Annotated in this window: 90 protein-coding genes, 2 tRNA genes and 4 pseudogenes (2 of these 96 running past the window's edge); 50 read left to right on the top strand and 46 right to left on the bottom strand. The window is 50.9% G+C overall.

From position 1 onward, the window contains the following. Together AC3RPL_RS12645 and AC3RPL_RS12640 are read right to left on the bottom strand one after the other, a co-directional pair. Positions 1 to 748, bottom strand: partial view of a non-ribosomal peptide synthetase gene (locus AC3RPL_RS12645; protein ID WP_490740267.1) — the 5' end (the start) only. 3,101 nt of this gene lie to the left of the window's left edge; the window shows 748 of its 3,849 coding nt (coding positions 1–748); it begins with the start codon at positions 746 to 748; its stop codon lies beyond the left edge, outside the window. Between the two features lie 647 nt (positions 749 to 1,395). Then, positions 1,396 to 1,680 (bottom strand): annotated as a pseudogene (locus AC3RPL_RS12640) (nucleoside recognition domain-containing protein); the annotation flags it as partial. Between the two features lie 277 nt (positions 1,681 to 1,957). Here AC3RPL_RS12640 and AC3RPL_RS12635 point away from each other — a divergent pair. Beyond that, complete coding sequence (locus tag AC3RPL_RS12635) at positions 1,958 to 2,437, top strand: YbjO family protein (RefSeq protein ID WP_034941249.1); 480 nt, start codon at positions 1,958 to 1,960, stop codon at positions 2,435 to 2,437. Between the two features lie 49 nt (positions 2,438 to 2,486). Then, positions 2,487 to 3,614 carry a 23S rRNA (uracil(747)-C(5))-methyltransferase RlmC gene (rlmC, locus tag AC3RPL_RS12630; RefSeq protein WP_490740266.1) on the top strand — a complete coding sequence of 376 codons (1,128 nt, stop codon included), beginning with the start codon at positions 2,487 to 2,489 and terminating at the stop codon, positions 3,612 to 3,614. Positions 3,615 to 3,617: 3 nt separating this feature from the next. Here the strand turns inward: rlmC and AC3RPL_RS12625 are convergent, their stop codons facing one another. From AC3RPL_RS12625 to AC3RPL_RS12600, 6 genes are all read right to left on the bottom strand, one after another. Beyond that, positions 3,618 to 4,355, bottom strand: a complete 738-nt coding sequence (locus AC3RPL_RS12625) for a transporter substrate-binding domain-containing protein (protein ID WP_490740265.1) — start codon at positions 4,353 to 4,355, stop codon at positions 3,618 to 3,620. A gap of 130 nt (positions 4,356 to 4,485) precedes the next feature. Beyond that, the gene (gene artM / locus AC3RPL_RS12620) at positions 4,486 to 5,154 is read right to left on the bottom strand and encodes an arginine ABC transporter permease ArtM (protein ID WP_034941241.1); all 669 of its coding nucleotides are present in this window, start codon (positions 5,152 to 5,154) and stop codon (positions 4,486 to 4,488) included. Then, positions 5,154 to 5,870 (bottom strand): arginine ABC transporter permease ArtQ, encoded by a 717-nt coding sequence (gene artQ, locus AC3RPL_RS12615; RefSeq protein ID WP_034941238.1) that lies wholly within the window; start codon positions 5,868 to 5,870, stop codon positions 5,154 to 5,156. Before artQ ends, artM begins: the two co-directional genes overlap by 1 nt. A gap of 7 nt (positions 5,871 to 5,877) precedes the next feature. After that, positions 5,878 to 6,609 carry an arginine ABC transporter substrate-binding protein gene (artJ, locus tag AC3RPL_RS12610; protein WP_490740264.1) on the bottom strand — a complete coding sequence of 244 codons (732 nt, stop codon included), beginning with the start codon at positions 6,607 to 6,609 and terminating at the stop codon, positions 5,878 to 5,880. A 14-nt stretch (positions 6,610 to 6,623) separates the two neighbouring features. Then, positions 6,624 to 7,352: an arginine ABC transporter ATP-binding protein ArtP gene (artP, locus tag AC3RPL_RS12605; RefSeq protein WP_034941231.1), complete on the bottom strand. Its 729-nt coding sequence runs from the start codon at positions 7,350 to 7,352 to the stop codon at positions 6,624 to 6,626. 188 nt (positions 7,353 to 7,540) lie between these two features. Then, positions 7,541 to 8,068: a lipoprotein gene (locus AC3RPL_RS12600; protein WP_490740691.1), complete on the bottom strand. Its 528-nt coding sequence runs from the start codon at positions 8,066 to 8,068 to the stop codon at positions 7,541 to 7,543. Between the two features lie 122 nt (positions 8,069 to 8,190). Here AC3RPL_RS12600 and AC3RPL_RS12595 point away from each other — a divergent pair, with 122 nt between their 5' ends. After that, entirely contained in the window at positions 8,191 to 8,514 is a 324-nt protein-coding gene (locus AC3RPL_RS12595) for a heavy metal-binding domain-containing protein (protein ID WP_034941224.1), read from the top strand. Next, a complete protein-coding gene (locus tag AC3RPL_RS12590; protein WP_490740263.1) occupies positions 8,514 to 9,338 on the top strand; it encodes an N-acetylmuramoyl-L-alanine amidase in 825 nt (274 codons plus the stop codon). Before AC3RPL_RS12595 ends, AC3RPL_RS12590 begins: the two co-directional genes overlap by 1 nt. Before the next feature lie 61 nt (positions 9,339 to 9,399). Here AC3RPL_RS12590 and ltaE read toward each other — a convergent pair whose 3' ends face one another. The 5 genes from ltaE to cspD form a co-directional block, all read right to left on the bottom strand. Next, on the bottom strand, positions 9,400 to 10,407 hold the full coding sequence (gene ltaE, locus AC3RPL_RS12585; RefSeq protein ID WP_490740262.1) for a low-specificity L-threonine aldolase: 1,008 nt from the start codon (positions 10,405 to 10,407) through the stop codon (positions 9,400 to 9,402). Positions 10,408 to 10,468: 61 nt separating this feature from the next. Further along, positions 10,469 to 12,190, bottom strand: coding sequence for a ubiquinone-dependent pyruvate dehydrogenase (gene poxB / locus AC3RPL_RS12580; RefSeq protein ID WP_490740261.1), 1,722 nt, complete (start codon positions 12,188 to 12,190; stop codon positions 10,469 to 10,471). Between the two features lie 97 nt (positions 12,191 to 12,287). Continuing rightward, on the bottom strand, positions 12,288 to 13,928 hold the full coding sequence (gene hcp, locus AC3RPL_RS12575; RefSeq protein WP_490740260.1) for a hydroxylamine reductase: 1,641 nt from the start codon (positions 13,926 to 13,928) through the stop codon (positions 12,288 to 12,290). A gap of 100 nt (positions 13,929 to 14,028) precedes the next feature. Next, positions 14,029 to 14,928 carry a LysO family transporter gene (locus tag AC3RPL_RS12570; protein ID WP_490740259.1) on the bottom strand — a complete coding sequence of 300 codons (900 nt, stop codon included), beginning with the start codon at positions 14,926 to 14,928 and terminating at the stop codon, positions 14,029 to 14,031. Positions 14,929 to 15,234: 306 nt separating this feature from the next. Beyond that, the gene (cspD, locus tag AC3RPL_RS12565) at positions 15,235 to 15,462 is read right to left on the bottom strand and encodes a cold shock-like protein CspD (protein ID WP_034941210.1); all 228 of its coding nucleotides are present in this window, start codon (positions 15,460 to 15,462) and stop codon (positions 15,235 to 15,237) included. 319 nt (positions 15,463 to 15,781) lie between these two features. On the opposite strand from cspD, the gene clpS reads away from it, so the two are divergent. After that, positions 15,782 to 16,102: an ATP-dependent Clp protease adapter ClpS gene (clpS, locus tag AC3RPL_RS12560; protein ID WP_034941207.1), complete on the top strand. Its 321-nt coding sequence runs from the start codon at positions 15,782 to 15,784 to the stop codon at positions 16,100 to 16,102. A gap of 28 nt (positions 16,103 to 16,130) precedes the next feature. Then, positions 16,131 to 18,407 carry an ATP-dependent Clp protease ATP-binding subunit ClpA gene (gene clpA / locus AC3RPL_RS12555; protein WP_490740258.1) on the top strand — a complete coding sequence of 759 codons (2,277 nt, stop codon included), beginning with the start codon at positions 16,131 to 16,133 and terminating at the stop codon, positions 18,405 to 18,407. 84 nt (positions 18,408 to 18,491) lie between these two features. Here clpA and infA read toward each other — a convergent pair whose 3' ends face one another. The 5 genes and pseudogenes from infA to trxB all read right to left on the bottom strand — a co-directional run bounded on the left by infA (position 18,492) and on the right by trxB (position 24,408). Continuing rightward, on the bottom strand, positions 18,492 to 18,710 hold the full coding sequence (gene infA / locus AC3RPL_RS12550; RefSeq protein WP_002211347.1) for a translation initiation factor IF-1: 219 nt from the start codon (positions 18,708 to 18,710) through the stop codon (positions 18,492 to 18,494). 362 nt (positions 18,711 to 19,072) lie between these two features. Further along, positions 19,073 to 19,765, bottom strand: a complete 693-nt coding sequence (gene aat, locus AC3RPL_RS12545; protein ID WP_490740257.1) for a leucyl/phenylalanyl-tRNA--protein transferase — start codon at positions 19,763 to 19,765, stop codon at positions 19,073 to 19,075. A gap of 32 nt (positions 19,766 to 19,797) precedes the next feature. Further along, a pseudogene (cydC, locus tag AC3RPL_RS12540) lies at positions 19,798 to 21,525 on the bottom strand (heme ABC transporter ATP-binding protein/permease CydC). Continuing rightward, positions 21,525 to 23,291, bottom strand: a complete 1,767-nt coding sequence (cydD, locus tag AC3RPL_RS12535) for a heme ABC transporter permease/ATP-binding protein CydD (protein ID WP_490740256.1) — start codon at positions 23,289 to 23,291, stop codon at positions 21,525 to 21,527. Before cydD ends, cydC begins: the two are co-directional and overlap by 1 nt. A 148-nt stretch (positions 23,292 to 23,439) precedes the next feature. Further along, positions 23,440 to 24,408: a thioredoxin-disulfide reductase gene (gene trxB, locus AC3RPL_RS12530; protein WP_490740255.1), complete on the bottom strand. Its 969-nt coding sequence runs from the start codon at positions 24,406 to 24,408 to the stop codon at positions 23,440 to 23,442. 527 nt (positions 24,409 to 24,935) lie between these two features. Between trxB and lrp the strand changes: the two genes are divergently transcribed. The 6 genes from lrp to AC3RPL_RS12500 all read left to right on the top strand — a co-directional run bounded on the left by lrp (position 24,936) and on the right by AC3RPL_RS12500 (position 34,065). Next, positions 24,936 to 25,430, top strand: coding sequence for a leucine-responsive transcriptional regulator Lrp (gene lrp / locus AC3RPL_RS12525; protein ID WP_006118610.1), 495 nt, complete (start codon positions 24,936 to 24,938; stop codon positions 25,428 to 25,430). Positions 25,431 to 25,548: 118 nt separating this feature from the next. Further along, positions 25,549 to 29,031: a DNA translocase FtsK 4TM domain-containing protein gene (locus AC3RPL_RS12520; protein WP_490740254.1), complete on the top strand. Its 3,483-nt coding sequence runs from the start codon at positions 25,549 to 25,551 to the stop codon at positions 29,029 to 29,031. A 200-nt stretch (positions 29,032 to 29,231) separates the two neighbouring features. After that, a complete protein-coding gene (gene lolA, locus AC3RPL_RS12515) occupies positions 29,232 to 29,843 on the top strand; it encodes an outer membrane lipoprotein periplasmic chaperone LolA (RefSeq protein WP_490740253.1) in 612 nt (203 codons plus the stop codon). Positions 29,844 to 29,852: 9 nt separating this feature from the next. Continuing rightward, a complete protein-coding gene (locus tag AC3RPL_RS12510) occupies positions 29,853 to 31,196 on the top strand; it encodes a replication-associated recombination protein A (protein ID WP_490740252.1) in 1,344 nt (447 codons plus the stop codon). A gap of 95 nt (positions 31,197 to 31,291) precedes the next feature. Continuing rightward, positions 31,292 to 32,584, top strand: a complete 1,293-nt coding sequence (gene serS, locus AC3RPL_RS12505) for a serine--tRNA ligase (RefSeq protein WP_490740251.1) — start codon at positions 31,292 to 31,294, stop codon at positions 32,582 to 32,584. A 329-nt stretch (positions 32,585 to 32,913) separates the two neighbouring features. Next, positions 32,914 to 34,065, top strand: coding sequence for an MFS transporter (locus tag AC3RPL_RS12500; RefSeq protein ID WP_490740250.1), 1,152 nt, complete (start codon positions 32,914 to 32,916; stop codon positions 34,063 to 34,065). A gap of 29 nt (positions 34,066 to 34,094) precedes the next feature. Here AC3RPL_RS12500 and pflA read toward each other — a convergent pair whose 3' ends face one another. From pflA to ycaO, 4 genes are all read right to left on the bottom strand, one after another. Further along, entirely contained in the window at positions 34,095 to 34,835 is a 741-nt protein-coding gene (gene pflA / locus AC3RPL_RS12495) for a pyruvate formate lyase 1-activating protein (protein WP_034941181.1), read from the bottom strand. Positions 34,836 to 35,000: 165 nt separating this feature from the next. After that, positions 35,001 to 37,283 carry a formate C-acetyltransferase gene (pflB, locus tag AC3RPL_RS12490; protein ID WP_490740249.1) on the bottom strand — a complete coding sequence of 761 codons (2,283 nt, stop codon included), beginning with the start codon at positions 37,281 to 37,283 and terminating at the stop codon, positions 35,001 to 35,003. A gap of 81 nt (positions 37,284 to 37,364) precedes the next feature. Further along, positions 37,365 to 38,222: a formate transporter FocA gene (gene focA, locus AC3RPL_RS12485; protein ID WP_034941178.1), complete on the bottom strand. Its 858-nt coding sequence runs from the start codon at positions 38,220 to 38,222 to the stop codon at positions 37,365 to 37,367. A gap of 372 nt (positions 38,223 to 38,594) precedes the next feature. Beyond that, the gene (gene ycaO, locus AC3RPL_RS12480) at positions 38,595 to 40,352 is read right to left on the bottom strand and encodes a 30S ribosomal protein S12 methylthiotransferase accessory factor YcaO (protein ID WP_490740248.1); all 1,758 of its coding nucleotides are present in this window, start codon (positions 40,350 to 40,352) and stop codon (positions 38,595 to 38,597) included. A 305-nt stretch (positions 40,353 to 40,657) separates the two neighbouring features. Here ycaO and serC point away from each other — a divergent pair, with 305 nt between their 5' ends. The 12 genes and pseudogenes from serC (at position 40,658) to AC3RPL_RS12420 (ending at position 54,690) form a co-directional block, all read left to right on the top strand. After that, positions 40,658 to 41,743: a 3-phosphoserine/phosphohydroxythreonine transaminase gene (gene serC, locus AC3RPL_RS12475; RefSeq protein WP_490740247.1), complete on the top strand. Its 1,086-nt coding sequence runs from the start codon at positions 40,658 to 40,660 to the stop codon at positions 41,741 to 41,743. An 81-nt stretch (positions 41,744 to 41,824) separates the two neighbouring features. Next, on the top strand, positions 41,825 to 43,111 hold the full coding sequence (gene aroA, locus AC3RPL_RS12470) for a 3-phosphoshikimate 1-carboxyvinyltransferase (RefSeq protein WP_490740246.1): 1,287 nt from the start codon (positions 41,825 to 41,827) through the stop codon (positions 43,109 to 43,111). Positions 43,112 to 43,325: 214 nt separating this feature from the next. After that, positions 43,326 to 44,012, top strand: a complete 687-nt coding sequence (cmk, locus tag AC3RPL_RS12465; RefSeq protein WP_034941166.1) for a (d)CMP kinase — start codon at positions 43,326 to 43,328, stop codon at positions 44,010 to 44,012. A 103-nt stretch (positions 44,013 to 44,115) separates the two neighbouring features. Beyond that, entirely contained in the window at positions 44,116 to 45,789 is a 1,674-nt protein-coding gene (gene rpsA / locus AC3RPL_RS12460; protein ID WP_034941354.1) for a 30S ribosomal protein S1, read from the top strand. 80 nt (positions 45,790 to 45,869) lie between these two features. Beyond that, positions 45,870 to 46,160 (top strand): annotated as a pseudogene (gene ihfB, locus AC3RPL_RS12455) (integration host factor subunit beta); the annotation flags it as partial. A 249-nt stretch (positions 46,161 to 46,409) separates the two neighbouring features. Further along, positions 46,410 to 48,668 carry a ComEC family protein gene (locus tag AC3RPL_RS12450; protein WP_490740245.1) on the top strand — a complete coding sequence of 753 codons (2,259 nt, stop codon included), beginning with the start codon at positions 46,410 to 46,412 and terminating at the stop codon, positions 48,666 to 48,668. Between the two features lie 34 nt (positions 48,669 to 48,702). Further along, positions 48,703 to 50,454 carry a lipid A ABC transporter ATP-binding protein/permease MsbA gene (msbA, locus tag AC3RPL_RS12445; protein ID WP_490740244.1) on the top strand — a complete coding sequence of 584 codons (1,752 nt, stop codon included), beginning with the start codon at positions 48,703 to 48,705 and terminating at the stop codon, positions 50,452 to 50,454. Then, entirely contained in the window at positions 50,447 to 51,427 is a 981-nt protein-coding gene (lpxK, locus tag AC3RPL_RS12440; RefSeq protein WP_490740243.1) for a tetraacyldisaccharide 4'-kinase, read from the top strand. Before msbA ends, lpxK begins: the two co-directional genes overlap by 8 nt. Before the next feature lie 58 nt (positions 51,428 to 51,485). Beyond that, a complete protein-coding gene (locus AC3RPL_RS12435) occupies positions 51,486 to 52,694 on the top strand; it encodes a winged helix-turn-helix domain-containing protein (RefSeq protein ID WP_490740242.1) in 1,209 nt (402 codons plus the stop codon). Between the two features lie 83 nt (positions 52,695 to 52,777). Beyond that, positions 52,778 to 52,960, top strand: coding sequence for a Trm112 family protein (locus tag AC3RPL_RS12430; protein ID WP_034941154.1), 183 nt, complete (start codon positions 52,778 to 52,780; stop codon positions 52,958 to 52,960). After that, positions 52,957 to 53,703, top strand: a complete 747-nt coding sequence (kdsB, locus tag AC3RPL_RS12425; RefSeq protein ID WP_490740241.1) for a 3-deoxy-manno-octulosonate cytidylyltransferase — start codon at positions 52,957 to 52,959, stop codon at positions 53,701 to 53,703. Before AC3RPL_RS12430 ends, kdsB begins: the two co-directional genes overlap by 4 nt. 93 nt (positions 53,704 to 53,796) lie before the next feature. Then, positions 53,797 to 54,690 carry a YcbJ family phosphotransferase gene (locus AC3RPL_RS12420; protein WP_490740240.1) on the top strand — a complete coding sequence of 298 codons (894 nt, stop codon included), beginning with the start codon at positions 53,797 to 53,799 and terminating at the stop codon, positions 54,688 to 54,690. On the opposite strand, the gene elyC is transcribed toward AC3RPL_RS12420, so the two are convergent. Beyond that, complete coding sequence (gene elyC / locus AC3RPL_RS12415) at positions 54,667 to 55,449, bottom strand: envelope biogenesis factor ElyC (protein ID WP_490740239.1); 783 nt, start codon at positions 55,447 to 55,449, stop codon at positions 54,667 to 54,669. The two genes, AC3RPL_RS12420 and elyC, sit on opposite strands and share 24 nt — an antisense overlap. Before the next feature lie 127 nt (positions 55,450 to 55,576). On the opposite strand from elyC, the gene cmoM reads away from it, so the two are divergent. The 7 genes from cmoM (at position 55,577) to AC3RPL_RS12380 (ending at position 66,219) form a co-directional block, all read left to right on the top strand. Next, a complete protein-coding gene (cmoM, locus tag AC3RPL_RS12410; protein ID WP_490740238.1) occupies positions 55,577 to 56,362 on the top strand; it encodes a tRNA uridine 5-oxyacetic acid(34) methyltransferase CmoM in 786 nt (261 codons plus the stop codon). Beyond that, a complete protein-coding gene (gene mukF / locus AC3RPL_RS12405; RefSeq protein ID WP_034941142.1) occupies positions 56,359 to 57,681 on the top strand; it encodes a chromosome partition protein MukF in 1,323 nt (440 codons plus the stop codon). The genes cmoM and mukF overlap by 4 nt, the downstream gene beginning before the upstream one ends. Next, positions 57,662 to 58,378 carry a chromosome partition protein MukE gene (gene mukE, locus AC3RPL_RS12400; RefSeq protein WP_034941140.1) on the top strand — a complete coding sequence of 239 codons (717 nt, stop codon included), beginning with the start codon at positions 57,662 to 57,664 and terminating at the stop codon, positions 58,376 to 58,378. The genes mukF and mukE overlap by 20 nt, the downstream gene beginning before the upstream one ends. After that, a complete protein-coding gene (mukB, locus tag AC3RPL_RS12395; protein WP_490740237.1) occupies positions 58,371 to 62,834 on the top strand; it encodes a chromosome partition protein MukB in 4,464 nt (1,487 codons plus the stop codon). The genes mukE and mukB overlap by 8 nt, the downstream gene beginning before the upstream one ends. Positions 62,835 to 63,011: 177 nt before the next feature. Continuing rightward, positions 63,012 to 64,823, top strand: a complete 1,812-nt coding sequence (gene ldtD, locus AC3RPL_RS12390; RefSeq protein WP_490740236.1) for a L,D-transpeptidase — start codon at positions 63,012 to 63,014, stop codon at positions 64,821 to 64,823. Positions 64,824 to 65,009: 186 nt separating this feature from the next. Then, positions 65,010 to 65,558 carry a peptidoglycan L,D-endopeptidase MepK gene (gene mepK, locus AC3RPL_RS12385; RefSeq protein WP_034941133.1) on the top strand — a complete coding sequence of 183 codons (549 nt, stop codon included), beginning with the start codon at positions 65,010 to 65,012 and terminating at the stop codon, positions 65,556 to 65,558. A 31-nt stretch (positions 65,559 to 65,589) separates the two neighbouring features. After that, positions 65,590 to 66,219, top strand: a complete 630-nt coding sequence (locus tag AC3RPL_RS12380; RefSeq protein WP_490740235.1) for an MBL fold metallo-hydrolase — start codon at positions 65,590 to 65,592, stop codon at positions 66,217 to 66,219. 144 nt (positions 66,220 to 66,363) lie between these two features. Here AC3RPL_RS12380 and AC3RPL_RS12375 read toward each other — a convergent pair whose 3' ends face one another. From AC3RPL_RS12375 to pncB, 4 genes are all read right to left on the bottom strand, one after another. Further along, on the bottom strand, positions 66,364 to 67,554 hold the full coding sequence (locus tag AC3RPL_RS12375) for an amino acid aminotransferase (protein ID WP_490740234.1): 1,191 nt from the start codon (positions 67,552 to 67,554) through the stop codon (positions 66,364 to 66,366). 184 nt (positions 67,555 to 67,738) lie between these two features. Beyond that, positions 67,739 to 68,854 carry a porin OmpF gene (ompF, locus tag AC3RPL_RS12370; protein ID WP_490740233.1) on the bottom strand — a complete coding sequence of 372 codons (1,116 nt, stop codon included), beginning with the start codon at positions 68,852 to 68,854 and terminating at the stop codon, positions 67,739 to 67,741. A 300-nt stretch (positions 68,855 to 69,154) separates the two neighbouring features. Further along, a complete protein-coding gene (gene asnS, locus AC3RPL_RS12365) occupies positions 69,155 to 70,555 on the bottom strand; it encodes an asparagine--tRNA ligase (protein WP_034941124.1) in 1,401 nt (466 codons plus the stop codon). A 169-nt stretch (positions 70,556 to 70,724) separates the two neighbouring features. Further along, positions 70,725 to 71,945: a nicotinate phosphoribosyltransferase gene (gene pncB, locus AC3RPL_RS12360; RefSeq protein ID WP_490740232.1), complete on the bottom strand. Its 1,221-nt coding sequence runs from the start codon at positions 71,943 to 71,945 to the stop codon at positions 70,725 to 70,727. A 245-nt stretch (positions 71,946 to 72,190) separates the two neighbouring features. Between pncB and pepN the strand changes: the two genes are divergently transcribed. The 3 genes from pepN to AC3RPL_RS12345 all read left to right on the top strand — a co-directional run bounded on the left by pepN (position 72,191) and on the right by AC3RPL_RS12345 (position 80,543). Further along, on the top strand, positions 72,191 to 74,806 hold the full coding sequence (gene pepN / locus AC3RPL_RS12355; RefSeq protein ID WP_490740231.1) for an aminopeptidase N: 2,616 nt from the start codon (positions 72,191 to 72,193) through the stop codon (positions 74,804 to 74,806). Between the two features lie 647 nt (positions 74,807 to 75,453). Next, on the top strand, positions 75,454 to 77,166 hold the full coding sequence (locus AC3RPL_RS12350; protein ID WP_490740230.1) for a ShlB/FhaC/HecB family hemolysin secretion/activation protein: 1,713 nt from the start codon (positions 75,454 to 75,456) through the stop codon (positions 77,164 to 77,166). 26 nt (positions 77,167 to 77,192) lie between these two features. Then, positions 77,193 to 80,543, top strand: a complete 3,351-nt coding sequence (locus tag AC3RPL_RS12345; protein WP_490740229.1) for a two-partner secretion domain-containing protein — start codon at positions 77,193 to 77,195, stop codon at positions 80,541 to 80,543. A 123-nt stretch (positions 80,544 to 80,666) separates the two neighbouring features. Here the strand turns inward: AC3RPL_RS12345 and ssuB are convergent, their stop codons facing one another. Genes ssuB through ssuE form a run of 5 tightly spaced genes read right to left on the bottom strand, consistent with a single transcriptional unit; the run spans position 80,667 to position 84,930 of the window. Next, positions 80,667 to 81,455, bottom strand: a complete 789-nt coding sequence (ssuB, locus tag AC3RPL_RS12340; protein WP_490740228.1) for an aliphatic sulfonates ABC transporter ATP-binding protein — start codon at positions 81,453 to 81,455, stop codon at positions 80,667 to 80,669. Beyond that, complete coding sequence (gene ssuC / locus AC3RPL_RS12335) at positions 81,452 to 82,243, bottom strand: aliphatic sulfonate ABC transporter permease SsuC (protein ID WP_490740227.1); 792 nt, start codon at positions 82,241 to 82,243, stop codon at positions 81,452 to 81,454. The genes ssuB and ssuC overlap by 4 nt, the downstream gene beginning before the upstream one ends. A gap of 8 nt (positions 82,244 to 82,251) precedes the next feature. Further along, entirely contained in the window at positions 82,252 to 83,397 is a 1,146-nt protein-coding gene (gene ssuD, locus AC3RPL_RS12330; protein ID WP_490740226.1) for an FMNH2-dependent alkanesulfonate monooxygenase, read from the bottom strand. Further along, a complete protein-coding gene (locus AC3RPL_RS12325; protein WP_034941105.1) occupies positions 83,397 to 84,368 on the bottom strand; it encodes a sulfonate ABC transporter substrate-binding protein in 972 nt (323 codons plus the stop codon). The genes ssuD and AC3RPL_RS12325 overlap by 1 nt, the downstream gene beginning before the upstream one ends. Before the next feature lie 10 nt (positions 84,369 to 84,378). After that, the gene (gene ssuE, locus AC3RPL_RS12320) at positions 84,379 to 84,930 is read right to left on the bottom strand and encodes an NADPH-dependent FMN reductase (RefSeq protein ID WP_490740225.1); all 552 of its coding nucleotides are present in this window, start codon (positions 84,928 to 84,930) and stop codon (positions 84,379 to 84,381) included. Between the two features lie 404 nt (positions 84,931 to 85,334). Between ssuE and pyrD the strand changes: the two genes are divergently transcribed. Together pyrD and AC3RPL_RS12310 are read left to right on the top strand one after the other, a co-directional pair. Next, positions 85,335 to 86,342 (top strand): quinone-dependent dihydroorotate dehydrogenase, encoded by a 1,008-nt coding sequence (gene pyrD / locus AC3RPL_RS12315; protein ID WP_490740224.1) that lies wholly within the window; start codon positions 85,335 to 85,337, stop codon positions 86,340 to 86,342. A 163-nt stretch (positions 86,343 to 86,505) separates the two neighbouring features. Continuing rightward, a complete protein-coding gene (locus AC3RPL_RS12310) occupies positions 86,506 to 87,051 on the top strand; it encodes a cell division protein ZapC (protein ID WP_490740223.1) in 546 nt (181 codons plus the stop codon). 141 nt (positions 87,052 to 87,192) lie between these two features. Here the strand turns inward: AC3RPL_RS12310 and AC3RPL_RS12305 are convergent, their stop codons facing one another. Next, positions 87,193 to 88,308 (bottom strand): YcbX family protein, encoded by a 1,116-nt coding sequence (locus AC3RPL_RS12305; RefSeq protein ID WP_490740222.1) that lies wholly within the window; start codon positions 88,306 to 88,308, stop codon positions 87,193 to 87,195. A 134-nt stretch (positions 88,309 to 88,442) separates the two neighbouring features. On the opposite strand from AC3RPL_RS12305, the gene rlmKL reads away from it, so the two are divergent. The 6 genes from rlmKL (at position 88,443) to rmf (ending at position 96,580) form a co-directional block, all read left to right on the top strand. Beyond that, on the top strand, positions 88,443 to 90,563 hold the full coding sequence (rlmKL, locus tag AC3RPL_RS12300) for a bifunctional 23S rRNA (guanine(2069)-N(7))-methyltransferase RlmK/23S rRNA (guanine(2445)-N(2))-methyltransferase RlmL (protein ID WP_490740221.1): 2,121 nt from the start codon (positions 88,443 to 88,445) through the stop codon (positions 90,561 to 90,563). Positions 90,564 to 90,568: 5 nt separating this feature from the next. Next, positions 90,569 to 92,479, top strand: coding sequence for an ABC transporter ATP-binding protein (locus AC3RPL_RS12295; protein ID WP_490740220.1), 1,911 nt, complete (start codon positions 90,569 to 90,571; stop codon positions 92,477 to 92,479). 29 nt (positions 92,480 to 92,508) lie between these two features. Further along, on the top strand, positions 92,509 to 93,783 hold the full coding sequence (gene pqiA, locus AC3RPL_RS12290; protein WP_490740219.1) for a membrane integrity-associated transporter subunit PqiA: 1,275 nt from the start codon (positions 92,509 to 92,511) through the stop codon (positions 93,781 to 93,783). Continuing rightward, a complete protein-coding gene (pqiB, locus tag AC3RPL_RS12285) occupies positions 93,770 to 95,410 on the top strand; it encodes an intermembrane transport protein PqiB (RefSeq protein WP_490740218.1) in 1,641 nt (546 codons plus the stop codon). The genes pqiA and pqiB overlap by 14 nt, the downstream gene beginning before the upstream one ends. Beyond that, the gene (pqiC, locus tag AC3RPL_RS12280; protein WP_490740217.1) at positions 95,410 to 95,997 is read left to right on the top strand and encodes a membrane integrity-associated transporter subunit PqiC; all 588 of its coding nucleotides are present in this window, start codon (positions 95,410 to 95,412) and stop codon (positions 95,995 to 95,997) included. The genes pqiB and pqiC overlap by 1 nt, the downstream gene beginning before the upstream one ends. 415 nt (positions 95,998 to 96,412) lie before the next feature. After that, on the top strand, positions 96,413 to 96,580 hold the full coding sequence (gene rmf, locus AC3RPL_RS12275) for a ribosome modulation factor (protein ID WP_071995068.1): 168 nt from the start codon (positions 96,413 to 96,415) through the stop codon (positions 96,578 to 96,580). Positions 96,581 to 96,681: 101 nt separating this feature from the next. On the opposite strand, the gene fabA is transcribed toward rmf, so the two are convergent. Continuing rightward, positions 96,682 to 97,200 carry a bifunctional 3-hydroxydecanoyl-ACP dehydratase/trans-2-decenoyl-ACP isomerase gene (gene fabA, locus AC3RPL_RS12270; protein ID WP_490740216.1) on the bottom strand — a complete coding sequence of 173 codons (519 nt, stop codon included), beginning with the start codon at positions 97,198 to 97,200 and terminating at the stop codon, positions 96,682 to 96,684. A 67-nt stretch (positions 97,201 to 97,267) separates the two neighbouring features. Next, on the bottom strand, positions 97,268 to 99,022 hold the full coding sequence (locus AC3RPL_RS12265) for an AAA family ATPase (protein ID WP_490740215.1): 1,755 nt from the start codon (positions 99,020 to 99,022) through the stop codon (positions 97,268 to 97,270). A 172-nt stretch (positions 99,023 to 99,194) separates the two neighbouring features. Here AC3RPL_RS12265 and matP point away from each other — a divergent pair, with 172 nt between their 5' ends. Next, complete coding sequence (gene matP, locus AC3RPL_RS12260; protein ID WP_490740214.1) at positions 99,195 to 99,659, top strand: macrodomain Ter protein MatP; 465 nt, start codon at positions 99,195 to 99,197, stop codon at positions 99,657 to 99,659. Positions 99,660 to 99,964: 305 nt separating this feature from the next. On the opposite strand, the gene ompA is transcribed toward matP, so the two are convergent. Together ompA and sulA are read right to left on the bottom strand one after the other, a co-directional pair. Further along, entirely contained in the window at positions 99,965 to 101,032 is a 1,068-nt protein-coding gene (gene ompA / locus AC3RPL_RS12255) for a porin OmpA (RefSeq protein WP_261641715.1), read from the bottom strand. Between the two features lie 347 nt (positions 101,033 to 101,379). Then, positions 101,380 to 101,877, bottom strand: a complete 498-nt coding sequence (gene sulA, locus AC3RPL_RS12250; RefSeq protein ID WP_490740213.1) for an SOS-induced cell division inhibitor SulA — start codon at positions 101,875 to 101,877, stop codon at positions 101,380 to 101,382. 199 nt (positions 101,878 to 102,076) lie between these two features. Between sulA and AC3RPL_RS12245 the strand changes: the two genes are divergently transcribed. After that, complete coding sequence (locus tag AC3RPL_RS12245) at positions 102,077 to 102,712, top strand: TfoX/Sxy family DNA transformation protein (protein WP_490740212.1); 636 nt, start codon at positions 102,077 to 102,079, stop codon at positions 102,710 to 102,712. Here the strand turns inward: AC3RPL_RS12245 and yccS are convergent. Then, complete coding sequence (gene yccS, locus AC3RPL_RS12240) at positions 102,702 to 104,840, bottom strand: YccS family putative transporter (RefSeq protein WP_490740211.1); 2,139 nt, start codon at positions 104,838 to 104,840, stop codon at positions 102,702 to 102,704. The genes AC3RPL_RS12245 and yccS overlap by 11 nt on opposite strands. A 7-nt stretch (positions 104,841 to 104,847) precedes the next feature. Beyond that, positions 104,848 to 105,294 carry a YccF domain-containing protein gene (locus tag AC3RPL_RS12235; RefSeq protein WP_367166460.1) on the bottom strand — a complete coding sequence of 149 codons (447 nt, stop codon included), beginning with the start codon at positions 105,292 to 105,294 and terminating at the stop codon, positions 104,848 to 104,850. 133 nt (positions 105,295 to 105,427) lie between these two features. Between AC3RPL_RS12235 and helD the strand changes: the two genes are divergently transcribed. After that, the gene (helD, locus tag AC3RPL_RS12230; RefSeq protein WP_490740210.1) at positions 105,428 to 107,479 is read left to right on the top strand and encodes a DNA helicase IV; all 2,052 of its coding nucleotides are present in this window, start codon (positions 105,428 to 105,430) and stop codon (positions 107,477 to 107,479) included. Positions 107,480 to 107,491: 12 nt separating this feature from the next. Here the strand turns inward: helD and AC3RPL_RS12225 are convergent, their stop codons facing one another. Both AC3RPL_RS12225 and AC3RPL_RS12220 read right to left on the bottom strand, forming a co-directional pair. Beyond that, positions 107,492 to 107,953 carry a methylglyoxal synthase gene (locus tag AC3RPL_RS12225; RefSeq protein ID WP_034941072.1) on the bottom strand — a complete coding sequence of 154 codons (462 nt, stop codon included), beginning with the start codon at positions 107,951 to 107,953 and terminating at the stop codon, positions 107,492 to 107,494. 73 nt (positions 107,954 to 108,026) lie between these two features. Next, complete coding sequence (locus tag AC3RPL_RS12220) at positions 108,027 to 108,683, bottom strand: YccT family protein (RefSeq protein ID WP_490740209.1); 657 nt, start codon at positions 108,681 to 108,683, stop codon at positions 108,027 to 108,029. Positions 108,684 to 108,866: 183 nt separating this feature from the next. Here AC3RPL_RS12220 and AC3RPL_RS12215 point away from each other — a divergent pair, with 183 nt between their 5' ends. Further along, positions 108,867 to 109,286: a CoA-binding protein gene (locus tag AC3RPL_RS12215; RefSeq protein WP_490740208.1), complete on the top strand. Its 420-nt coding sequence runs from the start codon at positions 108,867 to 108,869 to the stop codon at positions 109,284 to 109,286. A gap of 9 nt (positions 109,287 to 109,295) precedes the next feature. Here AC3RPL_RS12215 and hspQ read toward each other — a convergent pair whose 3' ends face one another. Together hspQ and rlmI are read right to left on the bottom strand one after the other, a co-directional pair. Continuing rightward, positions 109,296 to 109,613, bottom strand: coding sequence for a heat shock protein HspQ (gene hspQ, locus AC3RPL_RS12210; RefSeq protein ID WP_490740207.1), 318 nt, complete (start codon positions 109,611 to 109,613; stop codon positions 109,296 to 109,298). Positions 109,614 to 109,672: 59 nt separating this feature from the next. Beyond that, positions 109,673 to 110,862: pseudogene (rlmI, locus tag AC3RPL_RS12205) on the bottom strand (23S rRNA (cytosine(1962)-C(5))-methyltransferase RlmI). Positions 110,863 to 110,950: 88 nt separating this feature from the next. On the opposite strand from rlmI, the gene yccX reads away from it, so the two are divergent. After that, entirely contained in the window at positions 110,951 to 111,229 is a 279-nt protein-coding gene (yccX, locus tag AC3RPL_RS12200; protein WP_490740206.1) for an acylphosphatase, read from the top strand. Positions 111,230 to 111,269: 40 nt separating this feature from the next. On the opposite strand, the gene tusE is transcribed toward yccX, so the two are convergent. Then, positions 111,270 to 111,596 carry a sulfurtransferase TusE gene (tusE, locus tag AC3RPL_RS12195; protein WP_490740205.1) on the bottom strand — a complete coding sequence of 109 codons (327 nt, stop codon included), beginning with the start codon at positions 111,594 to 111,596 and terminating at the stop codon, positions 111,270 to 111,272. A gap of 120 nt (positions 111,597 to 111,716) precedes the next feature. Then, complete coding sequence (yccA, locus tag AC3RPL_RS12190; RefSeq protein WP_261641728.1) at positions 111,717 to 112,373, bottom strand: FtsH protease modulator YccA; 657 nt, start codon at positions 112,371 to 112,373, stop codon at positions 111,717 to 111,719. 217 nt (positions 112,374 to 112,590) lie between these two features. Between yccA and AC3RPL_RS12185 the strand changes: the two genes are divergently transcribed. From AC3RPL_RS12185 to agp, 3 genes are all read left to right on the top strand, one after another. Beyond that, positions 112,591 to 112,678 (top strand) — tRNA-Ser (locus AC3RPL_RS12185). A gap of 259 nt (positions 112,679 to 112,937) precedes the next feature. Beyond that, positions 112,938 to 113,025: transfer RNA gene (locus AC3RPL_RS12180), tRNA-Ser, on the top strand. 442 nt (positions 113,026 to 113,467) lie between these two features. Continuing rightward, positions 113,468 to 115,027, top strand: a complete 1,560-nt coding sequence (gene agp, locus AC3RPL_RS12175; RefSeq protein WP_490740204.1) for a bifunctional glucose-1-phosphatase/inositol phosphatase — start codon at positions 113,468 to 113,470, stop codon at positions 115,025 to 115,027. Between the two features lie 201 nt (positions 115,028 to 115,228). On the opposite strand, the gene AC3RPL_RS12170 is transcribed toward agp, so the two are convergent. Further along, a protein-coding gene (locus AC3RPL_RS12170) for an NAD-dependent succinate-semialdehyde dehydrogenase (RefSeq protein WP_490740203.1) crosses the window boundary here: on the bottom strand, positions 115,229 to 115,343 show its 3' end. Its footprint extends 1,259 nt past the window's final position; the window shows 115 of its 1,374 coding nt (coding positions 1,260–1,374); its start codon lies off the right edge, out of view; it ends in the stop codon at positions 115,229 to 115,231.

Here is a 115,343-nt window from a genome sequence, read left to right as displayed (position 1 = left end):
TGCGTTGAAAGAGAGATTTTTCGATCTGCCAGATAACAGGTTTTTCTTTTTTTTGAGATGTCATTTTTTTACTGGCGGAGCGTTGGCATAATGCTGGCGGCAGTTTGTTATAACGTTCTGTCCAGAATTTTAAATCGTATTTATAATGCTTTGAATTAAGATAGAGGCTATCTTCTTGAATGAAGTCGAAATAGGATGGAGCGATGTCATCATTGTTCTCCCCATTTAATAGTTTGTTGTAACAGTCAATCATATCCTCAATGATAAGCTTCAGGCCTGCACCATCAGAAATCAGATGGTGGCTACAAAATTGCCAATACCAGCGAGTATCGCTAACCTTTAACAGTTCGGAGCGCCACAGGTTTTCATATAAGTTGAACGGTTTCATCAAGCTGGCGTCCATTTTTATCCTGGCGGACTCCTCTGCATCGGGTTGTTGTGATAGATCCCAGGTCGTGATCGTGCCCAGGGCATCAGTACATTCCTGAAGTGGCATTCCCTGGGTTTTGATAAGTCGTAATCGAAGTGCATCATGGCGCTGGGGTAATGAATAAAAAGCTTTTATAAATATGAGACTATCAAGTTCGCCATCAATACGAGCTATCGTGCTGATATTGTATATGGAGGTATCAGGATTAAGTGTTTGTTCAAGCCAGACAGCTCGTTGAGTAGAACAAAGGGGAAATTTACTTGAGGGATAACTGATGTGTTCGCTATCAGATTTATGGGGCAAAAAATAATCAATCATTATTGACCTCTAAAATAGGGGTGATAATTTCATCGAAAGTTATTAAGCACGATATTACTGAGTAATTTTATTTTTTAAGCCTGTGGTGATTGGTTCGGCAGGCAGGGAACAGACTCACTTCGTTATGTATTTTTCATCAGCTTTATCTTTCCAGAATAAAAAATATAACAATACTAATTTAAATATCCTGGCCGTGGCTAAAATAATAGCCTGGCGTGTTTTGTTATAAAATCACCATCTCTTATCACAATAATGTTAATAATTTATCCTCTTTATATGCTTTTATTGTTAGTTGCGAAGTTTCCTTGTTAATTAAATTTCGGCATTATTATTAATTTTATAAAACACCGTTGTCAATAATTTATATTATAATGCAAGTTAAAATAGTTGGAATTATAATTATTTAAAGGTTAGTTCATATTGCCAAAAGAGAGGGTTAAGTAGGCGTGTTGTAAAACTAATTGCTGAATTACATGATTGATGATGACAGTATGGTGATTGATTTTATAAGGGTGTTTTGATAATTAGAAAATAAGTGGTCGCAAAGCGTTTTCAACCCGGCGGGTGATGACTTCAGTTAGTAGAATATGTACTTTTTGATGAAATCCCCGATGACATTTCAAAGACTCTGCTCACCGGGCGCATCTGGCCCCGAGAGTGAACAAAGTGAAATCGGTTATTAATGCCAGACCGGTACGCCCCGGAATGCCTGATAAAGGTCTTAGCAATGGGGTCAGTAATTTATGTACTGCACGCATGGCACCGTAATGGGTGAAAATTTCCATTACGCCCGATACCCGCATCACCGTTGGCACCAGCGGCAGAGCAAATAAAAATCCGGCTTTTGCCCCGACGCCACCCGCACCGACAAAGGAACTGCTGGCGGCATCTTTCATGCTGCCAGACTTTCTGGCAATTTCCATAAAGTGGAAATATTTCCCGAATTGCGCTAAAAATAGCATGCTGCTATTTCGTGGTGTGATGAGCAGATATCGAGCCTGGGAAGACAAATTAAGCGAACGTGCTGTGGAAAAAAGCAAAAACCCACCATCTGCTGTTTCAGTAATGAAATAAAAAATATCATATCAACTCAGCGTTGATTAACTATCCTGTTTGTTTTTCCGCTGTGGCGAAAAATGGACAAGACAACTACAGGCTGGCGCAGTTGCACCATGCCGGAGCAAAAGCAGGCCAGGGCAGGAGTAAACCATGTCAGAGGTGTTGAGAGAAGGTAAAGCGGTTCTGTCATCAACCTTATCTGTTCCGGTGCCGGTGCTGGTGGCAGGCGTCAGCATCATTGCTATCCGCTGCGTGGGCGTTGCGCTTCAGGTGCACGAGCTGGGCATCAACGAGCTGTTGCGCTTTGTGCATCGCAGCGCTCAGGCCTGGGATTCCACGCTGATTTTTATCGCCAGCCAGCTGCTGTTTTTCATTCAGTTACGCTGTGCGCTGGCGGTGATGCATGGCCGCAATTGGGCGCGCTGGGGTTATGCGCTGGCACAGCTGGTGGTGATGTTTTACCTCTCTGTCGCTTCAATGGGTTGGATCTATCCGGAACTGTTCAATATCAGCGGCAGCGGTCAGGGGATGCTTCTTCCCCGGCTGATTTCCGCTATGCTGCCCGATTTACTGGTGCTGTGTCTGCTGTTTATTCCTGCCAGCAGTCGGGAATTTTTTCGCCATCGCTGAAGACACAATGGTACAATCCTGGCCCGCTGTACCAACCACGGACCTCCACATGCATTGCTCCCTTTACGAAACTGACCGCTGTCGCTCCTGCCAGTGGCTGGCTGTGCCTTATCCCCGGCAGCTTGATGAGAAGCAGCATACGTTGCGCCAGCTGCTGGCCGGGCATCCGGCTGCGCAGTGGCTGCCACCGGTGACCTCTGCACAACAGCAGTTCCGCTATAAAGCAAAGATGGTGGTCAGCGGCAGCGTTGAACGGCCTGTTCTCGGCCTGATGCACCGTGACGGGCAACCGGTCGATCTCTGTGACTGCCCACTCTATCCGGAAAGTTTTGCCCACGTGTTTGCCCAACTTAAGCCGTTTATCGCCAGGGCCGGACTGACGCCGTATAACGTGGCGCGCAGACGCGGCGAGCTGAAGTTTATTCTGCTGACTGAAAGCAGCCACAGCGGTGAGCTGATGCTGCGTTTCGTTTTGCGCTCAAAAGAAAAACTGGCGCAGTTGACCCGCGAGCTGCCGGGTCTGCAACAGCAGCTGCCCCGGATCGCTGTGGTTTCCGCCAATATCCAGCCGGTCCATATGGCCATTCTTGAAGGCGAAGAGGAGATCCCGCTGACGGAGAATCAGGCGCTGGCCGAACAGTTGAACGATGTGCCGCTGTGGATACGTCCGCAAAGTTTTTTTCAAACCAATCCACAGGTTGCGGCCTCACTTTATGCCACTGCCCGCCAGTGGGTGAGGGCGCTGGATGTCAGCAGTATGTGGGATCTGTTCTGCGGTGTCGGGGGTTTTGGCCTGCATTGCGCCAGTCAGGAAGTGCGCCTGACCGGTATTGAAATCAGCGCTGAAGCCATTGCCTGTGCGCAGCGTTCAGCGGCGGTGATGGGCAGGGAGCAGATGCGTTTTGCTGCGCTGGATTCCACCGCGTTTGCCACCTCTGAACAGGCTGCTCCCGAGCTGGTGCTGGTGAATCCGCCGCGTCGTGGAATTGGCGCGGAGCTTTGCCGCTGGCTGAGCACGATGTTGCCACAGTGGATCCTCTATTCCAGCTGCAACGCGCAAAGTCTGGCCTGTGATATTGCCTTGCTGAATGATTACCGGCTGGAAAAAGTGCAGCTGTTTGATATGTTTCCGCACACGGCGCACAGCGAAGTGCTGACCCTGTTGGTACGTCGCTGAGGGTCAATTCGCCACACCCAGCCAGTGCTGGGTGAGCTGGCGCAGCGTGCCGTCATCTTTCAGGCTCTGCAATGCGTTGTTCAGCTGTTCCAGTAGCTGAGCGTCGTCTTTGCGTACCGCAATGCCCAGCCCCGAGCCAAAATAACGTTCATCGGTAACTGGCTCACCCACCGAGGCAAGCTGCGAATTGGCTTTTAGCAGTTGCTGCACCGCAGGGGTGTCACCAAAAATGGCATCCAGTCTGTTGCTGCGCATATCCAGTAGCGCATTCTGGTAGTCGTCATACACCACCGGAATAATCTCCGGCCACGCCGATTGCAGATAGGCCTGCTGCGTGGTGTCCCCTCCCACACCCACACGTTTACCTTTCAGTTGGGCAAAGTCGCTGTAGCGGTTTTTCATCGCGATAATGGTGCCGGAGTTAGCCAGGTAGGGGCGGGTAAAGTCCACCTGTTTCAGGCGTTCATCGGTAATATCCATACCGGCAATCACCGCATCGTAGCGACGAAATCTGAGGGATGGTAGCAGCAGATCAAAAGCGGTGTTGGTGAAAATACACTCAACCTGCATACGCTTACACAATCCTTTCGCCACGTCTATATCAAATCCCACCATCTGGTTATCGTTGTTGAGGTATTCGAAGGGGGGATTTGCGGCGGTGGTGGCAAAGCGTAATGAACCGTTCGCCAGCGCGCTCATACTGAGGCTGGCGAGTAACAGGGCCAGGAAAAGCTTGTGCATTACTTACCGTCCTTGCGGTTAACAGACAGGCTATTATGCCGGTCGGCAGCAGTAAGCTATCCGTTGATTAACCACCAAAGAAGGGCTGTTTCCGAAAGATTCCGGTAGTGACAGGCACTACCGGTGTCGATCAGTGACGACGTTCGAACGCCAGAGCGCGGTGCTCAATCAGACGCATCAACAGCGTCAGCAGGCCATTAACACAGAGATATATCAGCCCTGCGGCGGCAAACACCGTGACATCATAGGTTCTGCCATACAGCAGCTGACTGTTGCCCATCACCTCCATCAGGGTAATGGTGTAAGCCAGCGAGGTGCCTTTGAACACCAACACCACCTCATTGGACCAGGAGGAGAGCGCGCGTCTCAGGGCGTAGGGAAGCAGGATGCGCAGCGTGTCTTTGCGGTTCATACCCAGTGCTGCGCAGGATTGCCACTGCCCGGACGGAATTGCCCGTACCGCACCATGAAAAAGCAGGGTGGTATAGGCCGCGCTGTTCAGTGACAGCGCCAGCAGTGCGCACAACCACGGCTGGGAAAGCAGATTCCACAGCCACGGCACTGACTGAATGGCGGGAAACTGCCCGGGGCCATAATAAATTAAAAAGATCTGCACCAGCAGCGGTGTGCCGGTGAACAGCGTGATATAACCGCGCACCAGCAGGCTGAGCACCGGCAGCTTCAGGGAGAGGATCACCGTGAGCAGCAGTGATAACAGCAAGGCCAGAACCAGCGCGGCGGCGGTCAGCGTCAGGCTGGTGTGAAGCCCTTTTAACAGATCGGGTAAATAAGCCAGCATCAGTCGCTTCCCCGCTCAAATCGTGTGGCTCTGGCATCAATCCGTTGCAGAATTTGCTGGCTCAGCAGCGTAATCAGCAAATAGATGGCGGCGGCAATCATGTACCAGGTGAAGGGTTCCTGAGTGCGCGTGGCAATGCTTTTAGTCTGAAGCATAATGTCATTGACGCTAATGAGAGAGACCAGTGCCGTATCTTTCAGCAGCACCAGCCACTGGTTGCCCAGTCCCGGTAAGGCATGACGCCACATTTGCGGCATGATCAGGCGAAAGAAAATCGTGCTCTTCTTCATGCCCAGCGCCTGGCCTGACTCCCACTGACCACCAGGCACCGCTTTCAGTGCGCCACGCAGCGTCTGTGAGGCGTAGGAAGCGTAGAGAATTGACAGGGCAATCACGCCGCAAAGAAACGGACTGACGTCAAAGTTCTGAATAGCCAGCTGTACCGGAATTTTCACCACGGCCAGATTGATAGTGAAACCATCTGAGAGCGTCAGCAGCAGCTGCGAGGCGCCAAAATAGACAAACAGCACCACCAGAATTTCCGGCAGACCACGAAACAGGGTTACCAGGCCGGTGGCTATCCAGGCCAGCGGTCGCCAGCGCGCCGATTCCCAGGCAGCAAAAATCATCGCCAGCACCAGTCCGACCGTAAGGGCAGAAATGGCAAGGCCGACGGTCATCCCGGCGGCGCTTGCAAGAGGATAAAGTTCGTTCATTCAGAGATTACTGCTGGAACCATTTGTCATAGATTTTCTTCCAGGTGCCATCGGCTTTGACTTTATCCAGCGCGGTGTTGAACTGGTTTTGCAGCTCGCTGTTGCCCTGGCGTACGGCAATGCCCAGGCCGGTGCCGAAATAGGCTTTATCTGTCACTTTTTCGCCTACCGCTGCCAGATTTGCGTTCTGTTTCAGCCACTCATTCACCACGGCGGTGTCACCAAATACCGCATCAATACGGCCATTTTTCAGATCGAGGATGGCATTCTGATAGCTGTCGTAGGGCACGGTTTTAATGCCGGTCATTTTCTCGGTCAGGTATTTCTGGTGAGTGGTGCCGTTTTGCACGCCCACGCTTTTGCCTTTCAGCGCGTCTGTTGAGGTGATTTTACCTTTCTGCGCAATAAACAGGGCGGAGTTGTCGTAATAGGCTTTGCTGAACAGCACCTGCTTTTCCCGCTCAGGGGTGATATCCATACCGGCCATTACCGCATCAAAACGACGAAATTTCAGGCTGGGGATCAGGCTGTCAAAGGCCTGATTAGTGAAAGTGCAGGTTGCATTCATTTCATGGCACAGCGCGTTAGCCAGATCCACATCAAAGCCCTGAATCTTGTTGTTTGCGTCAACAAATTCAAACGGAGGGTAGGAGGCTTCGGTGGCAAAGCGAAGGGTCTGTGCAGCAGTTGCGCTCAGGCTTAAACCGGCAAGCAGTACGGCTAATACGACTTTTTTCATCATGATGTCCTGCATCAATGTGACAGATAATGGGCAAACGCATCGGTTTGCGGCTGTGTAAAGCAGCTGGCATCACCCTGTTCGACGATATACCCGTTTTCCATATACACCACGCGACTGGCGGTTTTACGCGCGACTTCGACCTCGTGGGTGACAATAACCTGGGTAATGCGCGTGTGGGCAAGCTCCTGAATAATTGCAACGATTTGAGCCGTGATCTCGGGGTCCAGCGCGGCGGTCGGTTCATCAAACAGCAGGACCGCCGGTTCCATCATCAGCGCCCTGGCGATGGCGACGCGCTGTTGCTGACCACCAGACAGGTGAAGCGGGAAGCGATCGGCAAATTTGCTCAGGCGCAGGCGATCGAGCAGTTTGTCAGCCCTTGCATGGGCCTGTTCTTTGTCTAATCCAAGCACGCGACAGGGTGCTTCGATCAGGTTTTGCTTCACGGTCAGATGTGGCCAGAGATGATATTGCTGAAAGACCATGCCAACATTCTGCCGCAGCTCACGGATGGTGGCGTCAGAGGGGGGCTTACTGAAATCAAAATGGTGACCGGCAATCGCCAGCGTGCCGGAACGCGGCATCTCCAGCAGGTTAAGCACGCGCAGCAGTGAACTTTTTCCGGCACCGCTTGGGCCAAGCAGAACCAGCGTCTCCCCTTCGGGACACGCCAGCTGGATATCGAACAGAGCCTGATGGGCACCATAAAAGCAGTTAACAGCGTTAAGTTGAATACTCATGCGCAAAAGGTGAATAGCAATTGATGCTGCGAATCTTATCGTTGACGGCATGGTTATGCAATCATCGTCTCAAAAATTAGCAATTGCATGGCTGAAAAGCAAAATATCAGCACAAAATCGTAAGGATTGACGCTGGAGACAGCAGGGAGAAGCGGCTGACGCCCGTGTGGCAGGCATCAGCCGGTGATTTATTTCAGCAGACGCTGGCTGAGCGAGCCGCCATCAAGATGGGGATTCGGACTGAGGTAGCGCACATCGTCTACTGCCCAGCAGGTGCCTTCACGAACCATCAGCACTTCATCCTGCCATTCCTGCTTATTGTTGCCGTCACGGCTCAGACTGACCCGCAGCGGGATATTGCGCGCATCGTGGTTGGGAATACTGGAAGCATCCGCCACGCTGGCAGAGGTTGGGCCTGCTGCCACGCTGGAAAACAGGTCACCCTGAGACAGGGCGGCTTCTTTTTTCGGTTCGCTTCCGGCTTTAAGCAGCGTCTGATACAGCCTGTCACTAAGATAAGGGCGGTATTTCGCCAGTTGTTGTGCGTCTGGCAGACCGGCCGTGGGTTGCTCTGTGCGCAAATCATAGAACTGCTTCGCGACAGAATCCGGACCGCCATCAGCGCAGGGTCCCATTCGGGTACCGATATCCTTATAAGCGGGTTGGACCGTGGTACAGGCGCTCAGCAGCAGCGCCAGCGGAGTCAGGGCGACGATGGCCTAGAATTTCATCTTGATTTCCTTATTGTTTCTGGAAGGCATTTTTTAGCATAGAGTATAGCCGTTCTGCTTGACCGTAAGGGCGGGTTTCATCTGCACGATATTGAGGAGAAAGCGTAATGCAATTTTCAACCACTCCTGGCCTCGAAGGCCAGCCGATTATTGAATATTGTGGCGTGGTCACTGGCGAGGCGATTCTGGGAGCCAATATTTTTCGCGATTTTTTTGCCGGTATTCGCGACATCGTTGGCGGGCGTTCTGGCGCATACGAGAAAGAGCTGCGCAAGGCGCGGCTGATTGCCTTTGCAGAACTGGAAGCGCAGGCCAGCGCGCTGGGGGCTGATGCGGTCGTGGGCATTGATATTGATTATGAAACGGTCGGTAAGGACAGCAGCATGCTGATGGTCAGCGTCAGCGGCACCGCCGTGAAAACCCGTCGCTGATGCGCCGGCTGCTTGCCTTGCTGTCAGTGCTTCTGCTAAGTGCTTGCGCCACTTCCGGCGTTGAGAAACATGATGGCTATCTGGTTGATACCCGCCATCCGGCATATGGTGCCAGGCCCCGGATTAGCATGCTGGTTTTGCACTATACCGCCGAAGATTTTCCCTCTGCGCTGGCGACACTGACCGACCGCGAGGTCAGCGCCCATTACCTTATCCCGGCGCGACCGGCGGAGAAGGCACGCCAGCCGGTGGTATTCGGGCTGGTGCCGGAATCGCAGCTGGCGTGGCATGCTGGTAGTAGCTTCTGGCGCGGGGCAACCCGACTGAATGATACGTCTGTTGGCATTGAGCTGGAAAATCAGGGATATCAGCGTACCCGGCATGGGGTTGTCTGGTTTCCGTTCCCCGCCGGTCAGATGGCTGCGCTGCTGCCGATGGCTCGTGATATCGTCAACCGCTATCACATCCCGCCGCAGAATGTGGTGGCACACAGTGACATTGCGCCGCAACGCAAACAGGATCCCGGCCCGTTGTTTCCCTGGCAGTGGCTGGCAGAGCAGGGGATTGGGGCCTGGCCTGATGCGCCGCGCGTTCACTTTTTTCTCGCAGGCAGAGCGCCACAACAGCTGACCGACAGCAACCTGTTACTGGATTTGCTGGCCCGTTATGGTTACCAGGTGTCGTCAGAGATGGCCCCTGCACAGCAACAAAAAGTGATTGCCGCATTCCAGATGCATTTCCGACCGGCAGATTACTGGGGGCTGGCAGATGCAGAAACCGAGGCCATCGTCAGAGCGCTGCTGGAGAAATACGGCGGGGCGTAACACCTGCTGTCTGACGATCAAAAACCCGGCAACGGCAGGGTAATCTGGCAGCGCAGAGTCGTTATGGCTGTGTGGCGAGGAAAGCCTGCCATTCGGCTACTAAGGTTTCCAGAGCCGGGCGAGGGACATCCAGATGGGTGACCAGCCGCGTCACTGCCCCGGTGCTGAGCCGAATCCCCTTCGCCTGCATCCAGTTTTTCAGTGGTGTCACCTGGTTTTCAGGCAGGCGAACAAACACCATATTGGTGTCCTGACGTAAAACATCCACGCCGCTGGCCTTTAGCTGCTGTGCCAGCCAGGCAGCGTTATCGTGATCCTCCTGCAGGCGGGCCACATTATTCTCCAGAGCATAAAGCCCGGCAGCGGCCAGGATGCCGGACTGACGCATTGCGCCACCGGTCATTTTGCGCCAGCGGCGGGCGCGCTGAATGTAGTCGTGGCTGCCGCACAGCAGTGAACCTACCGGCGTACCGAGGCCTTTTGACAGACAGATGGTCAGGGTATCGCAGTAGCGCGCCAGCGCCTCCAGACTGACACCCAGCGCCACGGCGGCATTGAAAATACGCGCGCCGTCGACATGCAGCGCCAGTTTGTGCTTACGGGTGAACGCCCACGCCTGTTGCAGATAGTTCAGCGGCAACACTTTGCCGTTGTGGGTATTTTCCAGGCTCAGCAGCCGGGTGATGGCAAAGTGAAAATCATCAGGCTTGATAAACTGCGCCACCACATCCAGCGGCAGCGTGCCGTCAGCGGCAGCCAGAATCGGCTGCGGCTGAATACTTCCCAGTACCGCCGCGCCGCCCGCTTCATATTTATAGTTATGCGCCAGCTGGCCGACGATATATTCTTCGCCCCGCTGGCAGTGACAAAGCAGAGCAACCAGATTAGCCTGAGTGCCGGTAGGTAAAAACAGGGCGGCTTCTTTACCACTGAGGCTGGCGGCTTTCGCCTCCAGTGCGTTTACCGTGGGATCATCACCGTAGACATCATCGCCGGTTTCTGCCGCCATCATTGCAGAGCGCATAGCCGCTCCGGGTTGGGTCACTGTGTCACTACGTAAATCGATCACTGCGGCGCTCCTGTGATGAAAACGGACGCCGAAGCGCCCTGAAGTAAGACCTCTGACCGTTTTACCGTAGCCAGTTTGTTTTTGCCAGCTCGACCACCTCGTCGCCTCGTCCATTGATAATGGCGCGCAGCATATACAGGCTGAACCCTTTGGCCTGTTCCATTTTAATCTGTGGCGGCATCACCAGTTCTTCACTGGCGGTGACCACATCAATCAGCGCGGGGCCGTCATAATCCAGCGCCTGGCGGATGACATCGTCAAGCTCTGACGCTTTCTCCACGCGGAATCCTCTGACGCCACAGGCGGTGGCTATTTCAGCAAAGTTCGGATTTTCCAGCGCGGTGCCATCGGTAAGATAGCCCCCTGCTTTCATCTCCATCGCCACAAAGCCCAGCACGCTGTTGTTGAATACCACCAGTTTTACTGGCAGTTTCAATTGTGCGACAGAGAGGAAGTCGCCCATCAGCATAGTGAAGCCGCCGTCACCACACATCGCAATCATCTGACGCGCGCGGTCAATTGACTGAGCGCCTAACGCCTGTGGCATGGCATTTGCCATCGACCCGTGGTTAAACGAACCCAGCAGGCGTCGTTTGCCATTCATTTTCAGATAACGGGCGGCCCACACCGTTGGCGTACCCACATCGCAGGTGAAAATCGCGTCGGCGTCAGCGTGATGACTGAGTTGCTGAGCCAGATATTGCGGATGAATCGCCTGCCTGTCGTTAGCGGTAGCCAGTTCATCCAGACCTTTGCGCGCATCAACATAGTCTTCCAGCGCTTTATCGAGAAAATCCCGGTCTTGTTTGACCTCCAGCAGAGGCAACAGCGCTGTCAGCGTGGCCCGGATGTCACCCGTCAGCGCCATATCCACATGGCAATGTGCACCGAAGCTGCCGGGATCGAGATCGATCTGAATAATTCTGGCGTCGGCCGGATAAAACGCCCGGTAAGGAAAGCGCGTACCCAGCAGCACCAACGTGCTGGCATTCATCATGGCGTGGTAACCTGATGAGAAGCCAATCAGCCCGGTCATGCCCACGTCGTAAGGGTTGTCGTATTCGATATGCTCTTTGCCGCGCAGTGCATGAACCACAGGGGCTTTCAACGTTTGCGCCAGTTGCACCACTTCATCATGTGCACCGGCACAGCCGCTGCCGCACATCAGGGTGATCTTCTGTGATTCATTCAACAGCGAGGCCAGTTTTGCCAGCTCTCCGGAAGAGGGTTGGACCACCGGCAATTGCGGCGTATACCACGCGGCGGAAGCACCTTCCGGCGCGGCTTGCAGCGCCACATCACCGGGGAGTACCACTACCGATACCCCGCGATTGAGAATCGCTTTGCGCATGGCAATGCCGAGAACCTGGGGTAACTGTTCCGGATTGGACACCATTTCACAATAGTGGCTGCACTCTCTGAACAGCTCCTGCGGATGCGTCTCCTGGAAATAACCGCTGCCGATCTCGGCTGAGGGAATATGGGCGGCAATCGCCAGCACCGGCACATTGTTGCGGTGACAGTCAAACAGGCCGTTGATCAGGTGAAGGTTGCCCGGCCCGCAGGAACCGGCACATACCGCCAGTTTACCGCTGATTTGTGCCTCTGCTCCGGCGGCAAATGCGGCGACTTCCTCATGGCGGGTTGGCATCCATTCAATGGTGCCCATGCGGTTCAGGCTGTCGCTGAGACCATTAAGTGAGTCTCCGGTGACTCCCCAGATGCGCTCAACCCCGGCATTTTCTAACGTTTTTGCCACCAGCGCGGCTACGGTTTGTTTCATGTCTGCTCCTGATCTGCTTCAGTCCCGTTTTAAAACGGCAGGAAAAAGCATAGTCGAGGCAAACGGAATGTGAGAGCAAAGCAGCTGATGGCGGGTTTCATTGCCCGAGAAACGCCTTCAGGTCCTCATCGGGGGTGGCGATCGATTGCAGGCCAAATTTGTTGTGCAGCAATGCCAGCAGGTTGTCACTGAGAAAGGCCGGGGGCGTAGGGCCGGTGCGGATATTTTTCACGCCCAGCGCCAGCAAGGTCAGCAACACCGCGATGGCTTTTTGCTCAAACCACGACAGCACCAGGGTAAGCGGCAGATCGTTGACCTGACAGTCCAGTTTTTCCGCCAGCGAGACAGCCAGCACGATGGCGGCGTAGCTGTCGTTACACTGGCCAATATCCAGCAGGCGAGGCAGGCTGCACAGTGTGCCAAAATCGAACTGATTAAAACGATATTTACCGCAGCCCAGCGTCAGGATCAGGCAATCCTGCGGAATGCTTATTGCCAGCTCGGTAAAATAGCTGCGTTGGCTGCGGCTGCCATCACAACCGCCAATCAGAAACAGATGGCGCAGTTTATTTTGCGCCAGCAGTTCAGTCAGGGTATCGACGGTACGTAATAATTGCTGACGGCCAAAGCCCACCGTAATTTCTTCAGGCGGTTGGCTGTCGGGAAAACCGGGCAGGGAGAGTGCCTGATCGATGACGGCGGAAAAATCGTCCCCGGTAAGATGGCTGACACCCGGCCAGCCAACCACATTTCGGGTCCAGAGCCGCTGTTGATAGTGCCGGGCGAAAGGATCAATAAGGCAGTTGGAGGTCATAATTATTGGTCCCGGAAAGTGGGAAAATTCCTGCTGTTGATCCTGCCAGCCACCGCCGTAGTTTCCTGCCAGATGCGGATACTTTTTCAGACCGGGATAACCATGTGCGGGCAGCATTTCACCGTGGGTGTAAATATGAATACCCCTGCCAACCGTCTGATCCAGCAGCCGTTGCAGCTCTTTTAAATCGTGGCCGGAAATTAAAATGGCTTTTCCGCACAGGGGACGGGTATTGACCCTGACCGGCTGGGGATGGCCCCACGCGCTGGTTTGCGCTTCATCCAGCATTGCCATAATCGCGTAGTTCATTTTACCCACTTCCAGTGCGGTCTGGAGAAGTTCATCCATGCTGTCAGGTAAGGTTCCCAGCCACGCCAGCATCTGATGAAATTGCTGGTAAATTTTTTCCTGGTAGTGACCATGCGTGTGGGCGTGTTCCATATACGCGGCCGCGCCTTTCAGGCCATACAAACACAGCAGGCGAAGTCCGTGACTATCTTTGCTGGCATCCCGCCGGGTTAATGCCCGGTCTGCTGCCTGCTGTTGCAGCTGCAATGGGTCTTCGCTGTTGAGTGTGATCTCTGCTGCCGGATGGTGAGGATGAGAGGTTACACAGGCCAGCTGCGCTTTTAGCTGCTGGCGGTAGTGAACAGCCTGATGGGCGTAACTGATAATTCGTGCAGAATCAAAATTGACATTGGTCAGGGTGGCAAAAAATGCCCGTGGCACAAAGCTGTCAATGGCGTGGTCAGTGATGCCTTGTTGCCGGGCGGCCACTGCCCAGGCAGAGAGTCCCTGTAATACGGCGATCAGTAAATCCTGTAAATCTGAAGTTTCTGCCGTTTTGCCACATACCCCTCTGGCGTAAGCGCAGCCGGCACCGGCCCGGGAACGCAAAGTTTGCTCACACTGAATGCAGAACATAGCTGACTCCTTAGTTGCATGTAAAATGCAACTTTATGCCGCAATTCAGGCCGGTGTCTTTGCTAAGCGCAGATGGATTGATTTGGCGCAATAAGATCAATCAGGAAGAGAACAGGGCAATAAGAACCGGCGCCGCCAGGCTGAGAATAAAACCATGCACGATGGCTGCGGGAACCAGCTCTGTCCCGCCGCTGCGTTGTAATACCGGCAGGGTAAAATCCATCGACGTGGCACCGCACAAACCCAGAGCGGTCGAGCGATGGCGGGCGATTAGCGCCGGGATCAACATAATTGCCAGCAGTTCACGCAACAGATCGTTAAAAAAGGCTGCGCTGCCAATTACCGGGCCGAAAGATTCCGTCATAAGAATGCCGGAAAGCGAGTACCAGCCGAACCCTGATGCCAGAGCAAGGCCGGTGCGCAGGGAAAGCCCAAGCAGTATCGCGGCTATCATCCCACCCGCTAATGCACTGATAAACACCACTGATGCCACCAGCAGCCCACGGCGGTTCAGCATGATTTGCCTGAGCGTCATCCCGCTGCCACGAAGTTGCAGGCCGACGAGTAACAGGAGAAACAGCAGGGCATACTCACTGGCTGCGGAGGCATTTTTTAACACCGCCCAGTGAGTGAGTCCGACAAGAAATCCTCCTGCCACCACGCCGCAAAGAGAAAGAGAGTCAAGCATCATGTGCAGCCGTGAGGCCAGGGGGCCTCTGTGATGGCGGTGCTGCCACGGATGACGCCACTCCAGCAGGCGCAATGCCAGAAGATTGCAAAGCAGGATACAAATCGCGCTCACCAGGGAGTAGTGAAATACCGTCAGCAGGTTATTACTCAGATTATCGAGAAAGGCCAGGCTGACGCCCATCATAAACAGGATGATGTACACCATCCAGCCCAGCAGCTTATTGACCAGTTTTTGCAGTGAAATACTTTTGAATGGCAACAGGTAGCCGATAACCAGCGGCAACAGAATGATCAACAAACCGGAATACATGAAAAAATTCATCCCTGAGAGAATTAAAACACTATCCTGACGAAGTTTTCATGCTGAGTAAAGCTGAGCGACTTGCATCATCCGCAGGCTCTTTATCTGATTACCCGCATCGGATAAAGGGCATTTACCGCACAGCGTTCGACTTGCAGGCGGTTATTATCAGATTTACCAGCGGATGGGGTATTTCAATGACAGCGGGCTTGAAAATCAGTGGGACGGCCTGATATTGAAATACAGCGGTAAAAAATGCCAGCTGGGGTGGCTGGCATTTTACACAAGGGTTGGTCAGAATGAGTAAGGGCAGGGTCATGCACTGACTGCCATCACTGATTCCACTGGAACGATGAGGCTGGCATGATTGCCTTTTGGTCCCTGATGCACATCAAACTGGACCTGCTGCCCGGCCTTCAGCGTTCTGTAGCCATCCATCTGGATAGTGGAGTAGTGGGCGAAGATGTCATCGCCACCGCCGACCGGACAGATAAAGCCAAAACCCTTGGCATTATTGAACCATTTAACAGTACCCGTCTCCATACTTCTGGATCCCTCGCAAGAAGTTCAATTGTATGAGGTGAAGAGGCTGCCGCCTCTGGGCTGGTTAAAACACACTCAGCTTAAGGCTGTACTGTAGAGAAATAGAACAAAGCGTCAAGCAATTGGAACTTCAGAACTGGGAAAAAATCATCAAAATTTGAAGCAGTTAACGCTATTGCAAATTTTGTGATGAAGGTCGCGAAGTGAAAGAGTGTGGCAGAAAAATCATCGGCGCTGACCCGCTTGCAGTGTGTGTTAAACTTACCACTGAACGAAATGAGTCTGGCGTAACCAGGTAACGATCTTATTGTGGATACGTATGGGGAATACTAACGACTGGCTTAACTTTGAACATCTTGCAGATGACAAACTTCGCGAGGGACTCAAGCCGCCTTCGATGTATAAAGTTATTCTCAATAATGACGATTATACACCTATGGAATTTGTTATTGACGTACTGCAAAAGTTCTTTTCTTATGATGTTGAACGTGCAACGCAACTGATGCTTGCGGTCCACTACCAGGGAAAGGCGATTTGTGGTGTTTTCACTGCCGAAGTGGCAGAAACCAAAGTCGCTCATGTAAATAAGTACGCCAGGGAGAATGAGCATCCGTTGCTGTGTACGCTGGAAAAAGCCTGAATAAGGCGATCTATTGGGGGAGGTGCCTATGCTCAATCAAGAACTGGAAATCAGTTTAAACATGGCTTTCGCCAGAGCGCGCGAGCACCGTCATGAGTTTATGACCGTCGAGCATCTGTTACTGGCTCTGCTTAGTAACCCGTCGGCCAGAGAGGCACTGGAAGCCTGTACCGTTGATATCGTGGCTCTGCGACAGGAGCTCGAAGCCTTCATCGAACAAACCACCCCGGTCTTGCCGGTCAGTACAGAAGAGCATGACACTCAGCCAACGCTCAGTTTCCAACGTGTACTACAACGCGCTGTCTTTCACGTGCAATCATCCGGACGTAGTGAAGTGGCCGGGGCCAACGTGCTGGTCGCTATTTTTAGTGAGCAGGAATCCCAGGCCGCTTATCTGCTGCGCAAACATGAAATCAGCCGCCTTGATGTGGTGAATTTTATTTCTCATGGCACGCGGAAGGACGACGCTGGTCCCTCTTCCGGTGCGGAAAATCCAGTTAACGAAGAGCAGGCAGGCGGGGAGGAACGTATGGAAAACTTCACAACCAATTTGAACCAGCTTGCTCGTGTAGGCGGCATTGACCCGCTGATTGGCCGTGATAAAGAGCTTGAGCGGGCAATTCAGGTCCTCTGCCGTCGTCGTAAAAATAATCCACTGTTGGTGGGCGAGTCCGGCGTGGGTAAAACCGCTATTGCTGAAGGCCTGGCCTGGCGTATCGTGCAGGGTGATGTGCCGGAAGTGATGAAAGATGCCACCATCTATTCACTGGATATCGGCTCTTTACTCGCCGGAACCAAGTACCGTGGTGATTTTGAAAAACGTTTCAAAGCGTTGTTAAAACAGCTTGAACAGGATAGCAGCAGTATTCTGTTTATCGATGAAATTCATACGATTATCGGTGCGGGTGCAGCTTCTGGTGGCCAGGTTGACGCAGCCAATCTGATTAAGCCACTTCTTTCTGGCGGAAAAATCCGCGTAATGGGCTCCACCACTTATCAGGAGTTCAGTAACATTTTTGAGAAAGATCGTGCGCTGGCCCGTCGTTTCCAGAAAATCGATATCACCGAACCTTCCGTTGAGGAAACGGTGCAGATCCTTAATGGTCTGAAACCTAAGTACGAGGCGCATCACGACGTACGTTATACCGCGAAAGCTGTCCGGGCAGCAGTAGAGCTGGCGGTGAAATATATCAACGACCGTCATCTGCCTGACAAAGCCATTGATGTGATTGACGAAGCAGGCGCTCGCGCCCGCCTGATGCCGGCAAGCAAGCGTAAAAAAACGGTTAACGTATCGGATATTGAATCTGTCGTTGCCCGTATCGCCCGCATTCCAGAAAAAAGCGTTTCTGCAACTGATCGCGATACGCTCAAAACGCTGGGCGATCGCCTCAAAATGCTGGTATTTGGACAGGACAATGCGATTGAGGCGTTGACCGAGGCGATTAAGATGAGCCGTGCAGGGCTCGGACAGGATCGCAAACCTGTCGGTTCATTCCTGTTTGCTGGTCCTACCGGCGTCGGAAAAACGGAGGTCACGGTCCAGCTGGCGAAAGCATTGGGCATTGAGCTGCTGCGTTTCGACATGTCTGAATACATGGAAAGACACACCGTCAGCCGTTTGATCGGTGCGCCTCCGGGTTATGTCGGTTTTGATCAGGGGGGACTGCTGACAGATGCAGTGATTAAACATCCCCACGCCGTGGTCCTGCTTGATGAGATTGAGAAAGCCCATCCCGACGTTTTCAATCTGCTGTTGCAGGTGATGGATAACGGTATGTTAACGGATAATAACGGCCGTAAAGCTGACTTCCGTAACGTGGTCGTGGTGATGACCACCAATGCCGGTGTGCGGGAAACTGAGCGCAAATCTATTGGCCTGATTCAGCAGGACAACAGTACCGATGCTATGGAAGAGATCAAAAAAATCTTTACGCCAGAGTTCCGCAACCGCCTCGATAACATTATCTGGTTTAAACACCTGGATACTGAAGTTATTCATCAGGTGGTGGATAAGTTTATCGTTGAGTTGCAGGCGCAGCTGGATGCGAAAGGGGTGTCGCTGGAGGTCAGTGATGAAGCCCGGGACTGGCTTGCCGAGAAGGGGTATGACAAGGCGATGGGTGCCCGTCCAATGGCGCGTACCGTGCAGGAAAGCCTGAAAAAACCGCTGGCAAATGAACTGCTGTTTGGTTCGCTGGTGGACGGCGGCTCAGTTTCAGTTGCGCTGGATAAAGCAAAAAATGAGCTGACTTACCATTTCCTCAGTTCAGAGAAGCGTAAAGCTGAAGGAACAGTTCACTAATCCTGATGAATAACGCCTGAGATCAAGGCCGCACAATGTGCGGCCTTTTTACTTTTCAGCGCGGGTTAGCGGCAGAGAGAGCGGTTAGCGACTACGGAAGACAATGCGGCCTTTGCTCAGGTCGTACGGGGTCAGCTCAACAGTGACTTTGTCGCCCGTCAGGATGCGGATATAGTTTTTGCGCATTTTACCGGAGATATGAGCGGTTACCACGTGTCCGTTTTCTAATTCAACGCGGAACATGGTGTTAGGTAACGTATCCAGTACGGTACCCTGCATTTCAATATTGTCTTCTTTGGCCATCGAATCCTCTGAGGGTTACAACCTTCGTTTTTTAACCGGCAAGATAATGCCGAATTTCAGGTATTATGTAAAGAATTGTTGGTGATTTCACCAGCATCAGCCCCTCTGCAAAGGGTCAGGCAGAGAAGCGTACAAATAAAAAACTGCGAGAGTGATGACGTCAGCGCGGAGAATTGCGGGCTAAGAGTGGGTCTGCATTCGCTTCTGCGCGTAATGAAAACCGTAAGACGAGATGCGTTAATATTCCCAGCCAGGCCAGACCCGGCTCGCTACATACAGGAAGCGAAGGGCGGACGACATATCAAACGCGCGCAGTATATCATTGTTATCCAGTCTTGCGTGGAAAACATCGCGGCTTCACATCAAAAAAGAGTTTGCTGCTGCCAGCAGTTTTCCGCCAGCGGCTGGTGAGCCAGGGTATGCACCTGTTGCAGATAGTCTGCTCTGGCAATCTCCTGTGCGCCCAGTGAAGCGGTATGAGGATTCAGCACCTGACAATCAATCAGTTTTCCTCCTTGCTGCATAAAATATTGACTGAATACCAGCAGGGCTGTTTTTGAGGCATTTTCTCTGTAACTGAACATGGATTCACCACAGAAAATTTTTCCAAGCGAGAGCCCGTACATACCGCCAACCAGCTCATTATCAAGCCATACTTCAACCGATTGTGCATGACCGGCTTCCGACAGTTTCAACCAGGCACGTTTAACTTCGTTAGTAATCCAGGTGCCTTCTGCACGATCGCTGGCGCATCCTTCGAGCACACCATAAAAGTTATGATTAATGGTCACGCGATAGGGGGAGCGCTGGTGAAACCGCTTCATGCTTCTGCTGAGATGAAATTTTTCAGGGTAGAGCACGGCGCGGGGATCGGGTGACCACCACAGAATGGGGTCACCAACGGAGAACCAGGGGAAGATTCCACGGTGATAAGCATGAAGCAGACGCGCTGGGCTGAGGTCTCCTCCCATTGCCAGCAAACCGTTAGGCTCCCGCAGCGCCATCTCTGGCGGAGGAAAATTGATTGATTCCCTGGAAAGTTGGATCAGACGCATGGTGATAATCTCTGTCGAACGAGAGCCTGTGACTATAGCGTATATCGCTGATGAAAATACCAGTAACGGCCGCGTTTTGCGATTAATTCGCGATGCTCACCCTGTTCAATCAGACTGCCATTTTCCATAACGCAAATTCTGTCGAAATGCATCAGGCCCTGCAATCTGTGAGTCACCATCACCATCGTCTTGTTACGTGCTACCTGACGTAGCAGCATAAGAATCTGCTGCTCGGTTTCAGCATCCAATCCTTCAGTTGGCTCATCCAGCAGCAGCAACGTACCGCCATGCAAAAGTGCGCGGGCCAGCCCCAGCCTGCGCAGCTCACCACCGGAAAGCTGGCGTCCGCCTTCTCCCAGCCAGCCGTTCAGCCCCTGGCTGTCGTGTAATAATCCTTGCAGTCCAACCTGATGCAGCACCGCAGTTAACTGTTGATCATTGCTGTCGGGTGAAGCCACCAGCAGGTTTTCCCGCAATGTCCCGTTAAACAGATGAACGCGCTGCGTAACCACGCTGGTCATCCCACGCAGTGTGGCCTCGTCCCAATTCTTCAGCGGCAATCCGTTTAACAAAATTTCACCGCCGTCCGCGTCCCACGCGCGGGTGAGGAGTTGTAACAGTGTCGATTTACCACACCCGCTTCCTCCCAGCAGGGCAATATGCTCACCGGCGGCGATATCCAGCGAAAACCCATCCAGCGCTTTTCTGCCACCGGGCTAGGTAAAGCTTATTTGTGCCAGTTGCAGTTGCGCACGATCGCTAACACTCTGTTGGCCGCCGGTGAAAATGACCGCAGGCTGCTGATTAATTATCTCTGTCACTCGTCTGGCTGAGGCGATAACCTGGCCCAGATGCAGGAATGCACTACCAACGGGAGCCAGCGCTTCAAAAGCGGCAAGCGTACAAAACACAAACAGAGCAATCAGAGCGCCGGGTTGGGTTTCTCTACCCACGCCGCCAGCACTCAGCCACAGGATAAGTACCACGGTGAATCCCATTATGGTCAGCAACAAAGCCTGGGAAAGTCCGCCCAGCGAGGCCTGGGATCGTTGGGCATCCTGCCACTGTGCCTCTGTTGTCTTAAGTTCCTCTCGAACACGCGTCGCAGCACCATACAGTTTCAGCTCATTCTGGCTCAGCAACCAGTCGGTAAGTTGAGCGCGATACTGTGCCCGCAAGCGGGTTAAAGCGTGGCCAGCAGGGTTTCCCAGTTGGTAAAAAAGCGGCGGCAGGATCAACAGGGTCAGCAACAGTATCACGCCTGTCATCAGCGCCAGCTGCCAGTCCAGCCAGCTCAAACCTACAGATACCACCAGAATGACGACCAGTGCACCCAACAACGGTGAGATAATGCGCAGATAAAGGTGATCAAGCGTATCAACGTCGGCAACCAGCCGGTTCAATAAATCGGCACGACGAAAACCTGCCAGACCGCCAGGAGAAAGAGGCAGTATTTTGCTGAAAGTAAAAACCCGCAGATGTTCAAGCACTCTGAAGGTGCCATCATGGCTTACCAGTCGCTCAAAATAGCGTGCAGCAGTGCGACTGATAGCGGCACACCGCACACCGGCGGCGGGTAACATGTAGTTGAAACTGTACAAACCAGCCCACCCGGCAAGGGAAGAGGCAGCGAGAAACCAACCGGACAGGGTAAGCAAACCAATGCTCGCCAGCAAAGTGACAACGGCCAGTATTACTCCGAGGGACAAACGCCAGAAATGACGGCGGTAAAGCGCTAAGAATGGGCGTAACGTTTTCATTATTCCGCTTCCTGACGTCGTGAAATAAGTTCGGCAAATGCGCTGCCTTGCTGCGATAACTGCCGGAAGCTACCCTGCTGAATAAGCTTTCCTTCACGCATCAGCCAGATTTCATCCCACAGGTGCAACTGATGTAACTGATGGGTGACTAACAATGTACTTTGCTGTTGGGAGGCTGCCAGCAAAGCCTGACTGACATGGTTTTCACTGTGACTGTCCAGACTGGCAGCGGGTTCGTCCAGCAGCAGAAGTTTGCAGGGCTTGTACAGCGCCCGCGCCACGGCGATACGCTGGGCCTGCCCGACAGAGAGGTTTGCTGCCTGCTCGCCGGTTTCACTTGACAGGCCATCTGCCATCAAAGGAAGAAATTCTGTGACGCCAGCGGCGTCGCAAACCTGCCGAAGTGTTGCCGGATGATTGCTTCCATCCAGCGCGATATTTCCCGCCAGCGTACTGGCTGGCAGAAGAGGATTCTGCCCAACCCAGGCCAGTTGTCGATGCCAGTGTTCTTGCAGGATGTCACGCAATTCCACCTCATTAACTCGCAGCGCCCCCTGATAGGGAAGGTTACCCAACAGCACATTCAGCAGGGAGGTTTTTCCGGCTCCACTTTGACCAATAATGACAATGCGTTGTCCGGGAGTGACGGTGAAATCCAGCGGGCCTGCCAGCAGCGTATTTTGTGGTGAAAGTATCATCAGTCCCTCAGCCACAATGGTCAGTCCGGCACTGAAATCGGGCTGCTGGTTACCCTGCCTGAGCGGATATTCTGCTGTTGTCGTCAGGAAGGCTTCAAGCGAGTCTGCTGCGCCGGTTGCCTGGGCCTTAGCGTGGTAAAAAGTGCCTAAATCTCTCAGCGGCAGGAAAAATTCCGGTGCGAGGATCAACGAAAGAAAGCCGGCAAACAGCGTGACACCCGCATTGTAATGACCGAAGTTAAGTTCGCCCAGATAGGAGAAGCCAAAATAAACCGCCACCACGGCAATAGAAATGGAGGCGAAAAACTCCAGCACTGCTGAGGAAAGAAAAGCAATGCGCAAAACGTCCATAGTCCGCTGACGGAAATCCGTTGAGGCCTGGCGAATATGATGTATTTCCGCTTCACCACGGTAGAACAGTCGCAGCGTGTCAAGCCCGCGCAGCCGGTCAAGAAAATGACCGCTGAGTCGGGACAGTGCCTGAAAATTTCGACGGTTGGCATCGGCCGCGCCCATGCCAACCAGGGCCATAAAAAGGGGAATTAAGGGGGCTGTTACCAGCAGGATCAGCGCTGCGGCCCAGTTGACCGGGAGTAGTGTCAGCAGAATAAAGCAGGGGACAAGCGTTGCCAGCAACATTTGCGGTCGGTAGCGGGAATAGTAATCCTGCATATCCTCAATCTGTTCCAACAATAAGGTCGCCCAACTCCCTGCGGGTTTACACTGAATCCAGGCTGGCCCAAGCGACTCCAGCCGTTCCAGAACGGTCTGGCGCAAACGTTGTCGGATAACTCTGCCATATTCAAATCCGGCTTTTTCACGTAGCCAAAGCAGCACAGCTCGCAGAGCAAAGCAGCCACCCAGCAGAATAAACTGCGGCAGAAGAGCTGCGCGGGGGAGATGGCTGACTATCAACGAGTGTAGTAGTCCTGCCAGCAGCCAGGCCTGCGCGAGAATTAATAACGCACTGAAAAGTCCCAGAAGTTGTGAAAGGCGCAACCAGCGTGTGTTGTGGGCGCTCTGGCTTTTTAGCCAGCGTAATAACTGTTGCTGTCGTGATTTATTCATGACCAGGTGAGCCAGATGCTAAGTGTCAGGGTCACTGCAACGACCCGTAATTTACCGGGAAAGAGGATGGACGATGTTACAACGCAGAAGGGAAAAAGGCGAACGCTGGCGCTCGCCTTTGGAAAAATTGATGCAGGATTTTAACAAGTTACTGAGAGTTTTTAACTAATCCATCGAGATAGCGTTCAGCATCGAGAGCGGCCATACAGCCCGTGCCGGCAGAGGTGATCGCCTGCCGATAGGTGTGATCCATCACATCGCCGGCAGCAAATACGCCGGGGATACTGGTCTGTGTGGCATTGCCCTGCAAACCAGACTGTACTTTGATATAGCCATTTTCCAGTTCAAGCTGATCTTTAAAGATGGCTGTGTTCGGGCTGTGCCCAATGGCAACAAACAGTCCGGCGACGTCCAGTTCTTCAGTCTGGGTATCATCAAGCACTGAACGCAGGCGCAGTCCACTGACGCCCATCTGGTCGCCGGTGACTTCGTCCAGCGTGCGATGAGTATGCAGCACAATATTGCCGTTGCTGACTTTTTCCATCAGACGATCAATGAGGATTTTTTCTGCCCGAAAACTATCTCGCCGGTGAATAAGATGGACTTCAGCGGCGATATTTGCCAGATAAAGTGCCTCTTCAACGGCGGTATTGCCGCCGCCAATGACCGCCACTTTCTGATTACGGTAAAAGAATCCGTCACAGGTAGCACAGGCCGATACGCCTCTTCCTTTGAACGCTTCTTCCGAAGGCAGCCCAAGGTAACGTGCGGAAGCGCCTGTAGCGATAATTAAGGCGTCAGCGGTGTATTCGCCGCTGTCGCCCGTCAGTCGGAACGGACGATGTTGCAAATCGACGCTGTGAATATGGTCAAAAATTATCTCAGTATTAAATTTCTCGGCGTGCTCCTGCATACGCTCCATTAACAGGGGCCCGGTAAGATCGTGCGGGTCGCCCGGCCAGTTTTCCACTTCAGTGGTGGTGGTCAGCTGTCCCCCTTTTTCCAGACCGGTGATCAGGACCGGCTCCAGATTGGCGCGTGCAGCATAAACGGCAGCGGTATAACCAGCTGGACCAGAGCCCAGAATCAGTAACTTGCTATGTTTGGCGGTGCTCATCAGACCCTCAACTGTGTTTACTCTCTACCCTGCTGCTGATTGTAGGGAATTTAAGAAGGCAAAAAAAGCATTCAGCAATTTTGTTAACAATGGCTGTAAAAGGTTTAACCAATTTACATTGAACCAGAATGGGGAATGATGGGCAAAAACAGCGCGGGAAATGACTTCAGATGGTGCAGGGTAGCTCAAATATCCATTAAAAAACAGTCATCCAGCGACACGTCTGGCATGTTGTACTGATTTTAGTTGTTTTACTTTGACAATCAGCTGTGCTTTTGCGAAAACAGTGTAGGAAGCAAAGGGTTTTTCGACTGGCAGATCGGTTTAACCGACTGATTTTGTGCTTCCAGTCGGATACACCCGGTCTGTCATTGGTCATGAAGCATGGTGTGGACAGACAACATGCTTCATACGGATGTGCGTGAAATATCGCAGCAGGCTCCAGACTTCACTTAGAACATCCCTGTGATAATGAATGTGATCAGGGCATGGCAGGTAAAGGGAAGGTATTAAGAGAGACAATAATAATGGTAGACAATAAAAAACGGCCCGGTAAAGATCTTGACAGAATTGATCGCAATATCCTCAACGAACTGCAAAAGGATGGGCGTATCTCCAATGTCGAGTTATCCAAGCGAGTAGGTTTATCACCGACACCTTGTCTTGAACGCGTCCGCCGTCTTGAAAGACAGGGATTTATTCTCGGCTATACTGCGCAGTTAAATCCGCACTATCTGGATGCTTCGCTGCTGGTGTTTGTTGAGATTACTCTGAATCGTGGCGCGCCGGATGTGTTTGAACAATTCAACGCTGCGGTACAAAAACTTGAGGAAACTCAGGAGTGTCATCTTGTTTCAGGCGATTTTGACTATTTGCTGAAAACGCGTGTGCCAGATATGTCAGCTTATCGTAAGTTGCTGGGTGAAACCTTGCTGCGACTGCCGGGTGTGAACGATACGCGCACCTATGTGGTGATGGAAGAGGTGAAACAAAGCAACCGTCTGGTCATTAAAACCCGGTAACACAGAGCAGGTGCAAAACCTGGAAGATTTCGGTACACTCCTGTGAATTCATACAGGTCCAGCGTCGGTTAATCCCGGCGCTGTTGCCTTCATTGTTTACAGGCACCTGGAGATGCGCTTGAGCCAGGAATACACAGAAGATAAAGAAGTTTCGTTACAACCGCTGAGCAGCGGACGACGTCTGCTGGAAGCATTACTGATTATTGTTGCTCTGTTCGCCATTTATCTGATGGCGGCGTTGGTAAGCTTCAATCCATCCGATCCCAGTTGGTCTCAAACCGCCTGGCACGAACCTATCCATAACCTGGGTGGCAGGCCCGGTGCCTGGTTAGCCGATACCCTGTTTTTTATTTTTGGTGTGATGGCGTATGCCATTCCTCCCGTCATTGGTGGTCTTTGCTGGATTGCTTTCCGGCAGCGTAATGCGCAGGATTACATCGATTATTTTGCTGTGGCACTGCGCCTCATCGGCGTACTGGCTCTGGTGGTGACGACCTGCGGTCTGGCTGCGTTGAATGCAGATGATATCTGGTATTTTGCCTCGGGTGGCGTAATTGGCAGCCTGCTGAGCAATGCCATGTCACCGTGGTTCAGTGGCGCAGTTGGAACCCTGACACTGCTCTGTATCTGGGCGGCAGGCCTCACTCTCTACACGGGATGGTCCTGGCTGACGATTGCTGAAAAAATCGGTGCTGTGGTCATGGGCGTACTTACTTTTGCCAGCAATCGTTCGCGTAAGGATGAACGCTGGCAGGATGATGAGGACGAATATGATGACGAACCGCATGAAAAACCTGACGGTTCCTCAGCTGCAACGGCTCAACGTTCTGATGAAGATGACGTGCTGCTTTCTGCACCTGAAAAACCCCAGCGGGCAGATTATGATGATGAGAACGATCCACTGCTGAACGGCCCGGTGGCAGCTGCAAAAGCTGGAGCTGTAGCTTCTGCACCTCTCTCACCGCCTGCGCTTGCTTCTGCACCTCTCTCACCGCCTGCGCTTGCTTCTGCACCTCTCTCACCGCCTGCGCTTGCTTCTGCCAGCCACTTTACGACGGTTCCTCCTGCCGCGCCTGCCGCCCAGACCGGATTCTCTTCTGCTGAAGATTCTTCCCAGTCTCCGGGCGGAGCCCAACAGGTTCAGAGAAACACAACTGCTCAGACGCCTTCAGAAGAACTCCCGCCAACGCTTTATCGTTTTTCCGTGCCGGATGAGATGCCTGCGGCTGTCGTGGCTTCAGAGGAAGACGACGACGGTCCAAAGATGGGCAACTGGCGCGACGCTGCTTCTTCACCGTTTGATTTTTCATCGCCATCAGTTTCTCAACCTGAAAATGTTCAGCCTGGCGTTGTTGATGCAGCTAAAACAGCCGCCGCGGCACCATTTATGCCAGGTTTTACTGCAACCAGCGATCCGGCTAATTCTCAGGTTAAGCAGGGGATTGGGCCAGAGTTACCGCGTCCTAATCCGGTTAAATTGCCCACTCGGCGGGAGCTGGCATCCTGGGGGATTAAATTACCTTCACAACGAATGGCAGAAGAGAAAGCCAGGGAGCAGGAGCTGTTGCAGCAAAGTGCTGAGCCTCAGCCAACACCCTCTTCTGATGATGAGAGTGATGCGCAAGAGCAGGCGCAACTGCGCGAGGCTTTTCTTGCACAGCAGCAGGTGCGTTATGGCGAAGACTTCAGTGACGAAGATGAAGAAGCTCTGCAACAGGCTGCGCTTGCCCGTCAGTTCGCCACGCAGCAGAAACAGCGATATGCTCACGCGTCTGATCAGGATAACAGCGCGGTCATTCATCCTGATACGGCAGGGGCCTTCGATTTTTCACCGGTCAACGATCTGATCGACGAGGGGCCTGCGGAGCCGTTGTTTACGCTGCCTGTGGCTGGTGAAAAAGGGCAGGAGGATGACCTTCACTGGCAGCAGCAAACTGCGGCACCTGTCGCGCAAACCATGGCTGCTCCGCAACAACCGACCGCCCCTGCATGGCAGCAACCACCGGTTCAACAATCGACGCCTGTTGTTGTGGAGAAGGAAGAGCCTGCATCGCCGGTTGCCGACAGCCTGTTCCATCCTTTCCTGGTTCGCCATGAGCAGCCTCTGGAGAAACCCACAACGCCACTGCCGACGCTGGATTTGCTTACTGCCCCGCCTGCTGAAGCTGAACCCGTCGATATGTTTTCGCTGGAGCAGACGGCCCGCCTGGTAGAAGCGCGGCTGGCTGATTACCGGGTGAAAGCCGAGGTTGTTGGTATCTCTCCTGGCCCGGTCATCACGCGTTTCGAACTGGATCTGGCACCAGGTGTGAAGGCTGCGCGTATTTCTAATTTATCGCGTGACCTTGCCCGTTCACTTTCCGCTGTGGCTGTGCGTGTGGTTGAAGTGATACCGGGTAAACCCTATGTCGGCCTGGAATTGCCCAACAAACACCGCCAGACAGTCTATATGCGGGAAGTCCTGGAGTGTGACAAATTCCGCGATAATCCTTCGCCACTTTCTGTTGTGTTGGGCAAGGATATTGCCGGTCAGCCTGTCGTTGCTGATTTGGCCAAAATGCCGCATTTACTGGTGGCGGGTACTACCGGCTCTGGTAAGTCAGTCGGCGTCAATGCGATGATCATCAGCATGTTATACAAAGCCACGCCGGAAGATGTGCGCTTTATTATGATCGATCCTAAAATGCTTGAGCTGTCGGTGTATGAGGGTATTCCGCATCTGCTAACAGAGGTGGTTACCGATATGAAAGATGCGGCCAATGCGCTGCGCTGGAGTGTGGGTGAAATGGAGCATCGTTATAAGCTGATGTCAGCCCTTGGCGTGCGCAATCTCGCTGGCTATAACGAAAAAGTCGCCCAGGCAGATGCAATGGGACGCCCCATCCCGGATCCATTCTGGAAACCGGGTGACAGTATGGATACCACGCCGCCGGTGCTGGAAAAACTGCCCTATATTGTTGTGCTGGTCGATGAATTTGCCGATCTGATGATGGCGGTGGGTAAAAAAGTTGAAGAGCTGATTGCCCGGCTGGCACAGAAAGCACGTGCAGCAGGTATTCACCTTGTTCTGGCTACTCAGCGGCCATCGGTTGACGTGATAACCGGCCTGATTAAAGCCAATATTCCAACCCGTATTGCCTTTACCGTATCAAGTAAAATTGACTCCCGAACCATTCTGGATCAGGGGGGAGCTGAGTCGCTGTTGGGTATGGGTGATATGCTTTATATGCCGCCAAACTCTTCTATGCCGGTACGCGTTCATGGTGCTTTTGTGCGCGATCAGGAAGTTCATGCTGTGGTGCAGGACTGGAAGGCGCGTGGACGTCCGCAATACATAGACAGCATTACTGCTGGTGAAGAGAGTGAAGGTGGCGCAGCAGGACTGGATGGTGATGAAGAACTGGACCCGTTGTTCGACCAGGCGGTAGCCTTCGTGGTTGAAAAACGTCGGGCATCTATATCGGGCGTACAGCGTCAGTTCCGTATTGGTTATAACCGTGCGGCACGTATTATTGAGCAGATGGAAGCACAGGGCATCGTTTCTTCACCTGGTCACAATGGCAACCGTGAAGTCTTGTCACCACCACCGCACGAAATTTAACAAACAGATGATTTTTTCGTTCAGGCGGGCCGGGATGATCCGGCCCGTTGAGTTTTCGGGCTTAACCCCCATATCACATCTCATGTGACGGTTGTATTCAGGTTAATCTGCTGTTGATGATTTCTCTGGCTGGCTACAGTTATTCACTCAAACTTCCCTGTCGGCACGGGGGATAAACAGTTTTCAATAAGGATGTCGTGATGAAAAAAGTATTGCTTACCTGCTGTCTGATGGCGCTTTTCAGTTCGGCCACTGTGCTCGCTGATGCCTCTTCCGATCTGCAACAGCGTCTGAATAAAGTGAGCAGCTTCTACGCCAGTTTTACCCAGAAAGTGACTGACGGCAGTGGTCAGTCTGTCCAGGAGGGTGAAGGTGAACTGTGGGTTAAGCGTCCTGACCTGTTTAACTGGCACATGACAGCACCGGATGAAAGCATTCTTATCTCAGACGGCAAAACGCTATGGTTTTACAATCCCTTTGTCGAGCAGGCCAGTGCCACCTGGCTGAAGGATGCCACCAGCAATACGCCCTTTATGCTGATTGCCCGCAATCAAAGCAGTGACTGGAAACAGTACAACATCCGCCAGCAGGGTGACAGCTTTGAACTGACGCCAAAATCGGCTGATGGTAATCTCAAGCAGTTCACCATTAACGTCTCAACGAACGGCACTATTCATCAGTTCAGTGCGGTAGAGCAGGATGGTCAGCGCAGTAGCTATGCGCTGAAAAGCCAGCAAAATGGCGCAGTCAGTAGCGACAGGTTTACGTTTACGCCACCGAAAGGGGTAACGGTTGACGATCAACGTCAGTGAGGTCAGCACGTGAGTAATCTGTCACTGGATTTCTCCCACAATAATTTTCAGCCGCTGGCCGCCCGGATGCGGCCTCGCACTCTGGCAGAATATATCGGGCAGCAGCATCTTCTGGCGGCCGGTAAACCATTGCCGCGAGCGATTGAAGCCGGACAGTTGCACTCTATGATCCTGTGGGGGCCACCGGGGACAGGCAAAACCACTCTTGCCGAAATCATTGCCCATTATGGTCAGGCCGATGTGGAAAGGATCTCTGCTGTGACTTCCGGTGTGAAGGAGATCCGTGAAGCCATTGAACGTGCGCGACAAAACCGTAATGCCGGGCACCGGACTATCCTGTTTGTTGATGAGGTGCATCGCTTCAACAAAAGTCAGCAGGACGCTTTCCTGCCCCATATCGAAGATGGCACCATTACTTTTATTGGTGCCACCACCGAAAATCCCTCATTCGAACTTAATTCCGCCCTGTTATCACGAGCGCGCGTTTATTTGCTGAAATCCCTCACCGATGACGATATTGAAACGGTTCTGCTTCAGGCAATGAGAGACAGCGATCGCGGCTATGGTAATGAAAACATCGTGCTGCCAGATCAAACCCGGAAAATGGTGGCTGGCCTTGTCAACGGCGATGCCCGAAGGGCTCTGAATACGCTGGAAATGATGGCCGATATGGCGGAAGTGAACGCTGAAGGGCAGCGTGAACTCAGTCTCCAACTGTTAAACGAAGTATCAGGAGAACGTAGCGCCAGGTTCGATAACAAGGGCGACCGCTATTATGACTTGATTTCCGCATTGCATAAATCGGTTCGCGGCTCTGCGCCGGACGCAGCCTTGTACTGGTACGCCCGGATTATTACTGCGGGCGGCGATCCTCTCTATGTGGCGCGTCGATTGCTGGCGATTGCTTCTGAGGATGTTGGCAACGCCGATCCTCGTGGTATGCAGGTAGCCATTGCGGCATGGGACTGTTTCACCAGAGTGGGGCCAGCAGAAGGGGAGAGAGCCATTGCTCAGGCGATTGTTTATCTTGCCTGTGCGCCGAAAAGTAATGCTGTGTATACCGCTTTTAAGGCTGCGATGCGCGATGCGCGTGAAAACCCTGACTATGATGTGCCAGAGCATCTGCGCAATGCACCAACCCGCTTGATGAAGGAAATGGGGCTGGGTGCTGAGTATCGTTATGCACATGACGAAGTCAATGCCTATGCAGCCGGAGAAAATTACTTTCCGCCACAGATGGCGCAGACGCGTTATTATCAGCCTACCTCTCGCGGGCTGGAAGGAAAGATTGGTGAAAAGCTGGCCTGGCTTAATGAACAGGATAAAAATAGCCCGACAAAACGCTATCGTTGACACAGTCGTTGCGGTAAGGTTAGCAATAAATTCAACGCATTCGCACACCGTATGCATCCCTCTCTTTACTTCAATATATTAATCACAGGATAAGCATGCTCGATCCCAATCTGCTGCGTAATGAGCCAGACGCAGTCGCTGAAAAACTGGCACGCCGGGGCTTTAAACTGGATGTTGAAACACTACGTTCACAAGAAGAACGCCGTAAAGTTTTGCAGGTCGAAACGGAAACGCTTCAGGCGGAACGTAATTCCCGATCCAAAACTATCGGGCAGGCCAAAGCGCGTGGGGAAGATATCGAGCCGTTACGTGAGGAAGTGAACGCACTCGGCGAGCGGCTTGAGGCGGCCAAAACGGAACTGGACAAGTTGCAGAATGAAATTCGTGATGCAGCGTTGGCCATTCCTAATATTCCCGCTGACGAAGTGCCGTCAGGTAAAGATGACAGCGAAAACCTGGAAATTTCACGCTGGGGAGAACCACAAAAATTTGATTTTGCGGTCCGTGACCATGTTGAACTGGGTGAAATGGCGGGTGGACTGGATTTCGCTATGGGGGCCAAACTTACAGGTTCTCGCTTCGTGGTTATGCAGGGACAGATTGCCCTGATGCATCGTGCTTTGAGTCAGTTTATGCTGGATCTGCACAGCGAGCAGCATGGCTATCTGGAAACGTACGTCCCTTACCTGGTAAATCACGCATCATTATATGGTACAGGGCAGTTACCGAAATTTGGGGAAGATTTGTTCCATACCCGCCCCCTGGAAGAGGAAGCGTCAGCCAGTGATTATGCGTTAATACCAACGTCTGAAGTCCCTCTGACCAATATGGTCCGCGATGAAATTCTTGAAGAAGAGTCGCTGCCACTCAAATTTACTGCACACACGCCCTGTTTCCGTTCTGAAGCAGGTGCTTACGGGCGCGATACCCGTGGCCTGATCCGTATGCACCAGTTTGATAAAGTTGAAATGGTGCATATCACCCGGCCTGAAGACTCAATGCAGGCTCTGGAAGAGCTGGTCGGACATGCTGAAAAAGTGCTGCAATTGCTGCAATTACCGTACCGTAAAGTACTGCTGTGTACCGGAGATATGGGTTTTGGCTCAACTAAAACCTATGATCTGGAAGTGTGGCTTCCTGCACAGGATACTTATCGTGAAATCTCTTCCTGTTCAAATATGGGCGATTTCCAGGCACGCCGGATGCAGGCTCGTTGCCGTAGCAAAACCGAAAAGAAACCACACCTTGTGCATACATTAAATGGTTCAGGACTTGCAGTAGGCCGTACCCTGGTTGCGGTACTGGAAAACTACCAGAAGGCTGACGGTCGCATCGCCGTACCGGATGTATTGCGGCCATACATGAAAAATCTGGAATTTATTGGCTGATTTTGTCTGAATCTGCCGGCTGTAGCCGGCAGGTTTGTTTTCAGGGAAATAAAAAACCGCTCTCTTCCTTCAGAAATTCTGCTTAAACAAAGAAACCTTTCCAGTAATAAACTTTATCGAAAATTTCCACGCTGAAATTTTTAATTTTCTGTTTTATATATGATTAAACTAATAATTAAGTGAAACGGGCACAGATTTAATCGCTTTCGGATAAGCAAATTAAATTGCTGGCTGGCAAATTGTGCGTTGGTGAATCTGTCTCCGTTGACAATAATTTGTTAACTGGCATTATGCGTTCACTCTCCCCGCCGTTTTGGTGTTTATTGACAATGTCAACCTGGTCCCGCCCTGTTATTGTGCTGCTGAGCGGCCTTTTACTGCTGACAATTTCAATTGCTGTCCTTAATACGTTGGTGCCGTTATGGCTCACCCATGAATTATTGCCAACCTGGCAGGTTGGGGTGGTCAGTTCTGCCTGGTACAGCGGCAATCTGGTGGGCACCTTACTGGCTGGTTGGGTCATTAAACGTTTTGGTTTTAACCGCAGCTATTACATTGCTTCGGTTATTTTTGCACTTGGCACTATAGCGCTTGGCTTGCAGAACGGTATGTGGGCGTGGTCTGCCTCACGTTTTTTTGCCGGCATCGGTTGTGCATTAATCTGGGTTATTGTGGAAAGTGCCTTGCTTTGTAGCGGTACAATACGTAACCGTGGCCAGTTGCTTGCTGCTTATATGATTGTTTACTACCTTGCGACCGTAACCGGACAATTGCTGGTCAGCAAAGTATCAACCGAGTTACTCCATGTGCTGCCGTGGGTTACAGGTTTGGTCATAGCAGCAATCCTTCCCCTGGTTTTCACCAAAGTGACATCCAAAGATAATACTGAAGAGACGACGCCGGGAAGACTATTGCCAATGCTCCGTCTGCGTAGCGCCAGACCGGGCATCAGTGGCTGCATCATTTCCGGTATTTTGTTGGGGTCACTGTATGGACTGATGCCGTTGTATCTGTCACATCAGGGGATGAGTGATGCTACGGTGGGTTACTGGATGGCCCTTCTGGTCAGTTCGGGAATTGTCGGTCAGTGGCCGGTCGGACGTCTGGCCGATCGTTATGGCCGACTGTTGGTATTGCGTGTGCAGGTCTTTGGGATCATTCTTGGCGCGCTGGCCATGTTGAGTAACGCTGCAATGGCACCTGCACTGTTTGTTCTTGGGGCTGCGGGATTCACACTCTATCCGGTAGCCATGTCCTGGGCCTGTGAAAAAGTTAATCACCATGAGTTGGTGGCAATGAATCAGGCGCTGTTGCTCAGCTATACCATCGGCAGCCTTGCGGGTCCGGCCATGACATCCATGCTGATGCAGAATTATTCCGACCGGGTTTTGTTTGTGATGATAGCGGCGGTGGCAGTCGTTTATCTGATGATGTTGCTACGTAAAGTGGACCAGCATGCGACGCCAATTGCACATGCATGAACAAGAGCCAGACAGCTCGCTCTTTTTCATTAATACATGACTTTGTGACCATAACTGGCAAGAATATTTTTTACCCGTTCCATTGTCTCAGCTCTGGGGGGATGTACGTCCCCGAGCTTATATTCCTCTCCCATTGCCAGCCATTTGTGTTTACCCAGTTCGTGATAGGGAAGTAGTTCGATTTTTTCAACGTTGCCCATGTCTCTGGTGAATTCACCGAGACGGTGCGCTGATTCATCATCGTCGGAATAGCCGGGAACAACTACATAACGGATCCACGTTCTTACATTTTTTTTGGCAAGGTATCTGGCAAAATCAAGTGTGCGATGATTGGAAACACCCACCAGAATCTGATGAACGTCGTCATTTATTTGTTTCAGATCCAGCATCACCAAATCAGTCACCTCAAGTAACTCATCAATAACCGGATCGTAACGGCGAACAAAGCCATTGGTGTCGAGACAGGTATTAATTCCTTCCGCGTGGCAGGCGCGAAACCAGTCACGAACAAACTCAGCCTGCAAAATAGCCTCGCCGCCTGATGCGGTAACACCTCCGCCGGAAGCATTCATAAAATGGCGGTAAGAAACCACATCTTTCATTAATTCTTCAACGGTAATCTCTTTACCGCCGTGTGTATCCCAGGTATCACGGTTGTGGCAATAGAGACAGCGCATCAGGCAGCCCTGAAAGAAGGTAATGAAACGGATGCCGGGGCCGTCAACGGTCCCACAGGATTCAAATGAATGGATGCGGCCTTTTACTGACATTGCGATGAATTCTCCACGGTGGTAATCCGCCGGGTGGCAGATACGCAGTCTTAAGCTGCGTTAAGTCTGTTTTGTCAGCAACCTGGAGGTGATTCAGAGTGCTGACAAACGAGACTGGAAAAAAGGCTCCTGTAAGGAGCCTTTTGAACTCAGATCAAACAGCGTTTACATAGTCTTAGTGAAGGTGCGGGTAATGACATCCTTCTGCTGCTCTTTGGTTAACGAGTTAAAACGAACAGCATAACCAGAAACGCGAATAGTCAACTGAGGATATTTCTCAGGATTATCCATGGCATCCAACAGCATTTCACGGTTCATCACGTTTACGTTCAGATGCTGACCGCCTTCAATGCTGGCTTCATGATGGAAATAGCCATCCATAAGGCCTGCAAGGTTAGTTTTGCGCACGTCATCATCTTTACCTAACGCATTTGGCACGATAGAGAAGGTATAGGAGATACCATCTTTCGCATAGGCAAATGGCAGTTTAGCGACGGAAGTTAATGAGGCAACAGCACCTTTTTGATCGCGACCATGCATTGGATTAGCTCCAGGCCCGAACGGTGCACCCGCCCGACGTCCATCCGGCGTGTTACCTGTTTTCTTACCATACACCACATTAGATGTAATGGTCAGGACAGACTGGGTTGGTACCGCGTTACGGTAAGTTTGCAGTTTCTGAATTTTCTTCATGAAACGTTCAACCAGATCGCAGGCAATATCATCTACGCGGGCATCGTTATTACCAAACTGTGGATATTCCCCTTCGATTTTAAAGTCGATGGCCAGACCATCTTCATCGCGGATGGTGGAAACTTTTGCATACTTAATCGCTGAAAGAGAATCTGCCGCAACTGACAGTCCGGCTATACCGCAGGCCATGGTGCGATAGACATCCCGATCGTGAAGTGCCATCAGCGAAGCTTCATAGCTGTACTTGTCGTGCATATAGTGGATGATGTTCAGAGCGGTGACGTACTGTTTCGCCAGCCAGTCCATAAAGTGATCCATGCGATCCATCACTTTGTCATAGTCCAGCACTTCATCCATCATCGGTGCTTCTTTCGGACCCACCTGCATTTTCAGTTTTTCATCCACGCCGCCATTGATAGCATACAGCATGGTTTTGGCGAGGTTGGCACGGGCACCGAAGAACTGCATCTGCTTACCGACAATCATTGGACTGACGCAGCATGCAATTGCATAGTCATCGTTATTGAAGTCAGGGCGCATCAAATCATCGTTTTCATACTGAACAGATGAGGTGTCAATTGAGACTTTTGCGGCATATTTTTTGAAGTTCTGTGGCAGTTTTTCAGACCACAGAATAGTCATATTGGGTTCAGGGGACGGACCCATAGTGTAAAGCGTGTTAAGGAAGCGGAAGCTGTTTTTAGTTACCAGAGTACGGCCATCAACACCCATTCCGGCGAGGGACTCCGTTGCCCAGATGGGGTCCCCAGAGAACAGCTCGTCATATTCCGGAGTACGCAGAAAACGCACCATACGCAGTTTCATCACCAGATGGTCAATTAATTCCTGCGCCTGCTGCTCTGTGATTTTACCAGCTTTAAGGTCTCGCTCTATATAAACGTCAAGGAAGGTGGAGACGCGTCCAAAGGACATCGCTGCGCCATTCTGTGACTTAACCGCCGCGAGATAACCAAAATAGGTCCATTGCACTGCTTCCTGAGCGGTTGCTGCTGGCGCAGAGATATCACAACCGTATTTTGCTGCCATCTCTTTAATCTGCTGTAAAGCATGATGCTGGTCAGCAATTTCTTCACGCAGGCGAATGGTAGATTCCAGATTCACACCATTTTCCATATCGCCTTGTAATGAAGTGAATTGAGCAAATTTGTCTTTCATCAGGAAATCGATACCGTAAAGTGCGACACGACGGTAATCCCCGATGATACGGCCACGGCCATAGGCATCTGGCAGACCGGTCAACACGCCTGATTTACGGCAGCGCAGAATATCAGGCGTGTAAACATCAAACACACCCTGATTATGAGTTTTACGGTATTCAGTGAAGATTTTTTTCAGGCCAGGATCCAGCTCACGACCATAGACTTTACAAGAACCTTCAAACATTTTGATGCCGCCAAACGGTATCAATGCGCGTTTCAGAGGGGCTTCAGTCTGCAACCCGACGATAGTTTCCAGCTTTTTGTTAATATAGCCCGCATCATGAGAGGTGATAGTGGCTGCAAGGTCGGTATCGAAATCAACAGGTGCATGGGGGCGGTTCTCCAGCTTAATGCCTTCCATTACCTGATCCCACAGCGCAGTCGTCGCTTCAGTCGCACCACTCAGAAAGGCTTCATCGCCTTCATAGGGAGTGTAGTTCTTCTGAATAAAGTCACGAACGTTTACGCTGTTCTGCCATTCACCTTGTGCAAAGCCTGCCCAGGCAGCAGCCTGTTTTTCATTTTGCTCGCTCATTTGAACCTACCTTAATTACATTAAGTTCCTGCGTTTCCGCCACCGTTAACAGGCAGGCGACGGATGCCAAATCTGTCTTTTTCAGTGGTGATCGCCGTCACGCAGATAAATGACCCAGTACGTCAGACCTACCAGCAATCCACCACCAATAATATTGCCAATAGTGACCGGGATGAGATTGTCCATCACAAAGTTACGGACTGTCAGGCTGGAAAAATGAGCTGCAGTGGTGCCGGTAGCCTGCCAGAACTCAGGTGAGGCGAAATCTTTGATTACGATAGCCATTGGGATAAGAAACATGTTTGCGATGCTGTGCTCAAACCCACTGGCGACAAACATGGCTACTGGCAGGACCATTGCTAACATCTTGTCAGTCAGACTTCGACCGGAATAGCTCATCCATACGGCCATACAAACCATCAGATTCGCCAGAGTGCCAAGACAGATTGCTTCGATAAAAGTATGGTGCATTTTATGGTCAGCCGTTTGCAGAACATTTAACCCCCATGCACCATTTGCCGCCATATACTGGCCAGCAAACCAGATCAGCCCGACAAAGAAGATCGCGCCGAAGAAATTACCAATATAAACGTTGAGCCAGTTGCGGCTGAGTTGACCCCATGAGATGCGACCGCTGGCTTTTGCTACCATAGTCAATACGGTCGAGGTGAACAGATCGGCTCCGCAAACCACCACTAACATTAATCCAAGTGAGAAGCATATTCCGCCGACTAACTTAGCCAGTCCATAGGGAACACCCTCAGTACCGGTGGTGGCGGTGATGTAAAAAACAAAAGCGATGGAAATAAAAACCCCGGCAGTAATAGCCAGGAAAAAAGTCGTGAAGGGTCGTTTTGTCGCTTTATATACACCGGCTTCTTCAGCGACCTTAGCCATTTCAGACGGTAAAAGTAAATCGAACGGGTTGCCAGCTTTCACACTAACTACTCCCTGAATTAATCAACGCTAAAATACTAGCAAAGGAGTATAGGTTAGAAATTGATTCAGATCATATAACGCAAATCCGGAAATATTTAACACCCTGTTTTTTTCTGTGGTTTTTAATTTTAACTTTATGATAAATATGAATAAAAAATATTTTAATCCACTTAAAAAAAGTTGAGGTGCTCTGAATTTGACAAAAAATAATGTAAAAAATAAGAGGTAAATATAAATGAATTGTTATTTTTTTCATATTAGTGGTTCTTATTTCATAAGAACTCAATTAATATGTTTGGAAAAATAAATTATCAAGTGGCGCTGAAATAGCAGGTGGACTGTTTAAGTTATTACAGGCCACCTGAATACTTATTATTGCCAGTTTTGGCGCTTAGCTTGCTGAAGTTTTTCGTAAGCGGCCAATAAAGACTGATGTGCCGGGAGTGCTAAAAGCTGCTCATCAATCGCCTGCAAGCCATAAAATGGTGCTTCACCGCTGAGCGCTGCTGAGGCGGCTTCAACCGCTTCATCGCCATACATGCGTACAAAGGCGTGATGATACTGTAAGAGCTCTCTTTCGTCTTCCTGACTTAACTGGAGTAACGTCTGGAGACAACGGTAGTAGTTAGCCCGGGCTGGAGTGAAAACAGAAGCGTTAAACTCTATGGTCCACTCGGTCCAGATCAATGCCTGATCAATATCCCCGCCGGCCAGTGCCAGCATAGCTTTAAGTTCACCAATGCGCAGAGTGTACCAGCCGTTATCTTTACCCGTAGCCAGACCGAGGAGTTCACGCACGCGGGTAAAATCATCGTGACCATCTTCATCCAGACGCTCAATCAGCGCCAGATAATCTTCTTTTTCCCAGCAACTCTCGGGCAGAGAAAGCAGGGTTTCACGCAGATATGCTCCCATATTGTTATTTGCCAGCAGCAAATCATCGACCGGATAAATATCTGACATGCCCGGCACGATAATGCGGCAGGCATAAACGTCCAGATGTTGATAATCCGCAATATACACCTCATGCTCTTCTGTACGGAAAATTGCCATTAAAGTTGCAAATTCTTCTTCTGTACTTCCTTTAAAGCTCCAGTCTACAAATGGATAGTCAGCATCATCTTTAAACAAGTCCCACGAGATCAGCCCGCTCGAATCGATAAAGTGGGTTTCCAGATTGGCATGTTCCGCCACTTCTTCATCATCAAAAGTCGGTGGGGTAAATACATCCAGATCTTTCAGACTGCGCCCCTGCAATAATTCTGTCACGGTGCGCTCGAGAGCGACGCCAAAATCCGGGTGAGCGCCGAAAGAAGCAAAGCAGGTTCCATTAGCCGGGTTGAACAACACCACGCAAATAACCGGGTATTTACCGCCGAGTGAGGCATCGTAAGAAAGGATTGGGAAACCTTCTTTTTCCAGTCTGGCGATGGCTTCGACAACTGCAGGATAACGGTTCAGCACTTCATCGGGAATTGACGGCAGGCTGATGGACTCAGCAATAATGCGGTTTTTGATATAGCGCTCAAAGACTTCAGATAATCCCTGAACGCGTGCTTCATTGCGCGTGTTGCCGGCAGACATGCCGTTAGATACATACAGGTTACCGATGATATTCATCGGAATATAGACGACTTGTTGATCGGACTGACGGGTGAACGGCAGGGCACAGATACCACGCTCTGTATTGCCCGATTGCAAGTCAATCAGATCGCTGGCGCTAAGTTCCTGCTCGGGATCGTAAAATGCTCTGAGGGCTGTATCAAGAATACCTTGCGGCAGGGTGTTATCGTCTGGCAAAGGGAACCATTTTTCATTCGGGTAGTGAACAAAGTCACTATTGGCAACGGATTTACCCAGCCAGAAATCAGCGAAAAAGTAGTTGGTTGACAGGCGCTCGAAATATTCCCCCAGTGCTGAGGCGAGCGCAGCTTTTTTACTGGCTCCTTTACCGTTGGTGAAACACAGCGGGCAGTCGCGATCGCGAATATGAACCGACCAGACATTAGGAACCGGGTTTAGCCAGGACGCTTCTTCTATGTGAAAGCCCAAATCCTGTAATTTTTGCTGAAAGCGTGCGATGGAGTCTTCCAACGCGGCATCTTTGCCTGGGATATACGTATGCGTCATAGTGCCCACTCGTTTGATATGTATCGAAAGCGCGCAATAATACGGGGTTTAAGCCTGATGCGCTATGCGGCTGAGAATTTGATTACCGTTATTCTGGCAGTTTTCCTGTCATTGAGTATGGGACTGATTTGTCTTACTGGAGCAGCCTCACAAATTATCGCTAAGGTCATGCATAGCTTTACAACGTGTTGCGTAACAGCACGAAGAACTGGTCGGCTTACCGGATTAAACATTGCAGCTCCTTGTTGGCAGTGATAAAACCGATAGCAGAATTAAAACGATTGATATGAAGGTGGTGAGGGGAAATGAGTCAGGTTTTCAATTTTAGCTCCGGACCGGCAATGCTGCCGGTGGAAGTATTAAGACGCGCTGAACATGAACTCTGCAACTGGCAGGGTCTTGGAACGTCGGTAATGGAGATTAGCCACCGTAGTAAAGAGTTCATTCATGTTGCGGAAGAAGCAGAGAAAGATTTTCGCGATTTACTCAAAATTCCGGAAAACTACAAAGTATTGTTCTGTCATGGCGGGGCCCGCGCGCAATTTGCAGCTGTTCCCATGAATCTTTTAGGTGGCCGCTCATCAGCGGACTATGTTGATGGTGGTTACTGGGCGCACAGCGCAATTAAAGAAGCATCCAAATACTGCAAACCAAATGTTATTGATGCTAAAACCACAGTGGATGGTCTGCGTGCCATTACCCCAATGAGTCAGTGGGCGCTGTCAGATGATGCCGCATATGTTCATTATTGTCCCAATGAGACAATCGATGGTATTGCTATTCACGAAGAGCCTGATTTTGGTGACAAAGTGGTAGTGGCTGATTTGTCATCAACCATACTTTCTCAACCTATTGATATCAATCGCTATGGTGTAATTTATGCTGGCGCACAGAAGAACATTGGTCCTGCCGGTCTGACCCTGGTGGTGGTGCGTGAAGACTTACTCGGACAGGCCACTAAATCATTACCCTCGATCCTTGATTATCAGGTGCTGAGCGATAACGATTCGATGTTTAATACACCTCCGACTTTTGCCTGGTATCTCTCTGGTCTGGTATTCAAGTGGCTGAAACAGCAAGGTGGTGTGGCTGAGCTGGATAAACGTAACCAGGCGAAAGCAGATCTGCTTTACGGCGTTATCGACCAGAGTGATTTTTACCGCAATGATGTGGCAAGCCCGAACCGATCGCGGATGAATGTGCCTTTCCAACTTGTAGATTCAGCTTTGGATAAAGTTTTTTTGGAAGAGTCTCTTGCAGCAGGATTGCATGCGCTTAAAGGTCACCGTGTTGTAGGTGGTATGCGCGCTTCTGTCTATAACGCTATGCCGCTGGAAGGTGTGCAGGCGCTGACCGATTTTATGGTCGATTTTGAGCGTCGTCATGGTTAAATGTAAGCAGTAACCTGAAAAAACGTAAACCTCGCAGCCTTGCGGGGTTTAAGTGCATTTTATTTGGAGAATAAGTAATACATGCAGGAATCCCTGACGTTACAACCTGTTGCTCTGGTTAAGGGCACTGTCAATTTGCCCGGTTCCAAAAGCGTTTCTAATCGTGCTCTGTTACTGGCAGCACTGGCAAAAGGCACCACCCGCCTTACCAATCTCCTGGACAGTGATGATGTGCGTTACATGCTCAACGCATTGCAGGCGTTAGGTGTCAGCTTTACGCTATCTGCTAATCGCACGGTATGTGAAGTAATTGGTCAGGGCGGTCCGCTGCATGCGGACAAACCACTTGAACTTTTTTTAGGCAACGCCGGTACGGCAATGCGTCCGCTCACTGCTGCCTTGTGCCTTGGCGATAATGATCTTGTTCTGACCGGCGAGCCGAGAATGAAAGAGCGGCCGATTGGACATCTTGTTGATGCATTGCGTCAGGGCGGAGCAAAAGTCGATTACCTTGAAATGCAGGATTACCCGCCGCTGCGTATTTGCGGAGGTTTTACTGGCGGTGAGGTTTCGGTCGATGGCAGCGTATCCAGTCAGTTTCTGACAGCTTTATTAATGGCAGCGCCATTGGCCCCGAACGATACAAAAATTGTGATTAAGGGCGATTTAGTTTCAAAACCTTACATCGACATTACCCTTAACCTGATGAAGAGCTTCGGAGTAACGGTCAGCAACCAAAATTACCAGGAGTTCCATGTTGCAGGAAATCAGCAATATCTTTCTCCGGACGAATATCTGGTTGAAGGGGATGCGTCATCTGCATCTTATTTCCTTGCGGCGGCGGCAATCAAAGGCGGTACGGTAAAAGTCACTGGCATTGGGCGCAACAGCATGCAAGGGGACATTCGCTTTGCAGACGTGCTGGAGAAAATGGGGGCCAGCATAGAATGGGGTGATGATTATATCGCCTGCACGCGGGGAGAACTTCACGGCATCGATCTGGATATGAACCATATTCCTGATGCCGCCATGACCATTGCCACCACCGCGTTGTTCGCTGAAGGCACCACCATGATGCGTAATATTTATAACTGGCGGGTTAAGGAAACCGATCGTCTGGCTGCGATGGCAACCGAACTGCGAAAAGTGGGTGCAGAAGTTGAAGAGGGACACGATTATATTCGTATAACGCCCCCCCAAACGCTTCATAGTGCAGAGATTGGCACGTACAACGATCACCGCATGGCAATGTGTTTTTCACTGGTTGCGCTTTCTTCCACGCCGGTCACGATCCTTGATCCAAAATGCACCGCAAAAACCTTTCCTGATTACTTTGAGCGACTGGCTGGCTTAAGCAAAATGGCCTGAATGTCCTGAACTACGCCACTGCACAATCGCGCGGTGGCGTGCTTAATAACTTCCTCTCCTCAATTAACCAGATCCTTCCAACTGCTCTGAAAAACCGATTAATTTAACTGTGTCTATGCTTAAAGGGTAACGATTGTGGCTGTTGCAGCGTATAATACGCCTCGATATTTGTCTGAGCAGGCTAATCAGACATCCTCAGCGACAGGAGAATGACATGACGGCTTTAGCCCCGGTGATCACCATTGATGGCCCCAGCGGTGCTGGTAAAGGGACCTTATGCAGAGCAATAGCTGAGGCATTACAATGGCACCTGCTTGACTCAGGCGCGATTTACCGCGTTCTGGCGCTGGCGGCTTTACACCATCAGGTTGATATCACTTCAGAAGAGGCATTGGTACCCATTGCTGCTCACCTGGACGTTCGCTTTGTCTCGACGGATGGTGAGATGGAAGTGATCCTGGAGGGAGAAAATGTATCAGGTGAAATTCGCACACAGGATGTCAGTAATACTGCCTCAAAAGTTGCTGCATTTCCTCGCGTTCGGGAGGCACTACTGCGTCGTCAAAGAGCGTTTCGCGATTTGCCGGGTCTGATTGCTGATGGTCGGGATATGGGCACGGTGGTTTTTCCTGACGCACCGGTAAAAGTTTTTCTTGATGCCAGCTCTGAGGAACGCGCCCATCGTCGTATGCGGCAGTTGCAGGAGAAGGGCTTTAGTGTTAACTTTGAACGCCTTTTATCCGAGATAAAAGAGCGCGATGAGCGTGATCGTAACCGCGCCGTCGCACCACTGCGCCCGGCAAGTGATGCGCTGATATTGGATTCAACCAGTATGTCCGTTGAGCAGGTTATTGAAACCACGCTCAATTACGCCCGTAACAAGCTTGGTCTGGCGCAGTAAGAATTTTTAACCCTGTGACATGGATGTCATGGGGCATGTGAAACAACCCCACCCGGCAGGATGTCAGGTGGACGTTAAATTGAAGAATCATAAGATTATCAATATGACTGAATCTTTTGCTCAACTCTTTGAAGAGTCCCTGAAAGAAATCGAAACCCGTCCGGGTTCCATTGTTCGTGGTGTTGTTGTCGCTATCGACAAAGACGTCGTTCTGGTTGATGCGGGTCTGAAGTCTGAATCTGCCATCCCGGCAGAGCAGTTCAAAAACGCGGCTGGCGAACTGGAAATCCAGGTTGGCGACGAAGTTGACGTAGCGCTGGATGCAGTTGAAGACGGCTTCGGTGAAACTCTGCTGTCCCGTGAGAAAGCTAAACGTCATGAAGCTTGGATCACGCTGGAAAAAGCGTACGAAGATGCTGAAACTGTTACTGGCGTTATCAACGGCAAAGTCAAGGGCGGCTTCACTGTTGAGCTGAACGGTATTCGTGCGTTCCTGCCAGGTTCACTGGTTGATGTGCGTCCGGTGCGTGACACTCTGCACCTTGAAGGTAAAGAGCTTGAATTCAAAGTAATCAAGCTGGATCAGAAACGTAACAACGTGGTGGTTTCACGTCGTGCGGTTATCGAATCCGAAAACAGCGCAGAGCGCGATCAGCTGCTGGAAAACCTCCAGGAAGGCATGGAAGTTAAAGGTATCGTTAAAAACCTTACTGACTACGGTGCATTCGTTGACCTGGGTGGTGTTGATGGCTTGCTGCACATCACTGACATGGCGTGGAAACGCGTTAAACACCCAAGCGAAATCGTGAACGTTGGCGACGAAATCACTGTAAAAGTGCTGAAATTCGACCGCGAACGTACCCGTGTTTCTCTGGGCCTGAAACAGCTGGGCGAAGATCCATGGGTGGCTATTGCCAAGCGTTACCCTGAGGGTACCAGACTGACTGGTCGTGTGACTAATCTGACTGATTACGGCTGCTTCGTTGAAATTGAAGAAGGCGTTGAAGGTCTGGTACACGTATCTGAAATGGACTGGACTAACAAAAACATTCATCCGTCTAAAGTTGTTAACGTTGGCGATGTTGTTGAAGTTATGGTTCTGGATATCGACGAAGAACGTCGTCGTATTTCCCTGGGTCTGAAGCAGTGCAAATCCAACCCATGGCAGCAGTTTGCTGAAACCCACAACAAGGGCGACCGTGTTGAAGGTAAAATCAAGTCAATCACTGACTTCGGTATCTTCATCGGCCTGGACGGTGGCATCGATGGTCTGGTTCACCTGTCTGATATCTCCTGGAACGCTACCGGAGAAGAAGCCGTTCGTGAATACAAGAAAGGCGACGAAATTGCAGCCGTTGTCTTGCAGGTAGACGCAGAACGTGAGCGTATTTCACTGGGCGTTAAGCAGCTGGCAGAAGATCCGTTTAACAACTACATCTCTCTGAATAAGAAAGGTGCTATCGTTAACGGTAAAGTAACCGCAGTTGATGCTAAAGGTGCTACAGTTGAACTGGCTGACGGCGTTGAAGGTTATCTGCGTGCTTCTGAAGCTTCACGTGACCGCGTTGAAGATGCAACTCTGGTGCTGAATGTGGGTGACGACGTTGAAGCTAAATTCACTGGCGTTGACCGTAAAAACCGCGTTGTAAGCCTGTCCGTCCGTGCAAAAGACGAAGCTGACGAGAAAGAAGCTATCAATACTGTTAACACTAAACAGGAAGACGGTAATTTCTCTAACGCTATGGCTGAAGCATTTAAAGCAGCGAAAGGCGAGTAATTGCGCTTGCATCAGGGCAGTGTTAGCTGCCCTGAAACAGTCGTTACTGTCAGAACTTTTTCCATCAGGAATTAACCGGAGGATTCATGACCAAGTCAGAACTGATTGAAAGACTTGCTGGACAGCACTCTCATATTCCGGCAAAAGTCGTTGAGGATGCGGTTAAAGAGATGCTGGAGCACATGGCGACCACTTTGGCGCAGGGCGAACGCATCGAAATCCGGGGTTTCGGCAGCTTTTCTTTGCACTACCGTGCGCCCCGCACCGGTCGTAACCCTAAAACGGGTGACAAAGTGGAACTGGAAGGAAAGTATGTTCCCCACTTTAAACCAGGTAAAGAGCTGCGTGATCGCGCAAATATCTACGGCTGAAGCTTCCGCATTACGAGCAAAAAACGACACTTTGGTGTCGTTTTTTTTTGCCTGCTATCTGTTTCTGAAGCATTCCAACAGCGATAACGCTGGGATGGAGCAAATCTGGACCTGATACGCATAAATAAGTTTTTTTCTGTTTCATGGATCAATCCTTTTGCGAGCGGTCTCTGGAGAGCAACATCATCCGTCTGTCTTTGAAGGATAAATATCGCACACTCTGTTTAATGAAAAACAGGAGTGTTTGTGATGCCTTACAGTCTCAGCAGACTGGCGATGTGGACAATCATCGCTACGCTGCCTCTCTGCTTTCTTCCCAACCTGCCGGTGGAGAGATATGACCCGTTTATTACGGCGAGCGCTTTACTTCTTTGCAATAGCCGAATTAAGGCATGTCAGGAAATAGCCATAGTGCTGCTGCTGTTTCTTTGGGCAATCTCGCCAGCAAGGACATTGCTACAACAAACAAAAAACCTGACCGTCAGTCCGCAGCAGGCCCTTATACAAATCGAACAGCTGCAATCTGAGCGGATAAAAATCCGTATTCTTCGTGTGGCAGACAGACTGGTTTTTCCACCAGTTTATGCCAGCGTTAAAATGCCAGAGAAAAGCCCCTCATTTTGTATCGGTCAGCGCTGGAATATGAAACTCAGGCTTAGAGCCGTACATGCAAATCTGAATGAAGGCGGTTTCGATTCTCAGAAATATGTTTCAGCCAACAGTGCCCCCCTGACAGGAAAGGTACTTGCTTTGCAACCTGTTAAAAAAGAATGCAGTTGGCGTCAGCAGATTATTGAACGCAGCCAGCAAAATTATGCCAGCCTGCCCTGGCGGGCAATAATTTCTGCACTGGCTTTTGGCGACCGACATGAAGTCAGTGCTGAAGTAAATCAATTATTGCGAGAGACGGGTACGGCGCATTTGATGGCGATTTCAGGAATGCACATCAGTCTGGCCGCCAGTTTCGGCTGGTTGCTGGTCCGTCTCAGCCAGTTTTTATTGCCTGCTCAATGGATTGGCTACCGCTTTCCATTGATCTCTGGCCTGGCAGTGGCTGTGGCGTATACATGGCTTTCAGGGGGCAGTTTACCCGCTGTGCGTGCCATGCTGGCGTTGGGCATATGGAGTATTTTGCGGTTATGGGGCATGTGTTGTAGTAACTGGCAGGTATGGCGAGTTTGCCTTGGCACCATTTTGTTCGTTGATCCGCTGAGTATCCTTTCTGACAGTTTGTGGTTGTCAGCGACAGCGGTTGCCGGGCTGCTGTTCTGGTATCAATGGTTTCCACTTGCCAGACGTTTCATGAAGAAAAAACGCTGGTTGCCATTACAGCTCTTCCATTTACAGCTGGGCATGTTTCTTTTATTAATGCCATTACAAATAATGATTTTTCACGGAATCAGTCTCAGTGCGCTTGTTGCTAATATCTGGGCGGTGCCGCTGGTCACTTTTATTACCGTGCCGTTAATCCTTTGTGCCGTGATAAGTAATGTATTCACTCCCGTCAGCCAATTGTTATGGTGGCTGGCCGACAGAAGCCTTGAATGTGTTTTTGTTCCTCTGGCCGCCTTGCCTGGTGGCTGGTTGAAGGTAAGTCATCCGGTGCTGTGGTTGAGTACACTGGCCTGGTTACTGGTCTTGATTGTGCGTCTGGGATGGTGGAAAAGTTCTCTGGTAACAATATGGAGCCTGTGTCTGGCTATTTTTCTCTGGCGCTCTGCTCTTCGCGTACCTGAGTGGCGGCTTGATATGCTGGATATCGGCCATGGTCTGTCAGTGGTGATCTCCCGTGACGGCAAAGCGGTTGTTTATGATACTGGAAATCGTTGGGAAGGGGGGGATGCTGCCACACGACAGATTCTGCCGTGGCTCAGCTGGCAGGGGCTTGAGGTTGAGCAGATTATCCTCAGCCATAACCATCTTGATCACACCGGTGGTCTGGAAAGTTTGCAGGCGGTTTTTCCACATGCTTTGTTACGTAGTGAAACGGGCAGGGAAGGGCATTTGCCCTGCCATCGTGGCGTAACGTGGCAATGGCAGTTGTTGACATTCGATGTAATCTGGCCAGAACGAGGCACAACACAGTCTGGTAACAATCAATCCTGTGTTATCGCCGTCAGCGATGGAAAGTGGCGTGTGTTGTTGACTGGCGATATTGAATCACCGGCAGAACTGAAAATGGTCAGTCGCTATCGCAGCAGCCTGAAAGCCGAAGTGTTGCAGGTCCCTCACCATGGAAGTGGAACCTCATCTTCACCGCCATTTTTAAGAGCGGTGGCAGGCGAGGTGGCGCTGGCTTCAGCTGCTCGTTACAGTGCGTGGAAATTACCAGCTGAACGAATTATTAAACGCTATTCCGATAACCACTATCGCTGGTTTGATACCGCCAGAGATGGACAGATTAGTGTACAATTTTTCTCCGATTACTGGCGGGTGTCTGGTTTAAGAGAGCAAATATTGCCCCGTTGGTATCATCAGTGGTTTGGCGTACCACGTTATTCCAGGTAGAATGAGCGGCTATTTCAATTGAACTGGTTAAATAATGCATCAGGATAAAGACCTCTCCACCTGGCAGACATTCCGCCGTCTCTGGCCGATGATTAAGCCATTTAAGACAGGGATAATCGTATCTTCCGTGGCTCTGGTAATAAATGCAGCGGGTGATGTATTAATGATGTCATTGCTTAAGCCGCTGCTGGATGATGGTTTTGGTAAGGCAAACTCGTCTGTGCTGCTGTGGATGCCACTTGCAGTGATTGGGCTGATGTTGGTACGTGGTGTAACAAGCTATATTTCAAGCTATTGTATCTCGTGGGTTTCCGGAAACGTGGTGATGGCTATGCGCCGCCGTCTTTTCAGCCACATGATGGGCATGCCGGTAGCCTTTTTCGATCAGCAGTCCACCGGAACACTGCTTTCGCGCATCACCTATGATTCTGAGCAGGTTGCTTCGTCTTCTTCCAGTGCACTGGTGACGGTGGTTCGTGAAGGGGCATCGATCGCCGGCCTGTTTATCATGATGTTTTACTACAGCTGGCAGTTATCACTCATCCTGATTGTGCTGGCACCGGTTGTCTCTTTCGCCATACGTTATGTCTCAAAGCGCTTTCGTAATATCAGCAAAAATATGCAAAATACGATGGGGCAGGTAACCACCAGCGCTGAGCAGATGCTGAAAGGTCACAAAGAGGTGCTGATCTTCGGTGGTCAGAAAATTGAAAGCGAGCGTTTTAATCGGGTCAGCAACCGCATGCGCCAGCAAGGCATGAAACTGGTTTCTGCATCCTCCATTTCTGACCCTATCATCCAGCTTATTGCTTCACTGGCTCTGGCATTTGTGTTGTATGCGGCCAGTTTCCCCAGCGTGATGCAGACATTAACCGCCGGTACTATTACCGTAGTTTTCTCATCAATGATTGCTCTGATGCGTCCACTTAAATCCCTGACCAACGTAAATGCTCAATTCCAGCGCGGTATGGCAGCCTGTCAGACGTTGTTTTCTATTCTGGACAGTGAGCAGGAAACAGACACAGGCAGCCGGGTGATTGAGCGAGCAAAAGGTGATGTGGAATTTCGCCATGTCACCTTTACCTATCCAGGCCGTGATGTGCCAGCGTTGCATAATATCAGCCTGTCTATTCCTGAAGGCAAAACGGTGGCGCTGGTGGGGCGTTCGGGTTCAGGAAAATCGACTATTGCCAGCCTGATGACCCGTTTTTACGATATTCAGCAGGGTGAAATTTTGATGGACGGGCACGACCTGCGGGAATACACCCTCAGTTCACTGCGAAATCAGGTGGCGCTGGTTTCGCAGAATGTCCATCTGTTTAATGACACCGTTGCCAATAACATTGCCTACGCCCGTGCGGAGCACTACAGCCGCGAAGACATTGAGAAAGCAGCGGTGATGGCTCATGCAATGGACTTTATCCAAAAAATGGATAATGGGCTGGACACCGTTATTGGTGAAAATGGCGTGTTACTGTCAGGTGGGCAACGTCAACGTATTGCTATTGCGCGCGCATTGCTGCGTGACTGCCCAATCCTGATTCTGGATGAAGCGACATCGGCGCTGGATACTGAATCAGAGCGGGCAATCCAGGCCGCGCTGGATGAACTGCAAAAGAACCGAACCTCGCTGGTCATTGCCCATCGTCTTTCTACTATTGAGAATGCAGACGAGATTGTTGTGGTTGAGGATGGCCATATCGTTGAACGCGGCAGCCATGCTGAGCTACTGGCGCAGAGAGGCGCTTATGCCCAGCTGCACAAAATGCAATTTGGCAATGATTGAGAAATTGTGGAGTGGTCGCTCAGGCCTCTGGCGGTTATTACTGCCATTTAGCTGGTTGTACGGGCTGATTGCTAATCTGATCCGTCTCAGTTATTCGTCGGGATGGCGCAGTTCATGGCGGGCACCGGTCCCGGTGGTGGTGGTGGGTAACCTGACCGCAGGCGGCAATGGTAAGACACCTGTGGTTATCTGGTTGGTACAGGCGCTGCAACAGCGGGGTTTGCGTCCTGGTGTGGTGTCCAGGGGATACGGCGGTAAGGCTGCACGCTATCCCCTGTTACTGGACGCGCAGACTTCCACCCGCGAGGCCGGTGATGAGCCTGTACTGATTTATCAGCGCACCGGTGCTGCCGTCGCTGTTTCACCACGGAGAAAGGATGCGGTACAGGCATTGTTGGACCGTGGTGAAATTGATGTGATCATCACTGACGATGGCTTACAGCACTATGCGCTGGCACGGGATTTCGAAATTGTGGTGGTGGATGGCCAGCGGCGATTTGGCAATGGCTGGTGGTTGCCGGCAGGACCGATGCGTGAACGTGCCTCACGTCTGCAAAGCGTGGATGCCATTATTACTAATGGCGGAACACCTCAGCCAGGTGAACTGCCAATGCAGTTGGTGCCGGGCAACGCTGTGAATCTGCAAAGCGGTGAGATTTGTCCATTGCACGCGCTGAAAAATGTCGTAGCGATGGCGGGCATCGGTCATCCTCCGCGTTTTTTTGCCACACTGAGACAGCAGGGGCTGATGCCTGTTAAGGAGTTGCCGTTTGCCGACCATCATGACTATTCTCAGGCGCAGTTGGTTTCGCTGGTGACGGAGGATCAGGTGCTGCTGATGACAGAAAAAGATGCGGTGAAACTTCGTTCCTGTGCCGCGACTAACTGGTGGTATCTGCCGGTTGATGCACAGTTGCCGGTATCTGAAAGCTGTGCCCTGCTGGACAGGATTATGGCGCTGCGAAGCAGATAGTTTTTACGCCTCAAATAAACCCGTTAAACTTAATGCATCTTTTTTCTGAAGGTGCACTATGCCTGTTGTTTCCCTCTCGCTCCGCCATGCTCGTCATCTTCAGCTTGCTGCTCAGGGGCTACTGCGTCCTGCCCGGAAAAAAGCGCAGTTTGATGATCTCCTCAATGCTATTGGCCGAATGTCTTTATTGCAGATTGATACCATCCATGTGGTCGCTCGTAGTCCTTATATTGTGCTGTTCAGCAGACTGGGTGATTACCCTCAGCGCTGGCTGGAAGACGCTCTGGCGGCAGGTCAGCTGTTTGAGTACTGGGCGCATGAAGCCTGTTTTATTCCCATCATGGACTATGCGCTGTTTCGCCACCGTATGCTGAATCCACAATATCCTGACTGGAAATATGACCATGAATGGATGGCAACCTGGCAGCATGAAATCAGCGAGTTACTGGGGTATATCGCAAAAAATGGACCGGTAAGATCGGCAGATTTTGCTGCGCCCGGTGGAAATAAGCCAGGCTGGTGGGCATGGAAACCGCACAAGCGGCATCTGGAAAATTTGTTCAGTGCAGGAGAGTTAATGGTAAGGGAGCGCAGGAATTTCCATCGCGTCTACGATCTGCGCCAGAACGTCATGCCGGACTGGGATGATGCGCGTGATGCCGTTAATGAAACGGAAGCCGTGCGGCAGATGCTGCGTAACAGTGCAAGGAGCCTCGGGGTTTTTCGTCCCGCCTGGCTGGCTGATTATTACCGGTTAAAACAGGCACCTGTGAAGGAACTGCTGGCTGAGTGGGTGTTATCAGGGGAGGTTGTTCCGGTTAATGTTGAAACGCTGGGGCAATGTTATCTGCATCAATCTCTGATATCGGAACTGGAGGTGATGCCCGTTGCTACTCACAGCACGCTACTTTCTCCCTTCGACCCATTGGTCTGGGATCGCAGACGTCTGCGGGAACTGTTTGCTTTTGATTACCGGCTGGAATGTTACACGCCGGAGCAGAGACGCCAGTATGGCTACTTTGTCCTGCCTGTGCTGCACAGGGGTGAGCTGAAAGGACGACTGGATGCAAAAATGTTACGTAAAGAAAAAACGCTGCTGGTTAAACAGTTCTGGCTGGAGAAAGGCGTGAAGATTACGCAGAGACTGCTGGATGACCTTCGTCTGGCTGTTTTGCGTTTTGCCCGCTGGCAGGGTGCTGAATCAGTGCGCCTGGAAAAGTTACCCGACGAAGTGCTGGAAGCATGGAAAAAAAACTGGCCGCTGTAACACTTGATGGTGCAGAGTAACTCCCCATTGCCGAGCTATGTTATTCTGCTGGCCTGTCGGATCGGTTCCACAAGGGAGACACTATGGATCACCGCTTACTTGAAATCGTTGCCTGCCCGGTTTGTCACGGCAAACTGAACTATATTAAAGATCAGCAGGAGCTTATCTGTAAGTCAGACGCCCTGGCTTACCCGGTACGTGAAGGCATTCCCGTGCTGCTTGAAACTGAAGCCCGCTCACTCCGTATTGAAGAGATTCATCCATGAGTTTTGTTGCCATCATTCCTGCTCGTTTTGCATCAACGCGACTTCCTGGGAAACCCCTGGTCGATATTCATGGCAAGCCGATGGTGGTGCATGTGATGGAGCGTGCGCGTGAATCGGGTGCTGAGCGGGTGATTGTTGCTACGGACAACCAGGACGTGGCGCGCGCGGTGGAAAATGCCGGAGGCGAAGTGTGTATGACCCGTGCCGATCATCAGTCCGGCACTGAACGCCTGGCTGAAGTCATTGGGCATTATCAGTTTGCTGATGATACGGTAATCGTCAACGTACAGGGTGACGAACCGATGATCCCTCCGATTATCATCAGGCAGGTCGCTGAGAATCTTGCAAACAGCACCGCAGGTATGGCGACGCTGGCCGTGCCGATTTCTTCGGCAGAAGAGGCATTCAACCCGAATGCGGTGAAAGTCGTCCGGGATTCACAGGGCTATGCGCTCTATTTCTCCCGGGCAACCATCCCCTGGGACCGTGAGCGCTTCGCCGTCTCGCGCGATGCAATTGGCGATCATTTTCTGCGCCACATTGGCATCTATGCTTATCGTGCCGGTTTTATTCGCCGCTATGTCACCTGGCAGCCCAGCCCGCTGGAACAGACAGAGTTGCTGGAGCAGCTGCGTGTGCTGTGGTACGGCGAGAAAATACATGTGGATGTCGCCAAAACCATTCCTGGTGTTGGTGTCGATACGCCAGAAGACCTGATCAGGGTCCGTGCTGCCATGCTGTAGCCGTTTGGGGCCGGAAAGGCCCTGTTTTGTCTCTGCACTTTTTGCTCCAGGAATAAAAATGCAACCCGTAGACGGGGTGGTCAGGAGTCGCAGATGAAACAACTTCGTTCAGAACTGTCGCTGGTATTGGGCGAGACGCTAAGCCGTCTTGAATGCATCAGTGAACAATCCCCCTGGAGTCTCTGGTCGCTTTACGATGGTCAGGGGCATCCACTGCCTCTGGTAGCAAAATACTTTAACATTAAAGGGATAGCGACTCAGGAAGCTTATAAATTGTCGATGCTGGCGCGTGGCAGCACAGTCCGCATCCCAACGGTATTTGGCCTGGTCGTCAGCCAGCAGCAGCCTCAGCATGAAATATTGTTAATTCAGCGTATGCCAGGGGTGCCGGTAGAAGCGCCCACCCGCACGCCAGCACGCTGGCTACAGTTACAGCAACAGATTGTCGATGCTCTGCTGGCCTGGCACCGTACCGACAGTCACGGTCTGGCGGGGAACGTTGACAGCACCCAGGAAAACCGCTGGCCTGCCTGGTATGCTCAGCGGGTAGAAACGCTGTGGGCGACGCTGAGCTTTATGCGTCCGCAGGGGTTGACCATGGAAGAATGGCGGATGCTGTTTCGCAGTCGACAAAATCTGGCCTCTTTGTTTGAGGATTTCGACGATCGCTGCGTGCTGATCCACGGAAATCTTTCACTGAGTAATATGCTGAAAGACGCTTGCAGCGATGAGCTTCTGACATTTATCAATCCCGGAACCCTGCTTTGGGCACCGCGAGAATATGAACTTTTCCGTCTGGGGGAAGAAGGGCTGTCGGAAACGGTGTTATTCCACTATCTCCGGCAGGCACCGGTCAATGACGGTTTTATCGCCCGTCGCTGGTTTTACACGCTGTGGCATGAGATGGAGCAATTAATTCAAACCGGTCGCTTTAACCGGCCTCGTTTTGACCGCGCTGCCCATTCACTTCTGCCCTGGCTTAGCTGACCCTTGAGATGAGATTTTTTGCCAGCTACGGCCAAGCATTTCATACAACGCCCGCTCGCTGTGACTCAGCCACAAAGAAGAGGGAATGGCTTTTTCCCACACATTCAGTGGAGAAGAAACGGCCAACTGGTTGGCGGGTGCAGGAAGAGGATTCAGCCCCTGCTGGTGGAAAAAGACCATCGCTCTCGGCAGATGTGAGGCTGAGGTTACCAGCAGGAAAGGTTTTTCGCCCACCACCTTTGCCACTTCTTCTGCTTCCTGGCGGGTATCACGGGGCCTGTCCAGCGTAATGATTGCGCCCGCAGGCACCCCCAGAGACTGTGCCACGCGTGAGGTGACTTCTGCTGAACTGAGCGGATTATTTTGTGCTTTCGCCCCGGTAAAGATCATCTTCGCACCAGGATTGTCGCGCCATAACCGGATGCCTTCTGTCAGGCGCGGCAGGCTGTTATTCAGCATATTCGAGCTGGGGGCCCAGTTTGCATCCCAGGTATAACCGCCGCCCAGCACTACCACATAATCCACTTTCTGCTGCTGATGCCAGGTGGCATAGCGGGTTTCTGTCGGCCTCAGCAGGCTGTCGGCAACCGGTTGCAGGCTGAGCAGCACCAGCAGCAGCCATGCGCAGCAGAGGATAATTTTGCCTGTTTTCTGCCAGCGACCAGACCACAGCAATAAAAGGCCAGCTGCCATGATCAGCAGCAGCAGCGGCAGGGGTAACAGCAGGCTGCCGATCACTTTTTTAAGTGCAAAAAGCATGAAAACAGACTCCTTTTGTCCGAAAAAACACCACCCGAAAGCGAAGCAGTGACTGAAAGGTTCATTATCTGCCAGTGTATGCCAGAATAGGCCGCAGATTCATCCACCGCACAGCCGGAGCCTGACCATGCAGGATCGCAACTTTGATGATATCGCGGAGAAATTTTCGCAAAACATCTACGGTACCACCAAAGGCCGTATCCGCCAGGCTATCGTCTGGCAGGCGCTGGAAGAGATCCTCACCACCTTGCCTGATCGGCCTTTACAGGTGCTGGATGCCGGTGGTGGCGAAGGACAAAACAGTTGTCAGCTTGCGGCCAGAGGGCATCAGGTTCTGCTCTGCGATTTATCTGAAGAGATGTTGCAGCGTGCCCGGGCTCATGCCGCAGAGAAAGGTGTGAGCGATAACATGCAATTTAAACAAATTAGCGCTCAACAGGTTGGTCAACATTTGGATAAACCCGCCGATCTGGTATTGTTTCACGCTGTGCTTGAATGGGTGGCTGAACCTGAAGCGGTGCTGGCAGCGTTATATGACACGCTGGCTCCCGGAGGTGTCTTATCGTTGATGTTTTACAACATCAACGGGTTGATGATGCAGACACTGGTATTGGGCAATTTTGGCTATATGCAGGCCGGTTTGCGTAAAAGAAAGCGAAAAACCTTATCGCCAGACTATCCGCGCGACCCGCAGCAGGTTTATCACTGGCTGGAAGAGGCGGGATTCCAGCTTGAAAGCAAAACCGGTATTCGCGTTTTCCACGACTACATGCGCGACAGGCACAAGCAGACCGAACGTTTTGACGAAATTCTGGCGCTGGAAAAGCGCTTTTGCCGTCAGGAGCCATTCCTGAGCCTGGGCCGTTATATCCACGTTACAGCACGGAAACCATTATTACAGGAACAACCATGAGCGAATTTTCCCAGACGGTACCGGAACTGGTTGCCTGGGCGCGAAAAAATGATTTTTCCGTCACTTTGCCCACCGAACGTCTGGCGTTTTTACTGGCAATAGCCACCCTCAACGGGGAGCGCATGGATGGTGAAATGAGCGAAGGTGAACTGACCGACGCGTTTCGTCATGTCAGTGAAGGCTTTGAACAAACCAGTGAAACTATTGCCGTGCGGGCCAATAATGCTATCAACGATATGGTGCGACAGCGGTTGCTCAACCGATTTACCAGTGAGCAGGCAGAGGGCAACGCCATCTATCGCCTGACGCCGCTGGCGATTGGTATCACTGACTACTACATCCGTCAGCGTGAATTTTCCACGCTGCGGCTCTCTATGCAGCTGTCCATAGTCGCGGGTGAACTTAAGCGTGCTGCCGATGCGGCAGATGAGGATGGCGATGAGTTCCACTGGCACCGTAACGTCTTTGCGCCGCTCAAATATTCCGTGGCTGAAATCTTCGACAGTATCGATATTTCCCAGCGCATCATGGATGAGCAGCAGCAGTCGGTGAAAGACGATATTGCTCAACTGCTGAACAAAGACTGGCGGGCGGCCATCTCCAGTTGTGAACTTTTGCTGAGCGAAACATCGGGCACGCTGCGCGAATTACAGGACACGCTGGAAGCGGCGGGGGATAAATTACAGGCTAATCTGCTGCGTATCCAGGATGCCACCCTGAGCAGCCCGGACCTTGGATTTATCGACAAACTGGTCTTTGATCTGCAAAACAAACTTGACCGTATTATCAGCTGGGGCCAGCAGGCGATTGATCTGTGGATTGGCTATGACCGCCACGTACATAAGTTTATCCGTACCGCCATTGATATGGATAAAAACCGCGTGTTTGCTCAGCGTCTGCGTCAGTCGGTACAAAGCTATTTCGATGCGCCCTGGGCGTTAACGTTCGCCAATGCTGATCGCCTGTTCGATGTACGCGATGAAGAACTGACGTTGCGTAACGAAGAAGTGACCGGAGAGCTTCCTTCCGAGCTTGAATACGAAGAATTCAATGAAATTCGTGAACAGCTGGCAGCGATGATTGAAGAAGCGCTGGCATTTTATAAAGCGCAGCAGAAGCCACTCAATCTGGGGGTGGTGATGCGCGAATACCTGACGCAGTATCCCCGCGCCCGTCATTTTGATGTGGCAAGAATTGTGGTCGACCAGGCTGTACGTTTAGGTGTGGCTGAAGCTGATTTCTCCGGCCTGCCCGCAGAGTGGCAGACCATTAATGATTACGGAGCCAAGGTACAGGCGCATGTCATCGATAAATATTGAACAAGTGATGCCGGTTAAACTGGCCCAGGCGTTGGCAAATTCGCTTTTTCCGGCGCTGGACAGCCAGCTACGCGCTGGCCGTCATATTGGTATTGAAGAGCTGGATAATCACGCTTTTCTGATGGATTACCAGGAGTATCTGGAAGAGTTCTACGCGCGCTACAACGTTGAGCTGATCCGTGCGCCAGAGGGATTCTTCTACCTGCGCCCCCGATCCACCACGCTGATCCCACGTTCTGTACTCTCTGAACTGGATATGATGGTTGGAAAAATACTCTGCTATCTCTATCTCAGTCCGGAAAGGCTGGCCAATGAGGGGATTTTCACTCAGCAGGAGCTCTATGACGAACTGTTGTCGCTGGCGGATGAAAGTAAGCTGCTGAAGCTGGTCAATCAGCGCTCTACCGGTTCGGATCTCGATCGCCAGAAATTACAGGAGAAAATGCGCGCGTCATTAAATCGCCTGCGTCGTCTGGGGATGGTGTGGTTTATGGGTAATGACAGCAGCAAATTTCGCATTACGGAGTCGGTGTTCCGCTTTGGTGCGGATGTACGCAGTGGTGATGATGCCCGCGAAGCCCAGTTGAGAATGATCAGAGATGGCGAAGCCATGCCGATAGACGGTGGTCTGGCCCTCAATGATGAAAGCGATGAGGACGGTGCAACGTCCGACAACGCGGAGAATGACAATGATTGAACGTGGTAAATTTCGCTCTCTGACGCTGATTAACTGGAACGGCTTCTTTGCCCGCACCTTTGACCTTGATGAGCTGGTCACCACGCTGTCAGGGGGGAATGGAGCCGGTAAGTCCACCACCATGGCGGCGTTTATCACGGCATTAATTCCCGACCTCACATTACTGCATTTCCGTAACACAACGGAAGCCGGCGCCACATCGGGCTCGCGTGACAAGGGCCTGCACGGTAAATTGCGTCCCGGCGTCTGCTATGCGGCGCTGGATGTCATCAACTCTGTGCACCAGCGCGTTATCGTTGGCGTGCGTCTGCAACAGGTTGCGGGCCGCGATCGCAAAGTCGATATCAAACCCTTCAGTATTCATGGTCTGCCCACTTCGCTCAATCCGACAGAAGTGCTGACTGAAACCGTCAACGCCCGCCAGGCTCGCGTGCTGCCGCTCAGTGAACTGAAAGAAAAGTTTGAAGCGATGGAAAGCGTGCAGTTCAGACAGTTTAACTCGATCACCGATTACCATTCGCTGATGTTTGATCTGGGGATCGTGGCCCGTCGGCTGCGTTCTGCGGCTGACCGTAGCAAATATTACCGGCTGATCGAGGCCTCACTGTATGGCGGGATTTCCAGCGCCATTACCCGTTCGCTGCGTGATTATCTGCTGCCGGAAAACAGCGGCGTGCGCAAAGCCTTTCAGGATATGGAAGCCGCGCTGCGTGAAAACCGCATGACGCTGGAAGCTATTCGCGTCACCCAGTCCGACCGCGATTTGTTTAAACATTTAATTTCGGAAGCCACCAGCTACGTTGCCGCTGACTACATGCGCCATGCCAATGAGCGACGCATTCATCTTGATGGCGCGTTGCAACAGCGGGGCGAGCTGTTTGGCAGCCGACGTCAGCTGGCTACGGAGCAGTACCGACATGTGGAAATGGCGCGTGAGCTGGGTGAACATAATGGTGCCGAAAGCGATCTGGAAACGGATTATCAAAGCGCCAGTGACCACCTGAATCTGGTGCAGACAGCGATGCGGCAGCAGGAAAAAATCGAACGTTATGAAGGCGACATCGATGAGCTGACTTATCGACTGGAAGAGCAGAATGAGGTGGTGGCCGAAGCGCGGGAAGTGCAGGAAGAGAACGAGGCCCGTGCTGAAGCAGCCGAACTGGAAGTTGATGAATTAAAAAGCCAGCTGGCAGATTACCAGCAGGCGCTGGACGTGCAGCAAACCCGTGCTATCCAATATCAGCAGGCGCTTGCTGCCTTACAACGCGCGCAACAGGTATGTCAGATCCCCGATTTGAACGTGGATAATGCGGAAAGCTGGCAGGAAACTTTCCGCGCGAAAGAGCAGGAGGCAACGGACAAACTGCTGATGCTGGAGCAGAAAATGAGCGTGGCGGATGCCGCACACGGTCAGTTCGCTCAGGCTTTCGATCTGGTTACCCGCATAGCAGGGCCGGTCAGCCGTAGCGACGCCTGGCAGACAGGCCGTGACCTGCTGCGTGATGCCAGTAATCAACGCTACCATGCGGAGCAATTGCAATCGTTGCGGGCACGATTGTCCGAGCTGGAACAGCGTCTGCGTGAGCAACAGGACGCTGAACGTCTGCTGAATGAGTTCAGTAAACGTCATGGTCAGCAGTACCATCCTCAGGAACTGGAAGCGCTGCAACACGAACTGGAAGCGCAAATCGAACTGCTCTCTGAGAGTGTCTCTGAAGCCGGTGAGAAACGCATGAACCTGCGTCAGGAGCTGGATCAGGTTCGCGAGCAGATTGCCCGTCTGACCAGGCTGGCACCACAATGGCTGGCCGCGCAGGATATTCTTACCCAGCTCAGTGAGCAAACCGGGCAGTTGCTGGAAAGCAGCCAGCAGGTTACAGAATTTATGCAGCAACTGCTGGAGCGCGAGCGTGAAACTACCGTCGAGCGCGATGAAGTCTCCAGCCGTAAGCGGGATGTTGAAAAACAGATTGAACGCCTCAGCCAGCCCGGCGGGGCGGAAGATGGCCGACTGAACAATCTGGCTGAGCGTTTTGGCGGTGTGCTGCTGTCTGAAATCTATGATGATGTCACCATTGATGATGCGCCCTATTTCTCAGCCCTCTATGGCCCAGCCCGCCATGCTATTGTGGTGCCGGATTTGTCGTTGGTGCGTGACCTGCTGGACGGTCTGGAAGACTGTCCGGAAGATCTCTATCTGATTGAGGGCGATCCTCAGTCATTCGATGACAGTGTGTTTAACGTTGAAGAACTGCAAAAAGCGGTGGTGGTAAAAGCAGGCGATCGCCAGTGGCGCTATTCCCGTTTTCCCAAAGTACCGCTGTTTGGTCGCGCCGCCCGTGAAAACCAGCTTGAACGGCTGCATGCTGAACGGGAAACCCTGGCAGAACGTTTTGCCACGCTGTCATTCGACGTACAGAAAACGCAGCGCCTTCATCAGTCGTTCAGCCGCTTTATTGGCAGCCATCTGGCTGTGGCTTTTGAGCCGGATCCGGAAGCACAAATTCGCATCCTTAACAGCCGTCGTGGAGAGTTGGAGCGGGCGATCAGCGCGCACGAAAGTGAAAATCAGCAGCAGCGTCAGCAGTTTGACCAGGCAAAAGAGGGTGTCGCCCAACTTAACCGGCTGATGCCGCGAGTCAGTCTGTTGCTGGATGAAACGTTACAGGATCGCTACGAAGAGATCCTGGAGCGGTTGGATGAAGCGCAGGAAGCCGCACGTTTTCTGCAACAGCACGGTCAGCATCTGGCGAAGCTGGAACCGATAGTCGCGGTTTTGCAGAACGATCCGGAGCAGCACGACCAGTTGAAACAGGATTATCAGCAGGCACAGCTTATTCAGCGTGATGCACGTCAGCAGGCTTTTGCCGTTACCGAAGTGGTGCAGCGTCGTGCACACTTTAGTTACGTGGATTCAGCCGGCATGCTGGATGGCAACAGCGATCTGAATGAGAAACTGCGCCACCGTCTTGAGCAGGCGGAGTCTGAGCGCGCCCGGGCACGGGAACAGCTGCGAACTCATCAGGCACAGCTAACGCAGTATTCACAGGTGCTGGCATCGCTGAAAAGCTCTTTCGATGCGAAGCAGGACATGCTGAAAGAGTTACAGCAGGAGATGCAGGAGATTGGCGTACAGGCCGATGCCAGTGCGGAAGAACGCGCCCGTCTGCGTCGCGACGAGCTGTACAGCGCATTGAGTAACAACCGCGCCCGCCGTAATCAGCTGGAGAAACAGCTGACCTTCTGTGAAGCTGAAATGGATGCGTTGCAGAAAAAACTGAAACGTGTGGAGCGGGATTATCATCAGAACCGTGAGCAGGTAGTGAGTGCTAAAGCGGGCTGGGTCGCTGTATTACGGATGGTGAAAGATAATGGCGTCGAGCGGCGATTGCATCGTCGTGAACTCGCCTATCTGGGGGGCGACGAACTGCGTTCGATGTCGGATAAAGCGCTTGGCGCATTGCGTCTGGCGGTGGCAGATAACGAGCATCTGCGTGATGTGCTGCGCCTGTCAGAAGATCCAAAACGCCCGGAACGCAAGATCCAGTTCTTTATTGCGGTTTATCAGCACCTGCGTGAGCGTATCCGCCAGGATATTATTCGCACTGACGATCCGGTCGAAGCCATTGAGCAGATGGAAATTGAACTGGGGCGTCTCACCGAGGAGCTGACCGCCCGCGAACAGATGCTCGCTATCAGTTCACGCAGCGTTTCAAATATTATTCGCAAAACTATCCAGCGTGAGCAGAATCGTATCCGGCAGTTGAATCAGGGTCTGCAAAGCGTCAGCTTTGGTCAGGTGCACAGTGTGCGTCTCAATGTTAACGTGCGCGAATCTCATGCCATGCTGCTGGATGTCTTATCTGAACAGCATGAGCAGCATCAGGATCTGTTCAACAGTAACCGGCTGACCTTCTCGGAAGCGCTGGCGAAACTCTATCAGCGCCTTAATCCGCAGATCGATATGGGTCAGCGGATGCCGCAGACTATCGGTGAGGAACTGCTGGATTATCGCAACTATCTCGATATGGAAGTAGAGGTCAACCGTGGTTCTGATGGCTGGCTGCGGGCGGAGAGCGGCGCGCTGTCGACCGGTGAAGCGATAGGTACCGGAATGTCGATTCTGGTGATGGTGGTGCAAAGCTGGGAAGAAGAGTCACGCCGTCTGCGGGGCAAGGATATTTCTCCCTGTCGTTTGTTGTTTCTTGATGAAGCTGCCCGTCTGGATGCGAAATCTATCGCTACGTTGTTTGAGCTTTGCGACAGGCTGGAGATGCAGCTGATTATTGCTGCGCCAGAAAATATCAGTCCGGAAAAAGGCACTACCTATAAGCTGGTACGTAAGGTCATTAATAATACCGAGCATGTGCATGTTGTTGGCCTGCGTGGTTTTGCTGCTGAACCTTCAACCATCAGTTCTGATGACATAGCAGACGGCCAGAGTGTTGCGGGTTGAATGTTATGATTGAAATAATACGCTGGCAGATATAGTAAAAAAGATGTCAGCGCATTAATCTTAGCAACGGCATTTGCGCTTTTTATAACAAATGCCGTTTTCTTTTTTCTATACTTATAACTATGGCTAATGACCAGATGGTTATCGTCTCTTAAGACATTTCACAGGAGGCAAGGGATGTTGCTGACAAAATCACGACTTGCAAGATTAATACTGACAGGCAGTTGCCTGGCGCTGATCCCAGGACAGATATTACCCGCAGTTGCCGGTATTCCTCCGGTATCTGCCCCCGCTAACCCGACGTATACGGTTTCGCAGGCGCAAAACCAGCTGCTTTCTGCTTTTCATAACGGCTACCGGCCTTTTTTTCTTAATGGACTGGCATCGCTGTATGCTTCGCATGATATGCAACCCATGTGGCAGGATCGTCAGGCTGTGCAGCAGTTTCAGCAGCAACTGGCCGAAGTGGCGATGTCCGGTGTACAGCCGCAATTCAGACAATGGATAAAAATGCTGACCGATCCGGCGGTTACCGGTCTGGCCCGTGATGTGGTGCTTTCCGATGCGATGCTCGGCTATCTGCAATTTGTTTCTTCAGTCCCGGCGAAAGGTGAAACCTGGCTGTACAGCAATGTGCCCTACAAACTGGAGCTGCCCTCAGTGGCGGTAGTTAATCAATGGCAGCGTGCCGTTGAACAGGGTAGCAGTGGTGCTTTTATTAACTCACTGGCACCACAACATCCGCAATATGCGTTGATGCATCAGGCATTAAAAGCCCTGCTGGCTGATAATCGTCCTTGGCCGCAACTCAAAGCAGGCAAAACGCTGCGTCCGGGCCAGTTGAGTGATGATGTTCCCGCATTAAGGGAGATCCTCCAGCGTACCGGGATGATGACCCCAGGCAGCGATGCGCCACGTCCCATTGATGATGCTGTACCCACTACCAGCGTGCCGGCTGCTGTGGTTGATGAAGACGCGGTGGTCAGTCCGTCTGCGGCTGCGGTTGCTGAAAATGACAGTGCCAACACACCACAACCTGCTGGCCTGGTAGAGGGTACTTCTGTGCCTGCCGACCCCACCCATATCTATTCCAGCGATCTGGTTGACGCAGTAAAACGCTTTCAGCGCTGGCAGGGACTGGAAGCAGATGCGGCGATTGGAGCTCGCACCCGCGAATGGCTTAATGCTTCGCCGCAGGTACGCGCCTCATTGTTAGCGCTGAATATTCAGCGTCTGCGTTTACTGCCGGACGACATGCATAACGGCATTATGGTTAACATTCCGAACTATTCGTTGATTTACTACCTCAATGGCAATCAAATCCTCGCCTCGCGAGTAATCGTTGGCCGACCGGATCGTAAAACGCCGTTGATGCGTAGTGCGCTTAATAACGTGGTGCTGAATCCACCGTGGAATGTGCCAACCACGCTGGTCCGCCAGGATATTATTCCAAAAGTGAAACAGGATCCTGCCTACCTCTACAAGCACAACTACACCCTGCTGTCTGGCTGGAGCAGTGACGCAGAGGTGATCGATCCCACAATGATAGACTGGCAAATGGTGTCTGCGGCGTCTTTTCCTTATCGTGTTCGTCAGGCTCCTGGCGCAACGAACTCGCTGGGCCGGTATAAATTCAATATGCCCAGTTCGGATGCCATTTATCTGCACGACACCCCGAACCATAATCTGTTTCAAAAAGACATACGTGCGCTGAGTTCGGGCTGCGTCAGAGTGAATAAGGCTTCCGATCTGGCTAATCTGCTGTTGCAGGATGCAGGTTGGAACGACACCCGCATTTCCAGCACGTTGAAAGAGGGCAATACCCGTTATATTCCGATCAGGCACCGTATTCCGGTTAATCTCTATTATCTTACTGCCTGGGTTGCTGATGACGGTAAGCCACAATATCGTACAGATATTTACAATTATGATATGACGGCACGTTCGGGGGTGCAGGTGCTGGCGGCAGCGGGGCAATTAATGCTGTGACCCTGATTACTCAGGGTTTAATTTTCTCCGGCACTGGCGATCTGATTACCGGGTGCAACACTGATTGTGTAAATTGTCGCACCCTTCAGGCGTCAGAGGTTGACTCAGCAATTTCCCCCGGTTATGGTTCGGAATTGTGACTGTTTTTCATCCTTTCTGAAAATTAATACCGGGCAATACTGACTGATGGATAATTTCAACCCTCAACGCCGTAAAATACTGGCTCTGGGCGGTGCTGCGTTAGGTTTGACGTTGCTTCCAGCTCAGGCATTCGCTTCACTTTCTACCTCCCGTCCCCGTGTTTTAACGCTGAATAACCTCAATACGGGTGAGAGCCTTAAGACCGAATTTTTTAACGGAAAAAGTTACGATAAAAAAGAGCTGTCGCGGCTTAATCATTTTTTTCGTGATTACAGGGCAAATCAGACCCGCAATATCGATCCTCATCTCTTCGATCAGCTTTATCGTCTACAGGCACTGCTTGACACCCGTAAACCGGTTCAGCTGATTTCGGGCTATCGTTCAGTGGCAACCAATAATCTAATGCGTGAACGTACCAGAGGCGTGGCAAAACACAGCTATCATACGCTGGGTCAGGCAATGGATTTCCACATTGAAGGGATCTCACTGAGCAATGTCCGCAAGGCGGCGTTGTCAATGAAGGCCGGTGGGGTGGGGTACTACCCGAGCAGCAACTTTGTACATATTGATACCGGACCGGTGAGGCACTGGTAACGGAAAATCCGGCCTGGCGCTATGGAAAATTATGGACTATCAAATTATCCCTGTTACAGCTTTTTCGCAGAACTGCTCTTTGATCTGGTGCACTGCAACCTTACAGGCTGCGGTGGTTGATCCCGGTGGTGATATGGACAAAATCCAGGCTGTGGTTGCAAAACAGGGGGTTTCCGTGGTGCAGGTTTTGCTGACGCATGGCCATCTGGACCACGTTGGTGCTGCCACTGATGTGGCAACGTTTTATCAGGTCCCGGTGGTGGGGCCACATCGTGCTGATGCTTTCTGGCTTGACGCCTTGCCTGTACAAAGCCAGATGTTTGGCTTACCGAAGTGCACGCCTGTTAAGCCCGATCGCTGGCTGGAAGAGGGGGATATTGTGCAGATCGGCCATACCTCTCTGGAAATTTTTCTCTGCCCTGGCCATACCCCTGGTCACATAGTTTTTTTTGATCGGGCTGATCGCCTGCTGATTTCTGGCGATGTGATTTTCAACGGCGGTGTGGGTCGAACCGATTTTCCTCAGGGAAGCCACAGCGATCTTATTGCTGCGATTAAAGAAAAATTATTGCCGCTAGGTGATGATGTTACTTTTGTGCCGGGGCATGGCCCTGTTTCCACTCTCGGGCGTGAGAGGATCTCTAATCCATTTTTGCAGTAAGAGGTGGCAATAAAAAAGCCTGCTAATCAGCAGGCTTTTTTATTGCTGGTTACCGCTCCTGTTAACGAGAGGGGTAACGTTTGAAAAACACCGTCAGGCTTTATTCAACCGGGCGCTTCCTTTCAACGATGACTGAAAAGGATATTACAGAACGGCGACAATCGCCTCACAAAGCGGGGCCATATTATCCGGCGTCATACCTGCTACGTTAACACGACCTGAATTCACCGCGTACACACCGTAATCTTCCCGCAGTCGCACGACCTGGTCTTTGGTTAATCCGCTGAATGAAAACATGCCGTTCTGATTAATAATAAAACTGAAGTCGCCTTTTGCGCCCTTCTCCTGGAGCGTATTTACAAACAGCTGGCGCATACGATGAATACGCTGGCGCATGTCAGTGAGTTCCTGTTCCCAGATAGCACGCAGAGCAGGATTGCTGAGAATGGTCGCTACCACTGCTGCACCATGAGCCGGAGGATTAGAGTAGTTGGCGCGAATAGTCGCTTTTACCTGACTGAAGGCGGTATCAGCAATGCTTGATTCGCTGGCGACAAGCGTGAATGCCCCGACACGCTCGTTGTACAGACCGAAATTTTTTGAGTAAGAGCTGGCGACAAGCAGCTCCTGATGGCTGGCGGCGAAAATGCGCAGGCCTTCTGCATCCTCTTCCAGACCGCGGGCAAAGCCCTGGTAAGCAAAATCAAATAAAGGCAACCAGCCTTTCTTCAAAGACATCTCGGCCAGCTGTGACCACTGCTGGGCATCAGGATCAATGCCGGTGGGGTTATGGCAGCAGCCATGAAACACCACAATATCACCGGCGGCGGCGGCTGAGAGGGCATTCAGCATGCCAGTGAAATCCAGCGAATGACTGGCTGCATCATAATACTGGTATTCGCAAACTTCCAGACCGGCAGATTCGAAGACATTTTTATGGTTTGGCCAGCTGGGATTACTGACCCAGATGCGTCTGGCACTGGTCTGTGTGGCAATAAAATCAGCGGCGACGCGCAAAGCTCCGGTGCCACCTGGTGTTTGTGCCGTGCGGGCGCGTTCAGATTCGATAAGCGGGCTTTCTGCACCAAACAATAAGGCCTGCGTGCAGCGGGCAAAATCGGCCAGACCGTCAATGCTCAGATAGTTTTTTGTGTTCTCGTTTTCCAGCAGATACTGTTCAGCTTTTTTCACGCTGGTCAGCACCGGTGTTTTGCCGGTTTCATCTTTGTAGACGCCAATACCAAGGTTAATTTTATTTGGGCGGTCATCGGCGCGGAAGAGGTCGGCTAAGCCAAGAATAGGATCTGCGGGGGCAGCTGCAATGCGTTCAAACATAGTCGAAGTCCGTTAACTTAAACTGAAGCGAAATGAGCACTCAGGTTACCGCCACGGCGCACAAATTGCCAACCGTTTGCGCTAAATAAAGGGATGCAAAAGCGGGGAGTAAATCAAAGAAAACAAAAACGGGGCCAGAGGCCCCGTTTGAAATCAGCTCAGGAGAGTGCTCCCGTCTGAAAACTTAGAACTGGTATACCAGACCTACAGCAACAGTGTCGCCGCTACCCAATCCCAAAGCATTGTTATCATTCAGCTGGTTGATAATGTAGTCAACATAGGTAGACATGTTTTTGTTGAAGTAGTAAGTAGCACCCACTTCAAAATATTTAACCAGGTCGACATCGCCAATTCCTTCAATATCTTTGCCTTTGGTCTGAACGTAAGCAACAGAAGGACGGAGCCCGAAATCGAATTGATATTGCGCAACCAGCTCAATATCCTGAGTTTTGTTAGCAAAACCAGGTGTTGCATCATTACTTGCGGTGCGCAAGTTGTTGTTAGAGATAGGCGTTGCATTACGTCCTTCAGCATATGAAGCTGCAAGGTATACGTTATTCGCATCATATTTGACGGCAGTTGCCCAAAACTCAGCCCGGTCACCTTTGCCATACACGGCTGTATTCTGAGTGTCAGTGCGATCCTGTGAGCTGTATGCACCGACAATACCTACCCCAATTGGTGAGGTGTAAGACGTAGATACAGCGTATCCGTCACCATTTTGTCTTTGCAGATCAGAACGAGTGTTTGCAGAAGACTCGTCGTTTTTCCCCTGATACTGCACAGCAAAGTCCCAGCCATCAACCATTCCAAAGAAATTGGTGTTACGATAAGTCAATACGCCAGTGGTACGTCCAGTCATAGTATCGGAGTTGCTGAAATCACCACCGAATTCTGGCAGCATATCAGTCCAGGCCAGCGCATCATAGCCCACAGCATAGTTGCGACCATAATCGATTGAACCATAATCTTTAAGTTTCAGGCCAGCAAAGCCAAGACGGGTTTTGTTACCGTTCTGTGCATCACTTCCTTCAGAGTTGTTAGCCTGGAAGTTATATTCCCATTGACCGTAACCGGTTAACTGATCGTTAATTTGGGTTTCACCTTTGAAGCCAAAACGAGCGTACGATTTATCTCCGTCACCTGAATAGCCATCACTATCTGAAAAATAGTGCAGACCCACAGCCTTGCCATAGAGATCCAGCTTGTTGCCATTTTTATTGTAAACTTCGGCGGCATTAGCTGCGCCTGCTGCTAACAGGGCAGGGATCACCAGTGCCAGAATGTTGCGCTTCATCATTTTTTATTACCCTCATTGGAGTTATTCGGACACCTGCCACTGCCGTCAATAATTCTTTACAGAACTCTGAAGCGAGTTTGGTGTCATTCTGTGTCTGCACGCATCTTTCCATTCGCTGAGCGGTTAATCTAGCCCGAAAATGCTACTAATACCCTATTCTGGTTTCTGGATGAAAAAATGTATTACAAAATGTAATTTTTAGGGAGCTTTGTGAACCAACTCATAATTTACAAAAATAAAAAAGGCCAGCGAAGCTGACCTTTAATATGTATATGAATTTCTTATATATAATGCAGATTATCAGAAACTGGCATTACGCGGCGTACGAGGGAAGGCGATAACATCTCTTACATTTTGTACGCCAGTGACATAGGCAATTAACCTTTCGAAACCTAAGCCGAAACCAGAATGAGGAACGGTTCCGTAACGACGTAAGTCACGATACCACCAGTAATCTTCTTTGTTCAGCCCCATCTCATTCAGGCGCATATCCAGTACGTCGAGACGCTCTTCGCGCTGTGATCCACCGATGATTTCACCAATGCCCGGAGCCAGAACATCCATTGCGGCGACGGTTTTTCCATCATCATTAAGGCGCATATAGAACGCTTTGATATCTTTTGGGTAATTTTTTACCACAACCGGTGCTTTGAAGTGCTTCTCTGCCAGATAACGTTCGTGCTCGGATGAGAGATCGATACCCCATGAAACGGCATTTTCGAATTTTTCGCCGCAGTTGATCAGAATATCGACAGCATCGGTGTAATCCACCTGGGCAAAATCTGTCGTTACAAAACGTTCAAGGCGGGAAATCGCATCTTTGTCTACGCGCTCAGCAAAGAACGCCATGTCATCAGCTCGTTCAGCAAGAACCGCTTTGAAAACATATTTCAGCATTGCCTCAGCCAGTGCAGCATTGTCTTCCAGATCGGCAAAAGCAATTTCCGGTTCAAGCATCCAGAATTCGGCGAGGTGACGGCTGGTGTTGGAGTTCTCAGCCCGGAAGGTAGGGCCGAAAGTATAAATTTTCGAAATAGCGCTGGCGTAGGTTTCGCCGTTCAGCTGTCCTGAAACGGTGAGGAAAGCTTCTTTACCGAAAAAATCTTCTTCGAAATTAACCTTGCCTTCCGGGGTGCGGGGCAGGTTGGCCAAATCCAGCGTGGATACACGGAACATTTCACCAGCGCCTTCGGTATCGGATGCGGTAATCAGCGGGGTGGAAACCCAGAAGAAACCCTGCTCATCAAAAAAGCGGTGCAGCGCCTGTGCCAGTGTATGACGGACGCGTGCCACTGCACCAATCAGATTGGTGCGCGGCCGCAGATGAGCCACTTCCCGCAGATACTCAATGCTGTGACGCTTGGCGGCCATCGGATAGGTGTCCGGATCGTCCACCCAGCCCACGACTTCAACAGCACTGGCCTGAATTTCAAAACTCTGACCTTCACCCGGTGACTCCACAACCTTCCCGGTGACGATCACCGAGCAACCGGTGGTCAGGCGCAGTACTTCATTCTGATAATTATTCAGTGAATTATTAACGACGGCCTGGACGGGATTAAAGCAGGAACCGTCATAGACGGCGATAAAGGAAATACCGGCTTTTGAATCTCTTCGTGTACGTACCCAGCCGCGTACGGTGACTTCGCTGTCAACCGCGACCCGGCCATGCAGTACATCCGCTACAGGCACAACGCTCATAAAAGTCTCTCTTTTCATCAGAAATTAAAATGTGTAGCCCATCTGGGCCAGCAGCTATGTTACTTGCCAGCAGGCGAGATACAAGCAGAATTCGTCCACTGGACAGAGATTTATTCAGGCAAGCCACGAGAAGATAAAAGAAAAGAGGGCTTTTGCCCTCTTTTGAGAATCAGCTGGCTTTTTTTACCAGCGGGAGTGAAAACGCTTTTCTTAATGCCCGGACAAAAGCTTTGTCCTGACAAATCGTTTTGCCCGGACTGTCGGAGAGTTTTGCCACCGGTTTCCCGTTGCATTCCACCAGCTTGATCACAATATTCAGCGGCCTGACATGAGGAATATCGCAGGTGAGCCGTGTTCCGATACCAAAAATGACGTCGGCGCGCTGACCAAAATGACGATATAACGCCAGCGCTTTATCCAGATCCAGATTATCGGAAAAAACCAGCGTCTTACTGCGTGGATCGATATCCAGCTTCTGATAGTGGGCGATGGCTTTTTCACCCCATTCAACCGGATCGCCAGAGTCATGACGCAATCCCTGATAGCGATGGGCAAAATGCTGACCGAAGTCACGCAGAAAGGCATCCATGGTAATGCAATCGGTGAGGGCGATACCCAGACTGGCAGGGTATTCATCCAGCCAGGCTTGCAGTGCTGCCCGCTGGCTGTTTGCCAGTACCGGACTGATCTGCTGGTGAGCCTGAAACCATTCGTGTGCCTGTGTACCGACCGGAGCGATATTCAACCGACGGGCGATATCATAATTACTGGAGCCGATCAGCCACGGAAATTCCTGTTGGAGTGTGCTGACAATTGCTGTCTGCACGTCGCGGGAGAAACGACGGCGGGTGCCAAAGTCCATCAACCTGAAGCGCGACATATCCAGTTCTGCCGTCATATTCCGGAATGCTGTCAGCTTATCCTGTAAATGCTCAACGGCCTGTTCTGGCTGAATCAAAGGGGTGCGATGACGATGTACCACTTCGCTGATAAGTGCGAGAAGTGGCACTTCCCACATGATGACATCCAGCCAGGGGCCGGAGATGCGAATATCCAGCCGGCCCTGCACATTGCGGACACAAACCTGGGTCGGGTCATAGCGGAACTGGCTGAGCCAGGTGAGATAATCCTTGCTGAAGAAGGGCAGGTCAGAGAGATAGCTGGCCTCTTCACTGGTCAGCGCCAGTGATTGCATATGTTTGATTTGCTGGAGAATATCATCAGCATAAATACCCAGCTGCTCGTCGCCTCTGCAACGAAATTCCGCAACGACAGAAACGGTCTGATAACGATGAAACACGGCCTGTTGCGTATGCAGCTTATAGGCATCCGTATCCAGCAAAGTGGTCAGTATCGGGGAGGCATGTCGTGTCATGGTGCGTTTCAGCATCCTCTGGCGAAGAGCGTTATCCCTGGATTAAAAAATGGAAAAGTTGCAGGAGTATAACTTGAATAGTCATTTATTGAACCCGATCACAGCATAATTCCGGCACCCGGGTCGAGGACAATCTGTGCGCTTGTTAATGAAATGTTTATTTCCAGCTAAAGTGCGCCGGTAATCATTCTACGTGGCAACATCCTGCCAACAGGAATAGACTGGAAAAGGTTAACTAATTATCGACGTAAGAGTGACTTATGACACCATTGCCACAAGCTAAAAATCGCCACGATTATCGTGCTCCGGATTACACCATTACCGACATCGATCTGACATTTAATCTCGATGCCAGTACTACCAGGGTTACCGCTGTCAGCCAGGTCAGTCGTCTCGGGGCTGCTGGGGCCGAACTGCACCTTGATGGTGAAGATTTAACTCTGATCTCTCTCGAGATTGATGGCAAGCCCTGGGCGCAGTACCAGTTGGATGGACAGTTACTCATTCTCAGAGAGCTGCCGCAGACATTTACTTTAAAAATCGTCAATAACATTCATCCGGATAAAAATACTGCGCTGGAAGGGCTGTATAAATCGGGTGAGGCCTTGTGCACACAGTGCGAGGCGGAAGGTTTTCGACATATTACCTGGTATCTGGATCGTCCGGATATTCTGGCGCGTTTTACCACGACTATTATTGCTGAGCAGACGCTTTATCCTTACCTGCTGTCAAACGGTAACCGTGTTGATAGTGGGCAAATGGAGGATGGTCGCCACTGGATGAAGTGGCATGATCCCTTCCCCAAACCCTGCTATTTATTTGCACTGGTGGCCGGTGATTTTGATGTACTGCGTGACAGTTTCAGAACGCGTTCCGGGCGCGATGTGGCGCTGGAGATTTTTGTCGATCGTGGCAATCTGGACCGCGCTGACTGGGCCATGACCTCACTAAAAAACAGTATGAAATGGGATGAGGAGCGTTTCGGACTGGAGTACGACCTGGACATCTTTATGATCGTTGCCGTCGATTTCTTCAACATGGGCGCAATGGAAAATAAAGGTCTGAACATCTTTAATTCGAAATATGTTCTGGCTAAAGCAGAAACGGCCACCGATAAAGATTATCTGGGTATTGAGGCGGTTATTGGTCACGAATACTTCCATAACTGGACAGGTAATCGTGTTACCTGCCGCGACTGGTTTCAGCTCAGCCTGAAAGAAGGACTGACGGTGTTCCGCGATCAGGAATTCAGCTCCGATTTGGGTTCCAGAGCCGTAAATCGTATTGATAACGTGCGTAAAATGCGAGGTTTACAGTTCGCTGAAGACGCCAGCCCGATGGCTCACCCTATCCGGCCTGAGCAGGTTATTGAAATGAATAACTTCTACACATTAACGGTGTATGAAAAAGGGTCGGAAGTCATTCGCATGATGCATACGCTGCTGGGTGAGGCAAGTTTTCAGAAGGGAATGCAACTGTACTTCGAGCGGCACGATGGCAGCGCAGCGACCTGTGACGATTTTGTGCAGGCTATGGAAGATGCTTCAGATGTCGATCTGTCACAATTTCGTCGCTGGTACAGCCAGTCCGGTACCCCAGTTATTACGGTCAGAGATGATTACAACCCTGAACTGAAACAGTACAGCCTGCACGTTACGCAGAGCACGCCACCCACGGCCGACCAGAAAGATAAACAGCCGCTTCATATTCCACTGGATATTGAACTGTATGACAACGAAGGGGAAGTCATCGCACTTGAGCGCAACGGACATCCTGTTCACCACGTGCTGAATGTGACCGATGAATTCCAGAGTTTCATCTTTGATAACGTTCCCTGCCAGCCGGTGCCATCACTACTGCGTGAGTTCTCTGCTCCGGTCAAACTTAATTATAACTGGAGTGATGCACAGTTAACGTTCCTGATGCGCCATGCTCGTAATGATTTCTCCCGTTGGGATGCGGCGCAAAGCCTGCTGGCCACGCACATTAAATTAAATGTCGCCCGCAGCCAGCAGGGACAACCGCTTTCTGTGCCACTTCATGTCGTGGATGCCTTCCGTGCGGTACTGCTGGAAGAAAAGGGTGATCCGGCATTGATGGCACAGATCCTCTCCCTGCCCGGAGAAAATGAAATTGCCGAACTTTTTGACACTATTGATCCACAGGCAATTGCAGAAGTGCGCGAAGCGTTGATGCGTATGCTTGCCGTTGAACTCGCTGATGAGTGGCTGGCCGTCTGGCGCGCCATTCACACTTCTGCTTATCGGGTTGAGCATGATGAAATTGGTAAAAGGACGCTGAAAAATGTCTGTCTCGGCTACCTGGCGTTTGGTGATGGCGCGCTGGCAGAAAAACTGGTCACTGACCAGTTTCATCAGGCAGATAACATGACCGATTCGCTGGCGGCAATGACGGCGGCGGTTGCAGCTCAATTGCCCTGTCGGGCAGCTCTGCTGGAGGCGTTCGACCAACGCTGGCATCAGGATGGTCTGGTGATGGATAAATGGTTTACCCTACAGGCAACCAGCCCTGCTGCGGAGGTACTGGAACGTGTTCGTTCATTGCTTCACCACCGCTCATTTAATCTGGGTAATCCAAACCGTATTCGTTCTCTTATCGGCGCGTTTGCGTCGTTAAACCCTTCCGCTTTCCATGCTGCGGATGGTAGCGGCTATCGTTTTCTGGTGGAGATTCTGACCGATCTGAATACGCGCAATCCTCAGGTTGCTTCACGGCTAATTGAGCCGCTTATTCGTTTCAGACGCTACAACAGCGACCGCCAGAAACTGATGCGTGCGGCGCTCGAGCAGTTGAAGGGACTGGACAATCTGTCTGGCGATCTCTACGAAAAAATCAGCAAAGCGCTGAGTCACTAAAGGTGCTATCCGGAGCCATCTGCATGCTGATGGCTCCGGACATCGTACGGAATATCAGAAATATTCGTTCTGACCTCGTACATCCGCTATTTTTATATCATCTTGCAATATCACCTTTTGTAAATATCTGCGCGTAATTTCATTTTTCCATTAACCCACTCTCATCCAGCTTATGGGAAATTAGCAGGTCGGGTACTGTTATAGCATATCCTTATTTTCGGTTATGAAAGGTTATTAATCTTATCTCTGAAATTAAACTTCACTTTGCAACTCAGTTAATATTTTTTTGCGTGATTTTAATCGCTAAGTTGTACACAGATCGAACTGAATTCTTTTTGTAAAGAACTGTACATTTTCTGTTGATTTTAAAGTTTTAATTATCATCTTATTCAGAGTGATAAAAAGAATTATTAATCTTTCTCTTAGGGCTGTTAATGGTGTGTGATTTAATTTTTTTATTGGTTTATTTTTGAATAACCATGTTATTTAACAGTTTCATTTTTGCAAAACTCGGATTTTGCTTGATTAATTTCAAATTCTTGTTTTTATCTTTTCATTACTATAATTTAATCATCCTTAAATAGTATTTTTTACGTAACTATAACTATTAAAAGCCAGGGCTGGTCTGGAAAAAAGAGACGGACTCAATGTTTATTAATTTAAATAAAAATTGCTTTTCATGGGGCGCTTTACTCCTTTTATTGTTACTAAGGAGTGTTCAGAGTGCGCCGACAGAACAGATGCATCAATTAACAACCAGCGTTGATCCTTCAATAACACAGCAACAAAGACAGCAGGTTCTAGAAAGTCAGCTAAATCCATCAGCAAAAGATGTGCGCTTTTCTCTTCCTCCAGCTTTGGTTGATGGAAAAATTAAATTTCCAGCAGAAGAAAATTGTTATTTGATAAAGGCGGTGTTGCTGGAAGGTGCAGAGGAATTACCAGGCAGTTTACGATTAAAATCTTATGCTCACCAGGCTATCGGGCACTGTCTGGGAGGACAGGGCATTAATCTGCTAATGAAAGGCCTGCAAAACAGCATAGTGGCAAAAGGATATATCACCACACGCGTGGTTGCGCCTCAGCAAAATTTAAAAAGTGGCCTGCTGAAGCTTAAATTACTCCCTGGCAATATTAATAAGGTCAGGCTCAGTGAAAACAGTGACAGCTATATTCAGCTTTATACTCTTTTTCCGCCGCGTTCAGGCGATCTTCTTTTTGTCCGGGACATAGAGCAGGGGCTGGAAAATTTACAACGTCTGCCGGGTACACAGGCCAGTATGAAAATTATTCCGGCTGAACAGCTGGGGAAAAGTGATATCGAAGTCAGTTGGAAGCAAAAAAAGATCTGGCGACTTGGATTGTCTGTTGATGATGCTGGTAGCAAAAGCACCGGTCGTTATCAGGGGGGGATGACGGTTTCGCTGGATAATCCTTTTTCTTTAGGTGATTTAATCTACATATCTGGCTCGCATGATCTTCACGATACCGGGAAAAAGCAAAGCAAAAATATAACCGGACACTATTCGATCCCCTTTGGTTACTGGATGTTTGGCGTAACTGCTTATGATTATCGCTATCTTCAGACTATTTCTGGTCGCTACCAGGATTTCAGTTACAGCGGGGAAATTAAAAACCTCAATGCGCAGATCAGCCGGGTTATTCATCGTGGGCGTAGTCATAAAACCAGCTTTAGTTATGAACTGATTGCACGTGAATCACATAATTACCTTGAAGATACCGAATTAAACTGGCAACGACGCCGGACGACGGCCTGGCGGTTAGGGCTGAATCACCGACAATTTATTGATCGCGCCGTGCTGGATACTTCTCTCAGTTATCAGCAGGGAACACGATGGTTTGGTGCTTTACCGGCGCCTGAGGAAAGTGCGGGAACGGCTACCGCATTGAGTAAAACGGGCATCGTGAATGTTCAGCTAAACGTACCCTTTGCATTAAGCACCCAGCAATTTCGTTATAACGCGCGATATTTCCAACAAATCAGCAAGACGCCTCTGACCTCTCCAGAGCAATTATCAATGGGTAACCGCTGGACGGTGAGGGGATTTGATGGTGAACGTACCTTAATTGCCAGCCGAGGCTGGTTTTTACGTAATGACATCGCCTGGCGCACGCCAGTACCGGGTCAGGAGCTGTATCTGGGCCTTGATTACGGCAAAGTCAGTGGCTATGGCAGCCAGTATTTAACGGGAACCCATCTGGCGGGTAGTCAGCTGGGGATACGCGGCAATGCCTTCAACGTCAGTTACGACATGTTTGCTGCTGCACCTCTCTCCAAACCAGACGCTTTTGAAACCAGCAAATTAACGCTGGGGTTCAGTGTGTCCTGGAATTATTAAAAAACGTCATTTATAAGGAAATAGCAATGAACAGTAAATTCTTCCGGCTTGTTTTCAGTAAAACCCGCGGCATGTTGGTGGCGGTTGCCGAATTTGCCCATTCGCATCGCGCGGATTCTTCTTCTGGCAGCGTAAAAAAAGTGACAGTGAAAAAGATTGGGCAGCTCAGCGCGGTTAGCTTTGGCCTTCTGCTGGCGATGGGCGCGGTTCACACAGCCCATGCTAATGTGGTGGCGGATGCTTCAGCATCGGCGGGGCTGCAACCGGGCATCAGTAATACGCCTTATGGCGCAACCCAGGTAGATATTCAGGCACCGAGTGCGGCAGGCGTTTCTCGTAACGTATACAGCCAATTTGATGTGGGTCAGCAAGGGGTCATTCTGAATAATTCACAAAATGGAGCCTGGACTCAGTTGGGCGGTGAGATTCAGGGGAATGCTGCTCTGGCCCAGGGGGCAGCAAAAATCATTCTGAATGAAGTTAATTCAGCTAATGCCAGCCAGTTAAATGGCTATGTTGAAGTTGCCGGACAAAATGCGCAGGTCATCATCGCCAACCCTTCAGGTATAACCTGTGATGGCTGTGGATTTATCAATGCTAATCGGGCCACGCTGACAACCGGGCAGGCCCAGTTGGAAAATGGGGCTCTGACCGGCTACAAAGTGCAGGGAGGTGAGATTGTCGTACAGGGTAATGGTATGGACAGCTCCTCTCAGGATTTCACCGATATTATTGCCCGTACGGTTAAGGTGAATGGTTTTATCCAGGCTAATGATTTAAGGATTACTACCGGGCTTAATCAGGTGGATGCGGCGAATCAACAGGTAACCAAACTGGATAGTAGTAGTGCCGATAGTGATACGCTGGCTCTGGATGTTTCCAGCCTGGGCGGCATGTATGCCGGAAAAATTACCCTGATTGGCACTGAGAAAGGCGTGGGTGTTAACAACGCGGGTTCAGTTTACAGTTCAGCGGGCGATGTGGTGATTAATACTGACGGTAATATCAGCAACAGTGGCGATATTGTTGCCACCAGCAACGCTGTCTTTACCACCAATCAAACACTCACGAATACAGGTAATTTGAGTGCAGATGGCAACATCCAACTTACCGCGGCCACTCTTCACAGTCAGAGTAACAGCGCAATTAGTGCGGGTGGTGATGTGACTCTCAAAGGTTCTGAACTGGCAATTAACGGTAGTGGGATAAATGGCAGAAACGTCACGCTGAATGCCAGTAAGGGAGCAATTGACAGCAGCGGTGCAACGATCAATGCAGTTGAGAAACTGACGCTCACCAGTAACAGTGTCAATAATCAGCAAGGTTTTATGCGTGCTGAAAATATCACCATTGATACAGGTGAGCTTGATAATTCAGAAGGCGAAATGGCCGGTTCTGGTAGTATTAATCTGACTGCCAGTAAAATAAAAAATACCAGCGGTAATATTGCCAGTAATGGTGATATCAACATCACAGCCAGTAAAGCTGTGGTTAACACAGCGGGTTATATCTACGGTACAGGAAATATAACCATCAATAGTGACAGTGATGTCATTAATGATGAAATGGGTAACATTTATTCATCAGCTAAGGCGGAAATAAACGCCGCAGGCATGGTTAACAATAGCGGGTTGCTTCAGGGAAATCAGGTGACTGTCAACGCGGCGTCTGTTACCAACGAAGGGGATATTAATGCTAACGAAAATCTTGCTCTCAACAGTACAGGCCACATCAGCCATAGCGGCAACCTTTTCGCAGGAAAAGATCTCAGCGTAAATGCTGCGAGTTTGAACAGCAGCGCGGAGAGTACCATGCTTGCCGGCATGTTTGACTACAGTGGCAACAACCACCTTTCTCTTAATACAACCGGCAAACTGATCGCTAATGGTTCGGCTAATCTTTATGGATACGGTACGCTGACCCTGCAAGGGGAAGAGCTGGATCTCAGTGGCAGCCAACTGACGGCTATGGATATTAACCTTGACGCAGGGAAAGGAAATCTTAACACCAGCGCTGCCGTTATTGCAGCTGAGCAAGATATCAACATAGTCAGTACTGGCATGAATAACCAGCAGGGCAGCATCTCTGGCCGTGATACCACGATTAAAACGGCTGAGCTGAATAATGAGCAGGGAAGCATCATTGGCTATGAAAGTTTGGTGTCAGACTCTCAGTCATTGAACAACGAATCAGGCCAGCTTGAATCTTCAAATATGTTATCCATTAATACTAATGGTAAAGCTTTTAATAATCATAATGGTCGGGTGTCTGGCCAGACTATTGATGTTAAAAGTGGCGATATTAATAACCAGAATGGCATGATTTATGCTTTGGATAAAGTTTCATTGTCAGGCGCTGAAATAAATAATAACAATGGAATCATTCACAGTGGAAGCTTAACGGATATTAATGCAAACTCGTTGAGTAATGAATATGGCACAGTGTTGGGGCAGGATGTCAGTATTGCAGCCAGTACCATCGACAATACTACGGGGACAATTGCAGCGGAAAGTTCACTCACGCTGAAAGCGGATGAAATTAATAACCAAAGTGGTGCCCTCAATGGTAATGTCATTACACTAACCAGCGATGTGCTGAAAAATGAATCGGGCACTGTTGCGGCAAACACCAAACTGGATATGTCAGTTAAGGATTCGCAGAACGATAATGGTCTGATTTCTGTCGGTGGCGTGGATATCAACTACGATGGGACTTCTGCACCCGTTATTGACGTGACTGATGATTCAGCCTTTTGGGCATGGAATGACTCCGTGAATGATGTCTACAGGCAGGTTACGAGTTCTTTTCCAAAGATATCGCTTCTGCCAGAAATAATGAATTATATGTATAAAATTCTCGCAAGCGGCAACGAAATCAATAGTGAGATAATTAAGCAGCTGGCTCTTCAAAGCTGGGGCTTTGGATATACTGAGGAAAATATCAGCACTATCAGTAAAATTGCAGATATTATGACCACAGCCTGGCACAACCCATCGGAAGCTCAGGGTGGCGCTTCGCAGCCAGATAATGGCGACACCCTTGTACCTGACAGTGACGATCAGTCAGCAGGTGACATTGCTGACGCATCACTTCCCTTAATTGATCTCACCGATAGCACCGATTTCTGGACATGGACTACCTCGGTGGGTGGCAGTGAATTTTACCAGCAGCTGATTAATTCTGGCATCCCTGGCATCAAATCAGCCGTCATGCCAGACGTCCTCAATTATATGTATAAAGTGCTGGTAAATGGCGGTGTAATTACCGATGAAATGCTCAGACAACTCGCGGGCAATGTCTGGGGACTGGCATCGAGTCAGGAACATCTGGATGCGATCGGTAAGATTGCAGAAAGCATGGCTGCAAGCCTGAATTAAAGCTGAGTAAATAAAGCTTCACCGTGGCAAAATTTTTTTCCTGTCGTGGGGCTAAAGATACGTTGCTGGTAAGTTAAACAGGCAGGCCGGAACAGCGTCTGAAATGCGTCCCGGCCTGATTTATTATCGCCTGGCAACGTGCTTATTGACTTCAACTGGCGAACGTTTCATTACCCTGTCCAGTACTTCTGCTTCCAGTTCAGCCAGGCGCGCCGAACCTTTACGTCGTGGTCGTGGCAGATTCACCATCAAATCCAGTCCGATATGACCTTCTTCTATCAGTAAAACCCGGTCGGCCAGCGCCACCGCTTCACTAACATCATGAGTAACCAGCAGCACGGTAAAGTGATGTTGCTGCCATAACGTCTCAATCAGATCCTGCATTTCGATGCGGGTCAGGGCATCCAGTGCACCCAGGGGCTCATCCAGCAGCAGCAGGCCGGGACGATGGATCAATGCTCTGGCCAGAGCAACGCGCTGCTTCTGTCCTCCGGAAAGGGCGGCGGGCCACTCTTTGGCTCTCTCTGCCAGCCCAACAGCTGACAGTGCGTCCAGAGCAGATTGTTTCCAGGCGCGTCCTTTTAATCCCAGTCCGACGTTATCAATCACACTTTTCCACGGTAGCAGCCGGGCGTCCTGAAACATCAACCGGGTATCATCACGCGACTCGCTCAGAGGTATGTTGCCGGCGAGGAGTTCACCCGTGGTGGTTTTCTCCAGTCCTGCCAGCAGGCGTAGCAACGTGCTCTTACCGCAACCGCTTCGTCCAACCACGGCAACGAACTGGCCGGAGGGGATGTGCAGGTCGATATCATTCAGCACAGTTCGGTGGTGGTACTGTTTGCTGACACCACTGATCACCAGCGGCGTACCGACATTGAGGCGCGCCGGTGATGACATTAATTCGCTCATACGTGTTCCTCTTTCAGTTGGTATGCCGGATGCCAGCGCAGCCAGACGCGCTCCAGAAGCTGCGCACTGACGTCAGCCAGTTTACCGAGCAGGGCATAGAGAATGATCGCGACCACGACCACATCCGTCTGCAAAAATTCACGGGCATTCATTGCCAGGTAACCTATACCGGCATTCGCTGAAATAGTTTCTGCGACGATAAGCGTCAGCCACATCAGGCCCAGTGCAAAGCGCACCCCGACCATTATCGAAGGCAGCGCTCCTGGCAGAACCACCTGCAAAAACAGACTCCAGCCAGAAAGACCGTAGCTGCGCGCCATCTCCACCAGGCCGCGATCAACGTTGCGGATACCATGGTAAGTATTGAGATAGATGGGAAACAGCGTACCCAGAGCGACCAGAAAAATTTTGGCTGACTCATCAATACCAAACCATAAAATAACCAGTGGAATCAGTGCCAGATGGGGGATATTGCGCAACATCTGCACTGAGGTATCAAGCAGACGCTCACCGGTGCGGGACATTCCGGTGATCAGCCCCAGCAGCAGGCCTGCCGAACCACCAATGGTGAACCCCACCACGGCACGCCAGCTGCTGATGGCGAGATGCTGCCATAGCTCCCCACTGGCAGAGAGCTTCCAGAAGGTGACCACGACCGCCTCGGGTGAGGGCAGGATGCGGGTGGAGAGCCAGCCGGTGCTGGAAGCCGTTTGCCAGAAGGCGACCAACACCACGGGTAATATCCACGGCAACAACGGTTGCGCGAAACGGTTGAGATTATTCGTCATCGTGACCTCTAACTCTGTGACACTTTTTGTGGCGCGAAGTCATGGGCCACGGCTTCACCATGAGCACTGATTTTGCCTGGTTGCGGAATTTCAGGGACCTTCAAATCGAGATGGGGAAAAAGCAGTTCCCCGACGCGGTACGCTTCTTCCAGATGTGGATAGCCGGAAAGAATAAAGGTTTCAATCCCCAGGTCCGCATACTCCTGCATTCTTGCCGCGACCGTTTCACCGTCACCCACCAGCGCCGTACCGGCACCGCCACGTACCAGACCCACGCCAGCCCACAGATTTGGGCTGACTTCCAGCTTGTCACGGCGTCCCCCATGCAGGGCGGCCATGCGGTGCTGACCGACGGAATCCGTTCGCGCCAGCGCTGACTGCGCTTTAGCAATGGTGGCATCGTCCAGATGAGAGATCAGGCGGTCAGCCGCGCGCCAGGCTTCTTCCGTGGTTTCGCGGACAATAACATGCAGACGAATGCCAAATTTTACCTGGCGGCCCTGTGCTGCTGCCTTAGCCCGTACCTGCTCAATCTTTTCTTTTACCAGCGCAGGAGGTTCACCCCAGGTCAGATAGACATCCACCTGCTCTGCGGCCAGGTCCTGAGCGGGTTCAGATGAACCTCCAAACCATAACGGTGGACGGGGCTTCTGAACGGGTTTGAACATCAGGCGCGCACCGCGAACATGGACATACTTGCCCTCATAATCGACGGTTTCACCTTCCAGTACCCGACGCCAGACGCGGGTGAATTCCGCTGATTCAACGTAGCGTTCGCGATGATCGAGAAACACGCCATCTCCCGCCAGTTCTTCTGCGTCGCCGCCCGTCACCAGGTTAAACAGCGTGCGACCGTTGGAAAGGCGGTCCAGCGTTGCGGCCTGTCGGGCTGCCTGGGTGGGAGAAATAACACCGGGACGCAGGGCGACCAGAAAACGCAGACGCTGAGTGACCGGAATCAGTGATGCGGCCACCAGCCAGGCATCTTCGCAGGAACGACCTGTTGGTATCAGCACACCGCCAAATCCCATCCTGTCCACGGCCTGGGCAACCTGTTGTAAATAGCCGTAATCAACCGGACGAGCGCCATCGGCGGTACCAAGATAGTGACCATCACCGTGGGTGGGCAGAAACCAGAAAACGGAAAGGCTCATTATTTCACTCCTTGTTCTGTGGACGGCGTGGGATGCCAGATACGGCTGGCAATATCGACCTTGACCGGCATCAGATGGTTGGCATAAAACAGGTCAGCAGTTTGTTGCTGAAGTTTCAGCGTTTTGTCACTCACCGGGGCAATACTGGTGGGAGGACGATGATCGAGGTAGCTGGCAATAACCGGTTTCGGCAGCCCCATAGCCTGAGCCAGCAGGTCGATGCTGTTATTGCGATCGCTGATGGTCAGCGCATCTGCTTCGCTGAAGGTTTGCAGTACCTGGCGGATAAAGGCACCATTTGCTTCGGTGAAGGGGCGGGTGGCGAGATAAAACGAGCCGGTCTGGTTCAACTGGCTGCCATCGGTCAGAACCCTTACATCACCCTGCAACAGCGCCGCTGAATAATAGGGATCCCAGATAGCCCAGGCATCGACATTGCCCTGCTGAAAGGCCGCGCGGGCATCCGCCGGGGTGAGGTAAGTGGGCTGAATGTCGCTGAACTTCAGACCGGCTTTTTCCAGTGCGCGCAGCAGCAGATTGTGCGAGCTGGATCCTTTCTGGAAGGCCACTTTATGACCTTTCAGGTCAGCGACGGTTTTAATCGGGCTGTTTTTAGCCACCAGAATCACTTCAGCCTTCGGCTTTGGTGGTTCAGCACCCACGTAAAGCAGATCGGCCCCGGCGGCCTGCGCAAAAATGGGGGGAATATCGCCGGTGCTGCCCAGATCAATACTGTTAACATTGAGCGCCTCAAGCATCTGTGGACCTGCCGGAAATTCCACCCATTTAATCTGAGTTGCCGGAAAACGCTTTTCCAGCAAATGATGGGCACGGGCCAGCACCATACTTACCGAGCCTTTCTGATAGCCAATACGAAAAGTTTTGGGTGCGCTGGTATCCGCAGCAAATGAGCTGGTCACCATCAGGCCGCCAATAAGCAGTGCTGAAGCAAAACGTGAAAATAGGGTCATGGTGCTTTCCTTAAACCGCTGCGGCGAGTGGGTGATGACGGCGAGCCAGAGCATGGCGGAAGGTTTCAACCGACTCAGCAATGCGTGAAGCCAGAAGAGATGAGAACTGTGGCTGGCGATCGTAATGGGTAATTTGCGAATCATCAGCAAACACGCCATGCAGCACTTCTTGTGCCTTTAACGCATTCAGCACGGGTTTGAGGGCATAATCGACTGCCAGCATATGAGCAAGGGTGCCGCCAGTTGCCAGCGGCAGCACCACTTTGTGTTCCAGCGCGCGTTCAGGCAGCAGGTCCAGCAGGGTTTTTAACGCGCCGGAAAAAGAGGCTTTATATACCGGCGTGGCAACGATCAGTCCATCAGCGCTGGCAAGATCCTCTGTCAGTGCCAGCACCGCCGGGGAATCAAAACGGGCACAGATAAGATCCTCAGGATGAAAATTGTGCAGATTCCACGGAATAACCTCAATGCCATGGTGTTCCAGCGTTTGCTGGCAGAGGGTCAGTAGCGCAGTGGAGCGTGAAGGATAACGGGGGCTTCCCGCCAGTGTAATAACGCGCATAACCACTCCTTATAGCTAAAAGTTATTGATTAAACTTATTTGCGAAAATTTGAGACTATCCTGACAGAGGGAAAGGTGAGGCTTAAATGATTTATCTGGCAGAACTAAGTCAGTTTCTGAATAAAGAAGCGGGGCAGGAGAGAAACGGCGTTGTCCGGGTAACGGATGCTTAAACGTTTTACTTTGCGGTAAAAGGACTTTACCATTTCCCTCCGCGCCTGCACCGTCATTGCGTTTCCTGTCTGCCAGTCCGGCCTGACCGGCTGCTTTCTCACACCACTTATCAACACGAAAAGTGGGAAGGAACCTTTGCTGACGGATAACGTCATTTTCAGGGGTACTGTCTGCGAACAGTGACCATTACTCTTTTCCCGCCCGGATAGCCGGGTATTCAGGAGCGATTCATGTACAACCTGGTTCGTAACGCGCTGTTTCAGCTTGATGCCGAGCGTGCGCATGAACTTACCCTTCAGCAATTACACCGCTTAAGTGGCACACCGCTGATTAATCTGCTGCGTCAGAGACTTCCTGATAAACCGGTTACCTGTATGGGACTGAATTTTAAAAATGCGCTGGGTCTGGCCGCGGGTCTTGATAAGAATGGTGAATGTATAGATGCTTTTGGCGCGATGGGCTTTGGCTTTATTGAAATTGGTACCGTTACGCCACGCCCACAGCCGGGAAATGATAAACCGAGAATGTTTCGCGTGCGGGAAGCGGAAGGCATTATTAACCGGATGGGATTTAATAATCTGGGCGTCGATAATCTGATTGAGAATGTCAAAAAATCACATTTCGATGGTGTGTTAGGGATCAATATCGGCAAAAATAAAGATACCTCTGTCGAGCTGGGTAAGAATGATTATTTAACCTGCATGGATAAAATTTATCCTTATGCAGGTTATATTGCGATCAATATCTCCTCACCCAATACCCCTGGTTTACGCACGCTTCAATATGGTGAAGCGCTGGATGATCTTTTACTGGCGGTAAAACAAAAACAGAAAGATCTTGAAATACTTCATCATAAATATGTTCCGCTGGCAGTGAAGATCGCACCGGATCTCTCTGAAGAGGAATTGATCCAGATTGCTGACAGCTTAGTTCGTCATAATATAGACGGCGTCATTGCCACAAACACCACGCTCGATCGTTCGCTCATTTCAGGTTTAAAACACAGTAATGAAGCGGGTGGCCTGAGTGGCCGTCCTGTGCAGTTACGCAGTACGGAAGTTATCCGCCGTCTGTCACTGGAGCTGAAACAGCGTCTGCCCATTATCGGTGTCGGTGGAATAGATTCACTGATCTCCGCGCGGGAAAAAGTCGCCGCCGGCGCGTCACTGGTACAAATATATTCAGGTTTTATTTATAAAGGTCCGCCGCTGATAAAAGAGATTGTGACCCACCTCTGACTCATTTCTTAAGATAACCGTGCCGGGGGCTTTATTTCCGTCTCTGGCTCGTTTATATTTTGTCCTGTTTAAACATTATTCATCCTGATTTGGCTACAGACATTCTTATTCAGCCAATTATGTTTTGAATAGCAGTTCTCCTTTTTATCTTACAGGACAGATCATGAGGATTAAACCTGACGACAGCTGGCGCTGGTTTTTTGATGCTGAACACGATCGCATGATGCTGGATCTGGCTGACGGGATGCTGTTTCGGTCGCGCTTTCCCCGTAAGATGTTAACCCCTGATGCCTTTGAAAATTCAGGGTTTTGTGTTGATGATGCCGCGATGTTTTTCACCTTTGAAGAACGCTGCCGCCACTGTGAGTTGAGTACCGATCAGCGTGCTGAGTTGGTGCTAAATGCGCTGGTCGCCTGTCGTTTTCTGAAGCCGCTGATGCCGAAAAGCTGGCATTTTGAGGCGGGCAACCCGCGAGGCTGGCAGCCCTCAGAAGGGGAGCTGGTGGTGGTGCGGCTTTGCGATAAGAGTGAAGAAGCTGTTCTGCTGGTGGTGGAAGCGGGAGATAATGCGGCGTTATGTCTGCTGGCACAACCTGGTCTGACGCTTGCCGGAAAAAGTATGGTGCTGGGTGATGCGATTAAAATAATGCACGATCGTCTCAAGCCTTACGCTCAGTCACAGAACCTCTCTCTTGCCCGTGCGGTTTAATATCAAGCCGTATCGCTGAAATCTTTGATTTCAACGGTGCGGTAAGACTGGCCGGAAATAACAACATCCTGCTATTTACTCATCTCTTCGTTGTTCGCCGGGATGTTAATACCGAATCTGAGCGGCCAGTTTAAACACATTTTAACTGTTCGTCAGTTGCAGATCCCCCGCCGGAATACAGCAGCAGCTGAGGATAGTGCCATCCTCACCTTGCCCCTCTTTTTTCAGTGCATGTACCTGACCAGAAAGCAGTCTTATCCTACAGCTACCACAAATCCCGGCGCGGCAGGAGTAAGGGATACGGTAGCCCTGTAACTCCAGCTGTTCTAACAACACCTGCTGATTATTTCCCCGGAACGTTTCACCCTGCCAGCTGATATTAAGCTCTCCGGACGTCTGGTCGTGGGATCCCGTTGACTCTGCTGCCTGAACGGCACTGTAGCGGCGTGGAGAGTGATGGCTGATCACCTCAACGTCATCACCTGCCCGGATAATTCCCGTGGTGCGGGCTGTCAGGTTCAGTCCGAAATCGACATCAGTCTGTTTATCGTTGGCGGTACGGAAGGTTTGTAACGTGCTTAATGGTTCGCCTGTGGGATGTCTGCGTCCTTTATCCGGACTGACCGTGCTCAATACACAGCGGTTACAGGGTTTAGCCACATCGAACAGCTGATTACCCACACGCACAACTGACCAGCTGTCCTCCTCCCAGGCGCGACCACCGGCTACCACCAGATTAGGGCGAAACTGTTCCAGCCGGATCCCGGCCGGGCAACGCTGGCGTAAATCGTGTAACGAGGCTTCGTTAATTAACAGAAAGGGAAAACCATCGGCAAACCCTAATGGAACCTGTTGAAAGCGTTTGACCCGGCGACTCATGTTGTTGCCAACCCAGCGTAACTGGACAGGATGTGGGAAAAACTGACTCAGCCATGCATTGACTGAATCAGGGGCAATCAATGCGGTGAACTGGTTTCCCCAAACTTCGGTTGCTGCGGCCTCCGGACTGAAGTCAGTATAGCGAACGCTGGCGCAACTGTTATCCGGCGCGCTCAGCAACAGGCCATCAGGAAGCAGCGCCGGGGTGAACATCACCATTTCCGGATACTGACGGGCGGTAATAAAGGTACCATTGACATCGGTGAGCATAAATATCCGATCAAAGGCCAGACCACTTGCCAGCGTTTGTGCATGGGAAATCTGCATCCCTCGCATCGATTTTACCGGATGGATGTACAGGCGTGACAGGGTGAGCATGCGAACTCCGGACTGAAGCGTGACGGTGGCAATGACAAACAGTCAGATTGCTGACGAAAAGAAGCTAACTTTATGACATGCGTCTGTGATTAGCTATAATGCGCAGCAATTTTCTGAAGACGATAAGTGACGTTATGAATTCTCTGTTTGCCAGTACGGCACGTGGGCTTGAAGAGCTGTTAAAAAGTGAACTGGAAGCGTTGGGGGCCACGGCCTGCAAGGTGGTTCAGGGCGGCGTGCATTATGAAGGTGACGATCGTCTGATGTATCAGAGCCTGCTGTGGAGTCGGCTGGCATCGCGCATTCTGCTGCCGCTGACAGAATGTGGTGTTTACAGCGATGTTGATCTCTACCTCGGTGTTCAGGCCGTTGACTGGCCCGCGATATTTGGCAGCGATAAAACCTTTGCTGTGCACTTCAGTGGACTGAATGAGGTGATCCGCAATAGCCAGTACGGTGCGCTGAAGGTTAAAGATGCTATTGTTGACAGCTTTACCCGCAAAAACTTACCCCGCCCGGATGTCGACCGTGAGCAGCCAGATATTCGTATCAACGTCTGGTTAAATCATGATAAAGCCAGTATTGCCCTCGATCTGAGTGGCGACGGATTGCATCAACGTGGCTACCGCCAGCAGACCGGAGCGTCACCGCTAAAAGAAAACCTGGCGGCGGCTATCGTGCTGCGATCCGGCTGGAAGCCCGGCACCGCTATGGTTGATCCGATGTGTGGTTCGGGCACTTTGCTGATCGAAGCGGCAATGATTGCCAGCGATCGTGCGCCTGGTCTGCACCGCAATCACTGGGGCTTCAACGCCTGGAGTCAGTTTGATGCTACCTTGTGGCGTGAACTGAAAAGTGAAGCACAGGCCCGCGCCAGTCGGGGGCTGCGAGCGACGACGTCGCGTTTTTATGGTTACGATAACGATCAGCGCGTTATTGAGCGCGCCCGCGTCAATGCGCGTAAGGCCGGGCTGGCCGATCTTATCGGCTTTAACGTTCAGGATGTGTTGAGACTGACCAATCCGCTGGCGGACGGCATGGCTGGAACGGTACTGAGTAACCCGCCGTATGGCGAGCGTTTGGAGAGTGAACCGGCATTGATCGCCTTGTACAGCCAGACGGGGCGTATCATGAAACAGCATTTTGCCGGCTGGAATCTGTCGTTGTTCAGTGCCTCTCCTGAACTGCTCAGTTGCCTGCAACTGCGTGCTGAACGGCAGTTTAAGGCTAAAAATGGTCCGCTGGACTGTGTGCAAAAAAATTATCAGCTGGCCGCCACCGGTGCAGCGCCACAGGGTAATGCTCAGATAGCTGAAGACTATGCCAACCGTCTGCGCAAGAATCTTAAAAAGCTGGAGAAATGGGCGAAGCAGGAAGGGATTGAGTGCTATCGCATCTACGATGCCGATCTGCCTGAATATAATGTTGCGGTGGATCGCTATGCCGAGTGGGTGGTGGTACAGGAATACGCCCCACCAAAAACCATCGATGCGACTAAGGCCCGTCAGCGTCTGTTTGATGTGCTGGCGGCTACGCTTAGTGTGCTTGAGTTGCCCGCTAATCGCCTGGTGTTGAAAACGCGTGAGCGTCAGAAAGGCAAAAATCAGTATCAGAAAATGGGCGAGAAAGGCGATTTCTTTGAAGTCAGCGAATTTAACGCAAAACTGTGGGTCAACCTGACCGATTATCTGGATACCGGCCTGTTTCTGGACCACCGTATCGCCCGAAAAATGCTGGGGCAGATGAGTCAGGGCAAAGACTTTCTCAACCTGTTTGCCTATACCGGCAGCGCCAGCGTTCATGCCGGACTGGGCGGAGCGCGAAGTACCACCACGGTAGATATGTCACGCACTTATCTGGAGTGGGCCGAACGCAATCTGAGGCTTAACGGTTTGACGGGGCGGCAGCATCGGCTGATCCAGGCAGATTGTCTTAGCTGGCTGAGCGAATCTGACGAGCAGTACGATCTGATTTTTATCGATCCACCTACCTTTTCCAATTCAAAAAGAATGGAAGAGAGTTTCGATGTACAGCGTGACCATTTGCTGCTGCTCAAAAATCTGAAAAGGCTGCTGCGTAAAGGCGGCACCATTATGTTCTCCAATAACAAACGCGGTTTCAAAATGGACCACGACGGATTAAGCGGCCTGCATCTTACTGCGCAGGAAATCACCGCCAGCACTCAGTCGCAGGATTTTGCCCGTAATCGTCAAATTCACAACTGCTGGCTGATTACTCACGCTGGTAAGGAATAAGTAGCATGTCACTGATCAGTATTCATGGAGCCTGGCTGTCATTCAGCGATGCACCGCTGTTGGATAACACTGAGCTGCATATTGAAGAAAACGAGCGTGTCTGTCTGGTGGGCCGTAATGGTGCCGGTAAGTCCACACTGATGAAAATCATCAACCGCGAACAGCCGCTGGACGATGGCCGCATTATTTATGAGCAGGATCTGGTGGTGTCCCGTCTGCAACAGGATCCGCCACGGAATATCGCGGGTTCGGTTTATGATTTTGTGGCAGAAGGGGTCGAAGAACAGGCCGAATACCTCAAAGCATATCATGCGATCTCTCACCAGGTTATGGAGGATCCCAGCGATAAAAATCTTAATGAAATGGCGCGGTTACAGTCCATTCTCGACCACCAGAACCTCTGGCAGCTGGAGAGCCGCATTCAGGATGTGCTGAAGCAAATCGGTCTTGATGGCGATGTGTCGCTTTCGTCGCTTTCCGGTGGCTGGCTGCGCAAAGCCGCGTTGGGCAGGGCGCTGGTCAGCAACCCACGTGTGCTGATGCTGGATGAGCCAACCAACCATCTTGATATTGAAACCATTGACTGGCTGGAAAGCTTTTTAAAAACCTTTCAGGGCAGCATCATCTTTATTTCCCATGACCGCTCATTTATTCGCAACATGGCGACACGCATTGTCGATCTCGATCGCGGCAAGCTGGTTTCCTGGCCTGGTGATTACGATCAGTATCTGCTGGGTAAGGAAGAAGCGTTGCGGGTGGAAGAGATGCAGAATGCCGAATTTGACCGCAAGCTGGCCCAGGAAGAAGTGTGGATCCGTCAGGGGATCAAAGCCCGTCGCACCCGCAATGAAGGGCGCGTCCGTGCACTGAAAGCCCTGCGTCGCGAGCGCTCAGAGCGTCGGGAAGTGATGGGCAAGGCGAATATGCAGGTTGAAGAAGCCAGTCGCTCCGGCAAGATTGTTTTTGAACTGGAAAATGTCAGCTACGCTGTCGGCGACAGGCAACTGGTGCGCGATTTTACCGTGCAGGTTCAGCGGGGTGACAAGATAGCCCTGATTGGCCCTAACGGCTGCGGTAAAACGACCTTACTGAAGCTGATGCTTGATCAGCTCAAGCCTGACAGTGGGCGGGTGCATATCGGGACAAAGCTGGAAGTGGCCTATTTTGATCAGCATCGCGCAGAACTTGACCCGGATCGCACGGTCATGGATAACCTCGCTGAAGGCAAACAGGAGGTGATGGTCAATGGTAAACCCCGCCATGTGTTGGGCTATTTGCAGGAGTTTCTGTTCCACCCCAAACGTGCAATGACGCCTGTCCGCGCGCTGTCGGGCGGTGAGCGTAACCGGCTGCTGCTGGCTCGTTTGTTCCTCAAGCCCAGCAATCTGCTGATCCTTGATGAACCCACCAACGATCTGGATGTTGAAACGCTGGAGCTGCTGGAAGAGTTGATTGATGGCTACCAGGGCACGGTGCTGCTGGTCAGCCATGACCGCCAGTTTGTTGATAACACCGTTACCGAATGCTGGATATTTGAAGGGACGGGCGAGATCGGTGCTTTCGTCGGGGGCTATCACGATGCGCAACGCCAGCGTGCGGCATACAAGCAGAGCCGGACGGTGGTAAAAGCGGAAAGTACGACATCAGGTAAGGATAGCGAAAAAAGTGAGCCGGTCAGACGTTCAACTGGCAAGATGAGCTACAACCTGCAACGGGAGCTGGAACAGCTGCCGGAAAAGATGGAGGCGCTGGAGACTCAGCTGGCTTCCCTTCAGGCTAAAGTGGCAGAGAGTACGTTTTTCAGCCAGCCGCATGAGGTGACACAACCTGTACTGGATGCACTTTCCGAGGCAGAACAGCAGCTGGAAGCGGCATTTGAGCGCTGGGAATATCTGGAATCACTGAAAAACGGTTAAGGCAAAGGTCAGTTAGCAGAGGTTTTTTTATGTGCTCATCGCATCAGGCCGACAATTGGATACTTTGCCCACAGTGTGATCTGATGACGCAGCTGCCGCCATTACCAACAGGCAGCAAGGCCAGTTGCCCGCGTTGTCATACCACGCTTTCCGCCAGCTGGCATGAGCCGCAAAAGCGTCCAAGCGCCTGGGCGCTGGCGGCGTTGTTTATGCTGGTGCTGGCTAATCTGTTTCCATTTGTCAGTATGAAAGTGGCCGGTCTGAGTAGTGAAATCACATTGATGCGCATCCCACAGGTGATGGTCTCTGAGGACTACAGCAGCCTGGCGACACTCTTTATGTTGTTTGTACAGGCTGTCCCCGCTTTGTGCATGGCGATAATCCTGCTACTGGTTAACCCTGTTCGCCTGCCTTTGCCGCTTAAACGTATCATGGCGCGAATGCTGTTCCAGATTAAGTGCTGGGGAATGGCCGAAATCTTCCTCGCCGGCGTGCTGGTGAGCTTTGTAAAACTGATGGCCTATGGCGAAATCGGCATTGGCACCAGTTTTATTCCCTGGTGTCTGTTTTGTCTGATACAGGTGCGCGCTTTTCAGTGTGTTGATCGTCGTGCTTTGTGGGCGCGGATTGCACCAGTACCGGCATTACCTGTGCAACCTGTTCCGGCGGTTGGCGGGCTGCAACAGGGACTGCGCTCATGTCGCTGCTGTACCGCTGTGTTGGCTGCTGAACAGTTCACCTGCCCTCGTTGTAAAACCGGCGGTCATGCCCGACGCAGGCACAGTTTGCAATGGACGCTGGCGTTGCTGCTAACCTCTTTGTTGCTGTATATCCCGGCGAACCTGATGCCAATTATGGTTACTGAGGCGCTGGGCAGTAAAATTACTTCAACCATCATGGCCGGAGTGATTCTGTTATGGAGTGAGGGCTCTTATCCGGTCGCTCTGGTGATTTTTATTGCCAGTATCATGGTGCCTTCCCTCAAAATGCTGGCTATTGGCTGGTTGTGCTGGGACGCAAACGGCAACGGCAAAATGCATCAGGACAGTGATAAGATGCATAAAATTTATGAAGTCGTTGAATTTGTCGGGCGCTGGTCGATGATTGATGTTTTTGTTATTGCCGTCCTGTCTGCGCTGGTACGTATGGGAAGGTTAATGAGTATTTATCCTGCGATGGGCGCTTTACTGTTTGCCATCGTGGTCATTCTGACTATGTTTGCTGCGATGACATTTGACCCGCGTCTGAGCTGGGATCGTATACGAGAAAAAAGCCCTGAGGAGCCGAGCATTGAAGGAAAATAATCATGGCATGGCCACAGTTGATCAAATTAAACGCTGGTCACCTGTATGGATCATTCCCCTTGTTACGTTACTCATTGGCGCATGGATCCTGTTTTATCACTTCAGTCATCAGGGGCCTGAAGTCACCTTAATCACGACCAATGCTGAAGGAATCGAGGGCGGTAAAACAACCATCAAAAGCCGCAGTGTGGACGTCGGCGTGGTTGAAAGCGCGGTACTGACCGATGACCTGCATCATGTGGAAATTAAAGCCCGTTTGAATTCCGGAATGGAAAAATTGCTGAAGGGTGACAGCGCCTTCTGGGTGGTAAAGCCTGCTATTGGTCGGGAGGGGGTTACGGGTCTGGGCACTCTGCTTTCAGGCGCTTATATTGAGTTGCAACCCGGAAATAAAGGCGATCAACCAGAGCATTATAAGCTGCTGGATGCGCCGCCGCTTGCTCCGCCGGATGCAAAGGGAATCCGTATTATCCTCGACAGCGCCAGAGCCGGACAACTCAATGCCGGTGATCCCGTGCTGTTTCGGGGTTATCGCGTTGGATCGGTAGAAACCAGTCATTTTGATCCGGATAAACGCCTGATGACTTACCAGCTGTTTATCGCTGCGCCATACGATCGTCTGGTGACAACCAATGTGCGTTTCTGGAAAGACAGCGGCATTGCTGTCGATATGTCAGCCTCGGGAATGCGGGTTGAAATGGGATCGCTTACCACGCTCTTTAGTGGTGGCGTCAGTTTTGATGTGCCGGAAGGGTGGGACCTCGGCCACGCAGCCGATAATCAGGCTGAATATAAGTTATTTGACGATCAACGTAGCATCCAGGATTCGTTATATACCGTCCACAAAGATTTCCTGATGTTCTTCAGCGATTCAATTCGTGGTTTGCAACCCGGTGCACCGGTAGAATTCCGCGGTAACCGTCTGGGTACGGTTGCTGAAGTCCCGTATCAGTCTAAAGAGGTGGCCCAAAACCTGAATAATGAATACCGCATTCCGGTTTTGATCCGTATTGAGCCCGATCGTTTCACCAGCATGCTCGGGAAAGACTTTGATATGGAGCAGCATCTGAAAGACGGTATCAAATCGGGTCTGCGCGCCTCACTGAAATCAGCAAACCTGTTGACCGGCTCGCTGTACATCGACCTGGACTTTTATGACAACGTCAAACCTTACAAAGGACCGGCTGCTTTTGCAGGTTACGAACTGATCCCAACCACCAGCGGTGGCCTGGCGCAGATTCAGCAGAAACTGATGGCCACCCTGGATAAGATCAACAATCTGCCGCTCAACCCAATGATTGGTGAGGCAACCGGTACGTTGAGAGAGAGTAAGGCAACGCTGCGTGAATTGCAGAAAACGTTGGATAATATCAATCAGATCACCAGTAGCCCGTCCATGAAACAACTGCCTGAAGACATGCAGAAAACCCTGCGTGAGCTGAACAGCAGTATGAAGGCTTTCCAGCCTGGCTCACCGGCTTACAGCAAAATGGTTGGCGACATGCAGCGGCTTGATCAGGTGTTACGTGAATTGCAACCTGTGCTGAAAACGCTAAACAGTAAAAGTAATGCGCTGATATTTGAAGCGAAACCCGGACAAGATCCGCAGCCAAAGAGGGCGAAATAATGATGAGATGGCTTTCGGTCGCACTGGCTCTTAGCCTGACAGCCTGTTCCAGCACGCCAGAAACGACCTGGTACCAGCTGCCTGCAACAGGTAAAGGTACGGTTATAGCTGCCAGCGGCAGTGATGCGCTTCGCCCAACCGTATTTGTTCAGCATGTTTCGGTTCCTGATTATCTTGCGGGTAACGGGTTGGTTTATCAGAGCAGTGATGTGAAATATGTCATTGCCAGCAACAATCTGTGGGCCAGTCCACTTGATCAGCAATTACAGCAAACACTGGTCGCTAATCTCAGTTATGCGTTACCAGGCTGGCTGGTCTCAGGTTCACCATCAGGTCAGCAGCAGGACATACTGAATGTCAACATCACCGGTTTTCATGGCCGCTATGATGGTCATGCCATCATCAGTGGCGACTGGTTACTGGAGCATCAGGGGCAGATTTTTAAACGTTCTTTTGCAGTGAGCATACCGCAGACGGAAGATGGTTATGATGCTTTAGTCAGGGCCCTTGCCGGGGGATGGCAACAGGTTGCGCAGCAAATGGCAGATGCCATTCGCCAAGACGAGAAGCCTTTAATCAGCCATTAAAAACAACAGAAAGAGCCAGGCCCCTGGCTCTTTCTGTTTTACAACCAGAACTGCCCATCAAATTCTCTCACCCACGTCAGTTTCTCATCTGCTACCGTTTTTACGGATTCCGGTTCAATTAACAACGCTGCCAGCAATGCCACAGTGGTGAAAAATGTTATTTACTTAGCCAAAAAACAGGATTTTTCTCAGGCTGAGAATTTTTTTGTTTCTTAACCGGGAGTTATTACCTTTCTTAAAGTTATTGCGGGGCCGCTGCCTGAATTTTCCCATGAAAATGTGACATTGGCGTGAAATTTGCGCATTGATTTTTGCTCGTGATGGCGTTAGAAATTAAAAGGTGTCTGCAATTAATGCAGACACTGATTTCTTTCCACCAGATTCCACCTGACCTGAAGAGGGGATTACAGGCATGATGAAGAGACAGAAACGAGATCGACTCGAACGGGCACACTCCAGAGGCTACCAGGCCGGAATTACCGGGCGTTCCAAAGAAATGTGTCCCTATCAAATGATAGACGCGAGGTCTCACTGGTTGGGAGGTTGGCGACAAGCCATGGAGGACAGGACGGTTACCGCGTAACCGGAATGTTCATACGAAATGACCTGATTTGTACTGATGCTGACAGGCAGGTCATAAAGGAATAACCTCCGCTTATGCGGAGGTTAATATGTAATAAGCCGTTAAAATGCAGTCGTGTCTTTAAACAGACCTACTTTGAGATCGGTCGCGGTATAAATAACCTGACCATCTACCAGCACTTCACCGTCTGCCACACCCATCACCAGTTTGCGATTAATTACACGCTTGAAGTGAATACGGTAAGAGACTTTTTTAGCGGTTGGCAGCACCTGACCGGTAAATTTCACTTCACCAACCCCCAGTGCACGTCCTTTACCTTCGGCACCCAACCAACCCAGATAGAAACCGACCAGCTGCCACATAGCATCCAGACCCAGACAGCCCGGCATCACCGGATCGCCTATAAAGTGGCATCCAAAGAACCACAGGTCGGGGTTGATATCCAGTTCTGCTTCCACAAAACCTTTGCCGTAATTACCACCGTCTTCGGTCATTTTAACCAAACGGTCCATCATCAGCATGTTTCCGGCTGGCAATGGTGGGCCTTCAGCACCGAACAGTTCACCCCGTCCAGAGGCAATAAGGTCTTCTTTTGTGTAGGATTCGCGTTTATCTACCATGTTCTCAGTAAGCCTTAATTAGTGAATCGCAAATTTTAACTTGCAGGTTTAAGCCGGACAAGCCTGGTTAATTCTGGTTAAACCAGTTCAGCCAGCGGAATGGCCAGCCGCCCTGGCGTCTGTCTTGTTGATTTAATTGAGCGATGCGTTCCTGAATCGATTTCAGCAGACAGGGGGCATCCTCTTTCTCCCACTCAACCCCAGTTAACAAAGGCAGCGCTTCATCAACACTACTTACCGCCCAGATATGGAATTTTTCCTCTCTGACCGCATCCACGACTTGCTGCTGTAACGAAAGATGACGGACATTAGCAAGGGGGATAATCACCCCCTGTTTACCGTTGAGGGTCCGCTGGTGACAAATGTGAAAAAAGCCTTCTATTTTTTCGTTAAGCCCGCCCACTGGTTGCACACGACCAAATTGATCGACAGACCCGGTAACGGCAATCTGCTGATTGATGGGCTGACAGGCAAGGGCGCTGATTAACGCGCACAAGCCGGCAAGTGAGGCACTGTCACCATCTAATTCGGAATAGGACTGTTCAAACACCAGTGATGCAGAAAAGGGTAATTGTTGCTCCAGCTCCAGCTCGGCGATTAGCCAGGCCTGCATGATCATCATCCCTTTTGCATGGATATTGCCACCCAACTCGGCTTTACGTTCCACATCGGTGAACTCGCCATCACCGGCATGCACGACACAGCTGAGACGGGAAGGTTCTCCAAAGGCACGAGGATGACCGGGAAACTCAATCACCGAAAGTGCATTGATTTGACCAACCATTTCTCCCTCTGTTTCGATCAGGATCTGGTCATACAATATTTCATCACGCATTCGCTCGGCGAGAAAACCTTCCCGCCATTCACGAGTTTCCAGCGCACTCAGCATATGTTCGCTACAGAGAGCATTGTCGGGACTGTACATCAGTGCTTCCTGCAACTGACGAGTTATCCACGCCGGAGACAGTGGGAGAGTATCCTGTTCGCCGGTAAAGCGTGCGGCTTCCCGAATCAATACTGGCCAGAAGTCATCTGAAAGGCTGGTGATTTCTTCACCAGAGGCCAGTATCCTTACCCACTTTATCCACTGGCTGAACGCTTCTTCATCAGTGATTTGAAGATTTTCCTCAAATTCAGCGTAGAGTGCCTGCATTGAGAGATCGGGCTCCATCTCCTGAAATTCGGCAAGCACATCACGTTCACCGGTCAACACCAGGCGGAATTGCATCGGCATCGACGGTATTACCACCGGCAGGGGGCGGCTTTCATCAGGGGAATACCAGTCGAACTGCTGTGTTGTCAGGATTTTCCTGAGCCTCAGCCACAACAACGGTTGAGCCAGCAAAGTTCGCAAGGACAGCAACAGAGTGCCGCCGTTGGCTTGATGAAGTAACCCTGGCTGTAAAGTCAGCGTCTGGTTATGCTGACGAACACAGCCGAAAAGCTGTTCAGCTTCGATCCAGTCGGCGTAGTGGATACCGCCCTGGCTGGCAAAATTGTCCTGTTCTGATTCCACAGGACGCCAGCTTACTGATCCGCCATCAATCTGATAATGACCACCGTACAGTTCTGTGCCATCCTCAGCTGTAATATCAGCCATCACTTCTGTAAGCAGGGCGGTATATTCAGCGTTCTCCGCTGATTTGATCAGCATCATTGGCAATCTTGCTGTCGTTTGCAGCAGCAAACTCAGCCCGTTAAAAAGACGGGGCTGAACCGAGGCAAAACAACTGGAATTGTCTTCAGGTATCTGCGAGAAAAAGGACTGAACATCATCAGTATCGGGCTGTAAGGCGCGCCATTCCAGTCGATTGTTGGTCAAAGTTATCGTATTTTCTCTGAATTGATTAAAACCACCATTATACTGGATTCCACTCTGTTAAGCATCGCAGAGATGTATTTACATTTATGGCAAGACACGGTCTGGTTTTCTGGGCGGCAGCGTTAAAAAAAGCTGTTATTCTAAGCAAATTAGTTAACCACATGAGATTGCGATGAAATATCAGCAACTGGAAAATCTTGAGAGCGGATGGAAGTGGAAATACCTGGTTAAAAAACACCGGGAGGGAGAAATGATTACCCGCTATCTGGAATTCAGTGCCGCACAGGTGGCGGTGGATGAACTTCTGGCCATGGAGAATCGTCCGGTCGATGTGTTGCAATGGATCTCTCGCCATATTAATCCGGCACTTGAAAACCAGATGAAACAAACCATTCGCGCCCGGCGTAAACGCCATTTTAATGCGGAGCACCAGCACACGCGAAAGAAGTCAATCGATCTGGAGTATCTGGTGTGGCAGCGCCTGGCTGGGCTGGCTCAACGTCGTAACAGCACCTTATCGGAAACCATAGTGCAGTTGATAGAAGATGCTGAATATAAAGAAAAATATGCCAGTCAGATGGATTCTCTTAAACAGGATTTGAAAGCCATTCTTGGCAAACCCGACCAGCCCGGCTGAAAAAATCACTGCTGATGCAAAAATTGCCTGGCAAACAAGCGACCAGAGAATTTATAACAGGAAACACAGGGAACAGGGCTGTGCTGAGAAATGGGTATAGATACTTCAGGTGAGAATATGAGGAGTCAATTTTTCGGCAAGGTGTAACAGGGGAAAAAGTATATAACTGTTTCAGGTAAATCCGTAACAGATACAGGCACAGAGGATATGTTACTACTTGAGCAAATAACATTCTCTGTGCCTGTATTTTTTACCGCTCATTATCGGGCTATCCACAATATCTGAGCGGCACTATATCAAAGCGATCAACCCTGAGGCTGAGTTACCACGTCTTTGATACCTTTAACCTGGATTTCTACACGACGATCCGGTGCCAGGCAATCGATCAGGGCGTTACGGCCTTTCACGCTGTCACAGGTATTGCCGGTAACTGGGTTAGATTTACCCATGCCACGCGCAGAGATCTTGTTAGAAGGGATACCTTTAGAAACGAGATAGTCAACAACGGACTGAGCACGTTTTTCAGACAGCTTCTGGTTGTACTGCTCTGAACCAATACGGTCAGTGTAGCCCAGAACAACTACGGAACCATCTTTAGGATCCAGAGAGCTCAGCTGGGTGTACAGCTGGTCCAGAGCCTGCTGGCCTTCTGGTTTCAGAGTCGCCTTGTTGAAGGTGAACAGAACGTCAGAACGCAGGGTGAAACGTTTGGTTTCAACAACAGGTGCTGGAGCAGGGGCTGGTGCTGGTGCCGGAGCAACAACATCATCCTGACCAAAGCGGTAAGATACGCCAAGGCTCAGCATACCATTGTCAGGGCGAGTACCCACGGTGTTAGCATCACCGATGTTGTTAACCCACTGGTAATCCAGACGGGTTGCCCAGTTTTTGGTCAGAGCATATTCAACACCAACGGCTGCCAGTGGAGAAACACCGGTGTCGTGGTCGCTGATGCGAGTACCATTGTTATTCTGAGTAGAATCAGCACGCCATACCATGCCGCCCAGACGGGTATACACGTCCAGATCGTCCATGATTGGGTAGCTCAGCTTAGCAGCCAGCTGAATACCTTGTGCCTTGAAAGCGCCGTTTACGTTGTTGCCTTTGTAAGGCATACGTCCCAGCCAGTCATAACCCAGTTCGAAGCCGAGATACTGGTTAGCCTGATAGCCACCGAATGCACCCGCGCCAAGCTGGCTTTCGTGAGTTGGACCGTCATTGTTTACATAGCCATTACCATAGTAGCCAGTGTCGTGATACTGAGACCAGCCCAGTTTTGCACCAGTGTACCAGGTGTTATCTTTTGGGGCGGCCTGCGCTACGGTAGCGAAGCCAGCCAGTGCCACTGCAATTGCGATAGCTGTCTTTTTCATTTTTGCGCCTCGTTATCATCCAAATAGGCAATGAGCTTTCATTAGCTCTTTGATTAATCCTTCGCCGGGTTAAGACGCTCGATTATGTCTCATCCAAAAAAGGAAGATTATTGAGCACCCTAGCGACGTAAAGTCTACAACGTACTAGCAAACTTACAAGCATGATGTGACATACGTCTGTAAAAAAACAGAGAATCGTACACATTTTTACACATTTGCCAGAGAGGAATAACTGTAAAAGAAGCAGCAAAAAAACAGCTAACTCATTGTCACATCAAGTCATAACATAATCAGAGGCTTATCCCGGATGGATCGCGAATCTGGTCTAAGAATCTTCTTATTTTTACTTAATGATACAAACCAGACTGAATTTTAAGTCCATTCAGTGGTCCTTTGTGAGCAATTTTTCCTTGATCCGGACGCATGATCAGCCCAAGAGCCTGACCGCAGGTGGCTGCTTTCTGAAGTCTGGCCTGCTCATCTGCTGTGATTTCCTCTGGCAACCAGCCTAAAACCACACTGTAATTACCTGTCTGCAAGGCTTTGATCATGGCCTCAACGGTGGTAACAGGTAGTTGCATAACTTTGTTCAGTGGCAGGCCAGATTGTGTGAGCCAGCTACGGCTCAGCTTTTGTCCGGGCGTCAGCCAAAGTTGCCACCGTGACTCAGTACCTAACTGCTGCAATAGGGGTACCAGAAGTAATTGGGCAATGCCCAACTCATTTTCACTGTAGACCAGTTCACTGATTAAACCCGTAGATTTAACTGATTGAGGGGTAGAACACGGGCGTGCTGCACGATAGCTGTTATTAGAATACTGATATTTCAGGAAATGTGTTTGCATAATGGCGTAGCTCGCATATCACTGTATGAATGTACAGTATAGGTATGATGAGCAAAGATCAATCTTATTTTTTCAAAACGCATCGCAAAATCGGAATGTAAGCGGATGGAACAGCAATTATTAATTGAACCTGTAACCGCTATTGCATACTTTTTCCCCAGAAAGTATCTGTACAGACACAAAGTAAGGAAAAAATACTATGGAAGACACTAAGAGTATGATTGCGATTACAAAAGACAAACTTGCACAACTGGGAGACATTGCCTGCCGCAGCCAGTTTGGTGGTTTTAGTCTTTCTGTGGACCGTGTCGTTTTTGCCGTGGTTGCAGATGGGGAGCTGTATCTTCGTGCATGTGAGCAGGTCAGACCTTATATCACAGAGAGGAAGATGAAATCCCTGACGTTGAATAAAAGAGGAATTCCTGTCTCCCTTGAGTATTACCGGGTAGATGAGCCATTGTGGAAGGAACCACAGCAGCTATTAGCTTTATCAAAGCTTTGTTTACAAGGTGCAATACAGCAACGGGCATGGAACCAGCAGAACCGTCGGTTAAAAGATCTGCCCAATCTTACTATGCGTCTTGAGGTACTGTTACGTCATGTTGGCATCAGCACAGTCAAAATGCTCAAGGAGCAGGGGTCCAGGCGGTGTTGGCTAAAATTGCATGCGCATAATCAAAATCTGGGGATCAACGTCCTCTTTGCCCTGGAGGGCGCCATCCTGGGGCGGCATCATCAGGCATTGCCCCAGGCGATTAAAGCTGAGCTTCGACACTGGTACTGTGAAACGCTGCGCCTGAAGCGCTACGCTGAAAAACTTAAATCTACCCGTTGATAATCTGCTTCTTTAACTGCGAAATTTCCGGAAGCAGTGCAACCAGTAAGCCTGTTTGTTGCAGAACCAGCGACTCTTTTGTTTCCGGCCTGGCTTCCATTGCCTTAATACGCAGCGACAGATTGCTCAGCAGTCGCTGCGCTTTTGCTTCATCCTGCGTTTCCATCTGTAATACATCATCAACATAGCAGACTGCATCATCCAATAGTTGCAGCATTAAAGAATCGGTGAGTTTTTCCCGGTGTGCCCCCAGTGCTGAAACATAACTCAGAAAAGAATGGTTAAGGCACAGGAATCGGAAGGCATTTTCACGAAGTGATGCACTGACATTTTTTTCAGCTGAAATATTTGAGACGACGGAAGCCAGTTCAGCATCGCTGTTGTGAGCATCACGTCGGGCAATCCGGTAATCCAGACGATTATCTTTACCCTGATGGTATTGCACAAGAATCGCATCAAGATAGCGACAATGGGTATGCAAAGTCTGCCTGATAATCGAAGAGAGACGGCGGAAACGCCAGTCTGGCCAGATAAACGCTACGGCCAGCCACGCAATGCCACAGCCAATAAGCGTATCGATAATCCGGGGCAGTGCAACCTCAAAACCTTCACCCAGCAAATTAAAACAGCATAAAACCAGCAGCGTGATAAACAGGGTTGCGTTGGCATATCGTGACTGACGAAAGGCAAAAAACAGCACTCCACTAATTACAATCAGGATGAGTTGCCCCTCTACGGAAGGTATCAGCCACAGCAGGGGTAAACCGACGACAATACCGGCCAGAGTGCCGATAATACGCAGAGCCAGTCGACGTTTGGTCGCATTATAATTTGGCTGACAGACAAACAAGCTGGTCAGAAGGATCCAGTAGCCATGCTCCATTCCGGTCAGTTTAATAAAAGCATATCCACTACACAGCAGCAGCGACATGCGCACCGCATGGCGAAAAAGGGCTGAGTCAGGTGTAAGATGTCGGCTGATTCTCAACCTGATATCCTGCCAGCCGGTCAACCCCTCGCTTGAAAGTGCCTGATCGTGGTTGTTGTAATCCTGAACTGCATCCTGTTCTGATTCGACAGTCGCCAGCTGTGCGTCGATGGCTTTAAGGTTATGTAACAGAAATGTCATTGCCTGCACATCGCTGTTGGTCGGATGAGATGTGCTCAGACGCCGCAGCGCCGCATGCAGATGCATAAAACTGCGCTCAAAACGGACATCATGCTGATATCTTTCACGCATCAGGATGCAGTTTGCCAACTGTTGACAGGCTTTACCCTGAAGTGAGAGGAGCCGTTGAAAACGAAACAGAATATCGCTGTAACGATATTCACGGCGTAATGCATGGTACTGAGCATGAGAAGAACTGGCGCGTTCGTGAATATCCTGAGCGACAAAATAGTAGTGCAGTGTACGCCGTGTTCCTCGTTGTCCCCGATCGCCGCGTAAGCGCGACTGAATGGAAATTTTTGTCTGATTAAGGACAGAGACTAACTGACTGTTAGTCATAGCAACATCAATCAAAGACTTATCATCATGTTCTTCGATATCAGGATCAAAAAGGCCTGCCTTTGCCTCCAGATAAACAGCTAAACCTTCAAAGCATCGGGCGATATTTTCCTGTAATGGGCGAATGGGAAAAATCAGGTGTCCGGTCAGCGTCAGGAGATTATACCAGACGGCACCGCACAGCAGCAGTGACGGCTGAAGATACCACTGTGGAAACAGACCGACGCCCAGCAGTGTATAGATGGCAATGAGCAAAGCGCCAAAAGCAATAGTGGCGTAGCGTTGTCCCAGCGCCCCAAGCAGGATGAAACTCCAGGTTGACAGCGCCAGTCCAATGGTGAACAGCCAGGGATACGGTGACAGCAGTTCAACAGAGAGGGATGCAGCACAAAAACAGATCAGTGTAATCAGTAAATTGCGCAGCCGGCCACTCAGTCGGTCATCCAGGTCGGTCAGTGCAGCAGCAACCACACCTAATGTTAACGGAATGGTCCAGCTAATTTGTCCCAGCCACCACGGCAGGCCCACACTTCCTGACAAGGCAATGAGGATGCGCAGGTTATACAGCAGTGTGCTGTTACAGGCATAGCGTCTCAGGTGTGGCGTTAACATTAAGCGCATTGATGCCTCAGTTGAAACGACGGCGGGCGTTGGCCTCACGGGCGGCTCTGGCAACCTCAACGCTGACGACGCGGCGACCCACAGGCCACAGGGCAATGACGGCAATTTTAAAGTTCGCGATGCCCGTCGGAATGCCGATCAGAGTGATGCACTGCGTTATACCCGCCATGATATGCATCAGGCACAACCACCAACCAAAAAAGATGAACCACAAAATATTCAACAAAGTTCCTCCGGAGTTCATCAGCACATTTCTTTTTTCGGGATTAAGCTCATCAACATGTACCGCTTCATTGCCGTAAGGCAAGAGGGACAGTTTGGTAATTTCCCAGCAGGAGCGGGTTAATGGCAAAGTGAAAATGAAAATGATGCTGATTAGCGTCGCAATCAGCCAGCAAAAGGTGGTGAGAAAACCGCCCAGAATAAAATTCAAAATATTCAAAACTGCACGCATTGGTACTGTTCCTTATGTCTGCTACATATAACGCAATTCAATTGCTTGATTGTACCGCGTTTTAAGGCTGGAGCGGTACAGTGCCAGCCGTTAAACTGTTGCCAACATACGATAACCACACCTGAGAAAGATTATGGAACTGAAAGCGACGTCGCTGGGTAAGCATCTGGCACAACATCCCTATAATCGGGTGAGGTTATTGTCAGCGGGTATCGAGGTCAGTGGTGAAAAACATGAGTATCTGATTCCTTTTAATCAACTTCTGGCTATCAGATGTAAACGTGGTCTGGTGTGGGGAGAGCTTGAATTTACGCTGCCTGATGAAAAAGTCGTGCGGCTGCATGGAACGGAATGGCAGGAAACGCAACGTTTTTTTCATTATCTGAATCAGTCGTGGCAGAGCTGGAGTAAGGAGATGAGTAACATTTCAGCTCAGGTTCTTAATGACGCAGTGACCAGGATCAAACATCTTGAGCAACAGGATAAATGGTTAAAACGTAGCGATATCGCTGAATGGGATCAGGCTGTGTTGCAGGCCTTTGCTTCCCTTCCTCTGCCAGTGGCAAGGTTGCCGGAGTTCACTAACTGTCGTGATGCGTATCAGTTTCTTCAGCAATGGCTGGAAAACGGCGATGGACGTCGGAAAGAACGTAACACGCAGTGGTCGGAGAAAATGCTGCAACAGTATGCAGACTATTTTAATACCGTTGAAACATCCCCGCTCAATACGTCCCAGGCCAGGGCGGTAATCAACGGTGAAGAGGCCGTGCTGGTGTTGGCGGGGGCTGGAAGTGGAAAGACATCGGTGCTGGTCGCTCGTGTCGGCTGGTTATTGACGCGCAGGCAGGCAACACCGGACCAGATCCTGTTGCTGGCGTTTGGTCGTAAAGCAGCGGAAGAGATGAACGACCGCATCACCGCTCGTCTGGATACGGAAGGTATTCAGGCGCGAACCTTCCATTCACTTGCACTTCATATCATCCAGCAGGGCAGCACAAAGTCACCGAAGATTAGCAAACTGGAGACGGACAGTAAGTTGCGACAGCAACTGCTGATTGATATCTGGCGTCAGCAATGCAGTGAAAAAAAGGCGCATGCCAATGGCTGGCGGCAGTGGCTGGAAGGTGATCTTGACTGGCAGCCGGGCGAGGATTTCTGGAATGATGAGCGGTTGGCGAAACGACTGGTGAGTCGTCTGGAGCAATGGCTTGGGCTGATGCGAATGCACGGTGGTGCCCAGGCGGCAATGATTGAGTCAGCACCTGAAGACATGCGTGAGCAGTTTGCCAAACGGGTGAAGTTGATGGCACCGATTATGAAAGCCTGGAAACGTGAACTTAAAGAAGAGGGGGCGGTGGATTTTTCAGGGCTGATTCATCAGGCGATCAATATTCTCGATAAAGGCCGTTTTATTACCCCGTGGAAACATATTCTGGTGGATGAATTTCAGGATATTTCACCACAACGAGCTGCACTGCTGGCTGCGCTCAGAAGGCAGAATAAACAAACTTCACTGTTTGCCGTAGGAGATGACTGGCAGGCTATATACCGTTTTAGCGGTGCGGAAATGACGCTAACCACTGCTTTTCACCATCACTTTGGCGAGGGTGAAAGTTGTATTCTTGATACCACCTACCGCTTTAATGATCGCATTGGCGAGATTGCCAGTAATTTTATCCAGAGCAACCCGTATCAGTTAAAAAAACCGCTGAACAGCGTGAGTAAAGGAAATAAAAAGTCTGTCTTGCTGTTACCTGAGGCGCAGCTGGAAGCATTGCTGGATAAACTGAGCGGTTATGTCACGCCGGATGAACGGATATTAGTGCTCACCCGATACCATTACCTGCGTCCACATTTGCTGGAAAAAGCGGTCACCCGATGGCCAAAATTGAAAATTGACCATGCAACCATCCATGCCAGCAAAGGTCAGCAGGCAGATTACGTGTTACTGCTGGGGCTGAAGGCGGGAAGTGATGGGTTTCCGGCGGTTGCCCGCGAATCAGTAATGGAGAAAGCGTTGTTGCCTCAACCTGAAGATTTTATGGATGCTGAAGAGAGAAGACTGGCTTATGTCGCCATTACACGCGCCAGAAAACAAGTGTGGATGCTGTTTGATGCTGACGCGCCGTCAGTATTCGTTGAGGAGTTCAAACGACTCGGCGTTCCGGTACTACGTAAACCGTAAAGTTAAGCAGGATTATGACTTAAGACGTTCCTGTAAATAACGCTGATAATCCGGGATGACAATTGCGACCTCAGTGGAAAACAGCGGAGAGTGGATGATAAAATCGGCGGTTGAACGGTTAGTCGCAACCGGGATATTCCACACGGTGGCCAGACGTAAAAGTGCTTTTACATCGGGATCGTGCGGCACGGCATTCAACGGATCCCAGAAGAAGAACAATACGTCAATTTTTCCTTCCGATATCAACGCGCCCACCTGCTGATCGCCGCCCATCGGTCCGCTCAACATCGCGGTAACCGACAAACCGGTGGCCCGTTGGATCAGATTCCCCGTAGTACCGGTAGCATAAAGAGAGTGATGCTTTAAAACATCTTTGTGGGTATCAACCCAATCCATCAAAGATTTTTTACAATGGTCATGTGCGACCAGTGCAATATGTTTTTTTTGCTGAATCTGACGGGTGGTGTTCTCCATTACTGCATCCTTGTATTGGGTAAAAATATATATAACTGAATATGCCTGGCGGGTAAGCACAAAGCATACAAGATCAGGTTGCGCGCAGCGCTCTTAACAGCATAGCCAGGCGTTGACGCGTCGCTGAATCCACCTGGTCGTACCACAATTGAAGTACCCTGCTGCCGGAAGTCACTGTACTGCCTGTGTCCTGAGCATAGTCCAGTGCACGGTTACCCACTGATGAACTGCCCGCAGTGTGAGACTGTGCAAAGCGGGGGACAGAAGCCACATTGCCTTGCATATTATAAGCCACCATTGCCTGCTCAAAATTTTCATCTTTGGCGGTCATCAGATGATCCTGCTGGCTTTCAATCAGCTGATGATGTTCATCGTAGAGATGAAACTCGGGATGCGTATTAAAGGCCATCCCTTGCTGCACAGTAGTCAACGCGGGCAAAGTAATACTGATCGAGCTGACCTGCGCATTAAAAGTAACAATCAGGGGATTTGAAATCCAGGGGATGAGCGTCTGCGAACTGTTTTTCAGGTTTTTTTCCATACGAAAAAGTACCTGATGCTGTCCACGCTCCAGTTCCAGTCCATCTGCACCTTTCAGCAATGAGCCAGAAATTTTGCGCCCGTCCAGCACCAGCAGATCAATATCGGGTGCCAGCTTCAGGGTTGTTGCCTGGGTGGCGACTGTAGCGAGCAGAGTGAAAAGTCCTGTTATCACCAGACGCAGCTTCATTATTTCTCCGGATGTGCAGATACGCGAAAAGGCCGAATGTATCAAAATCTTTCAGTATGGCAGCATATTAACATTTTAACATATTTATTTGTGCTAATTTCCAGCGCATATCTGAGATAAGAGAAGGAATTATCACTCTTTACAGGATGTTTAATCAAAATCCGGATTTATGGGGAGGTATTTGTGAACGATAAAATACTGGCAGAGATTCTGACTGACACGCGCCATATTGCGCTGGTGGGGGCAAGTGAAAAACCTGGCCGTCCCAGCTATGGTGTAATGGCTTACCTGCTGGCACAGGGGTATAAAGTTTCACCGGTCAGTCCCAGACTGGCAGGGCAGACGCTTCTGGGACAAAGGGTTTATGCCCAACTTGCTGATATTCCTGAACCTGTCGATATGGTAGATGTTTTTCGTAATGCGGAGGCTACCCCAGGTATCGCACAGGAAGCCATTGCCATTAACGCGAAGTATCTCTGGTTGCAGCTGGGTGTGATTAATTCGCAGGCGGCGAAAATGGCTACGGATGCCGGGCTGAAGGTGGTAATGGATCGCTGCCCAAAACTTGAAATACCTCGTCTTGGGCTGCAAAAAAAGGGATAAATGCCGTGCTCAGTTCCTGAGATGAGGAGCCTTGAGCTGCTGGCGTATGGATACGGCCAGATCGTTTATTGAAGAGTGTTCGGAACTGTCGCCTGGCAACTCCCATGAAAGCTGGGCCTCAGCCAGGTAGGTGTGTACAGTCTCACCTTGTTCATTTTCCATCACCACGTGATACCACGGAGCAGCGCGCAGTGAATCACTGCCCGTTGCCGTATCGATTTCCTGCTGGTCCAGCGAATACTCTGCATCAACATCTACCACCACGCCCGCAAAGCCGAGTAGTGTGTGACGTACTTGCTGGCCGGGTCCAAACTTGCTGGCAATCATAATCACCTCCTGAAAACTTGACTGATTTCAGAATGGGGACGGAGTAACGCCTTTTCAAGTCAGATTACGCGACAGGCAAATCCTTTCAGATATAATCCTTCCGGATAGCTGGCTGTGACCGGATGATCCGCAGCCTGACGGAACTGCTCGATAAACTGAACTTCCCGCTGCGCATCCAGTGCGGCATCGGCGATGATTTTTTGAAACAGCTCCGTTGGCATCAGCCCCGAACACGAGAAAGTCAGCAGAATGCCACCAGGGTTAAGCAACTGCATCGCCAGCATATTGATGTCTTTATACCCACGGCATGCACCGGCCAGCTGATTTTTGTTATCGACGAATTTAGGTGGGTCCATGACGATCAGATCAAATTTCTCCGCGCTGTCCCGGTAGCGTCGGAGTAATTTGAATACGTCGTCGCGCAGAAACTGAGCTCTGGAGAGATCCAGCTTGTTCAGCTCGATATTTTTTTCGCCACATCCAGCGCAGCCTGCGACGTGTCCACACTGATAACCTCTGCGCAGTTGCCCATCAGGGCAGAGACAGCAAAGCCGCCGGTGTAAGAAAAGCAGTTCAGAACGCGGGCGTCTGCGGCATAGCGACGGGTGGCGAGGCGACTGTCACGTTGATCGAGATAGTAGCCGGTTTTGTGTCCGGTGCGGATATCTACCAGCAATTTCATGCCGTGTTCGGTAATCGGCAGCAGCTCTGGCGGAGTTTCGCCTGTTACCACGCCCTGAGTCAGCTCCAGACCTTCTTTCTTCCTTACCGCGACATCAGAACGATCGTAAACAGCACATTCCGGATAGCACTGCTGCAGGGCGGTAATCAGTGCTGCGCGCTGGTATTCAGCGCCCGCTGAAAGCAGTTGCAGCACAAGGAAATTACCAAAACGATCAATGGTTATCCCAGGTAAACCGTCAGATTCACCGGCGATCAAACGGTAACTGTCCAGCTCGTCACGTACCGCCAGCCAGTCGCGCAACCGTTGGGCAGTTTGCAGGCGTTTAATAAAGAAGGTGATATCAATCGACTCATCCTGCTGCCAGCTCCAGATACGGGCACGAATTTGCGAGTCCGGGGACCAGGAGGCTCGAGCCAGCCAGTTACCCTGGCTGTCACAGACATCTACCGTTTCCCCGCGCTGGGCTTTGCCCTCAAGGCGGGAGACGGCTCCTGAAAAGACCCAGGGATGGCGGCGAAGCAGAGACTTCTCACGCCCTTTGGCAAGAATCAAACGAACAGTCATATTTGCTATGCTTACAGTCAGAAAATCAGGCGTCATTGTCCGGTGTCGAAGGGCAAAATGCAATCCAGGTGTAAAGGAGGGAGGCAGAATGGCTACGGTGGGTATGCGGACGTGGGTTTATGGTGTGGTTCAGGGGGTAGGATTTCGTTACCATACCCAGTCTGAAGCCAGACATCTGGGGCTGACCGGCTATGCGCGAAATCTTTCCGATGGCAGCGTTGAGGTGCTGATTATCGGTGAGGAACAGAAGGTGGATGCGTTAATTTCGTGGTTAAAAGCCGGGGGACCACGCAGTGCTAAGGTGGAAAGGGTGCTGGTTGAGCCTTATCGGCCTGCGGAACCGCCAACAGGATTTACTATCAGCTGATTTGTTCCGGACATTACCTTTTGTCTATGCAAAGACACGGCTACAGGCATTTCACCGGTTTTGGCAAACCGGCGATTTTAGTAGCCTGTTTGGCTGGTCCCTTCGGAAACAGGCGAAACAGATAGCGACTGTTTCCTTTTTCCTCGCCGTATTTCTTCGCCATAGCTTTGACCAGCATGCGCACGGCAGGAGAGGTGTTAAATTCCAGATAAAACTCCCGAACAAAACAGACAACTTCCCAGTGCGCTGCGCTGAGAGTAATTCCTTCTTCTTCTGCCAGTAAAGGCGCGATGGCCTCACTCCAGTCAGTGACAGATTTCAGGTAGCCCTGAGCGTCACGTTCAATATTTTTACCCTCGAAATACACGGCGTTGCCTCTCAAATAATTACGCGGCAGGAAGTTTAACAAAAATTATCTTCGACAGGCACCGTGACATTTTTCGGGCACAAAAAAGCCCCGCATCGCGAGGCTTCCGAAACGACTTTATCAGTTATTACGCGACATCCCCAGGATGCTGAGCAGACTGACAAAAATGTTATAAACAGAGACATACAGACTCACCGTGGCACGAATGTAATTCGTTTCACCGCCGTGGATGATGTTGCTGGTCTCCCACAGGATTGCTCCTGAAGAGAAAAGAACAAACATTACGCTGATCGCCAGATGCAGTGCCGGGATATGCAGGAACATATTGGCTATAACCGCGACCAGCAGGACCACAAAACCCGCCATCATCATCCCGCCAAGGAAAGACATATCCTTACGGGTGGTCAGTACATAGGCTGAACAGCAGAAAAACACCAGCGCCGTTCCGCCAAGAGCCAGCCCAATTACGTCGCCCATTCCGGCAGAAAGCAGGCTGTTCAACATCGGACCGAGACAATAACCAAGAAAACCCGTGAAGGCGAAGGCAGCCAGGATGCCTGCCGGGCTGTCAGCCAGTCGGTAAGTCAGAAACATCAGTCCATAAAATCCAACCAGCATCAAAATAAAGCCGGGGGCGGGCAGGGCGAACACGGTACTCAGCGTGGCCGTCAATGCGGAGAAGGCCAGCGTCAGACCTAACAAAAAATAGGTATTACGCAGAACTTTATGCGTGGAGATTAAGGCGCTTTGCCTGGTACTGGTTACGATGCGATCCATAAAAATGCCTCTCTGGGTCATCAAATTAGTATCGAGGATAAGGAGCAGCGTGCCGCCGGGGAAGTCGTTTTACCCATCTTTACGCGATAACCTGCTGTTTATGCGCGCTGAATGCTCATAATAACGACAAAAAAACGTAGGCAGACGTTTTTTCAGGCAACTGAATCAAAACGCACTTTACATTGCTGAGGAGGATGTTTATAGTGCGCCTCATTGCGGAGGGGTGGCCGAGTGGCTGAAGGCACCGGTCTTGAAAACCGGCGACGGGGAACCGTTCGAGAGTTCGAATCTCTCCTCCTCCGCCATCACATTCGACGGGTCAGCATAAGCTGGCCCGTTTTGCTTTATCCCTTTCTGCACTGGTATTGCTCATCACATCCCCGGAACCTTGTATTTGCCTGCTTTCTGGTCAACTGAAAAATAAACGCATAAAAGCACATAATTTCAACAATCTGGGTGTGATATCACTTGGCAAACGCCTGATGCTTCCCTATAATGCGCGCCATCAGTTGTTATGTTAATGCATGAAACGTTGTCCTGCTTAACAACGACAGATAAAAGTGCGGAGGGGTGGCCGAGTGGCTGAAGGCACCGGTCTTGAAAACCGGCGACGGGAAACCGTTCGAGAGTTCGAATCTCTCCTCCTCCGCCAGCAAATTCGACGGGTCAGCGTAAGCTGGCCCTTTTTTATTTCTCCCATTCGCAAAGCCCGGTGCTGCTCATCGGTGGTCATTCCTTTTTCTCTGCACGGATTCCTTTCACTCTGCTGATGCGCCCGATTTGTAAAGGCGAGAGTCTGCTATATTCTCTGTACAAAATATTAATAATCTGTCCCACACGGTCTCGCTTACCTGTCATCTCCGGTTCTGGCAGTACTCGAAATCATAACGTACTTCGTGTACGCTCCCAGCTGTCCTTGTCCAGCCTGGTTGCACGAATCGCGCCTGATGGTACAGAGGTCTTAAACGCCAGCGCCGGAGCCCGTTTCTCTGGCGGAGTGTTGCAGGCATTCTGCGCGCTGTAGTGAATTTATGACCACGGTTGCTTTTGAAGCTGGCCGGGTGATTTACCCCCTGAATCAATGGATAAAACACATGATTAGAAAGTTCAGTCTTTGCGCATTAGCGGTCTGTTCAGCAGTGAGCGGAACTTCAGCGTTTGCGGCCGACGATAATTTGCAGCTTGAACAAGTATTGATGATGAGTCGCCACAACCTCCGCGCACCTCTGGCCGACAACGGCAGCGTGCTGGCGCAATCGACGAAAAAAGCCTGGCCGCAATGGGACGTACCGGGTGGACAGCTGACCACCAGGGGCGGCGTGCTGGAAGTCTACATGGGGCGCTACACACGAGAGTGGCTGGTAAAACAGGGGCTTCTGAAGGAGGATCAGTGCCCTGCGGGTGATGAGGTTTATGCCTACGCCAACAGTCTGCAACGCACCGTCGCCACCGCGCAGTTCTTTATTACCGGTGCATTTCCGGGCTGTGACATTCCGGTTTCCCACCAGGACGAAATGGGAACCATGGACCCGGTCTTCAACCCGGTCATCACTGACGACAGTGATGCCTTTAACAAACAGGCGCTGGCAGCGATGAACAGCACTGCGGATAAGCTGGCGTTAAAGCCTGCTTACCAGCGTCTGGAAAAAATTATTGATTATAAAAATGCTGAAATTTGTAACGGCAAGAAGCAGTGTGATCTTTCCGGTGATAATCAGAACAAGTTCTCTGCGGAGAAAGGCAAGGAGCCAGGGGTCAGCGGCCCGCTGAAAATTGGAAATTCTCTGGTGGATGCTTTCACCCTGCAATATTACGAAGGTATGCCACTTGAGCAGGTCGCCTGGGGGCAGATTAAAACACCAGAGCAGTGGAAAGAGCTGTCAGCGATTAAAAATGCCTATCAGGATACGCTGTTTACCTCGCCAGAGGTGGCTCGTAATGTTGCTGCCCCGCTGGTGGATTATATCCGTAGCATGCTAGCCGACGAAGATAAGACCACAGCGCCTAAAGTCACGCTGATGGTTGGGCATGACTCTAATATTGCCTCATTGTTGACCGCGCTGGACTTTAAGCCTTACACCCTGCCTGAGCAGAACGAGCGTACGCCAATAGGTGGGATGATCCAGTTCCAGCGCTGGCACGACAGAAAAAATAATCAGGAACTGGTTAAAGTTGAATATGTTTACCAGAGCAGCGATCAGCTACGCAACGTGACACCATTGACTCTGGACACCCCACCAAAACGGGTCACGCTGGAGATGAACGGCTGTAAAACCGATGCGAATGGTTTCTGTTCATGGGACCAGTTTACTCAGGTGTTAAATAAAGCTCTCGGGGTAACGCCTGCTGCAGCCGCCCAGCCTGCGGCTGCAGCACCGGACGCAGACAAGCAAACTGCCGGTGTGGATGCGGAAAAGGCGGCGGCCGATAAGGCAGCCGCAGACAAAGCGGCACAGGCGAAATCTTCGGCAGATAAAGCGGCCGCAGATAAAGCCGCTGCTGAACAGGCGGCAAAAGAGAAGGATGTGGCAGATAAGGCGGCGGCGGACAAAGCGGCGAAAGATAAAGCTGGCAAAGCTAAACCCGGTGCTGATGACAAACCTGTCAAAGCTGACTCCGCTACGCAACAGCCTGCGGCTGAAAAAGCGTCCTGATGACATCCTGAACAGAAAAAAGCAGGCTTTGCCTGCTTTTTTTACTGCTCAGTTAAAACCACTGCGGGTGAAGATGCTTATCCCTGCCAGGGGGGCTGACAGGGCCGGTAAACCCTGAACAAACGAGGCATAAGCTGTCACCCTCTGTAATGCGGCTATAAATCCTGCCTTTACAGCGGGTGACTATGCCATCTGCGGCAATCAGTCGCTGCTGACCACCACCAGTTTCTGGTTCACAAATTCCTTAATGCCCAGATCGGAGAGTTCACGGCCATAGCCGGAACGCTTGATGCCGCCGAAAGGCAGTTCTGCTGAC

The sequence above is a fragment of the Erwinia papayae genome (assembly GCF_058241465.1).
The sequence above is the reverse complement of the archived record's forward strand: the minus strand, read 5'-3'. Positions and strand labels throughout refer to the sequence as shown.

Excerpts from the sequence above, each read along its gene's own strand:
- cmoM (WP_490740238.1), top strand. The coding sequence starts at position 55,577 with ATGCAGGATCGCAACTTTGATGATATCGCGGAGAAATTTTCGCAAAAC.
- lpxK (WP_490740243.1), top strand. The coding sequence starts at position 50,447 with ATGATTGAGAAATTGTGGAGTGGTCGCTCAGGCCTCTGGCGGTTATTA.
- serS (WP_490740251.1), top strand. The coding sequence starts at position 31,292 with ATGCTCGATCCCAATCTGCTGCGTAATGAGCCAGACGCAGTCGCTGAA.
- helD (WP_490740210.1), top strand. The coding sequence starts at position 105,428 with ATGGAACTGAAAGCGACGTCGCTGGGTAAGCATCTGGCACAACATCCC.
- artJ (WP_490740264.1), bottom strand. The coding sequence starts at position 6,609 with ATGAAAAAAGTCGTATTAGCCGTACTGCTTGCCGGTTTAAGCCTGAGC.
- pncB (WP_490740232.1), bottom strand. The coding sequence starts at position 71,945 with ATGCTGAAACGCACCATGACACGACATGCCTCCCCGATACTGACCACT.
- agp (WP_490740204.1), top strand. The coding sequence starts at position 113,468 with ATGATTAGAAAGTTCAGTCTTTGCGCATTAGCGGTCTGTTCAGCAGTG.
- AC3RPL_RS12235 (WP_367166460.1), bottom strand. The coding sequence starts at position 105,294 with ATGCGTGCAGTTTTGAATATTTTGAATTTTATTCTGGGCGGTTTTCTC.
- AC3RPL_RS12590 (WP_490740263.1), top strand. The coding sequence starts at position 8,514 with ATGCGCCGGCTGCTTGCCTTGCTGTCAGTGCTTCTGCTAAGTGCTTGC.
- msbA (WP_490740244.1), top strand. The coding sequence starts at position 48,703 with ATGCATCAGGATAAAGACCTCTCCACCTGGCAGACATTCCGCCGTCTC.
- aroA (WP_490740246.1), top strand. The coding sequence starts at position 41,825 with ATGCAGGAATCCCTGACGTTACAACCTGTTGCTCTGGTTAAGGGCACT.
- ssuB (WP_490740228.1), bottom strand. The coding sequence starts at position 81,455 with ATGAGCGAATTAATGTCATCACCGGCGCGCCTCAATGTCGGTACGCCG.
- aat (WP_490740257.1), bottom strand. The coding sequence starts at position 19,765 with ATGCGTCTGATCCAACTTTCCAGGGAATCAATCAATTTTCCTCCGCCA.
- rlmC (WP_490740266.1), top strand. The coding sequence starts at position 2,487 with ATGCATTGCTCCCTTTACGAAACTGACCGCTGTCGCTCCTGCCAGTGG.
- asnS (WP_034941124.1), bottom strand. The coding sequence starts at position 70,555 with ATGAGCGTTGTGCCTGTAGCGGATGTACTGCATGGCCGGGTCGCGGTT.
- serC (WP_490740247.1), top strand. The coding sequence starts at position 40,658 with ATGAGTCAGGTTTTCAATTTTAGCTCCGGACCGGCAATGCTGCCGGTG.
- ssuD (WP_490740226.1), bottom strand. The coding sequence starts at position 83,397 with ATGAGCCTTTCCGTTTTCTGGTTTCTGCCCACCCACGGTGATGGTCAC.
- AC3RPL_RS12420 (WP_490740240.1), top strand. The coding sequence starts at position 53,797 with ATGAAACAACTTCGTTCAGAACTGTCGCTGGTATTGGGCGAGACGCTA.
- AC3RPL_RS12500 (WP_490740250.1), top strand. The coding sequence starts at position 32,914 with ATGTCAACCTGGTCCCGCCCTGTTATTGTGCTGCTGAGCGGCCTTTTA.
- clpS (WP_034941207.1), top strand. The coding sequence starts at position 15,782 with ATGGGGAATACTAACGACTGGCTTAACTTTGAACATCTTGCAGATGAC.
- AC3RPL_RS12635 (WP_034941249.1), top strand. The coding sequence starts at position 1,958 with ATGTCAGAGGTGTTGAGAGAAGGTAAAGCGGTTCTGTCATCAACCTTA.
- AC3RPL_RS12310 (WP_490740223.1), top strand. The coding sequence starts at position 86,506 with ATGAGGATTAAACCTGACGACAGCTGGCGCTGGTTTTTTGATGCTGAA.
- hcp (WP_490740260.1), bottom strand. The coding sequence starts at position 13,928 with ATGTTCTGCATTCAGTGTGAGCAAACTTTGCGTTCCCGGGCCGGTGCC.
- pflA (WP_034941181.1), bottom strand. The coding sequence starts at position 34,835 with ATGTCAGTAAAAGGCCGCATCCATTCATTTGAATCCTGTGGGACCGTT.
- mukE (WP_034941140.1), top strand. The coding sequence starts at position 57,662 with ATGTCATCGATAAATATTGAACAAGTGATGCCGGTTAAACTGGCCCAG.
- ycaO (WP_490740248.1), bottom strand. The coding sequence starts at position 40,352 with ATGACGCATACGTATATCCCAGGCAAAGATGCCGCGTTGGAAGACTCC.
- pyrD (WP_490740224.1), top strand. The coding sequence starts at position 85,335 with ATGTACAACCTGGTTCGTAACGCGCTGTTTCAGCTTGATGCCGAGCGT.
- yccA (WP_261641728.1), bottom strand. The coding sequence starts at position 112,373 with ATGGATCGCATCGTAACCAGTACCAGGCAAAGCGCCTTAATCTCCACG.
- cmk (WP_034941166.1), top strand. The coding sequence starts at position 43,326 with ATGACGGCTTTAGCCCCGGTGATCACCATTGATGGCCCCAGCGGTGCT.
- AC3RPL_RS12350 (WP_490740230.1), top strand. The coding sequence starts at position 75,454 with ATGTTTATTAATTTAAATAAAAATTGCTTTTCATGGGGCGCTTTACTC.
- AC3RPL_RS12595 (WP_034941224.1), top strand. The coding sequence starts at position 8,191 with ATGCAATTTTCAACCACTCCTGGCCTCGAAGGCCAGCCGATTATTGAA.
- ldtD (WP_490740236.1), top strand. The coding sequence starts at position 63,012 with ATGTTGCTGACAAAATCACGACTTGCAAGATTAATACTGACAGGCAGT.
- cydD (WP_490740256.1), bottom strand. The coding sequence starts at position 23,291 with ATGAATAAATCACGACAGCAACAGTTATTACGCTGGCTAAAAAGCCAG.
- AC3RPL_RS12450 (WP_490740245.1), top strand. The coding sequence starts at position 46,410 with ATGCCTTACAGTCTCAGCAGACTGGCGATGTGGACAATCATCGCTACG.
- pqiA (WP_490740219.1), top strand. The coding sequence starts at position 92,509 with ATGTGCTCATCGCATCAGGCCGACAATTGGATACTTTGCCCACAGTGT.
- fabA (WP_490740216.1), bottom strand. The coding sequence starts at position 97,200 with ATGGTAGATAAACGCGAATCCTACACAAAAGAAGACCTTATTGCCTCT.
- artM (WP_034941241.1), bottom strand. The coding sequence starts at position 5,154 with ATGCTGGCTTATTTACCCGATCTGTTAAAAGGGCTTCACACCAGCCTG.
- AC3RPL_RS12225 (WP_034941072.1), bottom strand. The coding sequence starts at position 107,953 with ATGGAGAACACCACCCGTCAGATTCAGCAAAAAAAACATATTGCACTG.
- ssuC (WP_490740227.1), bottom strand. The coding sequence starts at position 82,243 with ATGACGAATAATCTCAACCGTTTCGCGCAACCGTTGTTGCCGTGGATA.
- AC3RPL_RS12625 (WP_490740265.1), bottom strand. The coding sequence starts at position 4,355 with ATGCACAAGCTTTTCCTGGCCCTGTTACTCGCCAGCCTCAGTATGAGC.
- rmf (WP_071995068.1), top strand. The coding sequence starts at position 96,413 with ATGAAGAGACAGAAACGAGATCGACTCGAACGGGCACACTCCAGAGGC.
- elyC (WP_490740239.1), bottom strand. The coding sequence starts at position 55,449 with ATGCTTTTTGCACTTAAAAAAGTGATCGGCAGCCTGCTGTTACCCCTG.
- trxB (WP_490740255.1), bottom strand. The coding sequence starts at position 24,408 with ATGAGCACCGCCAAACATAGCAAGTTACTGATTCTGGGCTCTGGTCCA.
- lrp (WP_006118610.1), top strand. The coding sequence starts at position 24,936 with ATGGTAGACAATAAAAAACGGCCCGGTAAAGATCTTGACAGAATTGAT.
- pepN (WP_490740231.1), top strand. The coding sequence starts at position 72,191 with ATGACACCATTGCCACAAGCTAAAAATCGCCACGATTATCGTGCTCCG.
- clpA (WP_490740258.1), top strand. The coding sequence starts at position 16,131 with ATGCTCAATCAAGAACTGGAAATCAGTTTAAACATGGCTTTCGCCAGA.
- yccX (WP_490740206.1), top strand. The coding sequence starts at position 110,951 with ATGGCTACGGTGGGTATGCGGACGTGGGTTTATGGTGTGGTTCAGGGG.
- AC3RPL_RS12430 (WP_034941154.1), top strand. The coding sequence starts at position 52,778 with ATGGATCACCGCTTACTTGAAATCGTTGCCTGCCCGGTTTGTCACGGC.
- sulA (WP_490740213.1), bottom strand. The coding sequence starts at position 101,877 with ATGCAAACACATTTCCTGAAATATCAGTATTCTAATAACAGCTATCGT.
- lolA (WP_490740253.1), top strand. The coding sequence starts at position 29,232 with ATGAAAAAAGTATTGCTTACCTGCTGTCTGATGGCGCTTTTCAGTTCG.
- pflB (WP_490740249.1), bottom strand. The coding sequence starts at position 37,283 with ATGAGCGAGCAAAATGAAAAACAGGCTGCTGCCTGGGCAGGCTTTGCA.
- ssuE (WP_490740225.1), bottom strand. The coding sequence starts at position 84,930 with ATGCGCGTTATTACACTGGCGGGAAGCCCCCGTTATCCTTCACGCTCC.
- ompA (WP_261641715.1), bottom strand. The coding sequence starts at position 101,032 with ATGAAAAAGACAGCTATCGCAATTGCAGTGGCACTGGCTGGCTTCGCT.
- rlmKL (WP_490740221.1), top strand. The coding sequence starts at position 88,443 with ATGAATTCTCTGTTTGCCAGTACGGCACGTGGGCTTGAAGAGCTGTTA.
- AC3RPL_RS12375 (WP_490740234.1), bottom strand. The coding sequence starts at position 67,554 with ATGTTTGAACGCATTGCAGCTGCCCCCGCAGATCCTATTCTTGGCTTA.
- AC3RPL_RS12245 (WP_490740212.1), top strand. The coding sequence starts at position 102,077 with ATGGAAGACACTAAGAGTATGATTGCGATTACAAAAGACAAACTTGCA.
- rpsA (WP_034941354.1), top strand. The coding sequence starts at position 44,116 with ATGACTGAATCTTTTGCTCAACTCTTTGAAGAGTCCCTGAAAGAAATC.
- kdsB (WP_490740241.1), top strand. The coding sequence starts at position 52,957 with ATGAGTTTTGTTGCCATCATTCCTGCTCGTTTTGCATCAACGCGACTT.
- hspQ (WP_490740207.1), bottom strand. The coding sequence starts at position 109,613 with ATGATTGCCAGCAAGTTTGGACCCGGCCAGCAAGTACGTCACACACTA.
- artP (WP_034941231.1), bottom strand. The coding sequence starts at position 7,352 with ATGAGTATTCAACTTAACGCTGTTAACTGCTTTTATGGTGCCCATCAG.
- artQ (WP_034941238.1), bottom strand. The coding sequence starts at position 5,870 with ATGAACGAACTTTATCCTCTTGCAAGCGCCGCCGGGATGACCGTCGGC.
- mepK (WP_034941133.1), top strand. The coding sequence starts at position 65,010 with ATGGATAATTTCAACCCTCAACGCCGTAAAATACTGGCTCTGGGCGGT.
- AC3RPL_RS12380 (WP_490740235.1), top strand. The coding sequence starts at position 65,590 with ATGGACTATCAAATTATCCCTGTTACAGCTTTTTCGCAGAACTGCTCT.
- cspD (WP_034941210.1), bottom strand. The coding sequence starts at position 15,462 with ATGGAGACGGGTACTGTTAAATGGTTCAATAATGCCAAGGGTTTTGGC.
- AC3RPL_RS12435 (WP_490740242.1), top strand. The coding sequence starts at position 51,486 with ATGCCTGTTGTTTCCCTCTCGCTCCGCCATGCTCGTCATCTTCAGCTT.
- infA (WP_002211347.1), bottom strand. The coding sequence starts at position 18,710 with ATGGCCAAAGAAGACAATATTGAAATGCAGGGTACCGTACTGGATACG.
- yccS (WP_490740211.1), bottom strand. The coding sequence starts at position 104,840 with ATGCGCTTAATGTTAACGCCACACCTGAGACGCTATGCCTGTAACAGC.
- poxB (WP_490740261.1), bottom strand. The coding sequence starts at position 12,190 with ATGAAACAAACCGTAGCCGCGCTGGTGGCAAAAACGTTAGAAAATGCC.
- AC3RPL_RS12295 (WP_490740220.1), top strand. The coding sequence starts at position 90,569 with ATGTCACTGATCAGTATTCATGGAGCCTGGCTGTCATTCAGCGATGCA.
- AC3RPL_RS12305 (WP_490740222.1), bottom strand. The coding sequence starts at position 88,308 with ATGCTCACCCTGTCACGCCTGTACATCCATCCGGTAAAATCGATGCGA.
- ompF (WP_490740233.1), bottom strand. The coding sequence starts at position 68,854 with ATGATGAAGCGCAACATTCTGGCACTGGTGATCCCTGCCCTGTTAGCA.
- AC3RPL_RS12325 (WP_034941105.1), bottom strand. The coding sequence starts at position 84,368 with ATGACCCTATTTTCACGTTTTGCTTCAGCACTGCTTATTGGCGGCCTG.
- AC3RPL_RS12345 (WP_490740229.1), top strand. The coding sequence starts at position 77,193 with ATGAACAGTAAATTCTTCCGGCTTGTTTTCAGTAAAACCCGCGGCATG.
- mukB (WP_490740237.1), top strand. The coding sequence starts at position 58,371 with ATGATTGAACGTGGTAAATTTCGCTCTCTGACGCTGATTAACTGGAAC.
- pqiC (WP_490740217.1), top strand. The coding sequence starts at position 95,410 with ATGATGAGATGGCTTTCGGTCGCACTGGCTCTTAGCCTGACAGCCTGT.
- mukF (WP_034941142.1), top strand. The coding sequence starts at position 56,359 with ATGAGCGAATTTTCCCAGACGGTACCGGAACTGGTTGCCTGGGCGCGA.
- AC3RPL_RS12570 (WP_490740259.1), bottom strand. The coding sequence starts at position 14,928 with ATGTATTCCGGTTTGTTGATCATTCTGTTGCCGCTGGTTATCGGCTAC.
- AC3RPL_RS12220 (WP_490740209.1), bottom strand. The coding sequence starts at position 108,683 with ATGAAGCTGCGTCTGGTGATAACAGGACTTTTCACTCTGCTCGCTACA.
- matP (WP_490740214.1), top strand. The coding sequence starts at position 99,195 with ATGAAATATCAGCAACTGGAAAATCTTGAGAGCGGATGGAAGTGGAAA.